This window comes from Glutamicibacter sp. NPDC087661 (assembly GCF_044743275.1).
GTDB lineage: Bacteria > Actinomycetota > Actinomycetes > Actinomycetales > Micrococcaceae > Glutamicibacter.
The window spans coordinates 1,188,211-1,303,553 of record NZ_JBIUWE010000001.1 but is presented as its reverse complement, the minus strand read 5'-3'; the positions used below and the strand labels follow the sequence as shown (position 1 = coordinate 1,303,553).

Sequence of the window (115,343 nt, the reverse complement as noted above, 5' to 3'; positions counted from 1 at the left end):
TCTATAGCCAAGCTGCAACGGTACAGGTCTCTGACAAGTACGTGGGTACGCAGGGCCTGCCGCTCTGGATGCGCGAGCACGTGGATGCGCAGCTGCCCACCTTGACGCACAGTAGCAACATCGCAGATTCTGCCGTAGAGACCATATGCCTTCGACGCCCACTTGACGTCGAAGAAGCGGACGGCACGCTCATTGACAATCCTGCGTCCAAAGACTCGCAGAACATCCTAGTCGCGGGACATGACCTGAAGTTTGCCGGGTCAATCATGGCCGGGATATCCGAACACGGGCACAACCTGAAGATCGATAAGTGGGACGGCCACGCTCAGCACAATGTTGAAGAGAGCCAGGATCTTCTAGAAGATGCTGACACGGTGTTCTGCGAATGGTCACTTGGCAATTTGGCGTGGTATTCAACGCATTTGAAGCCCGGGCAGAAACTGGTTACCAGATTCCACTCGCAGGAACTATTCACGGATTACCCTCGATCGGTGAACTTCAAGAAGGTTGACAAGGTGATCTTTGTCAGCGAGTTGATCCGAGGAATGGCGATTCAAAAGTTCGGAATTCCTGAGGAAAAAACGATGGTCATTCCTAACTCTGTGGATACCAGGAAGCTGGATCTTCCCAAGTCCGATGATTCTCAATTTGTATTGGGCTTCGTCGGCATGGTTCCGCAGATGAAGCGATTCGACCTCGTGCTTGATCTACTGGAAAAGTTGCGTGCAATCGATAGCCGCTTTACGTTGCGCGTCAAGGGCAAACGACCGGAAGATTACCCCTGGATGGCTGCACGCGAGGAAGAAATGGCCTTCTACGAGGCGCAGTATGCTCGTATTGAAGAATCTGATCTACTCCGCGGTGCTGTGGTCTTCGATCCTCAAGGCGATAATATGGCCCAGTGGTACCAGGAGATCGGTGTTGCCGTATCCACCAGTGATTTCGAGTCCTTCCACTTCACTCTTGCAGATGGAGCGGCATCTCGTGCGTTGCCGGTAGGCCTGGCCTGGCCGGGAGCGGAATGGCTGTACCCGAATGAGTGGTTGCATGCAGACACTGCGTCAGCAGCTCAATACGTGATCAGTCAGGTACAGGATCAAGCGAAACTGGCAGAGCAGGTTGAAGCTGCACGCGAGTTCACTGTGAAGAACTACGATTCCAACGATGTGCTTGCTCGAATCATGAATGAAATTGAAGCTAACTAGCGCTCTTTAGTGCTTTTCTCTAGTGAGGTGCGTTCAGTGGCAATCGCCACCGAATGCACCTCACTGTATTATTGATCTAGTCTGCATTGAAGATAAAGTGAGTTGAGAAGTGAAAATTGCATTAGGGGACTTCCGAAAAGCACTTTGGCATCTTCGCCAGGGTGGTCCACAGCAATTGCAGGAGTGGTACCAGCGCCGCAACTATGATTTGCGCATCGGGGGACAGCAGCGCTACTTGCGAACAGATGTTGAGAAATTGCTTGGACTGCAATTCCCACCGGTAGAATTTGAACCTTCAGAGGACCACGATGGAAAGTTAAACGTTGCCGTCATTCTTGATGATTTCAGCGCGAAAGCTTGGGCGCCTGAATGGAACTGCACCTTTATCACCCCCAGCTCATGGCAGGATGAACTTGAAACACGAGAATTTGATCTTCTCTTCGTGGAGTCGGCCTGGGCTGGAAACAACAAGTCTTGGCAGTACCACCTAACCGGTCCGTCGGCACCTCGACCAGCGTTTGTCGAGATGGTGGAAGCGTTTAAAGAACGATCTGTTCCAGCAGTTTTCTGGAATAAAGAAGACCCACCGCACTTCGCCGACTTCCTCGATTCTGCAAGGCTGTTCGATGTCGTTTTCACATCAGATTCCCGCAAAATTCCGGAATACCATGAAGCACTGGGCCATGAACGTGTCGCAGCGTTGAGCTTTGCAGCTCAGCCGAAGTTCCATAATCCGGTACTGACACTTAGCCAAGAACGCCGAGATGTAGCTTTCGCCGGAATGTATTTTGCGGACAAGTACCCCGAACGACAAGAACAGATGGAGATCGTGCTTGGCGGAGCCATGGATATCTCGCCAAAGCTCACTAGCGGGCTAGACATTTTCTCCCGGCAGCACGGCGGAGACGCGAAGTACCAGTTCCCGGCACCGTATGACCAGAATGTTGTCGGCTCGCTCGACTATGACAAGATGCTTTCTGCGTACAAGAACTACAACGTTTTTCTGAACGTCAACTCCGTGGTCGATTCGCCAAGCATGTGTGCCCGTCGAATATTCGAGATCACCGCCGCTGGCACTCCTGTGATTTCGGCTCCAAGCGCTGCGATAGAGAATTTCTTCACGCCTTCAGAGGTACTTCAGGTATCCACCAGGGAACAAGCATCTAACTCGATTCGCAGCTTGGTTCGGAGCCCAGAACTTCGCCAGCGAATGGTCCATATGGGTCAGCGCAGGATCTGGAAGAACCATACTTATGCGCATCGTGCTCAACAGGTTGAACAATTCGTTGGGCTCCGTTCTGCTCACGGTCAGCCAATGTCCATGTCCTGTACTCCAAAGGTAAGTGCGATTGTTTCGACCATAAGGCCTCACCAGCTTCAGCATATATTCGAGACTGTAGGGAAACAGAAGGATGTTGAAGTTGAGCTCGTCCTCGTGGCTCATAAGTTCTCGGCCGCCACTGGACAACTGGCCGATATGGCATCAGCAGCTGGAGTAGCGAACTACCAACTGCTTGAGATGGGTGAAGAAAATACTTTGGGTGACTGCCTGAACGCCGCGGTGGCCATGGCCAACGGCGACTTCATCACCAAAATGGATGATGACGACCTATACGGGGAGTACTATCTCTTCGATCAAGTTTCAGCGCTTCGATACAGCGGCGCCTCGATAGTAGGCAAGCAGGCGCATTACATGTACCTCGCGGATTCAGATGCTACTTTGCTGAGATTTGCCGAACGTGAGCACCGCTTTACAAACCTCGTGATGGGTCCGACGATGCTTGGCCGCGCGCACGTTTTCCGCGAGACACCCTTTGATACACGTAACCGTGGCGAAGATACAAGATTCCTAAAAGACGTCATTGAACGTGGAGGAACCATTTATTCGAGTGACCGTTTCAACTTTACCCAGATGCGCGGGAATGATGGGCTAGCGCATACCTGGGATCTGAGTGATGCGGAGTTGACTGCAACTGGTAGTATTCAGTGGTTTGGACGCAATGATAAACATGTCTTTTTCTAGGAAAGTCTTATTGTGCAAATAGTACGAGGTAAATCAGGGGAGTGAAGAAGATGAAAGTTATGCTTCTGACTCACTCGTTCACGCCTGAGATCTCGCCACCTCAGCGACGCTGGTCAATTATTGCCGACGAACTGGGGCAATTGGGGCACGAAGTTACTGTAGTGACCCCGAAATCAAATCGGATTGCAACTAAACGGCAAAGTCGTCTTCTTGATAATCATTATTTGAAGCTGCAACACTATCCATCAATGCGTCGTTCCAAAACGATGCTCGGAAAAGTATTGAAGCATGGCGTTGATGCAGTTCTGAGCGTCCCTGCTGCATTCCGAGGGCAAAAGCCTGACGTTATTATCGCAACTGTCCCAGCAATTCCAACGCTAATTGTTGGCTTCGTGGCCAGCCGTTTACGGGGTGTACCCTTAGTTGTCGACCTCCGGGATGCTTGGCCAGATTTGCTCAGTGAATCACAAGTTATCAAGTTCCGCTGGGTCGAGCCAGCTATTTCGAAGATCATCAGTTTCGTTGTGAATAAAAGCGATATGCTCGTCACGGTGACGTACGGCCTGGCGGGGAAGATGAAGCGAAATGGCGTGAAGAACGTCGCCACAATCACCAACGGCGTTGAAACCGAACGCGAAGATCTTACAGTTTCTCAACGCGAGATCGATGGCGAATTCCATATTCTCTATCTAGGGAACATTGGTCGGAGCCAGGGTCTGGAGACCGTTATCCGAGCGATGGAGTACGTACCAGAATTTGTACGTCTGCGCATTGTTGGCCAGGGTACTGAAAAGAGTAAATTGATGAGCCTAGCGATGGATCTTGGGCTTGATATTGACTTCCGAGACCCTGTCTACGGCCAGGAGGTACTGGAAAATTACTCGTGGGCAGATACATGCCTAGTTTCTCTGCGTCCTGACTGGCCGAGCTTTAATCACACAGTGCCTTCGAAACTCTATGAACTTCTTTACTTGAATCAGCACATCAGCGGTTTGGTCAGAGGAGAAGCAGCGGAAATTATTCGTGATTCCGAGGCTGGGACTGTGATTGAACAAGATGTACCTTCCCTGGCCGCTTACATTAACAACTTGGTTGCGAACCCTGGAATTTTGCGGACCGATCGTCGCGGGACCGACTGGGTCAGGAAACATGGATCGCTACGTCAAGCCGGGCGGGAATATGCCGAACTACTAGCCACAGTCGTCGATGCGTACTCCAAGAGATAGAGCAGAACTTTTGAATCTAAAAGTCATTCCGAATGCAATCAACACCGGTAATTTGGTACTTTCCAACATTGCTGATGATCCTACTTATTTTGCGCTCCAAGTTGCTCGCCGCTTCAAGTCCAAGCCGGTTCTACGCTCGTTGATTATTACTCTTGGGAGTGATAAATCCAGCATTCGGCTACGCGCGCTCTCGGCCATGCTGAAGGATGACACTAGTGCCCTGCTCTCTGCCTGCAGAGAATGGTTAAGCTCCGACAGCAACCCAAGGCAGTCAGTATTCCTGGCTAACCTTTGCATTGCTTCCAATGAGTGGGAACTTGCAGAAGAATTACTCAATAGGGGCAAACCTTCCATCGCCCACGTACGTGCCAAGGCCCGTCTATTGTGGTCATTGGGCTGGATGACAGATGCCATTGAGCTGTTGCAGCAGAATCGCAGTGGCCGTCAACTTCGTCACTATGAATCAGAATTGGCATCCTTCAAGGGGGCAGAGCCCTGTCTTTCTCCGCTCCGTACCGCCGGTATATCGACTAGCGCGACTCGTTCTGTTCTTTACGTTGCTACCAATTCGTTGCCACACACTGGTAGCGGTTACGCACAACGAACTCATTCAATTCTCGCGTCATTAAGGGATGCAGGATGGGGAGTCAAAGGACTTACCCGTGTGAATTATCCCTTGAATATCGGCAAACTATCCGTCTCAGAAGCTGACGTGGTTTCTGGTATCGAATACCAGCGCTGCCTGCCTTTTCCAGCGAAGCATGACTTCACCGGAAGAATCCAGCAACAAGCTGAAGACCTACTGAGCAGAGTCCTTCAAGAGGCCCCTTCTGTACTTCACACGACGACAGATTTTTCTAACGCTCTAGCGGTTAAGTCCGTTGCAGAAGCGACCGGTATACCGTGGGTTTATGAAGTTCGCGGACAGCTGGCAGACACGTGGCTTTCTACGCGTCCCGAGCGCTCGAAAGATTCAGAACGATACCGACTATTCGTGGAACGCGAAGCGTTTGTAGCTCGGCATGCCGATCATGTCTTCACCTTGGGCGATGCCATGAAACGCAACCTGATTGACGCGGGCGTTGATGAATCCAAGATTTCAATATTACCGAACGGGATAGGGGAAAAGTTCCTAGAGGAACCCGTGCCCAGGGTCCAAGCTCGTGCGCAGCTGGACCTCGATTCTGAAGCATTTTATGTGGGGACGGTTAGCAGCTTGGTCCCTTATGAGGGGCTTTCGACAGTTGTCCGTGCTGTTGCTGAACTTGCGAAGCAGCACAAGGAGTTACGTTTGTTGATCGTTGGCGATGGTACGGATCGCGAGAATCTGATCAGTCTTGCCAAAAGTCTAGGCATCGCCGCGCGTTGTGTTTTTCCTGGTCGCATTCCGCGGGAACAGTCGCATGTCTATCATGCTGCGTTGAACGCTTTCGTCGTGCCACGAATTGACTCTGCTGTCACTCGCTCGGTAACTCCGCTCAAACCAGTTGAAGCAATGGCATCGAACGTACCTGTCTTGGCATCCGATCTTCCTGCCCTGCAGGAGCTGATCGCTGACGGTGAGAACGGTCACTTGATACCTGCGGGGGATGTGGCTGAGTGGGCCGAAAATATCGAAAAGTTGATTTTAAACCAAGGGGCAGCTGAACGCATGGGCAAGTCAGGGCGGGAATTCGTGCTTGCCAATAGAACTTGGGAGCAAAACGCGCTTAGCGTTGTCCAAGTTTACGAGCAAGTAATAAGTAAAGCTCCGTGACAATGAGGCTGTCGCTGAACTCAGTGATGGGATATGGTTTATAGGGCTAATCTTGCACTTCTTGTGCTTCAAGATCAGCTTGCAGGCCCTTTCGTAGGGAACATCGCTCGTACCAGAAGGAAAGTCACTTTAGTGAACAACATTAAAGAAGTCGCCGTAATCGGTTTGGGTTACATCGGATTGCCAACTGCTGCAATTCTTGCCTCGAAGGGCATCACCGTAAAAGGCGTCGATGTAACTCCTCGAACTGTAGAGGCAGTCAACAAGGGCGAGGTGCCGTTCGTAGAGCCGGCGTTGGGCGAATTCGTTTCCGCCGCGGTGACTGCAGGTACCTTGTCTGCAAGCTTCGATACTCCAGAAGCTGAAGCGTACATTGTTGCTGTGCCAACGCCGTTCAACGATGACTACACCGCTGACCTTTCATACATTGAGGCTGCAGCAGAGGGCATCGCTCCAAAGCTGAAGGGCGGCGAACTGGTTATCCTCGAGTCGACCTCGCCTCCAGGTGCAACCCAGCACCTCTTCGACTACCTGCTGAAGAAGCGTCCCGACCTGAACAAGGACAGCCTGCTTGTAGCACACTGCCCAGAGCGCGTACTTCCTGGCTACGTCATGGAAGAATTGGTCACCAATGACCGTATTGTCGGCGGTATCACCCCAGAAGCTGCAGAGAAGGCCAAGGCTCTTTACGAGACCTTCTGCCAGGCAGCTATCCTCACCACCGATGCTAAGACTGCTGAAATGGCAAAGCTGGTCGAGAATTCGTACCGCGACGTGAACATCGCCTTTGCTAACGAATTGTCGGTCATCTCCGACAAGCTGGGCATTGACGTTTGGGAACTGATCTCCCTGGCCAACCGCCACCCACGCGTAAACATTCTTCAGCCCGGTCCAGGTGTTGGCGGTCACTGCATCGCAGTTGATCCATGGTTCATTGTCTCGGCTGCTCCTGAAGAATCAAAGCTGATCCGCATGGCTCGTAACACCAACGATGCAAAGCCGAACTGGGTTATCGACAAGGTTGTAGAAGCTACCAAACTCCCATCCTTCAACGGCAAGGTAGCGGTCATGGGTTTGGCTTTCAAAGCGAACATTGACGACATGCGTGAATCGCCATCGATTGCGATCGCTCGCAAGTTGGCTGAAGCCAACCCAACCGTCGAGTTCCTTGCAGTGGAGCCACATGTAGAAGAATTGCCTAAGAATCTTGCGGGCATCGCCAACCTGAAGCTGGTTGCAACCGATGAAGCCCTAGAATCGGCAAGTGTAATTACTTTGCTGGTCGACCACGACCAGTTCAAGTCCGTACCAGCAACCGCGCTGGCCGGCAAGGAAGTTATCGACACTCGCGGTCTCTGGCGCTAGTTCTCCAAGCTGACAAGGTATATATCTATGAAGAAGATCATGCCGATCTATGGCACTCGTCCTGAGGCCATCAAGGTTGCGCCGATCGTCAAGGCTTTGAAAGAAGCTGACGAGTTTGAATGCGTTGTTGTCGTAACTGGACAGCACCGGGAAATGCTGGATCAGGTCAACGAGCTCTTTGGCATCACGCCGGACTATGACTTGGACGTCATTCAGCCGCGCCAGACCCTGAATGGTCTGCTTACTAAGACCATTGCTGGTCTTGACGAGATTTTCGAAAAGGAAAAGCCTGACGCTGTAGTGGTCCAGGGCGACACCACCACTTCGACGGCTGGCGCAATCGCTGCTTTCTACCGTGGTATCCCAGTGGTTCACGCTGAGGCTGGACTTCGGAGCTATGACATCTTCTCTCCATTCCCGGAGGAAGCTAACCGCAAGCTGACCAGCCAGATCGCCAGCCTGCATTTGGCTCCAACGTCGTTGAGCAAGCGTAACCTTGAGCGTGAAACGTTCAAGGGAAGTGACATCGTTATCACCGGTAACTCTGTCATTGACGCACTGCTGACTGTTGTCGAAAAGAAGGTTCCTTTCTCGGATCCCAAGTTGGAAGAATTGGTTTCTTCTGACAAACGCATTGTTCTGGTGACGACGCACCGTCGTGAGAACCAAGGCGAACCAATGCGCGGCATCGGCCGTGCATTGGCAAAGCTCTCCAAGGCGGAACCAGATGTTGAATTCATCTTGCCGTTGCATCGCAACCCTGCGGTTCGCGAAGCGTTGCTTCCGGAAATCGATGGACTGCCTAACGTGACTTTGACCGAGCCGCTGGCTTACGGCGAATTCACTCGCATCATTGATGCTTCGACCGTCGTCTTGACCGATTCCGGTGGCGTCCAGGAAGAAGCTCCAAGCCTCGGCAAGCCTGTTCTGGTCATGCGCCTGAACACCGAGCGTCCTGAAGCTGTTACCGCGGGTACCGTACGCCTGATCGGCACCGATGAAAACCGCATCTTCGAATCGGTCACTGAGCTGTTGCATGATGAAGCGGCTTACAACGAAATGGCTAACGCTGTAAACCCTTACGGTGATGGCAGGGCTTCCGTACGTACCGTCGCTGCAATTGCAGAATTGCTTGGCGTAGGTTCGCGTATCGAGGAATTCGATTCCAGTCTGTCAGATCCAGAAGACATGATGCGGGCAACCAGCATCTAGTTCCGTTCAAAAGACCAGTTCAACACCAGTTGAACTGGTCTTTTCTGGTTTACACCGGAAAGAGTCATGCGATGCAGGCCCTTTCAATATGGTTTGCCTAGTTTTATCAGTACGATCGAATCATGATGAATCAAACTGCAATATTTATTGATGCCGGATTTCTGCTCTCACTAGGCGGTCATCGTGCCGCCGGAACGACCTTAAGATCAGCCTTTACAACCCATTACGAGGCGCTGGTACGCGGGATCGTGCAAACCGTAAAGAAGAATACGGGTCTTAATAACCTCCGCGTGTATTGGTATGACGCCTCGAAAGACGGGCTATTTACTGAGCAGCATAAGCGGATTGGCTTGATACCCGGCGTTAAAGTGCGCTTAGGTCGTATCTCTTATAACGGCGAGCAAAAAGGTGTGGACCTGAGACTGGCGCTGGACCTTGTAGGGGTTGCCCGTAATGGCTCGGCATCAATTGCTTACTTGGTCTCCGGCGATGACGACCTCGCCGAGGCCGTCGAAGAAGCGCAAGACTTGGGCATGAAAGTAGTGTTACTAGGCGTAGCGAAATCCGATAGCCGTCTTGGAGTAGCCTCGGTGGCTGAACACCTGGCTTTGACCGCTGACTACATTGAAATCGTTCCGAATCAACTATTGGATAGCGCATTCACCAAGGTTCTTGAATGGGACAAGAATCATTCTGAAAAGACGTCTCTAATTGCTAGTGCGTCTTTGGAGACAGAAGCAAAGCCAGCAGCGAAGCCATCGGTTCCTACTCCTGCCGTCATGGCTCAGAAGCCAGTTATCAGGCCAGCCGTTGAACCGGAAGCCGAACCTGTGGTGATCTACTCCAGTGGTGGTGAATCTTCTGGCTATCAGGGTTCCGCGGCTTATGAGCAACAAGAGTTGAAGGTTGCAGAAGAGATCGGCGCAAAGGTTGCTGAATCCTGGCTTGCCTTCACGACACAGTCTGACGTAGTAGAACTCATTGCTGACAAGCCGCAGCTGCCACCCGAAATTGACAGGACTTTGCTCAAGGATTGCGCTCAAGTGCTTGGGGAATGGAAAACTGATCAGCAGATCATCCGCCGCACACTTCGTGGCGCCTTCTGGGAGTATTTGGGCAAGATCATGTGACGAGTCAGTACAATCTGGAAATCCGCTTTCCGACGCTAGCTAAGGTAAATTTATATCGTGACTTCTCAGCAGAAACCTTTTTACATCACCACGGCTATTTCTTACCCGAACGGTACCCCGCACATTGGGCATGCCTACGAGGTAGTGGCTACCGACGTTATGGCTCGATTCAAGCGCCTGGATGGTTTTGACGTCTTCTTCCTGACCGGCACCGACGAGCACGGCCAGAAGATGATGCAGACCGCAGAGAATCTTGGGGTCACGCCGGCTCAGCTGGCCCAGCGTAACTCGGATGCATTCCAGGCCATGAATGATGAGCTGGGTACAAGCTACGACCGCTTCATCCGTACCACTGATGCAGACCATCATGCGGCTGCGCAGGAACTCTGGCGCCGCATGGAAGCCAATGATGACATTTACTTGGATAAGTACGCAGGATGGTACTCGGTACGCGATGAGGCCTTCTACACCGAAGACCAGACGGAAGTGCGCAAGGACGGTATTCGTTATGCCGTTGAAACCGACACTGAAGTTACTTGGACTGAAGAAGAGTCCTACTTCTTCCGCTTATCCAAGTACCAGGACAAGTTGCTGGAGTACTACCAGAACAACCCTGAATTCGGCGCGCCACGTTCCCGCTTCAATGAAGTAGTACGGTTTGTCGAAGGCGGTCTGATGGACCTTTCGATCTCTCGAACGACCTTTGATTGGGGCATCCCGGTACCGGGCAACGAGAAGCATGTAATGTACGTCTGGGTAGACGCCCTGACCAATTACCTGACGGGCGTTGGATTCCCGGACGTTGAGTCTGCTTCTTTCCAGAAATACTGGCCGGCAGATGTCCACGTGATCGGCAAAGACATCTCGCGATTCCACGCGATCTACTGGCCAGCATTCTTGATGTCTGCAAAACTGCCATTGCCTAAGCGCGTCATGATCCATGGATTCCTGCACAATAACGGCGTGAAGATGTCCAAATCCCTGGGCAACACTGTTTCCCCAGATGATTTTGTGAACCGTTATGGCTTGGACCAGGTACGCTACTTCTTCTTGCGTGAAGTTCCGTTCGGTGCCGACGGCAGCTACAACCACGAGACCATCGTTGCCCGTATTAACGGTGACCTGGCCAATAACTTCGGCAACCTTGCACAGCGTTCACTTTCGATGGTCGCAAAGAACTGTGGGGGAGTAGTCCCGACCCCGGGCGAATTGCTGGAAGCTGATCAGCAGATTCTGGAAGCAGCCGGCAAGCTGCTGGAGATCAACCGAGATGCTTTCTCGCGTCAGGAATTCAGCAAGGCACTTGAATCCGTTTGGCACGTTCTGGGCGATACCAATGCCTACTTCGCTGAGCAGGAGCCATGGAAGCTGAAGAAGACCGATCCTGAGCGTATGGCTACTGTCTTGTACGTGACCATTGAGATTGTCCGCAAGGTGGCGTTGCTGCTTCAGCCAGTATTGCCGCAGGCCATGACTTCTATGCTCAATGCGTTGGCAGTTGGCGAAGGTTCGGCGCGAACCTTCGAGTCCTTTGATAGCGCTTTGGTCCCAGGCACTGAGCTCCCAGCTCCTTCTCCTGTGTTCCCACGTTACGAGGAAGAGAAGTAAGAATTTTCCTGAGAGGAAATTGAGGAGTTCTGCTTGATTCTGAATCCGAGCAGAACACCTCAATTTTTTTCATTCAGTCAGGGTGTGACGACTCCGGTCTGGTAGGCGATGACTACAGCCTGGACCCGGTCACGAGCTTCCAGTTTGGCCAGAATATGACCCACATGGGTTTTGACTGTAGCTTCTGACAGGAATAGTTTTTCTGCGATTTCCGGGTTGGAAAAACCTTCTGCAATCAGGCCAAACACTTCCCGCTCGCGAGGCGTCAGCGATTCAACCGCGGCAATCAGGTGATCCTTGTGCTGTGACGAGCTCTTCTTGAGCATTGGCGCCATGTGGTCCAGCAACCGTCGAGTGGTCGATGGCGCTATGACGGCGTCTCCTCGATTGACGGTGCGTACTGACTCCAAGAGTTCTTCTGGGGGCGCATCCTTCAAAAGAAAGCCGCTGGCGCCGGCTTGAATGGCGCTTAGCGCATATTCGTCCATGTCGAAAGTCGTCAGCACGATGATCTTGGGACCATCAGCGGCCTTCTTATCTGGATCCAATAGGCGTTCGGTAGCTTCGATGCCGTCCATTTCCGGCATTCGCACGTCCATCAAGATGACATCCGCCTGAGCCATCAGTGGTGCAGCTAGTGCTTCACGGCCATTGCCAGCTTCAACAATGACTTCCATATCCTCTTGGGAATTAATGAGCATTCTGAAGCCACTGCGAACCAAGAGCTGATCATCGACCAAGCCGACCTTGATGGCATCTGTATTAGGCATTTGAATATTAGTCCTCGGTGTAAGGGATGAAAACATTAACGGCGAAACCGCCCCCGGTCCGGGGCAGTGCAGTGCAGGTACCTTCATATAAGGCTACGCGTTCTTTCATTCCCTGCAGACCTTGTCCTACGCCTTCCAGGACGATGGAACCGGCACCTCGCCCATCGTCGCTGACGCTCAAATTCAGGCCCCGGGAAGTCCACTCAATATGGACTTGGGTCTGTGTATCAGGACCAGCGTGCTTAATGACATTCGTGAGCGATTCTTGAACGCATCGATAGATTGTGAGCTCCGCGCCTGCCGGTAGTTCTTTCCGCGGGGTTCCAGAAGTTTCGAGATGGACATTCAGTCCGGACACGGCAACGCTTTCTACGAGTTCAGGTACGTTTGCCAATGACGGAAGAGGGCGATTCTCCAATTCCTCATCTTTGCGTAGAACTCCCAGAAGCCTGCGCATTTCTTTCAGTGAAGCGCGGCCAGTATCTGAAACTGTCTTCAGGGTCTCGATGGCAATCTCCGGGTCTTTCGCCGCCGCATATCGTGCCCCGTTAGCCTGGGTGATGATGACAGAGAGCGAATGGGCCACGATGTCATGCATCTCGCGGGCGATGTGGTTTCTCTCGTCGGAAGCTGCCAGGGCGCGCTCGGTGAGGCGTTCTTTCTCGAGGCGTTCGGCGTGATCCCTCAGGGACTTCATGGCCAGACGCCTCGTTCGCGCTAAGTCACCGAAGGTCCAAGAAAGGGTGACAACCAATGCAAGACCCACGAAAGAAATCATCATGTCGAAGGTGAAGACGGGGGATGGATCAGGCGAGTACCTTGAGGCGCCGAACATGCTGAACGTCGCCAACAACGCGCCAATCAGACCCAGCCCCAGCGTGCTGAATGACTGCCAGCGTTTCCCGTAGACAGCCATGGTATAAACCATGATTGGAACGGATACTTGCGAGAACATCATTAGCCCGTCAAAGCCCAGTTGCAATACATGCCCGGTGGCGACAACGAGGGTCGCTGCCCATGGGCAGCGACGCCGCACCATCAGCGGAGCTGACTGGAGAAGAGAAAGGCTCAGCACGGCGAGAACGGCGGCAACTGACATCGAAGAAGCGAGGCTGAGGGCGGCCGGTATGCAGAACAGCGTGTACAGCAGGCCGGTGATGAAATCTACCCGTCCGGGATTCTCGCGGATCCAACCGTCAATTCGACGGTGGGGATTGGCAAAGATCAAGAGTTCCTGCAATTCAACGTTTTAGTAGCTGTTGATCCGTATAGCGAAGCAAAGGATCTGTTTATCCAAGGTTATCGGCAATGGAGACGGCGATGCCTCATGCCCAAGGAGGAAATATGTCGGCGGAAACTCATCAAATCTCATTATTTGAGATGAACTCTCAAATGGCGGACGCTAGTCGATAGAATCTGTGCCATGGGAAATGTAATTGATATTGCGGTCATTCCGGGTGACGGTATTGGCCCAGAAGTTGTTGCCGAAGCGGTTAAGGTTCTGAAGTTCGTCACTAATGGTGGCAAGAACGAGATCAAGCTGACCGACTACAAGCTTGGTGCAGAGCATTGGCTGGCGACTGGCGAAACACTTCCGGATGCGACGCTGGAAGCTCTTAAGAAGCACGATGCCATTCTCTTCGGCGCTGTTGGCGCTGCCCCTGGAGATACGCGCATTCCGTCCGGAATTATCGAGCGCGAAATGCTTCTGAAGCTCCGCTTCTCGCTGGATCATTTCGTGAATCTGCGTCCGGCTAAGCTCTATCCTGGAATTGAGAGCCCCCTGGCTAACCCCGGTGAAATTGACTTCGTGGTGGTTCGCGAAGGTACCGAAGGCCCGTATGTAGGCAACGGCGGTTCGGTGCGCACGGGCACCGCGCATGAAATCGCTACCGAAGTATCGGTAAATACCGCCTATGGTGTGGAACGTGTTGTCCGCGACGCATTCCGCCGTGCATCAGAGCGTGAACGCAAGCGTGTCACCCTGGTGCACAAGCACAACGTGTTGGTGCACGCCGGGCATTTGTGGAAGCGCACTGTCGAAATGGTGGCGCAGGAATTCCCAGAGGTTACCCACGATTACCTGCACGTGGATGCGGCTACCATCTTCTTGACCACGGACCCATCGCGTTTCGACGTGATTGTCACTGACAACCTCTTTGGCGACATCCTCACCGACCAGGCCGGCGCCATTACCGGTGGTATTGGCCTGGCAGCCAGTGGCAACATCAATATGGACCGTACCTACCCATCGATGTTCGAGCCGGTTCATGGTTCGGCTCCGGATATTGCCGGCCAGCAGAAGGCAGACCCAACCGCGGCGATTCTGTCCGTGGCACTGATGCTTGATCACCTCGGGTTGGCTGAAGAAGCTCGCACAGTTGAGCAAGCTGTTGAAAAAGAGATCACTTCACGTCAAGAATTGACCGATAATCGCACCACAAGTGAAATTGGCGATGCAATTGTCGCGTTACTGGCATAAGCTGAAAGTGACGTTTCTGGTTAGCTGATAACCAGTAGCCAAATCCACGAACGGATGTTCCGCAGAGGCGTGGAGCATCCGTTCTTTGTTTATTGAACTAGGAAGTCCAGGGTAGATGGAATTCACCGAAAATCTCTCAACGAATCGCAAGAGCGAACAGGACCGAGCCGGCGTCTTGGCTAATCCTGGGTTCGGAGACTTCTTCACTGACCACACCGCAGTCATCGACTGGTCAGCAGACGATAGCGGCAGTAACGGTGAATGGCATGATGCTCGAATTGAGCCATACGGCCCTATCGCCATGGATCCGGCCGCCTCGGTCCTGCATTATGGCCAGGAAATCTTCGAAGGCCTGAAGGCCTACCGCCACGCCGATGGTTCGGTATGGACTTTCCGCCCGCAGGCCAACGCTGCCCGCATGAACAAGTCGGCTCAGCGCCTAGCACTTCCGCAGCTGGATGAAGACGTTTTCGTCGACTCGCTGCGCAAGCTGGTGGCAACGGATATCGATTGGGTTCCTACCGGTGACGGCGAAGCCCTGTACCTGCGTCCATTCATGATTGCTACCGAAGCATTCCTTGGTGTGCGTGCAGCGCGTGAGGTTTCCTACCGCGTCATCGCATCTCCAGCAGGCAATTACTTCGGTGGCGAACTCAAGCCAGTGGCTATTTGGGTATCGAAGAACTACGCACGAGCAGGCCGAGGCGGTACAGGTTCGGCTAAGTGCGGTGGCAACTACGCGGCCTCGCTCGTAGCCCAGCTGGAAGCTGAAGAAAACGGCTGCAAGCAGGTTCTGTTCCTTGACTCCTTCAATGACAATGCCGTTGAAGAGCTCGGGGGCATGAATGTCTTCTTCGTAACGAAGGACAACAAGCTGGTGACCCCAGCGTTGACCGGAACCATCCTTGAAGGCGTGACCCGTTCGTCGGTCATCCAGCTCGCGAAGGATCGCGGCATGGAGGTCGAAGAACGCAAGATCACCCTGGATGAGTGGCGTGAAGGCATCGCCTCAGGCGATATTGCCGAGGTCTTTGCTTGCGGTACAGCAGCGGTGATCACCCCAATCGGCCTGCTGAAGAACGGCGAAGAGCTCATTGGTGAGGAGAATGCTGCAGCCGGTGAGGTGACCATGTCCATTCGCGAAGAACTGCTGGGAATTCAGCGGGGTACCGTGGAAGACCGTCACGGTTGGCTGGAACGTTTGGCGTAAAGCTAGCTCAAAGTTGCTGGTCTCGAGACTTGTAGTCTCGGGACCAGTGGTTTTTAAACCGAATTGGTCATGTGCAAACGCAGTTGCTAGCGTCAGTACGTAGCAGACGCTGCTCCACTGCAAGAAGTTCTGGGGCCGATCGAACGGAGTAATGTTTGTCTGGAGAAGAGCGCAGGGAAACTAGAAGCATTGCAAGACGAAGCTTGCTCGGTCTGGCTGTTGTTGGTGGAACCGCCGCAGGGCTTTCTTTCCTCTTCCCGGACCGTCGGGCCTCTGAGATTAGCGCTCCTTCAGTGACCCCGTCTCCGAGCCCCACGCCGAAACCGACTCCCGATATGCGGTATTTAGCGAATCTGAAGAGTGGGAAAGAAATTAGTGGCCATGAAAAGGTCTTCGGCAGAGCATATTCGACGCTGAAGATTCTAGAGGCGGTACCTCTAACCAACTATCGCAATTCTTCGAAGCTTCGGTTGGCGGTGTCTGTTGTCGGGCATATCAATGAACTGCAAATAATCGATCCCTCCGTCGGCAACGCTATTCACACGTTGAATTTGCCCGATGACAGCGGGCACGGAATTGATTCGATGGTTTGGGATGAACCCCGGCAAAGACTTTATGTCAGTGTGGACGGGAGTGTTCTCGCATGGAATCCAGCAATTCCTGAGCAGTTCAATACCTTGGTGGACGTTGAAGGCGCCTCGGTTGCATATGAGCTTCGGCTTGATTCGAGCGGCAATTTGTGGGGAGGAACCTATCCACTCGGCGCAAGCTTCAACTACAACGTCGAAAGCAAGAATCTTCGAGTATTTGATCGTGTAGCCGAAGACACCGACTATATCCGCCGGCTGGCATTGGATGGCCGGGGCAGAGTATGGATGGGAACGGGGTCTCGGAATCCTAGGCTATTCACCTTCGAAGCGGGGAAGCCGGACGCAGTACGTGAAATAAACCTTCCAGTGCATGTGGCCCATGGATTCATTGGGTCGCTTGACCCTATCGGGCACTACCTCGCTGTTACCGTTAGCTCCGTTTCCGAACAATTCATACTCGATACCCGGACGATGAAATGGCACGAGCCAGTGACCCGGGTATGGGCATCGCGCGAGATTTCCAAGTCCAGTGCGGGGAGATTCTTCAGCATCACTTCCGGCCATCTGCATTCAACTGCATTCCAGGGAATGGACGACAAGCAACTCGGAAAAGTCGAGGCGCGCGGCATCTTGTGCATCATTCCGCAGAATGGGCGCATCCTCATCATCAGTACGACAACCGATGGGATTCTCTGCGAAACATTCGATCTGGGTTTGAATCGCGTACGCGCTACCCGCGAAATCAGATTGACCCCGAGCGCCATCAAGATCCAATCGCTGCTCGGACACAGTGACGGAAACATCTATATCGGAGGATACAAGGCGAACGGTGTCGCCGCATTGAATCCGGAAACTGGCGTTCGTTGGAACTCCGGCGATGACGAGCAGGTGATCAACCAGATCGAAGGAATGGTCGAATACAACCAGAACAAGACCTACATCGGTTCCTACGGTAGCGCTGACCTGGTCCTCATGGAAACACCTCAAAACAATGCCGACAGAAAATACGATCGCATTGCACGTCTGATCACAGAGTACTCGCAATCGAGGCCCTTCGGCTGGGCAGCGAATTCATCCAGCGTGTTTTTCGGAACTGTTCCGGAATATGGAGTCTCAGGCGGTGTTCTGGGGAAGATTGATCCTGCTACTGATACGGTCTCTTGGGTTCTTGACGGGGACGGCAAAGGATTCGTTTCAGGCCATTCCATCATCGGGCTAGCCGCCGATGAATCGTATCTCTATGGCACCACTTCGGTACGCAACGGATATGGCGTTGAAGATACGACAAGTCCTGCCAAGGTCTTCAAGATGCACATAGCGTCCCGCAAGATCCTCTGGGAAACAAGTCCTGTGGAATCCGCTGGCGCGTTGTATTCACCTGTGATCATCGGCGGTTGGCTGGCCGTAGCCGATCTGCAAGGTGTAGCCTTGCTGGACTTGGACAGCGGACAGTTGAAGAAACGGCATATCGTCAACAACGTTAAAAACACTTCCTATCGTCCTGGATGGCTAGCTGCAGACGTAAGGGCAACGCCGGATGGGCAGAAGATGGTTCATGCTGCAGGGGGTGGAATAACAGTGATGGATTATGTTGCAGGAACTACTCATTCCGTCGTGTCCACACGAAGCCATGACCGGCACGGCACCAGATTGACCGTTGGTGCCGACGGCCACGTGTACGGGATTCTAAATCAAACCACACTGGTGCAGCTTGCCCTGGCGCCGGAATTGACCTAGCCAAGTTCGCGGCGACGAGCCGAGGTGGATTGCCGTCCGAGGATTTCCTTCCCTTCATTAGCCGTATTTCGCAGTCGCAGTTCCTGCAGTGAAGGAAAAGCCGAGACGTCATAGTTTAGGCTTGTATTCATGCGCATTGCACGATTTGTAGTAGATAGCGACCCGCTGTACGGCGTAGTCGACGGTAACGATATCCATGTTTTGGCTGGAGATCCATTTTTCCAGGGGATCAAGACCACTGGTGCTACGCACTCTTTGGATGATGTTCGGTTGGTAGCGCCGATCATCCCTCGCTCAAAGGTCGTGGGCTTTGGCCGCACGTACCGCGAGCACGCCAAGGAACTTGGAAATGAAGTTCCTGCTGAGCCGCTGATGTTCTTGAAGCCGAATACTTCCGTAGTCGGCCATGGAGACCCCGTCACCCTGCCGGCGTTTTCAAATGAAGTTTCCTTCGAAGGTGAACTTGCCGTGGTGATCGGCCGTATCTGCAAGGACGTTCCAGCCGACAAGGCGCAGGACGTGATCTTCGGCTACACCGTAGCAAACGACCTGACCGCCCGCGATGCTCAGCGCACCGATCCGCAGTGGGCTCGTGCCAAGGGCTTTGACGGTTCTTGCCCGCTGGGCCCGTGGATTGAGACTGAGATTGCCGACCCGGATGATCTGGGAATTATCAGCCGCGTCAATGGAGAGGTTCGCCAAGATGGAACTACCAACGACATGATCTGGCCAGTCAACGAATTGGTTGCTCGTGCTTCCGAAGCTTTCACCTTGCTGCCAGGCGATGTCATCATGACCGGCACCCCGGCAGGCGTCGGCCTAGTAAATACAGGCGACGTTGTAGAAGTGGAAGTCGAAGGTATCGGTTCATTGCGAACCGTCTTCCGTCGCTAGGAACCATCACTGATGTTGTGAGGCTTTCGATCGCTAATGTGATCGGGAGCCTCGCGCTTTAACTGCAAGTTTCTTTGCAGAAGGCATAGAATGAAAACATCATGACTGATCTTTCGTTGATTCCCGTTGTTACCGAAGATACCCCGGTACGCGTTCGTTTTTGCCCATCCCCAACTGGTACCCCTCACGTAGGTTTGATCCGTACTGCCCTCTTCAACTGGGCCTACGCGCGTCACACCGGCGGCAAAATGGTCTTCCGCATCGAAGACACTGATGCCAAGCGTGACTCCGAGGAAAGCTACAACCAGCTTTTGGATGCTCTGGCTTGGTTGGGTATCGATTGGGACGAGGGCGTTAACGCGGGCGGTCCGCATGAGCCATACCGCCAGTCGCAGCGTGGTGAGATCTACGAGGACGTCATTGCCAAGCTTCGCGCTGCAGGCCATGTTTACGAGTCCTACTCGACCCCAGAAGAAGTCGAAGCACGCCACAAGGCAGCCGGCCGTGACCCGAAGCTGGGCTACGACAACTTCGACCGCGAACTGACCGATGAGCAGAAGGCTGCGTTCAAGGCCGAAGGCCGTGAACCGGTATTGCGTGTACGCATGCCGGATCACGACATCACCTTCAACGACCTGGTACGTGGCGAGATCACCTTCAAGGCTGGATCCGTTCCCGACTATGTGGTGGTGCGCGCCAACGGCAAGCCGCTGTACACCCTGGTCAACCCAATCGATGATGCGCTGATGGGCATTACCCACGTACTTCGTGGCGAAGACCTGTTGTCCTCGACCCCACGCCAGGTCGTCTTGTATGCGTTGCTGCACGATATCGGCGTTGCCCAGTACATGCCGCGTTTTGGCCACCTGCCATACGTTATGGGACAGGGCAACAAGAAGCTCTCCAAGCGTGATCCAGAATCCAGCGTATTCTTGCACCGCGACAATGGATTCATCCCGGAAGGCCTGCTGAACTATCTCGCGCTTCTTGGCTGGTCGCTAAGTGCTGATGAAGATATCTTCTCGCGTGAGCAGCTGGTAGAAGCCTTCGATGTAGCAGATGTGTTGTCCAATCCTGCCCGCTTCGATGTGAAGAAGGCAGAAGCAATCAACGGAACCCACGTGCGCATGCTCGAAGCACAGGATTTCCGTGATCGTTTGGTTCCTTACCTGCAGGCCGCTGGCCTGGTGGGCGAAGAACTGACTGAACGTGAAAACGACATCCTGGACCAGGCTGCGCCACTGGTACAGGAACGTATTGCCCTGTTGGGTGAAGCGACCGACATGCTTGAATTCCTCTTCAAGTCTGATGACGAAATTGTCATCGACGAGAAAGCGCTCAAGGGAATGCCGGCAAACCTGGTTGAGGTTGTCGATGCTACTGTCCAGGGCCTCGAAACCCTTACCGAATGGAACGCCGAAACCATCCAGGCAGCACTGCGCACGAAGCTCGTGGACGAACTGGAACTGAAGCCTCGTCAGGCATTCGGACCAGCCCGCGTTGCTATCTCCGGAAAGCGCGTATCTCCACCGCTCTTCGAGTCCATGGAAATTCTTGGACGCGAGTCGAGCCTCAAGCGTTTGCGCGCATTTGGTGAGTCCCGCTAGCTATTCGCCGAAAGCCCGCTGAAAAGCACGTTGAACGCCTCGGATGGTTCCAGTCCTGTGAGCTGGTCCTGTCCGAGGCGTTTTCGTTGAGATTGTTGACGCACTCGTAGATGTGCGAACGGCCGCAATCCGCGTTTATCGTCCATGTCCGAGCCGGAGCTGGCTCATCTGTATCTTGAGCGACTGGCCGGGATTGAGGCAGGTTTTGCGGATGATGGTGCTTATGCCCGGGAAAGGTACATGGCAGGCGGGCTTATGTTCATGGGGCAGCGAGAAGTGCGGTTGCTGCGTGCGTGGAGTTTGGCAAGATTAACCGCGTCAAGCGGAGAAGCCTAAACCCCATTTGTGCCCCGTTCCTTGGCCGGTGCGCTGAACTAGAGGGTCTGCCGGCACAGGCGCTTTGCATAGGGGATGACCCTGTTGGCGGCTATCAATATGCCGTTGACGCGGGACTCCAGTATTTTCTCACGGACAGTGCTTCACTTCACAAGAATTTCCCTGCTTGGCTAGTGGCGGATTTGGGATGACTGGCAGCTGTTCTTTGCTGATTTTCCGCGGATTCTGCGTGGGGCACCGGTCGCGAGGCTCGATTTGTGTACTGAACATTAGGCCGGTATAGTTTTATCTCGTGCTACGGCAGTGGCCGGAATGACGCTCAGCTGAATTCCGGAAAGGCCAAGTCACAGTGGGATATGGTGTAATTGGCAACACAACGGTTTCTGGTTCCGTCATTCTAGGTTCGAGTCCTGGTATCCCAGCGCTTCACCAAAGAGATTTGGTGAGCTGAAGATTAATCTTCAGCATACGGCCCCATCGTATAGCGGCCTAGTACTCCGCCCTCTCACGGCGGCAACACGGGTTCGAATCCCGTTGGGGTCACCACAGTAAAACCGCGGAGAATTCCGCGGTTTTTGCGTTTCCCGGACAAAATCTGCATCAGGCTCGCGGGTTTCCCTGTTGGCATGAGGCAAGATAGTTCTCATGGAGTCGAATTCAGATCTGGCTAAGAGCTCAGGGCAGGAAACTGCCTCGCAAACCGAAATTGGCAGTGATTCCGCGGCGCGTTTGAGCGAGCTCCAGAAGCTGCTCGAAGAGCTTTCCTTTGTAAATGGCCAGCCACGAGAAGCCTCTGCGTTCGAAGAACTGCGCAACAAGGCATTGCATCAAATCTCGGACTACCTGATTCCACGAGTTTCGAATCTCGGCGCACCGCTACTGGTGGTCGTCGGTGGCTCCACGGGCTCGGGCAAATCGACTCTAGTCAATTCCCTTCTGGGAGAACCTGTCAGTCTCTCCGGCGCCGTGCGTCCGACCACCCGGACTCCGGTCTTGGCTTTCAACCCTGTTGACCAATCCTTCTTTGAATCTGAACGGATTCTTCCCGAACTTAAACGCGTAGCCGGACGTGGCTTCAATGCCGATGCCGGAGCAGCCAGTAATCATGCGCTGTTGATGACGCCCCGTGAGCAGGTACCACGAGGTTTGGCCATCCTCGATGCCCCGGATATCGACTCGGTTTCCGACGAGAACAGGGAATTGGCGGGCCAGCTTCTGAACGCAGCAGATCTGTGGATTTTTGTCACCACAGCCAATAGATACGCCGATGCTCTTCCTTGGGATATGCTCACCGAAGCCGGCGCACGGAAAATTACCGTCTGCGTCGTCTTGAACAGGGTGCCACCTGGAGCCGAAGACGATATTGTTCCGGATTTGAAACGCCTGTTAAGCGAGAAGGACCTGGATCCGTCGTTGCTGCATGTCCTGAACGAGACGCAACTGGATGACCAGAAGTTGATTCCAAGTGAGCATGTGGAACCCTTGCTCGCGTGGCTGAACTCACTGGCAGCAGATTCCGCTAAACGGCAGCAGATTGCGGCCCAAACACTTGACGGCGCGTTGCGGCGCACCACCGCAGATGTCAGTGAGCTTATCGCTGAACTGCAAGAGCAGGAGAAACAGCTCGTTGAATTGCGCGCCATTACCAATGAGCGCTTTGAGCAATCGCTGGCCAGAATTAACGATTCGCTCAATGACGGCTCATTGCTGCGTGGCGAAATCCTGGCCCGGTGGCAGGACTTCGTAGGAGCGGGCGAGCTGCTGCGCGGAATCGAAGGCGCCATTGGACGGATGAGGGATCGTGTTGGCGCATTCTTGACGGGAAAACCGCCAGCGACCCATCGTGTTGAACAAGCCATCGAATCAGGCCTGCACATGGTCTTCATTGCCGAGGCAACCAAGGCCTGCCACGACGTTGACAGGTCGTGGAAGAACACGCCATTTGGCCAAGCGTTACGCTCTAATCTGCAATCGCCGCGCCCGCCACAGGATCTCAATGAGCAAGCTTCGGAAAGCATCCGGCTTTGGCAAAAAGATGTCTTGGACATGATTCGGCAGGAGGGCGCCGGGAAGCGCAAGACGGCCCGCATGGCGGCATTTGGAGTCAACGGGGTGGCGGTCATCCTGATGGTCGTGGTCTTTGCGTCAACAGCGGGCCTCACCGGTCTGGAAATCGGTATTGCCGGCGGCTCCGCATTGGTAGGGCAGAAACTGCTGGAAGCAATCTTTGGCGAGGATGCGGTACGTCGCATGGCCACCAAAGCCCGCAAGATGCTTGACACCCGGGCACGGGATCTACTGGATAGGACCTCGTCGATCTACCTGGACGAGCTAGCCGCAAAATCGCAGCCGGAGCTTGCCGATCGTTTGGGCAAGATTACCTCAGCCTTGAGCAGCAAAGGGGCTCACTAATGTCCGAGCGCAAGATTCTCAGAGCAGTCAGCGGTCTCAACTCTCAAATCAACAGCATCGTGGAAGCGATGCAGCTTGCAGAACCATATCTGGAACCAGAAACCATCGATCTAGCCGCGGACGTTATCACGCGTGCTGAATCTCGGCGCCAGCTTTCATCCGAACATGTGGTTGTAGGACTTTTCGGTGCCACGGGCAGCGGAAAATCAACGATGTTCAACGCTTTGGTAGGGCATGAGTTGGCGGCCACGGGTGTCATCCGCCCGACTACTACTGATACTGTCGCTGCAATCTGGGAACAAGAAGGATCAAGCGAGTTACTGGACTGGCTGGAAGTTACTACTCGTCACGTCATGGGCGATCAGGACAGCCGGGCGCAACCTGGAAAGAAAAAGAAGTTCGACTCCGGTCTCTTGCTGTTGGACCTACCGGACATGGATTCCACGGCAGTGGATCACCACAAGATTGCTGCTCGTTTGGTGGGCCAAGTGGATTATCTGGTATGGGTGCTTGATCCGCAGAAATACGCCGACGCGTCAATACACCATGGATATCTCAATTCCTTGCGCAGCCAGCAGGGGAACCTGCTGATCGTCCTGAACCAGATTGACAAGATTACAGAACAAGAACGCAAGCAAGTCGTCGATTCCTTGCGCGGCATCTTGGCAACCTCCGGCTTGGAGAACCTTCCCATCGTTTGCGCCTCTGCTGCCACGGGTGAAGGCGTCGCAGATGTGCATGCCAAGATTGCGGCCGCGGCGAAAAACAAGGCACTTTCCACACGTCGGCTCCGCGCAGATGTTGATCAAGTCATCCACCGCCTGAGTGAGGAACTCCAGGTGGAGAAGGTGCGCCTGCCTAGCCAGCTGCACCAAGCGGAGTTGGAGCGTGTGATCGCAAAAGCGCACGGCGCCCAGTACATTGCTGACGCAGTGGAGACCTCCTACCTGCTTCGGGGTGCTTCGCGAACAGGATGGCCTTTGACCACGTGGCTGGTGAAGCTGCGCAACGATCCGCTGAAGCGGATGAATCTCGGGCGCCGGCATGAAGACCCGGAATTGTCCTTGACTTCGCGTCCAGAGCTTTCTGTCGCGGAGACTGCGGCTATCGAACATGGCATCGACCAGTATGTTTCCGAGGCTTCCAATGATCTTCCGGAAAGCTGGAAAGAGCCACTGCGTGAAAAGGTGCACGCGAATACGGAGGTACTAGATGACGGCATCGATGCGGCTATAGCCGGGACACCGCTGGGTGTTGAACGGTCATCCTGGTGGTGGCCGGTAGTCAAAGTCATCCAATGGGTGGCACTTGTTGCCGCCCTGGGCGGCGCCTTGTGGCTCGCGGGCTATCCGGTGGCTGGATACTTCCAATTCGACCTGCCGCCGGCTCCCCGGGTCGAAGGAATCGCCGTCCCGACGCTGCTGGTTTTCATAGGAATACTGCTGGGTATTGTCCTTGGCTTGGCTTGCTCGTTTGTCAACCGAATAGTCGCTAAAGTTAAGCGTAGGAAAGCGTTGAAGAACATTGAACGCTCGGTATCCCACTTGGTCAGGCAGGCCGTGATTGATCCTGTTGACCAGCATTTGGACACCTTCAATAGTTATTCTTCATTGATCACCTCAGCAGCCAAGAAAGCCGATTAGAACTCTGTGACTACAAACCAACCAAACGCCGATGCAACGGTAGGTGACCTTGGGGAACAAGGCATCCTGGACGCGATGTTGCCGCTGCTTGATTCAGAACAAGCAAGTCTTGGGCCCGGCGACGACGCAGGTGCGCTGCGCGTGCGCGGAACGGAAGTTCTCGTCTCCGTGGATACCCTGGTTGAGAATCAAGATTTTCGGTTGATCTGGCCCAGCGGGCTAGAGCACAGAGCCTATGACATCGGGTGGAAATCCATTGCGCAGAATGTTTCGGACATTAATGCAATGGGCGGTCAAGCTACTGGCGCCGTGATTTCTTTGTCCCTGCCGAAGGACACTTCCTTGGAATGGGTCAGGGACTTCAGCCGCGGCGTTGCCGAGGCTATACAGGGACTTGGCGCACAGGAACTTACCATTCTCGGGGGAGACCTCGGGAAGTCCCAAGAAATTTCCGTTACCACTACAGTTCTGGGCGAATGCGAGCATGGCAAGGTCCTGAGGAGCGGAGTCCGAGTTGGCGACCGCATTGCCGTGGCGGGACGTGTCGGTGCTGCGGGGGCAGGGCTTTCGGTGCTTGAGCATGATCGCAACGAACAAGGCTGGAGCCGGGCAGTGCGCCGGCTGGTCCAGGCGCAGTGCCGTCCCGTGCCACCGTTGGAATCCGGCCCGCGTGCCGCGGAAGCTGGTGCTGCAGCCATGATGGACATATCTGATGGGCTGATCCGTGACGCTGGGCGCTTGGCCAAAGCCAGCCATGTGAATCTCGAGTTAGAGTCTTCCGCGCTGCAGGATTATGCTGTTCGCTTGGAAGCCGCGTCAGAACTGACCGGCACCGATCCGATGTCGTGGGTATTGTACGGCGGCGAAGATTTTGGACTCCTTGCTGCCTTCCCAGAGGGAATTGAAATCCCAGAGGAATTCACCGTAATTGGTGCTGCCAAGCCGGCTAATGGTCGCCGCGCAGTGGTGAAACTTGATGGCAAGGTAGCAAAGCCTGAGTCAGGCTTTGACCACTTCGGCTAGCTGCTCCGAACGTGCTTCATGAGCTGGCTACGCGCGGTCATTCTGGATGCGCAGCAGTTCGGAAAGCTCGTGGGCGGCGCTAGTCACGGCTTCGTGGTGAATCTTCCCTGGCTGGCGCGTGAGCCGTTCAATCGGGCCGGATAAGGACAGGGCCGCAATGACTCGTCCGGACTGCCCGCGAACTGGTGCTGATACGGAAGCTACACCTGGCTCGCGTTCGCCCAGCGACTGGGCCCAGCCACGCCGACGGACGCCAGCCAGAATTGTCGGCGTGAAGCGCGCGTGATGCAATCCGTCGACCATGCGTTCATTGTCTTCCCAGGCGAGCAGAATCTGGGCTGCCGAGCCGGCTTTCATGGACAGCTGGGTTCCAACAGGGATGGTGTCACGCAGGCCGATTGGACGCTCAGCACTGGCGATGCACACACGATAATCGCCCTGCTTGCGGAAAATCTGCGTGCTTTCACCGGTGAGGTCGCGAAGCTTGATGAGCACGGGGCCCGCTGCGCTGACCAATCGGTCTTCGCCAGCGGCGCTGGCGAGTTCCACCAGACGGTTCCCCAACTCAAAGCGGCCGTGCATGTCGCGTCCCACCAATCCATGGTGAACCAGCGATTGGGCAATACGGTGCACCGTAGGACGCGAAATTTCGGTGAGTTCCACCAGCTGGGATAGGGAAGTGGGTCCATTCTCCAATGCGTTGAGAATGGCCGCTGCCTTGTCCAGTACGCCTACGCCGCTGCCTGTTGTCATAGTTCCAGTATCACGTCTCAGTATTTGAGATTCAAGTCCGCATACTGGAAAAGTCGATCTATGAAGTGTCAAAGTTGGAGTATCAAATGTTCGTAGCTTGAGGAGTGTGTCGCATGTCCGCCATGCAGTCGCCCCAGACATTGGCAGAAAAAGTCTGGAATGCGCATGTTGTGCGCCGAGGAGAAGGCGAAGGCGAAGCTCGCCAGCCAGATTTGATCTACATTGATCTCCACCTGCTGCACGAGGTGACCTCGCCGCAGGCCTTCGAGGGCCTTCGCCTGGCTGGCCGTCCACTGCGTCGGCCGGACCTGACGATTGCGACCGAAGACCACAACACCCCAACGCTGGATATTGACAAGCCCATTGCCGACCTGACCAGCCGCACCCAGATCCATACCCTGCGGGATAACTGCAAGGAATTCGGTGTCCGCCTGCACTCCTTGGGCGACAAGGAGCAGGGCATCGTTCACGTGGTGGGTCCGCAGCTGGGTTTGACCCAGCCAGGAATGACTGTTGTCTGCGGTGATTCGCATACTTCGACCCATGGCGCCTTCGGCGCCCTGGCTTTGGGCATCGGCACCTCGGAAGTCGAGCATGTCATGGCCACTCAGGCGCTGAGCTTGAAGCCATTCAAGACCATGGCCATTAACGTCGAAGGCACCTTGAAGCCTGGTGTCACCTCCAAGGACATCATCTTGGCGGTCATCGCCAAGATCGGTACCGGTGGCGGCCAGGGATACGTGCTGGAGTACCGTGGTTCTGCGATTCGCTCGCTGTCCATGGATGCCCGCATGACCATCTGCAACATGTCCATCGAGGCTGGCGCCCGCGCCGGCATGATTGCTCCGGACGAGACCACCTTCGAATACGTCAAGGGACGCCCGCATGCACCGGCAGGCGAAGACTGGGACGCCGCCGTCGAGGACTGGAAGCAGCTGCACACCGATGATGGCGCGCGCTTCGACGCTGAAGTCTTCTTGAATGCAGATGAACTTGAACCATTTGTCACCTGGGGCACCAACCCGGGCCAGGGTGTCTCGCTGTCCGAGAATGTGCCTTCTCCGGAAGACTTCGAAGACGAGAATGATCGCAAGGCCTGCGAGCGTGCCTTGGACTACATGGGTCTGACCGGCGGCACGCCGCTGAAGGACATCCGCGTGGATACCGTCTTCCTGGGGTCCTGCACCAACTCCCGCATGGAGGACCTGCGTGCAGCAGCTCAGGTCATCAAGGGCAAGGAAAAGGATCCTGATGTCCGCATGATCGTGGTACCCGGCTCGGCGCGTGTTCGGCTGGAAGCCGAAGCAGAAGGCCTGGATCAGATTTTCAAGGATTTCGGTGCTGAATGGCGCTTTGCAGGTTGCTCCATGTGCCTGGGTATGAACCCGGACCAGTTGGCCGAGGGGGAGCGCTGCGCGTCCACCTCCAACCGCAACTTCGAAGGACGACAGGGCAAGGGCGGACGTACCCACCTGGTGTCGCCACTGGTGGCCGCGGCTACCGCAATCCGTGGAACCCTCTCGTCGCCTAGCGACCTCGTCAACGTACCGGCTTCGGTCTAGGAAGGATCACCGTCATGGAAAAGATTGTCAGCCACACCGGTATTGGTGTTCCACTGCGCCAGAGCAATGTGGACACGGACCAGATTATTCCTGCCGTTTACCTCAAGCGCATCACCCGCACCGGCTTCGAGGATGCGTTGTTCGCGGGTTGGCGACGGGATGAGAAATTCATCCTGAACCAGGAACCTTTCAATACCGGCTCCGTGCTGGTGGCAGGTCCCGACTTCGGCACCGGTTCTTCGCGCGAGCACGCTGTCTGGGCGTTGAAGGATTACGGATTCAAGGCTGTGATCTCCGCTCGGTTTGCCGATATTTTCCGTGGCAACTCGGGCAAGCAGGGACTGGTTGCTGCTGAAGTTGCCCAGAGCGATATTGAATTGATCTGGAAGGAACTGGAGAACAATCCGGGCACCACGGTCACCGTTGACCTGGAATCGCGTACGGTCCAGTGCGGTTCCATCTCGGCACCGTTCCAGATTGACGACTACACCCGCTGGCGCTTGATGGAAGGCCTGGACGATATCGGCCTGACCTTGCAGCATGAGGAAGATATCACCGCATACGAAGCCAAGCGTCCTGCGCATAAGCCGCAGACTTTGCCGGCACGAACCGCAGGCTAAGCACCGAGTTCAAAGTAATTGGAATGGTCCGCTCCTCCCTGACGTTGTTAGGGGTGAGCGGATTATTGCATTCCTGATGGAATGAATTTCGGCAGAGCATAATAGGTCTGTCTGAAAGCATGCTCACAATGTGTGCGCCACGAGATGATCTGGGCATACTGGCAGGTGCAGAGGCGGTATGCTTGCTTAGTCCTGCCAGTTCGAAAGCCTAGAAGCTTCGGCGGGCGATAACGACTACGCGATGAGGTAATTCATACATGGGTAAGATCCTGACGATCCATGGTGGTGTCCCGCTCAAGGGCACCGTACGAGTCGGCGGAGCAAAGAACCTAGTGCCAAAAGCCATGGTCGCGGCTCTGCTTGGCGATACCCCTTCGGTATTGCGCAACGTACCGGAGATCAAAGATGTAGCTGTCGTGCGCAGCCTCCTTGAAATCCACGGTGTCAAGGTTGACCAGGACCCTGAAACCGGCGATCTGACCATGGACCCTACCCAGGTCAAGACCGCCTCGAACCAGGCGATCGATGCCCATGCCGGTGACTCGCGTATCCCTATTCTTTTCTGCGGACCATTGATCCACGCCTTGGGCGAAGCGTTCATCCCGGATCTGGGTGGCTGCCGCATCGGCGACCGTCCGATTGACTTCCACCTGGAAGTGCTGCGCGACTTTGGAGCGATCGTTGACAAGGCTGCCGATGGCATCCGCATCTCGGCCCCTAATGGGCTGACCGGCGCCAAGGTTGAACTGCAGTACCCAAGTGTCGGCACCACCGAACAGGTACTGCTCTCGGCCGTTCGAGCCAAGGGTGTCACCGAAGTCAGCAACGCGGCCATTGAGCCAGAAATCCTTGACCTGATCTCGCTTCTGCAGAAGATGGGCGCCATCATCTCCGTGCACCGCGACCGCGTGATCCGCATCCAGGGTGTCGAGAAGCTTACGGGCTTCGACCACTCCGCGTTGCCTGATCGCAACGAAGCCGCATCATGGGCCTCTGCCGCGCTGGTCACCAAGGGCGATATTTTCGTCCAGGACGCGACCCAGCGTGATTTGACTGCTTTCCTGCACGTCTACCGCCAGATCGGTGGTGAATTCGACGTCAAGTCCGACGGCATTCGCTTCTATCACCCAGGTGGAGACCTTAATCCACTGATCCTGGAAACCGACGTCCACCCGGGCTTCATGACTGACTGGCAGCAGCCGCTGGTAGTGGCCCTGACCCAGGCCAAGGGCGTATCGGTCATTCACGAGACCGTGTATGAGAACCGCTTCGGATTCACCGATGCGCTGGTTCGCATGGGTTCCACCGTCCAGGTTCACACCGACTGCCTCGGGTCCACACCTTGCCGCTTCGGACAGCGCAACTTCAAGCATTCTGCTGTTGTCGTAGGCCCAGCGAAGCTGATCGGTGCCGACATCGATGTTCCTGATCTTCGTGGCGGTTTCTCCCATTTGATCGCTGCTCTGGCTGCAGAAGGCACCAGCAAGGTCACCGGCATTGAGATCATCAACCGAGGCTACGAGCACTTCATGGAGAAGCTGCAGGCCCTGGGCGCAAATGTCGAGCTGAGCAACTAAAGGGGATCCGATTCGTGGTAAAGATTCTGGCCCCTGGCGAATCTGCTAAGACTAAACGGGTTTTCTCGCTATTGGCGGGCATTGTCCGTTCTGCCATGAACGGTTTGATGGGCAAAACGTGGAAGGGCTTCGAAACCCTCCCTCCGGGCGGGTACATCCTCTGCCCCAATCACCTGACCGAGATTGATCCGCTGGTTGTCGGCCATGCTATTTACAGCAATGGCCGGCTGCCACGCTGGCTGGCCAAGGAATCCTTGTTCAAGATTCCAGTGCTCGGATGGATGCTGCGCGAGACCGGACAGGTCCCGGTGTCACGCAGCGCATCCAATGCTGGCGAATCGCTGGCCGCGGCCCGAAAAGTCCTGGACGCCGGCGGGGTCATAGTCATTTACCCGGAAGGGACGCTGACCCGCGACCCTGGTCTGTGGCCAATGGTAGGGCGAACCGGTGCCGCACGTTTGGCCCTGCAGACTGGCGCACCAGTGGTACCGATGGCTCACTGGGGCGACCAGGAACTGCTGCCGCGCTATTCCAAGAAAATGTATCCGTTCCCGCGAAAGCATGTCACCGTGTCAGTTGGGCAGCCAGTGGATCTTGATGACTTGCGTGATGGCCCGCGTACTCGGGCAGTGCTGCAAGAAGCCACTGATCGCATCATGGACGCGATCACCGCACTGACCGCAGAACTGCGCCAAGAAGAAGCACCAGCTGCGCGTTGGGATCCCAGCAAGCATGGCCAGTCGAAGACTGGCCGCAATTTCGATACCCCGGATAACTAATTACCTTGATCAACACCTTCCAGAGGACTGACATTGAATAAGCCGCTACCACGCAAAATCGCCGTCATGGGCGCTGGCAGCTGGGGGACAACCTTCGCCAAGGTGCTTGCTGATTCCGTTGCAGACAAGGGCATCGACGTTCAGATTTGGGCCCGTCGCGAAGACGCCGCCGATGAAATCAATGAACGCCACACCAATTCACGCTACCTGCGCGAAACCAAGCTTCCGGCCAACATCACGGCATCATCGGATCCGAAGACCGTTCTCACCGACGCTGACCTTGTCGTCTTGGCGATTCCGGCTCAGTCGTTGCGCCAGGAATTGGCGAAGTTCAAAGAATTCTTTGAACCCGGTGCGGTATTGCTTTCACTGATGAAGGGTCTTGAACGCGGGACCGATCTGCGCATGAGCCAGGTCATCGCCGAAGTCACCGGGCTGCCTGCAAAGCAGATCGCTGTGCTGTCCGGACCAAACCTGGCAATGGAAATCGCACGCGAGCAGCCAACGGCTTCGGTCGTGGCCTGCACCGATTCTGATATTGCGCAGTGGATTGCTGAACTGTGCTCCGCTGCATACTTCCGTCCCTACACTAATGACGATGTCTTGGGTGTTGAGCTTGGCGGAATCGTCAAGAACATCATCGCCCTTGCCGTTGGCATGTGCGATGGCATGGGAATGGGCGATAACACCAAGTCCACCGTCATCACGCGCGGCTTGGCTGAAACCACTCGCTTGGTCCTCGCCCTGGGTGGCCGTTTGGACACCTTGGCAGGTCTTTCTGGCTTAGGCGACCTTGTGGCTACCTGTTCTTCCTCGCTCTCCCGCAACAACACTGCAGGACGCCTGCTTGGCCAGGGGCTCTTCTTGGAAGAGGTCAATGACCGCATGTCGCAGACTGCGGAAGGCATCAAGTCAGCACGTGCCGTATTCGACTTGTCCCAGGCCCATCACGTGGAAATGCCAATCACCGAAGCAGTGGTCATGGTCCTGGAGGGCACCTTGAGCGTTGAAAATATGGCTGCACGCCTGTTGGCGCGTGAATTGAAATCTGAAGGAGAACGTCACTAATGACTGAACGCAAGCTCCGTGTCCTCTTGCTCTTCGGTGGCCGTTCCTCAGAGCACTCCGTTTCCTGCGTTACTGCGGCCGGCGTCATGCACGCCATCGACCGCGAGCGTTTCGAAATTGTTCCGGTGGGTATCACCCGCGACGGCGGCTGGACCCTGCTGGACGAGGATCCAGAAGGCTGGGCACTGAATACTGGCAAGCTGCCAGAAATTTCCTCGGTGGATCATCCGGTGCATCTTTCCACCGACGCGCAGAAGACATCATTGCTGTCCTACTCGGACTCCACGGTGGCAGATCTGGGCGAGATCGACGTGGTCTTCCCGTTGCTTCATGGTCCGTTTGGCGAGGATGGATCAATCCAAGGCATGCTGGAAATGGCTGGCGTTTCCTACGTTGGCTCGGGTATCGCAGCCAGCGCGATGGGCATGGACAAGCATTTCATGAAGGTAGTCTTCGAAGGGGCAGGCTTCAAAGTAGGCCCGTACGAAGTCATCACCAACAAGCAGTGGCTGCGCAACAGCGAAGCTGCCATGAAGCGTTGCGAAGACCTGCAGTACCCGTTGTTCGTCAAGCCGGCCCGTGCAGGATCTTCGGTAGGCATCACCAAGGTAGACGAGTCTTCGGGGCTTCGTGCCGCTATTGAAATTGCCCGTGCTGAAGATCCCAAGGTGATCATCGAGCAGGGGATCGTTGGCCGTGAAATCGAATGCGGTGTTCTTGAAGGCCGCGGCTGCGAACCTTCGCGTGCGTCATTGCCAGGCGAAATCGCGGTGGCAGATAACGAGCACACCTTCTACGATTTCGAAGCGAAATATGTTGATGGCGCCGCGGCCGAGCTCAGCTGCCCAGCAGATCTGAGCGAAGAAGCCACTCGCGAGATCCGCGAACTTGCAGTCAAGGCCTTCGACGCTATGGATGCAGAAGGCTTATCTAGAGTTGATTTCTTCTACACTCCCGAGGGGGAGTGGATCATCAATGAAATCAACACCATGCCCGGCTTCACGCCTTCAAGCATGTACCCGCAAATGTGGGCCAAAACGGGAATTGAGTACCGTGAACTTATTGATGAGCTGATTGGGCTGGCTACCGACCGGAATATCGGTTTGCGCTAATCCGGGAATAGCCGTTAAAGCTTGAGGGTGTGTTGAAGAATCAACACACCCTCACGTTTTGCTTGTAGGCGATCCGCTTACAAGCTCACTGACTTGTCAACACTAACGCACTTTTTGGAAGCCGGGATCTTCTGGGCTGCATCCGACAGCGTGGCCAGCACGGTACTTGACGGGATGACGTTAGGATCCAAGACGACTTCGGTCGCCGGCGTCCGGCCGTAAGTAGTCAAGGTCCAGATACCTGATTCTTCATCCTCATTCGCTACCCAGTCGACGTCATTCACGGATACGCAGGGGTCAGTAGTGGGTCCGGGAACTTCGACACCGCAACGCAAGACAACTTTTGACGGGTCGCCCCAGGCCGAGGTTGCCTGCGAGGTCGTTGAACGGCGCTCGGCATCATCGATGGCTTCGGGCAGGACAACCATCATTTCCGCACAAAGCGGGTTGGCTGCGTCCGGGGCAGCATCCACGGAAGCGACTGATGCGCAGCCTGCAAGTACTGGTAGTAATAAAGTACCGCTCATCACCAATGCCGAAGTTTGAGCAAGTTTTCGGTTAAGTTTTGGTGACAGTCGGGCTTTCAAGCTGATTTTAGACACGTTATAAGACTACATCGGCACTCTGAAAGATAGGATGTACAGAGTTGAAACTGTGAAAGGTAGCAAATGTCCTTTGAAGAGCACCCAGCGCGACCGCGCAAAAAGAAAAAGCGCACCGGGCGAGCCATCGTCTTAAGCGTGCTTGCCCTCGTCATGGTCGCGGCGCTTGTTGCCGCCGGTTACCTTTGGAACCTTGGCAGAACTTTCGACTCTGAAAGCCAGACGATTACGGATGCCTTCCCCGCGGAAGAAACTCGTCCTGAAGTCAATGACGAGTCCAAGGACGCCGTCAACATCCTGCTGCTCGGAAGCGATACTCGCGCAACTCGTGAGGCGGATGAGGACAGCGAAGACTTTGGTACCCTGCCTAACGGTGGCCGCTCAGACACCATGATGCTGGTTCATATTCCTGCAGACCGCGAGAATGTGTTTGTCACCTCCGTCATGCGCGACACCTGGCTTGATATTCCGGGCGTAGGAACTGCCAAGATCAACCGTGCTTTTGCCAGCGGTGGAGTGCCCAAAGCAGTCGAAACCCTTGAGGGGCTCTTTGGCGTTCGCATTAACCACGTCGCGTCCGTCGATTTCGAAGGATTCAAGGGTCTAACCGACGCAGTGGGCGGAGTTACCGTTAATAACCCGCGAGGCTTCAAGCAGTCAATTGTTAATGGCATGTACTTCCCAGAGGGTGTTCAAACCCTGGACGGTGAACAGGCACTGGCATTTGTCCGTGAACGCAAGTCCTTCCCAGGCAGCGACTACGAGCGCGTCAAGAACCAGCAGCTTTTCGTCAAGGCTTTGCTTGGTCAGTTGATGTCCAAGGAAACCCTGACCAACCCGGGTAAGGTCTCTGAAGTTGTTTCTCAAATTGCACCGTTTATTGCAGTTGATGAAACTCTGGATTCTGGCAAGGTTGCCTCTTACGCTTCCTCCATGCTGAACCTGCGTTCGAGCGATATGGAATTCTTCACCCTTCCAAACAAGGGCCCGGGACGTTCGGCCGACGGACAGTCAATTGTCATTCCGGATATGGAAGTGATTGAGAAGTTTGGCAAGGCACTGCAAGAAGACAAGATGGCAGAGTTCGTAGAAACTACTGACCTGTCACGATAACTCCACTGAAGGACCAACTTTCCATGACTCCCCAAAAACTCGATACCTCGGTGCGTGCCATCAGAGAATGGCTCGCACGGAGTGTCAAGAGTCTCGGGAACCATTCTGACCGGCTCAATGCCATCAACGTTTTCCCGGTAGCAGACGGAGATACGGGCAGTAACCTGTATCTGACTGCACGGGCAGGTCACGATGCAGTGAGTAAACTGGAAAGCGACGACATCGGTGGCTTCTTAGAAGTTGCCGCGCGCGCGTCAATGGAATCGGCGCGCGGCAACTCTGGAACCCTGTTGGCTGTATTCCTCAGCGGCCTGAGTGAACCGTGGGTCGGTTACGAGCGGCTTACCGCGCCGCTGCTAGCCCTTGGGCTTGAACGTGCCAAGGTGCGCTCCTGGTCAGCACTGAGTGAACCAGTCGAAGGCACCATGCTCTCCGTGATCAACGCCATCGCGTTGGCCGCAGGATCGACCCTTGCTCACTTGAAGTGTGATTTAGAGAGCCGTGCAGCGTTGGACACGGTATTGACCCAGATGAGCCAAGCGGCTCGATTGGCAGTGAAGGGAACTGAAACAGAGCTCCCGTCCCTCGTTGAAGCCGGTGTAGTAGATGCGGGCGCGGTGGGCATGCTGATCATCATCGATGAACTTTGCGCTGCTATTCGAAGCGACGCCACTGATTTTGAGTCCTACGAGAAATTCCATGGCTATCAGGTCCAGGATCCGCATGTCCATCTGAACAATGACACTGAAACCGGCGTCGAAGTCATGTGCACTGTCTCTCTGGATGCATTAGGCGCCGCTACTCTGCGCGGTCAGCTAGATGCCATGGGCAATTCCGTGATCATGTCCCCGGTAAACCAGCTTGAAGAAGACACCTACCGTTGGCGCGTACATGTGCATGTCCCGGAGTCTGAAAAAGCCTTGGACCTGATCAAGAAATACGGTGACCCAGTGAATATCAGCGTCACCGATCTGTGCACCCACGATGGCTGAAACAACGCTGACCACGTTTGAGAATGCAGAACTCTCAACATTCCTCGGTAATAAGAACGCCACCGCGCTGGAAAAGGCATTCGGCTACAGCACAGTGGGGGAGTTCCTCTGGCATTTTCCTCGGCGCTATGTCGAAGTAGGCGAACTTACGCCAATTTCAGAGCTTCCCTTTGACGAGCACGTCACCGTTGTAGCCCAGGTGGTCAACGTTAGCCAGCGGCAGATGCACTCGCGTCGCGGTTTCATTTTTGAAGTGACCGTTAGCGATGAGCTCAGTGCAGGCGGCCAAGAGCTGAAGATGACCTTCTTCAATGGTTACCAAGCCCGAACGGACTTGGATATTGGAACTATTGCAATGTTCAGCGGCAAGGTTGGCTGGTACCAAGACCATCTGCAGCTGAGCCAGCCCGAATACGCGATCCTGGATGAGGCATCACAGGCGGATCCGCGCCCTATCCCGATCTATCCGGCTTCGGCGAAGATGCCGAATAAGCGCATCAGGGATTTGATGGCGTTGTTGATGGAACAATTCACAGATCAGAATCTTCCTGAATTTCTTCCAGCAGAACTGCTACGCACCCATCATTACCCAGTACGCCATCAAGCGTTCTTGGATCGACATTTTCCCAAAGAAATCAAGCAGGCTTACGTGGCTCGACAGCGCTTTGCCTTTGAAGAAGCCTTCATGCTGCAGCTGGCATTAGGGGAACGCGGTCGCCAGCTGGGAGCGCAGAAAGCTATCGCGCGTCCACAGGTGCCAGGACGACTGGCCGATAAATTTGATGCCATCCTGCCGTTTACCCTGACCGAAGACCAGCTCCTTGTCGGAGAACAAATCTCTGCCGATCTGGCACAGCCACATCCGATGCATCGCTTACTGCAAGGAGAGGTAGGTTCCGGCAAGACCATTGTCGCGCTTCGCGCCATCTTGCAGGTGATCGATGCCGGAGGACAGGCGGCGCTCCTAGCGCCGACAGAAGTCCTGGCCGCGCAGCACTATGCGTCTATCAAGAAGATGCTTGGCAACCTCGCAGAACCCGGATTGTTTGGCGAAGGCGAAGGAACTGGAGTCGCGCTCCTGACAGGTTCTGCAAAAACTGCACAGCGTCGTGAAGCTCTATTAGGTATTGCCAGCGGCGAAACAGGACTGGTTATTGGTACGCATGCCCTGCTGGGCGATCAGGTGCAATTCGCTGAACTTGGCCTAGTCGTCGTGGATGAGCAACATCGTTTTGGCGTTGAACAGCGCGATGCCTTGCGGGCTAAGGCGGCCGGCTCAGTCCCGCATACCCTGGTCATGACTGCTACGCCGATCCCGAGAACCGTCGCTATGACCGTGTTCGGCGATTTGGACACGTCGACAATCAAGCGCCTGCCCGCCGGGCGCGCACCGATCCAAACGCATATTGTGCCCATGCAGCTGACCGGTTTCCGGGACAGGTTGTTCTCAAGGATCATTGAGGAAGTCGGGAAGGGCCACCAAGTCTATGTGGTGTGTCCAAGAATTTCGGACACGACAGCGGAAGAAGGCGTTCTCCTAGCGACCTATGAAGATTCTGCCGGACAAACCATGAGCGTCGAAGCCATGCAGGAGTTGCTGGGTGGGATGCCTGAATTTGTTGGGATACGTACCGAAGCGCTGCACTCGCAACTGGATGCAGCAGACAAGCAAGAAACCATGGATTCCTTTGCACGTGGCGAAATTGACGTGCTGATTTCTACGACTGTCATTGAAGTTGGTGTTGACGTTCATAATGCGACGTTGATGGTGATCATGGACGCTGAGCGCTTTGGCATCTCGCAGCTCCACCAGCTGCGTGGCCGCGTAGGCCGTGGCGGATTTCCCGGGACGTGCCTCATGACCACATGGTTGGACGCGGACCATCCGTCGGTAGGACGATTGAAGACGATCGAGTCAACAATCGATGGCTTTGAGCTAGCTGAAGCAGACTTGGCGGAACGCAAAGAAGGAAATATCCTTGGCGTTCAGCAATCGGGTAGCCGATCGTCGTTGCGGGAACTGAGCATCATCAAGGATCGCACGCTTATTGAGCGGGCTAGAACCGATGCGGGTCTCCTCCTTGCCGATGGCAACTGGGGACGTCAACACCCCGGACTCCTGGCGGTTGCCGGGAATTGGCTTGATGAATCCACCAAAGAATATTTGAATAAGAACTGATTGAAGGTAGATCTAGGCAATGAGCCGAATAATCGCTGGAGCCGCTGGCGGGCGTCCACTGAAGTCCGTACCTGGTGATGCAACACGCCCTACAACGGACCGGGTCAAAGAGGCTCTCTTCTCCCGTTTGGAAAGCTGGGATATCCTCTCTGGCGCACGAGTACTGGATCTCTTTGCAGGATCAGGGTCGCTAGGCGTCGAGACAGCCAGCCGCGGGGCGCGGCAGGTTGTTCTGGTAGAAAAGGCGCCCAAAGCGGTCTCTGCTTGCCAGCAAAATGCAGCACTGGTGAATAAGGTTCTGAAGACCGATACCGTTACGGTTCAGCGCGGGAGTGTTGATAGCGTCCTCGATGGGTATTACAACGCGGTTTCGGGAGTGCCCAGCAAGACCTTTGACGTGGTCTTGCTGGATCCTCCTTACCCGCTGACTGAAGAAGAACTAGCTTCCACGCTCGAGAAGATATCCAGAATCCTAGCTGAAGATGCCACCGTGATCGTCGAGCGTTCCGGTCGTTCACCAGAACCAACATGGCCGAGCGCCATGGAGAAGTTCGCCGACAAGAAATACGGCGAAACGCACCTATGGTTTGCAGAACCCATCTAGATCCATCGAATGGCGAACCTCTGACGGGTGTGGTCCCGCTGCCTGGCATTGGAGTATTAGATCGTCCCGGAATCGTTGGCGGGACGCTGTCAATATCAAGTTCCCGGGGAAGCGCTTGGTAAACATTTCCGGACTTGAACTCAGCATCACGAATTCAAAGCTGGAACCTGCTGCCTCAACTTGAGAACAAGTGAAATCCAAGGGAGGATCATCGCCAATGTTCACGAACAGCAATCCGTCGTTGGCCAATGAATTCTTGAGTTCTGCGTAGTAGCCGTCGGTGGTGAGGTGTTCTGGTGCGTCCGGCCCAGAGAAGATATCCAGTACGATGACGTCAAACTTTTCATCGACCAGTTGTTCGGCAAGCACGCTCCTTGCATCGGCAACAATTGGGGATAGATCGCAGCCTTGAGGCAAAGGCAGATGCGTGAGAACGAAATCAAGAAGTTCCCGCTCAATGTCTACAGCTACGTGAGTACTCGACGGATAAACCACACTCGCCCAGCGAGCCAGAGTCAAAGCGCCTGCGCCGAGATGCAGCATCTTCATTGGACGCTCCTCTGGGCGCAGGACCTTCAGATGATTGGCAATGCGCGCGAGATATTCGTAGAAGACTTCTTCCGGATGCGAAAGATTGACATGCGACTGGGGCGCGTCGCCTATGGCGAGTATTTTTGACCCGGGGACCAAGTCATCGTCGTAAATCGTGGCGTGTTCCTGTACGAAACCAAGCCACCGTTTAGCCGGCTTTCGTGTCAATTGGACAGCACCTCTGGCAGGCGCTGCAATCGCTGAACCGCATCGGAAATCACGTCAGGCTTTTTGCAGAAGGCGAAGCGCAGCAGGCCCTGGTAGTCACTTCGGTTTTCGGGATGGACAAAGGTCGACATCGGTATCGCCGCAACGCCGAGGCACTCGGGCATCATTCGGGCTACTTCAGCAGCATCATTCAATTCAAAGCCACGTACATCAGCAACCAAGAAGTAGGTACCCTTCGGGCGAATTACCGGGATGCCAGCTGTTTCCAGGCCGGATGCGAGAATTTCTCCCGACTGTCCGAGATCGGCGGCGAAGCGCTCGAAGAAGGCGTCTGGAAGTTGCAGGGCTTTCGCTACTGCCGGTTGGAACGCTGGGCCCGAGGAGTAGGTCAGGAACTGTTTCACTGTACGGACAGCAGTGATCAGTTGGCGAGGACCGGTTGCCCAGCCTACTTTCCAGCCAGTAAAGGAGAAAGACTTGCCCGCTGAAGAAATGGTGATGGTTCGCTCTGGTCCACCGGGCAAGCTCGCGATGGGAACATGTCGCACACCGAAAGTCAGATGTTCATAGACCTCATCGGCGATGATGATGCAGTTGTGCTGATGCGCCAGGGCAATGATTTCTTGGAGCACTGAAACATCTAATACGGTGCCAGTTGGATTATGGGGATTATTCACGAGGATTACCCGCGTCTGGTCAGTGACTGCACGTCGAAGGTCATCCAAATCTGGTTCGAAATTCGGAGCCTTGAGCTGAACGACCTTATGCACAGCGTTGGTCAACCCAATCATGGCTGCATAGGAGTCGTAGTAAGGCTCAAAGGTCACAACTTCATCGCCAGGTTCCAGGAATGCCAGCAGAGAAGCGGCGATGGCTTCAGTTGCGCCTGTGGAAACGACAATCTCAGTCTCCGGGTCAAGCTTCAACGAATAGAACCGTTCCTGATGCGCAGCGATAGCTTCGCGGAGGTTCAGGGTCCCTGAACCTGGTGCGTATTGGTTAGCGCCATTTTGAATTGCGTCGATGGCAATTTGCTTGATTTCTGGTGGACCCTCGGAATCGGGAAACCCCTGGCCTAGATTGATGGCCTTGTGGTGATTCGCTAATGCGGTGATTTCTTCAAAGATCGTCACTCCGGGCTGTCCATTGGAATCTAGTAGGTTGGCACCATATGCGGTTCGCTGCCATGGAGTGAATTCAATGCTCATAAGTCCATTATCGTCTCGTACAGAGGAACGAGGGTATTAAGTCATGGAATCTTTACGAGACATTCACACCAGATCGCTAATTTGACATGAGTTCTTGATAGATTCAGTTCATGCGAAGAGCGGTATGCCCGGGTTCTTTTGACCCAATTCATAATGGACACGTCGAAATCATTGCGCGTGCGGCGAGCCTTTTTGATGAGGTGATCGTGGCAGTGTCCACGAATTACTCCAAGAAGTATCGCTTCAGCGAAGACGAACGAGTCGCCATGGTAGAAGAAACTGTCGGTGGACTGCGTGGGGTTTCCGCTGTGCCGATGGGCCAGGGGCTGCTAGCTGATTTCTGCAAGGAGCAGGGAGCGGAAGCAATCGTCAAGGGATTGCGTAGCACTGTTGACTACGCCTATGAGATTCCCATGGCCACGATGAATCGGCATCTGACAGGTGTTGAAACGGTCTTCCTTCAGGCTGATACGCGATACACGCATCTTTCCTCATCTCTGCTCAAGGAAGTACAGGCTCTTGGCGGGGACGTTGATGAGTACTTCCCGCGCGCTGTAATCAAGAGGCTTACTCATCCGTAGGTAGTTGCGCAATACTGTCGCCATTAACTAATCCGAAGATAGGGGATTCAACACTATGTCTGCACCTCGCGCTATTACCAAAGCGGTCATTCCGGCAGCCGGTTTAGGCACACGTTTCCTTCCTGCAACGAAGGCAATGCCAAAGGAAATGCTCCCAGTCGTCGACAAGCCAGCGATTCAATACGTTGTCGCCGAAGCTGCTCGTGCTGGGCTTAATGATGTCCTGATGATTACCGGACGAAACAAGCGCGCTCTTGAAGACCATTTTGATCGTGTTCCGTCACTGGAAGCGTCTTTGGAAGCGAAGGGTGATACGAAGAAGCTCGCGTTGGTGCAAGATGCCACAGCGTTGGGGGATATCCATTATGTACGGCAACGCGATCCTCGCGGGCTGGGTCATGCAGTCTTATGTGCCAAGCAACATGTAGGGGATGAACCATTTGCGGTTCTTCTCGGTGATGACTTGATCCATGAAGATGATGACTTGCTTTCTTCCATGATTGACATTCAAAAGTCGACTGGCGGTTCAGTTATTGCTCTGATGGAAGTTGATCCGAAACAAATCAGTGCTTATGGATGTGCAGATGTGTCCCCGGTAGCGGATGCCGACTACGTCAAAGTTAATGGATTGGTTGAGAAACCGAGCGTTGAAGAAGCACCGAGTAATCTAGCTGTCATTGGACGTTATTTACTGCATCCCCGTGTATTCGAGATTCTGAAGCACACGGCTCCCGGTAGGGGCAATGAAATTCAGTTAACGGATGCTCTACAAGAGTTGGCGACTGCCGACGGGGAGGGAGCTGGTGTCCACGCTGTAGTTTTCCGAGGTCGGCGTTACGACACAGGCGACAAACTAAGTTATCTGCAAGCGAACATTGCCCTTGCTGTGGAGAACGAAGAACTCGGGGCCAACTTGAAGACTTGGCTGAAGAATTTCGTTAGAACTCTAGAAGACTAGTTCTTGACCTAGGCTACTCAGGATAATCACATTTATCTTGGGTAGTCTTTTTCATTGCGCGAAGTCACCCAGGTTGCCGTTGACCTTGGGGGATCGTTGCCCGGTGGAGTAGGAATGAGAATAGTGCAAGACCAAGATTCAGTCTTTTTGTCGCGGAGCGCGCGGACTCGATCTGAACGTCGGAAAAAGAAGAGAACACAAGGCATCGTCGTGTCTGTAGTTGTAGTGCTCCTGGTGGCAGTGCTCAGCACCGGCTATGTTCTTTTCGATTTGCAGCGCCAGTTCAACACGAAATCTAATACCGTGGATTTAGGATTTTCAGACGCCGAGGAGCAAGCTCGTCCGATCAAAGATCCTGAAGATAAGTCCATGAATGTCTTATTACTGGGCGTCGATCATGCAGATGAAGGTACCGCCGATGCTCAAGCTCTTGATGGGGCAGTTTCACAACGTAGCGATTCAATGATGCTTGTTCATATCCCGGAAGACCGCTCACAGGTCTACGTTATGTCGATGGTTCGAGACATGTATGTGGAGATTCCGGGGCATGGAATGAACAAGCTCAATGCCGCGATCTCGCTTGGCGGGGTTCCTCTGTTGATGCAAACGATTGAAGGACTCTTCAGCACCAAGCTTGATCATGTAGCCATGGTTGATTTCGAAGGGTTCCGTGAATTATCGACTGCTCTCGGTGGTGTGACTGTAAATAATGAGATCCCATTCACGGCAAACGACACGGACTACTTCTACCCAGCCGGCGACATCACGCTGGAAGGCGACCGCGCACTTCGGTTTGTGCGCGAGCGAAAGTCGTTTACCAATGGTGATTACCAACGCGTCGCGAATCAACGCAAGTTCATCGCTGCAGCAGCAAATCAGGTGCTCTCATCAGGCACATTAACTAACCCTGTCAAGCTGTACGAAATCGTCGACAAGGTTTCTCCCTATCTCACCTTTGACGACAACTTTGATGCCGCAACCTTGGTCGGACTGGGTTTGCAACTCAAAAACGTGGACACGGAGAATATGGAGATGTTCACCATGCCAACTGCTGGAACATCGACTAGTGCAGACGGGCAATCAATAGAATTGGCAAGCGAACTCGCTATTGCTCAAATTAGCGAAGCTTTGCAAGGCGATGCCATGGCTGACTACCTTCGCGAAAACCCGCCTGAAACACCGTAAGTAGTAGATGTGGGATGTACTACACCAAGCTGAAGAGCGAAAGCCAGAAGAACAGCTCTCCATCTACTAGACTTTGTACATCTATGCTTAGCCGATAATGCATCAAGAAGCATTCGAACAAGAGGACATAATTCGCATGACAGTTGCAGATGAGGCCGAAAAATACGGCTTGCACCGTGTTGGTGCAAGACCAACATTGGTCAACTATCTGAAGCAGACATGGCAACGCCGCGAGTTCATTTATGAGCTGGCTAAAGCACGCGTCCAATCGCAGAACCAGCGAAATCGCCTGGGGATGGTATGGATCGTAATCAAGCCGACATTCAATGCTTTGGTGTACGGATTTGTCTTCGGCATCTTGCAGGGCGGCGCACGAGGTGTCGATTTCCCCGTTTATGTCGTGATCGGCGTTTTCCTTTTCGAGTTCTTTTCAACCTCGATGAACGGCGGAGCCAAGTCGATCACGGGAAATGCGGCTTTGGTGCAATCTCTTGCCTTCCCACGATTATCTCTGCCTGTCGCTCAGGTTACCCAGAACTTGCTGACTCTCATGCCAATGATCGCAGTGATGTTCATTTACGCTCTGATTCTTGGTACCAGCCCTAAGTGGACTTGGTTTGGGATTATACCGATCCTTGCGATCTTTACTGTTTTCAACCTCGGAGTCGCGTTAATTTGTGCTCGCATCACTGTGCACGTCCGTGACTTCTCGAACGTGTTACCCATGATTGGCCGCGTTCTGTTTTACACCTCAGGAGTGCTTTTCAGCGCAGAACGACTTCTGAATCATTGGCCCTGGATGATTGCAATCTTCGACATACATCCGATATATCAGACCCTGCAATTGGCTCGTGGATTCATCATGGATCATGCTGAGTATGACCCGCAGGCATGGTGGGTTATATCTGTTTGGGCAATTTTCATGCTTATCGCTGGGTTGATCTTCTTCTGGAAGGCCGAAGAAAGGTACGGACGTGCGAATTAGTTTCGATGATCTGATTAACCCGCAGCTGCATCCGGAGTACGAGCCAGCGCCTATATTCTCAGATGACACCTCCTTCATCGATGTTGTGATGCCTGACCAAGTCGAGTCGCAGTCGATTACTGTGGATTCGTCAAGGCAGCCTGTCGTCATCGTCGATAATCTGCATGTGAAGTATGAGGTGTTTGCAAGTGGCAAGGCAATTGGAAACGCAGGCGCCCGCCGCCTTCTCCAACCAAAGCTCAGAGGTGTTCGAACAGTTCATGCGCTCAAGGGAATTTCCTTTGTCGCCTATGAAAATGAATCAATCGGTGTAATTGGTTCGAACGGCTCGGGCAAATCCACGTTGCTTAGGGCCATCACTGGACTGACTCCGCCATCGGATGGCGCAGTATTCGCTCGTTCACGCCCCAGCCTACTTGGCGTAGGCGCAGCTTTAATCCCCGATCTTTCAGGCGACAAGAACATTACCCTAGGCGGGTTGGCGCTTGGATATAGCCGCGCTGAAGTCGAGAAGATGCGGGAAGAGATTACGAAATTTGCCGAGCTCGAAGAGTTTATCGACCTCCCAATGCGTACATATTCTTCGGGCATGGGCGCAAGGCTAAAGTTCGCGATTGCAGCTTCTAAAAAACATGACATCCTCATTGTTGATGAGGCTCTTGCTGTAGGCGATGCGAAATTCCGAAAGCGCAGTGAGGCCAAAATCCGCGAAATCCGGGATAGCGCGGGTACCATTTTCAATGTTTCCCACTCTATGAATTCCATCAAGGAAACCTGTGATCGTTGCATCTGGATTGAAAAGGGTGTGCAAATGATGGATGGTGACACTGCTTCAGTGATAAAGGAATATCAGAAATTCTTGAAAGCGAAGAAGTAAGGCCCGCATGACTCAACTTCCTGGCGTTTCCTATGTCATGCCCGTGCTGAACGAAGCGGACTACCTTGAAGAAGCGGTAAGTTCGATCTTGGGGCAGGACTATTCTGGCGAGAAGGAACTTGTACTGGCATTAGGGCCCAGTACTGATACAACAAACAACGTTGCCCGACGCCTGGCTGATGCCGACGCAAGAATCGTATTAGTCCATAATCCTCTTGGCAGAACACCCATTGGTCTCAACTTGGCTATTCGGGCGTCTACTTTGCCGATAGTTATTCGCGTCGACGCCCATAGCGAGCTGCCGTCGCACTACACACAACGTGGAATCGAAACTCTTTTTCGCGTGAATGCGCACGACGTTGGGGGACTGATGGACGCAAAAGGGCGTACACCTGTCCAGCGAGGAATCGCAGCGGCTTATCATTCGAAGTTTGGTTTTGGCGGACCGGCATATCATTCGGGTGCCCCAGAAGGCCCTGCTGAATCTGCGTACCTCGGTATCTTTCGTCGCGAAGTATTTGAAGAAGTCGGTTACTACAACGAGGAACTATGGCGAGCCCAGGATTGGGAACTCTGCTTGCGTATTCGCCAGGCGGGCCACACCGTTTGGTTCGATCCAGAACTAAAGGTCGGCTACTATCCGCGTGATAGCTTCAAATCCTTGATTAGCCAGTCCAAGGCCTCGGGGACTTGGCGAGCAGAAATTGCGCGGCGCTTCCCTGAAGGTAAGTCGTTGCGCCACGATGTTCCACCACTATTGCTTTTGGGGGTTGCAACGGGACTAGCGGCAACTGTAATTGAGCCGCTAGTTCGCGAAGCAGCCCCAACCGGTGTGAGCGTAGTTTTGAACTTGGCCAAGGCCGTACCTGCGGTCTATGCGGCGATCGCGTTGGCTGCGGGGCTGACTAGCAACGCAAAAGGATTGAAAGACAAGTTGCTGGCAGCATGTGCTTTCCCCGCAATCCATTTGCCTTGGGCTTTTGGATACATCAAGGGTCGTTTTTGCGGGGCAGCCGGCACTGTCGACAAAGGGCGCGTTAGGTAATCATGGTTGAACGTCCAAAGAATCCAACGCTCGAACAGCTGCGTGCGGTCTGCCAACCTCCGGAAGTCCGTGCGCGTAAGAATGCCGAGCACTGGACAGCTGAGCTGTACCTGCGCCATATCTCCATTTACCTCACCGCAATACTGGTGCGCACGCGTATCAGTGCCAATGGCGTTACCGGCTTGATGATTCTTGCGGGTTGGTTCATGTCTCTAGCGCTGTTGATTCCTGGCATCTGGGGACCGTTGCTGGCAGTAATCTTGTCGCAGCTCCAGCTGTATTTTGACTGTTCTGACGGAGAAGTCGCACGTTGGAGGGGAACTCAATCTCCCCGCGGTATTTTCATTGACATGGTTGGGCACCACACAACAGAGGCGCTGATCCCAATTGCTTTGGGCTACCGGGTCTTCATAGAACTGTCTGCGGATGATTCCTCAGTTGAGCAGGCCTGGCCTACACTGTTCATGGCCGCTTGCCTGTCGGTTCTTCTGGTCCTGAACCGTTCGCAGTCACTCATGGTTCATGCAGCCAGAGGCATGGCTGGCCTCGGAAAATTGCCGGATACTGCAGCCGCCAGATCAGTTCCAACAACTTCACTCGTTGGAAAGCTGCGTTCCCTGGCTCGCTTCTTGCCATTCCATAAGCTCCTGCACGCAGTTGAACTATCGCTGATCATTCTTGGATGCTCGGTTATCTCCGCAATCGTGGGTATTCCAGGAGCCGCCGAAAAGTGGATGGTCTGGATCCTATTGCCGGCATGCGTCCTAGTGAACTTTGGGCATTTCCTTTCCAATATGGCCTCGTCCCGGCTCAAAGCATAGTTTGACCTAATTCCGTATAGCCCACCGCCTTAGAGGACAAATGCCTGCAGAGATCAAGCCGACCATCGGCGTAGTTGTGTTGACCATGGGTAACCGCCCGGTTGAGCTCCGACGCGCCCTGGAATCTTTGCTGGCCCAACGTTCAGTGCAGATTGACGCTGTAGTCGTAGGCAACGGATGGGATCCAACGGATATCCCTGAAGGGATCAAGACTCATTTTCTTCCAGAGAATTTGGGCATTCCGGCCGGCCGCAATGCTGGAGTGAACCAGATAAATGGCGAATACTTGTGCTTCCTCGATGACGATTCATGGTTCATCGATGATGACTTCTTGATTACGGCTGTCGAACGGTTCAAGCATTACCCTCGCATGGGGCTGTTGCAGCCGCGCATCACTGATCCTGAAAACGAAGAACAGAATCCACGACGTTGGATCCCGCGCTTGAAAAAACGAACGGCAGTGGAACCAAGCAAAGTTTTCCACGTGGGGGAAACTTGCCTAGTTACTACCCGTAGAATTTTTGATTCCACGGGTGGCTGGGCGGGGGGATTCTGGTACGCGCATGAAGGCATCGAACTTGCCTGGCGCGTATGGGACACAGGCACTTACGTCTGGTATGCCGGCGACATGCAGATTGGCCATCCGATCGTGGATCCACGACGCCACGACGAGTTCTATCGTTTGAATGCCCGAAACCGGGTGTGGCTGGCTCGCCGTAACTTGCCCGTGCCGCTGCGTTGGATCTATCCAACAACCTGGATGCTCATTGAGTGCTTGCGGCTGCGACACAACAAAAGCGCTGTGTCCCAGTACATAGCCGGATGGCGGGCAGGTTGGACCGGCAGCCCCTGGTACCGTGAACCACGGCCTAAACTTAGATGGAAAACAATAGTTCGCATGACCTTCGCGGGTCGTCTGCCTATTATCTAACGACGAACACAAGTGAGCGCCACTAGCTAAGCAAGCGAAGCTATTACCTTACTTCGAAAGGGACCCATGACTAAAACTGTTTTGACGTACGGAACTTTTGACCTGTTCCATATCGGCCACCTGAATATCCTGAAGCGTCTCAAGGAGAAGGGCGACCGCCTGGTTGTTGGCGTATCCACTGATGAGTTCAACGCCATCAAGGGCAAGAAGCCTGTAGTTCCTTTCGAACAGCGTCTTGAGATCGTCCAAGCCATCAAATACGTAGACCTCGCCATTCCCGAAGAGAACTGGGAACAGAAACGTACTGACATCAAGAAGTACGATGCAAAGGTCTTCGGCATCGGCGAAGACTGGAAGGGCAAGTTTGACGACCTCGGTGATGAAGTCGAAGTTGTCTACCTTCCACGTACCTCAGGTATCTCGACAACCGAAATGAAACGTGTCCTGAGCGAGTTCGATGAGCGACATGTCACGTCGTTAAAGAACACATTGGACACTTTGAGCCAGATCGTGAAGGAACTGAGCTAGTAAACTCGTTTAGTTGTAAGTTGTTGTTTTCGAGATTTGAAAGTACTCATGGCTAGCGAGCACATCACAGACTCCATCAAGTCCAGCGTAAAGGGCGCCCTGCAAAAAGTGGGGCGACGTCCGGAAGCAAAACGGATATCCCGTCTGATGGGGCTAACCGGTCGTCCGTCGGCCAATGTGAATGTTGGTGTATCCAATATTCCGGTACCAGGATCTGTAGCGGTTTACTTCGGAGATGGCGCTGACAAGATCTATCAGGTGACTCAGTGGCTTCCGGTGCTTGAAGAACTGCATGTGAAAGAAGAAGTACTGCTGGTCTTCCGTACTTTGAGTGCTTTCAAAGCGGCGGAGAAATTTACAGACCTGCCAAGGATCTATGTACGCCGATTGACTGATCTCATGGATCTGTATGATGACAATGACCTGAAGCTGGTCATATACACCAACAATTCGCGCACGAATTTCCAGTCCCTGGATCACCCAAGGCTTGTTCACGTGCATGTAAACCATGGTGAGAGCGACAAACTCTCGATGGTTTCGAATAAGGCCAAGGCCTACGACAAGGTTTTTGTCGCAGGCCCTGCAGCCATCAAGCGCCACGAGGCAATGTTGATTGACTTCGAGTTCAACAAATTGGAAGTCACCGGTCGTCCGCAGCTGGATATCAACTTCGAACTCGAATTGGAACCAAGCGAGAAGTTCGATGTCATGTATGCGCCGACGTGGGAAGGGGAAAACGAAGACAACAACTACACCTCGTTGGACAAATATGGTGTTGCCATTGTCGAGTCATTGTTGGAGAACCCTTCTTGGCGCGTCGTCTATAAGCCGCACCCACGAATTCAGGAAAGCAATACTCCTGGCGTTGCTCAGGCACACGCACGCATTCTGGAAATGATCGAAGCTGCCAATGAAGCCGGCGCAGAGCACGTGATATCCGAACAGGGCAATATCTTGGCCATGTTCGAGTCGACCGATGCGCTGATTACCGATGTTTCCAGCGTAGGCCTGGACTACCTGTACCTCCACCCGGGCAATCCGTTAGTCATTTCCGACCGACGTACCAACCGCGAAATTCTTCACCGCGATGCACCAGTTGCGCAGGCCTGCCACGTAGTAGACCAAGATAGCGTGAAGAACGTTGGAGACCTGCTCGCCGATGCACTGACTCGTGACGGACACAAGGATCAGCGCATTGAAATGCGCCAGTTCTACTTTGGCGACCTGAACCGAGGGGATTCAACTAAGCGATTCCAGAACGTCATTCAGAAGCTGATTGTTGAACGTCAAGGAAAGCTGGAGAACTTCCGGGGTTGGCACAGCTAGAGGTCCGCTGACTCCTTGGTCCCAATTCGTACCATACGAATTGGGACCAATTGCTTTAAGCGCCAGATAATGACAACGCTCCAGTCGAAGCAGACTCTATGGCCATTTGCAGGTGTCCGTGGCGGTTTCAAACTGATTTGATCGCCCATGGGCGGTAATCTTAGACTGTGGATCACATGAAATGACGGCCACTGCCGTGTGGTGCTAGCGGCCTATTCATGTTGTACACGCGCGATTTCCAGGCTGTTCCGCTGAACGACTTAAGCGGGGGATAGCAGCTAAAACATTGAAGGACACTATTCGTGGCAGTTGAAATTCGAGCTATGCAAGACTTGGCGCAGTCAGCGATGCAGACTTTGCGTACCCAGCGGTTAAAGCGCAAAAAGTATCGCTACTACAGCGGCTACCAAGAGCTGAACCTTGCAATTCGTGATGAAGTTCTGCATCTGGACGCTAGCGTTGCCCATCCCGTGCAATCCGTTTCGGTATTACACGGTAGCCACATCGTTCTTTCTGTTGCGCCACTTACGTCTGATCTAGTCAAAATCGGTCACGATGAATCCCATCGAATCTATGCTGAGATCTCTCTGGATCCCCTTCTTGATCGGTGGCAAGACTATCGCGAACTCGCTTCCAGCAACGAAGAGCCGGAATCCAGCGTTCCTGATTCGGATGACGCAGATGACAACCAAGTGACTCTGGAAAATGACCTGTACGCCGGTACGGTTCGTCTTGCACTGACCTTCAGCTCCGAATTCGATCAATTGCCTCCGGGAATCGCATGGTTGCAGCTAACTGAAGACGGTGAACTGCTCAGGCGCAAAGAGGTCCGGGAACGGATCGACGCCGGGGAACTAATCCTCAACGGCCCTGTTATCGCCCACCGTATTCTGGGGCGGTTTTCGTCGACTACTTTTAGCCATGACACGGTCTATAATTCAGGCGAACGCAGCGTAGGACTTTATATCAATAAGAAGGCCGAAGTGGCTTTGGCCCTGAACCGTCCTCTACGCTTCAAATATCGAATTCGTACTGACATCACCCGGATCCACGACGGCATGCTGTCGTTGGGCGGAGTTCTGGAAACGCAGAGCGACCGGTTGTCCTCAGTCACTTTGCAACTGGTTGGACGTAAATCGGAATTTGCAGTTGAAGTTCCAGCGGAGCTGGTTTTCGACGAAAAGCATGCAGCAAAGCGCTTTGGACGTGCTATCTACAGCTGGTCAGCAACCCTGGATTTCAAATCTGCTGACTGGGAGGCGATCGATCGTGGCGATAACTACGATCTCTATCTGCTGGCGACTTCGAATTCCAGCGGTGAGCTTGCACGCATTCGAGTGACTCGTACCCCGTTTGCCGTGCGCAGCACGACGCGTGCAGATGCGGTGACAATCGGTGAAAAGACTCTAGCGATTTCTCCATATTTCACCTTCAAAGCAAAATCAACATCGGTGATTTTGGAAGTGTTCGACAAAGAAGCCTTTGCCGTACTTGCTAACGCTAAACAGCGCAGTTTCCCAATCAGCCAGCCATCGGATTCGAAGCCGATTTGGATCGTCGGCGAACTATCCTACAAGGCTCAGGACAACGGGCTGCATCTGTTCAAATACCTGCGTAAAGAACGCCCAGATATTGATGCATACTATGTCATCGATGAGAAAGCTCCCGATTTACGGAATTTCGATTCCATGGATCACGTCGTTTTCCATGGCAGCAAAGAACACTTTGAATTGGCCATTCGTGCGCAACGAGTCATCGGCACGCACCATGCCGATTACTTATACCCAACAAGGCACCATAGCTTCTCGTCGCGTTGCCGCGCTACTCGGGTGTTCTTGCAGCACGGCGTCATGGGAACCAAATGGATGGTTCCCAACTACGGCAAGAATTCACCTGGCTTTGCGACGGACCTTTTCATGGTTTCCTCTGAGCGCGAGAAGCAGTACATCGTTAAGGACTTCCTTTATTCGCCTGAAGAAGTCAAGGTCACCGGGCTATCCCGGTTCGATTCCTTGCTAGCGACGGATTTGAGTGTTAACGAGAACATGCTCCTGATCATCCCAACGTGGCGTGATTGGTTGCAGAATGAGGAAGTTTTCCTTGAATCGGACTACCTCGAGCAATGGAAAAACCTGCTTAATTCGGCGGAACTTGCAGAATTAGTCCAGAGGCATGGCCTGGAAGTTGTTTTCTGCCTCCATCCCAACATGATGCAATTCAGGGATCATTTCGCTGGCGCGCCCGCTCGACTAATTGTCCAAGGTGAAATTGACGTCCAGGAACTAATCAAGACCGCGGCAATCATGGTCACGGATTACTCTTCAGTGAACTTTGACTTCAGCTTCCTGCACAAGCCTGTTCACTACTACCAGTTCGATCGCTCTCGCTTCTTGGGACCGAGCGGATCGCATTTGAACTTGGACGACGAATTGCCAGGCCGCATTGCCTTTGATGCAGAAACATTGCTGCATGATCTTTCGCGTACCCTGCAACGAGGTAAAGCCATGGAAGACAAGTACCGTCAACGTGCTGACGTGTTCATGACCCACCGGGACCAAAACAATTCGCAACGCATAACGGGAGAAATAGAGCGAGCCGAGTTGCGTGGCAAACCCAACGTTGGCTGGCGTGCCGAATTGCCGGTTAAGTTGAAGAACAAGTTCCGAAGGAACAAGCGGTACTTTGACGTCATGCGCAAGCTATACAAGTTGTACAAGCTTGCTCCCATGGAAGAAGACCTCATCGTCTTCGAATCGGGTCTCGGGAATCAGTACGGCGACTCTCCTCGGTATATTTACGAGGAATTGCTGCGACAAGGTGACACACGTCGCAAGGTATGGGTTTACTCGGGAAAGCACCGCTTCTCCGATCCTTTGACGACTACCGTTAAGCGATTGTCCCCAGAATATTTCTGGCATCTCGCACGGGCAAAATACTGGGTGAATAACCAGAGCTTCCCGCACTATGTGAAGCGTCGCGCGAAGGGAGTGTTCCTGCAGACCTGGCACGGAACACCACTCAAGCAGATGGCACTCGATGTTCGCGAAGTTCAAGGCCGCGATGAGGGGTATCTTGAGCGTGTTACACGAGCAACGCGCCAATGGACGCACCTCATTTCGCCTTCTCGCTACACGAGCGAGATCATGCGATCCGCCTATGCATTCTCAGGCGAAGCCGTGGAGCTTGGCTATCCCCGAAACGACATCTTGACCGGTACCGACGTTGCTGAGCAAGAAAAGCGTGTTCGCGATGAGCTTGCGATACCCCCAGGAATCAAGACCGTACTTTACGCGCCGACATTCCGTGACGATGCGGCTTCAAGCCGCGGTAAATTCAGATTCGACTTGCCAATGGATCTGGAGGAGTTCGACCGTCGTTTTGGCGAAGACACCATCTTGATGTTGCGCATGCATGTGCTGGTATCAAATGCCGTGTCGATTCCGGAGAGCCTGCGGCACCGCATTATCGATGTCTCGAGTCATCCAGATATTCAGGAACTATACCTTGCTTCTGATGTATTGATTACTGATTATTCGTCGGTATTCTTCGACTACTCGCTGTTGCGACGACCAATTATCTTCTATGCATACGATCTGGAGAACTACCGGGATAATCTGCGTGGTTTCTATTTGGACTACGAGAGTGCGTTGCCTGGCCCAATTGTTGAAGAAGAGAACGACCTTTGGGATGCACTATCGTCAGCTTTGGCGGGGGCTGATCTGCCAGGGGTGAATCGAGACGAATTCATTCAAAAGTTTGCCCCAAATGATGACGGGCATGCCGCGCGGCGCGTTGTTGAGCGCTTCTTCAAATAAGGAAGACACCGCAGCTTATTGAAATTGCGGTGCCGGGCCTCCTGCAGGCCCGGCACCACTATGCTGCTGAAGCTGGCTAGTGATCAGTGACGCTGTCTTCTTGCACTAGCGCCAGCGTTTCTGCAATGAAACGTTGCATGCTGGCACCGGGGGAAACGTCGCCAAAGTAGTAATTGACCAGACCTCGTAGCTGCGGGTTGTTGCCGGCCAAGGCTTCTCGCGCCAGCCGGCTGATTTCCGTTGCCGCCGCAGCTGTAAGGGCAGGCACCTGTTGCAGCGCTGGAGATTCATCAACGGTAGCCTCGGTCGACACCGGTTGCGTCACGAACATTGGTTTTCCTGTAGCTAAAAAGTCATAAGCAACTGCGGAAATGTCAGTCACGCAAAGGTCGGCAGCTGACCACTGCCAGCCCCAGTGGGCCGAGTCATCGAAAATGAATTGGGCTTTCGAAGTTTCGCTGTGCGCCCTCAGCTGTTTTCGGATTCTTTCTACGCCTTGCCCATAGGGTTTCGCACCCAGTCCAGAACGTGGATGGGGGCGAAAAATAACGTTGAATCCGCCGTCCTTGATCAAGGCGTCAATTAATTGTTCACCATGGGATAGTACGGAGCCATAATTCATGGAAGGCCGGTCGCCTTCCCAGGTTGGGGCATAGAGAAGCGTCGGTAGTTCCTTATTCAGGTCGACAGGCGACGCATAATCCACATCTATTTGCGGACGCCCAATTAACCGGCATCGCAACGAAGCGTCGAAATTGCGCAAGTGATTTACCAGGCGATCTCTAGCTGCTTCACCGGCTGAAAATACATAATCGTAGGCCTTGAGCTGGTTGGACCACATGTAGGCTTTTTCGCTTTCGCCATGGCAGATGAAGACATGATTAGGCGCATTGAACCGCATGATTTGAAAGTTCCGGATATTTTGATTCACGTAGAACACCACACGTAGATCCTGGGATTGCATGAATCGCTCAACATCTACCACGGCGGGGGCGAAGTGAATCGGTAGCGGGCATTCCTTGCGCAGCGACAGCGCAGTATCTGGACTTCGTGCGATGATTACCACCGGCACGAACTCTGCCAAGGCTAAAAGCGGTTCGTACCATTGCCTGATCTGGTAGGCGTTGGCCATCTCATCGGGAAAGTGCAGCGCTACCTTGTACCGGTCAGCGTCCACGGGCAGGTGGCGTAGTTCTGTGGCGTGGTTCTGAATGAACTTCAGGTGTCGCCGTGTCTCAAAGCGCGATTGCACTTTCTTGACGACGCTATTGACGGTTCGTAACACTTTCACGGAGAATCCCTCACCACTTAATTCGAAGCATGACCAAGCATAATTCGCTGGGCAAGCTTTCTTCGGGATGTTTGCTATAAGCCGTTTTGCGTCGCGCTCGTCCCTGGCGTTATTCCGATTCTTCTTCGAAGTCCGCGGCGCGGATTGCAAGGTCGGGAATGTTGGATTAGCAACGCGTGCAAGTAGGGATTGGCAGGTCGTCTACGATATGCTGTGGTGAGTGCAACACCGGCATCGAGCTCTGAAAACTGGTTTCAGTTTGGGAACTTGGCCTACGGCAAGCTAAGATGAAATGTCGGACTATGTTTCTATAGGAGTCATCATTAGCGAAAAGCGTTCTGATCGATCGTCACACGGCGAACTCGATCGCAACTCGCCTCTGGTTTTTTCAACCAGGGAGCTCGGCCGTTCGCCTGGCTCAATGAAAACTCTCAATGAGCAGGTTTCGGCACCCGCAGATGTGGGAAATGCACTTATCGGTATTCGTGGAGGATCTGAGCTTGACTTAGATCTTCGCTTTGAAGCCGTGCATGAAGGAATTCTGGTATCGGGTACCGCTACAGCGCAAATCGCTGGGGAATGTGGACGATGCTTGGAGCCCATCGAGTACGACTTCGAGGCTGATATTCAAGAGCTCTTCTATTATGAAGAGAGCGAAGAATTCGAAGACGATGATGATGTGGATCAGTATTGGGTGGTCGGTGACTTGATTGACATCGATCCGGTAGTACGGAGCGCAGTGGTTACCGCCCTGCCGTTCCAGCCGGTTTGCCGGGAAGATTGCTTGGGGCTCTGCAGTGAATGCGGAATCAGTCTCAACGATGACCCTCAGCATGATCATGAGATCCTGGATCCACGTTGGGCAGCGCTAGCGCAGCTGTCCGATATTGTCGCAGAGGATGCGACAAATGATAAAACGTCAGACAAGAGAGAAGAGAAGTAGTCGTGGCTGTTCCAAAGCGGAAGATGTCCCGTGCGAATACTCGTGCCCGCCGTTCTCAGTGGAAGGCTACCGCACCGAACCTGGTGAAGACCGTTGAAAACGGTCGCGTAACCTACAGCCTGCCTCACCAGGCTAAGGTTGTCACCGACTCGGCTGGTACCGAATTGTTCCTTGAGTACAAGGGTCGCAAGGTCGCAGACGTCTAAGACATGTCTTCAAAAGAAGAACTTATGAAGCGTCTCGGAATCAATATTGATTCCGAGACGTTTCGTCTTGCATTTACCCACCGCTCATATTCCTATGAGAACGGTGGCATTCCAACGAATGAACGCCTTGAATTCTTAGGTGATTCAATTCTTGGCTTCTGCGTTGCAGAATACCTATACGCAACTTTCCCGAATTTGCCAGAAGGCGATCTCGCGAAGCGGCGAGCGGCTATTGTCAGTACCCGCGCCTTGGCGATCATTGCCCGTGATTTGGAAGTGGGGGAGCACCTGCTCCTAGGACGTGGGGAAGCCCAGTCCAACGGAGCCAATAAATCCTCCATTCTGGCAGACACCATGGAAGCAATTCTTGGGGCCACCTACTTGGTTCAAGGCATGGAAGCTGCGCGCTCGTTTGTGCTTCGCTTCGTCACTCCACTGCTGGAAGATCATCGGCTGCTGGGCGCGACGACTGACTGGAAAACTGTAATCCAGGAAGAAGTAGCCTCCCAAAAGCTAGGCGAGATGCACTACCAGGTCACTGGTTCCGGTCCTGACCACGCACGCACTTACCTTGCCGAACTCCGCATCGGAAACGAGGGATACGGCCAGGGGCATGGGCCATCCAAGAAGGAAGCTGAGCAGGAAGCGGCACACAAGACTTGGCTGTTGCTGCATCCAGGTGAGCAGCTACCTAAGGGATAGCGTTTAGTTCATGCCAGAACTGCCAGAAGTTGAAGTGGTCCGAGAAGGACTGGATAAGTGGGTTCGCACTCGAACGGTACTAACCGCTCAAGTGCTGGACCCGCGGTCCGTCCGCCGTCATACCGACGGCGTTGAAGATTTTGAACAGACATTGAGCGGTTGCTCTATCGCTTCCGTGGTTCGCCGGGGCAAGTTCCTCTGGATGGACCTCGAAGGCCTTTCAACTCCGGCAGCATTGGTTGCCCACCTCGGCATGAGCGGCCAACTTCTTGTCGAAGAACCTGATGCTCACGATGAGAAACATCTAAAAGTCAGGCTCTCACTCAGCGAGAGATCCGATTTCCCCAGCGAACTGCGTTTCGTAGACCAGCGAATCTTTGGGGGAATGTTTATCTCCCCACTGGTTGCAACAACCGATGGGTTGCCTGCCGGAGCCGGGTCGCTAAAAGCATCGATCCCACAGGCGGCTGCTCACATTGCCCGAGACGTGATGGATCCTCACCGCAAGACCGAAGACCTGTACGTCGCGCTTCGCAAAAAGACGACAGAACTCAAGAGAGCCATTCTGGACCAGGGGATCATTTCCGGAGTCGGCAACATCTATGCGGATGAAGCACTTTGGCAAGCAGGCCTTTCAGGTTTGCGCAATACTGGCACTATCAGGCGTCCAGAAGTGCAACGCCTCAATGATGCTTTGGTTGATGTGATGACACGCGCCCTCGCCGCTGGTGGTACGAGCTTTGATTCTCTATACGTGAATGTTAACGGCGCTAGCGGTTATTTCTCCAGGTCCTTGAACGCCTACGGGCGCGAAGGCAAAGCCTGTTTGCGTTGCAGAGAAAACGGCCGTGAGTCTCTGATTCGTCGTGATCCCTTCATGGGCCGTTCTTCCTATAGCTGCCCAGTGTGCCAGCCGCGACCACGCCGTGCACCGAGATAAGCTACTTTTCTGAAATTTGGTCGAATACTTGCACAAGGATTTCCTGATAGTACTCCGGCTGATAATGATACGGTGAACTACCCCATTTATGATTTTCATCGGATAGGCTGATATCCAGAGACGGTTTTATTGATCTAAAACCCAATTCTCGAAGGTACGAAAAATATGGTTCGTATAACTTATTCGCGTAATGAGCGGACCAGTTTCTGAATTTAGGAACGTTACTGCCTTGACAAGAATGATCAGTCCAAATGGTCTCAATGTATATGCTATTGCTGAATAGACCACATTCTACGAGAATATCTTTGAGGGTAAGTACTCCTTGTTTCCAAAGCTCAAAGTGTTGGCTGGTGCCAAAATGAATCTTAGCCTTGGCATACGGAAAATCATCTAAAAGACTTGATTTGGATAGTTCCGCGGAGTTCGTGATGTATCGCCCGCCCTGGAGTCGATAAACTCCTAGTCGTTCACTTAAGATGTCAAATAGGAATACTTCGACTTCATTCGATTTTTCACGCAAAGTAGAGAAGAGCGAGGACTTAATGTCTCCGACTACCATCCGGGAATTAAAGTTTGTCGATGAATTTGCTGTGTTAATTCGTGTCTCGGGTAGCGAGTTGGCGCTAATAAGCGACTGGCGAGCGATGTAACCCGTTAAATAATGTTCATCCTTGACCAGTTCATAGGCATCCCTAGAAACGCAGCCACCGTATATGAAGAAATTTACCATTGTTCCTGCGAAATAAATATTAGTAGTTATGAGAGAAAAGATTATCGGATACTGAAGATCTTAACCTAGTAAGACTATTCTTAATTACCCGAAACTGAGCCAAGACATGATCCCACCCAAACTGTAAAGATCACGGAGTTGCTTCTTGTTTAGTGAACTTGCAGTTGATAATTTACGAATGTATTCGATATCGACAGTTCCCTGTAAAGCAGTACCATTCGTTTGTTCGAGAGCGCTAGATAACAGTTCTTGTCCAGTCTCCTTGTAAACTACCTGCCAAAAATTAACTCCCAATCCGTTGGCTTCCTCCACCTTAGCTTTGCGTTGCGCGGCATTAAGTTTGGGTTCGGTGGCATTTAGGCGTCGAAGAACGGATAGGAAAGTGCTATCAGCTTCACATTCAGGTGTGAGCCCTTTTACAAAATTAATTTTCTCGTTATTCTTTGGCCATGAACGTAATTCTCGTCGATTTCTTAGTTGTAATAGGTCTTGGCTGAACCTGTCGTAATCGAAGGGCCATGATAATAGATCAGGTTTCAGCGAGTCTAGTAAATCATGGCCAATGAGATTTGCCGATCTGACATGTTGCGTAGATCTTCTGGCTAATTCGAAACCAGCAACAGAATACAACGGGTCAAATCTAGAGCCAACACGACTCCATAATAAAGACGTCTGACCGATATGGTAGCGATTCCGATTATGCGTATAAAACGCATCGCCTATGAAACTGGCATCCTGATAAAGATGGGACAAGTGATCGAATTTTTTTGTTAGTAATGATGAAACGTTCGCGATTGCTTCTGGCGAAAAATAGGTGCTCTTGGTATTTGCTGTGGGCAGATAGCTTGATATAAGGAGGCTGCTATCAAGTCGACCAAGTGAGTCGGTAATTTTTCTGTTTCCAAAGAATGTTCGAAGCACTTCTCCGTAGCCGCCGCCCATTGCGCTAACTGGTACAGAGATTTCTCGACCGAACGGGCCCGTATTAGTTATTCCACCACTCGCAAAGAGTGCGCCCATTAGTCGTTCTGACATGTTCGTCGTTGGTGCAGTCGTGAGCCCTGCCCCGTCTACTCGTTGTAGGCCGTATTGTCTCGTCAGGCCATCGGCGATTATTCGATCGGTGGAACCTTCAGGGCCGGAACAGAATATATTGACTCGATCTCGCAGTTCTAGGTTCAATACTGCGGAGAGAACTAGGCGTGAGTCAAAACCGCCTGTCAAGTGTGCGGTGATTTGCTGAGAATTCGTCTCTGCTATTGCTTGGACAGCGCCTTGGACGTCAGATCGAAGAATTGTAAACAAATCATAGAGCGATGCAGAGTCAAGGCTCTCGCGAATCTTGTAATTCTTTGTAAAGATTTGATTTCCGTACAATACGAAATACTGAAAAGGCTCAAGTGAATGTACACCCTTGTAACTTGCAGGTGTGAGCCCTCCGTTGCCAAGCATGAGACGCTCTACCTGAAACAATGGATCCTTTTCCAAGATGATTCCATGTGTCTCGGCTGCATGTACAAGTTCTACGATGCTGGTAGAAACGAATGCTTTGCCCTGCTTATTGAGAGAGAACGCAAGTGCACCGCCCAGTGGGTCAGGCAGACAAGCGCTCCATGAATCTACTGAATCTTCAATGAATAGTGCACCAGGGTTTCGTTCACCTTTCGACCACCAATCAGCAAGTTCTTCAATACTCCACCGTTCCGCTGCTTGTGGTAGTGACGAATCGAGATCCGCAGTTCGCTGAATGCATGTTCCGTTTAGAATTACGCTTCCATCGAGCCAGAATCGTCGTGAACCACGAATAACGGGATCTTCATTCCGTTTCACAACTGTGTTTATTGGCGCCGAACTGATTGAGGTATGCGGTAACCCCGTAATCACCGGAGCATAGGTCTTAGTAGAAGCCATACGTCTAACCTTACTATGTGATGTTTGTTCAAGTCTCGGTGGGCAGTCCCCGTGACTACGAGCAACCTGAACCCAAGATGATAATCACGAATGAACGGTGACTAGAACTGGAAGTACGGGTGCCTCAACTGGCAAAATTTGATAGCCCTGCGTTCCAATTCGGAGCATGGTTAACGAGTGACTTAAGAGGTTCCATGTATTCGTTCGCAGGAGGGACTATGTGCCCCTTTCCCCAATTCTGGATCTTAAAATGAATATTTGATTGCTCACGCGTAGCAGCCTCAAAGCGCGAGAAATGATTCTCGTAATACAGTCTGTCACCAGTATTTTGTATGTATGCCACGGTATTTTCTCTTCCTTTGGCGTACCACTTTGACATGCTTGTTGGAATTTTTGCGGCAATCATTTGTGGGTTCCATCCCGGATACGCTTTTCGGGAGTAGTCGTCAAAGCGATCAGGTTTTCCGAGAAGTTCAATGCGAGGATTCATCACTAATGCAACTGACTCTGGAAAGTAGGTACTGTAATGAAGAGCCGCATATCCGCCAGCGGAGGAACCAAAAAAAATAAGATGTTTTTCTTGCCCGGGACGTTGTGTCAGGGCGATGATTGACGGGATGAACTTACCAGACGGAACTCGTTTGGTGCTTTGGTGCCAAAAAGTGAGTAGTTTTTCTGCTCCGCCACAAGCGGAGTCGGCGAAGGCGAGTAAGTTGACACCGAGCTTCTCAGCGAAACGCGATCCGGTAAAAATAGGATACTCAACGGTTTTAGGTCCAGTTGCCGCATGGAATGTGACAAGGGTCACCGGAGAATTTCGGTCTTCGAAATAGAAATCGAAATATCGTCCGTTGGATTTGATAATGGTAAGCCCTTCAGAAAGACCTGCACGAAGTGCGCTATCAAAGTCGTCAAATATGCGTCTACCGCGGGAAGAGTGCTTCTTAATGTTCCTGGTACGATTCAGCATATCGAGGACCTTATCTGGGGCTGGATAGTTATTTTGACGGTCGATGGCTTCGTGTTATCGCAACGAAATCTCATTTGACCCATTGCGGGTAAACGAGGAGCGCGCATTTTGTTTCGTGACTCCGGCTTTAGGGTAGGAGTGTCCCGCTCTTCTTCATATCGAAAACATGGGCAATTTTCGAGGGATGAACCTAGGTCGGACAGTGCGAGCTGCTTAGCGGGAAGCATTGTCAGTCTCACTGGCTTCCGTTTTTTGATGAAGTCAATTTGAGTTTGCTTCTTAGAATTTTAAATCTTTGGCATTCATCGAGAGGTCCATTAATTGTTCCAAGAGGCTACCGATTAGGGTGGACGGTGGTGGTGCGTGCCCTTCGGCGAATTCCCTGACGAAGACGATGTGATTATCGTCCAGCGAATTGATCCCTTCTTGTAGTTCTTTTTGCGTCGTCATTGACCAGAGGGGCTTGAGGTGTTTGCTCCGATGCCAATCAGCACTGTTCTGAAGGTAAATAACACGTCGGGGCGCGGTAAGAGTCTGGCTTCGCAAAACGTGGGTGTGTACTTTGGAATCGGTTCTGCTCTTACAAAATTGTTTCCAATCGGGTGAGCCTAAAGTCGCAAAGGCGAAATTAAACCGACTTCTCAAGTATGCTTTTACGAAGCGTTCTGCGTATTCATATATATCCGTTTGTGGATTCCAAACCAGCGCGGTCGAGTCTCCTTTGAACCTTGAAGCGATATTTAGCGCAGCAAATCCACCTCCTGATCCACCTATGAAAATCAACTCGCGTTTAAGGCTCTCCTGAAGGACAGTTAAAGTCGCGAGTAGATTAGCTGTGAAGTTGTCGGTTGGACCACCTGTGTACCAAGCTAGGCTTAAGGAAGCGTCATCATCGAGGCTTGGGTCCGCGACGGCGATTAGTGGAAGTTTTTTATTGTTCGTCAGTCCCAGTCCGGAAAAGAATGGCCCTTTCTTATCTCCTCGTGAAGAGATGGCACCTGTGAAGAACACTGGTTGTGCTTTAAAATCTGACGCATTAATATATTCATTTACATAAATGTCAATTGGGGATTCATCTTTACCAAATTGAATGGTGTGGATCCCCGGTAGCATAATCCAGCGATTTTTAAAATCTGACAAGTTGTCCCATACGTAGTGCAGAACTTGCCACTGCCTGTAGTTTTTATCAGTCATTGAAATCCTCGTTAGTTCTGGATGATAGGTGTTGAAAGGAGTGAGCTGTAATAGTGATTATGCTTAGAATAGCTGTGATTCACACTGTTTCTATATCTGTTGATCAGTCTAGCTGTTTTGATCGAAGATCAAACTAAAGGATCGTAGGCAGACTGACTCGGAATAACTAGTTATTCCGAGTAATTTTCGTGGCGACTAGAACTTGGTCATTGAACGGGGCCCAAGTGTCAACAGCCCACTGGCCAAAGCTTTTATCGGTGAGCGTCACACAGGCCAGACGATGTTTAGGGTCCACCCAGAGGAACGTACCAGACTGCCCAAAGTGTCCATAGGTGGACGCTGGATGGCTTGCGCCTGTCCAGTGCGGCGCTTTGGACGATCGGATCTCAAACCCGAGTCCCCAGTCATTCGGGTTCTGCCGGCCATAGCCGGGCAGAATTCCAGCGAGGTTCTCGAAATGCACACGCGTTGCCTCGCTCAATGTTTCTTGCGCCACGATAGTTGGGGTCAAAAGTTCGGCAGCGAATTTTGCCAGGTCGGCAGCGGTGGATCGGCCATCCTTTGCGCAGCTGCCGGCAATTTCTGTATCAGCCATCCCCAGGGGAGCGAAGACCGCTTCCTGGGCATACTGGGCCATGCTGATTCTGGTCTGTTGTTCCAGATGCTCTGCGAGCTTTTCAAAGCCGTAATTCGAGTATCCGCGTTTAGTCCCTACGGCAAAGCGGATGGTTCCGGAATCAAAGTCATACCCGGCTGTGTGCGCCAATAGGTGGTGCACGGTTGAACCCTCTGGCCCTGCAGGGTCTTCGAGGGTGATGGCTTCTTCTTCCAGAGCAACCAAGAACGTGTAGGCACTGAGCAACTTGGTCACCGAAGCCAAGGGGTAAACACGGGCAGTATCACCGTGCTGGTCAACGATTGCACCATTGCCGTTCACCACCACGGATACCGCGTTGTCACTTGGCCACTGGTCAATCTGCGTCAGAATGCTCATAGAATGATCTATCCCTCGATTTTCTTCCTCGGATTTTGCGAGCACAACCAGATAATCCCCAGTGCGCTTCGCTAGAATTGCGACAAGGATTGGGTTTGATTGCCCAACCCAACTTTAGCGATTTCGCCCAAACATAGGAACTTCACGCCGTGCATCTCAAGACTCTCACCGTTCGCGGATTCAAGTCTTTCGCATCGGCGACCACTTTTGAGTTTGAACCGGGCGTCACGGCTGTTGTAGGACCTAACGGTTCCGGCAAGTCCAACGTGGTTGACGCGCTGTCCTGGGTCATGGGTGAACAGGGTGCCAAGACGCTTCGCGGCGGCAAGATGGAAGACGTGATCTTTGCTGGCACTTCTGGCCGCCCACCACTGGGCCGTGCCCATGTGTCCCTGACAATCGATAACTCTGATGGCCAGCTGCCTATCGACTATGCAGAAGTCACTATCTCCCGCACGCTGTTCCGTACTGGTGGATCCGAATACGCCATTAATGGAAGTTCTTGCCGTCTTCTGGACATTCAAGAGCTGCTTTCGGATTCCGGTCTGGGTCGAGAAATGCATGTGATTGTCGGTCAGGGACAGCTGGACCGCATCTTGCACGCTACCGCTGAAGATCGGCGTGGTTTCATCGAGGAAGCGGCCGGCGTGCTCAAGCACCGACGGCGCAAGGAGAAAACCCTGCGCAAGCTGCAAGCGATGCAGGGAAATCTGGATCGTCTTGAGGATTTGAGCGCCGAGGTTCGCCGCCAATTGGCTCCGTTGGGACGGCAAGCGAAAATCGCTCGCCGTGCGCAGACGGTGCAGCTTGATGTCAGGGATGCAAAGTCCCGTCTGCTGGCAGATGATTTGGTCACACTGAACAACAAGCTGGCCCAGGATATTGATGACGAATCCAAAATCCAAGCTCAGCAAGAAGACGCTGCGGCACGCCTGGAACGCATCAAGAAGCACATCGCTGAACTGACTGCCCAGATGGAAACCATTACCCCGCGACTGGTTCAGATCCAGGAAACGTGGGTTTCGTTGAGCACGCAGGCAGAGCGTTATCGATCGCTGGCCGCGTTGGCTCGTGAACGCGGGAAATTGCTGGAAAGCAATGAAACCCATTTCGATTCCAGCCGTGATCCTGAGCGTTTGGAAGCTCAAGCTGAGCGAATGAGCGAAGAACTTGAGGAACTTGAAGAAGCTCTTGAAGACCGCCACGAGATTCTTGCTGAAGCTGTAGAGGCTAAAGAGCAGGCCGAGGAAGCATCACGCGCCGAACAGCAGCGGATGGCTGCCATGCTCCGTGCCGCGGCGGACCGTCGAGAAGGCATGTCACGGCTCGCCTCGCAGGTGGCTTCCGCACGCAGCCGTGTCGACGTGACCCGGGCCGAAATATCCCGCCTCCAGGAAAGCGTCCAGTCCTTCGACTCGGACCTTGAACTGGATTTGCGCTCTCACGCAGAAGTTGCCAGTGATCTTGAAAAACAATTGGCGGGCGAAGCCCAACTGAATATCGATTTTGAGAGTGCTGATCGGGAACACGCAGCATTGTCAGAAGAGCACAATGCCGATAGTCAGCGTGAACGCGAGCTATCGGTGCGTGTTTCCGGATTGCGTGCTCGCCTTGAAGCCCTGAAGTTGAACTCCAAACCAGATGATCAGTCATCACAGCTTCTTGGATCAACATCCGGACTGCTCCTCGGCCGTTTGGGGGAGCTGATTACGGTTAATCCGGGATATGAACAGGCCATCGCCGCGATTTTGCGTGACAGTGCAGAAGCTTTGGTAGCCAAGAACCTTGGTGATGCGTTGGAGCTCATCGAAGCCCTGCAACAGCAGCAGGCCAGCCAAGTATTCCTGCACGCCGAAGTTCTGCCAAGTGGTGCAAAGGCTACTGCAATGCCTAATGCCGTCAGTGCTCGTGAAGTTGTAGCTGCCGATGGCCCACTGGATAGCTTGCTTGATCAGCTTCTTGTTGGCCATTACATCATTGAGGAAATGAGCCAAGCTCCTGCGGCCTTGGTGCAGAACCCATCTGCGTTGCTCACCACCTTGGATGGCATCACTGTTTCGGCAGTTCGCAGTTCCGTGGGGGACTCAGCAGGCGCTTCCCTGATCGCGCAGCAGGCCTTAGTGGAACAGACGGAAACTGAACTCTCCCAGTGCCAGGAAGAACTTTCCACAGTCGAGCACAGATTGGCTCAGCGGGGACCAGAGCTTTCCATCGCTCAGCAACAACGCGATGAGGCCCTGTCGGCGCTGGCTGAATCTGATGCCGCCATTGATGAATTATCCTCGTATTTGGCACGTCTTGGACAGAAACTTCGCAGCGCGCGATCGGACAAAGCCAAGCTGGAAGAAAAGCTCGAAGCAACGCTGGAGAAGCTGGAAATCGAGCAGGAATCTCTGGAAGAGATTACCGAGCGCATGGAGCTAGCTTCAACGGATCAAGATGAAGAAACCGTTGATGACGCGGCACGAGCGGCTCTTGCAGATGCTGCAGCCGCGGCACGACAGCAGGAATTAGAAGCCCGGCTTGCCTTGCGCAGTAGTGAAGAGCGCGTTTCTGCGTTGCGTTCGCGCGTTGAGGGTCTGCGCCGCACTGCGGCAGCTGAGCGCAATCACCGTGAAGTTGCAGCTCGTCGAGCGGAGCAGCGCAAGGCGCAAGCAGCCAATGCGATCCGTATTGAGCAAGCTGCTGAGCGCGTCCTGCGTTTCATTGAAGTATCGGTATCGATGGCTGGCCAAGAACGCGAAGAGCTGGCTGGAAAGAAATCCGAACTGGAATCCATGCTGGGCAGCCAACGCAAGGAAGCGGAGCAGCTCTCCGCCGAGCTGGCCCGTCTTGCTGATGCTGTGCATCGTGATGAGATGGCCCGTGCGGAACTGCGGATGCGCATTGAGAATCTTGAGACCAAGGCCCTGGAAGAACTCGGATACACCCCTGATCACCTCATCGCCAACTACGGTCCAGACCAGCTGATTCCGGAGGCCCTCGACGAAGATGACAAGTGGGGCGCGCTGCGGCAAAACGTTGATGAAGAAGGCAATCCTGTCGGCACCCGGGCATATGATCGCGTCGAGCAGGAAAAGCGGCTGAAGAAGTCCGAACGCGACCTGGCGGCCTTGGGCAAAGTCAATCCGTTGGCACTTGAAGAGTTCGCTGCCTTGGAGGAACGCCATAAGTTCCTCTCCGGCCAGCTCGAGGATTTGAAGAAGTCCAGAGGGGATTTGCAGCAGATCATTGCCGACGTTGATTCCCACGTCGAGCGGGTGTTCACCGAAGCCTACAACGACACCGCCGTTCAGTTCAGGCGGATCTTCGATCGCCTCTTCCCAGGCGGCGAGGGCCAGCTGGTGCTCACCGATCCCGAGAATATGCTCACCACAGGCATCGAGGTGGAAGCGCGTCCGGCCGGCAAGAAGATCAAGCGGCTCTCGCTGCTCTCCGGTGGAGAGCGTTCGCTGACTGCTGTCGCGTTGCTGGTCGCCATCTTCAAGGCTCGCCCGTCGCCGTTCTACGTGATGGACGAGGTGGAGGCGGCCTTGGACGATATGAATTTGGGACGCCTGATCACGATCTTCGAAGAGCTGCGCGAGTCATCGCAGCTGATTGTGATTACCCACCAGAAGAAGACCATGGAAGTAGCTGATGCTCTGTACGGCGTCACTATGCGCGGAGACGGGGTTTCTACAGTGATTAGCCAGAAAATGGAACGAGCTGTGACGACGTAGCTATTGCGGTAAAGTAGGGATTTGCAGGGGCGAACTTGCATGCTCCGTAATTCACTGTCTCTACTGAGGATGACATGGCATTTTTCCGTAAACGTATCAATGATAACCCTGCTGTTTCGAAGAGTCCGGCACATCGGGAAACAGGGGAGGAGGATGTCCTCCCGAGCGGGTCGATGCTCCAGGGATCTTCTCCATTGGTGAGTGTGGTTATTCCCGTTTATAACGCCATGCCGTTCCTTACGGAACTGCTTAATTCTCTGGAAGCCCAGGACCTGGAACCAGAAGAATTTGAAGTCATTGCAGTGGATGATGGCTCGACGGATTTTGGCGGAGAGATTTTGGATGTCTATGCGAAGCGAAATTCGAACTTCATCGCCTTGCATCAAGAGAACAGTGGTTGGCCGGGCAAGCCGCGCAATGTAGGCATTGAAAATGCGCGTGGAGAATATGTTTTCTTCATCGACAGTGATGACCGGCTCGGTCCCCAAGCGCTCAGGCGCATGACTTCATTTGCGCTGGAGCATGACGTGGATGTCCTCGTTCCGAAAATGGTCGGTTTGGACGGCCGGAGAGTTCAAGCGAAGCTGTTTGAAAAAACAATTCTCGATGTGGACTACGACTTCATTCTGCGGACCCTTTCGCCGCAAAAGATGATCCGGCGACGGCTTCTCAATTCGCATGGCATCCGCTTTGTCGAAGAAAAAGTCAGGCTTGAAGATGGCATCGCCATGGTCGAAGCCTATTCCGCTGCTCAGCGAATCAGCATCCTGGGCGATTACAACTACTACGAGATCCGGCTAAGGTCGGACGGCCAAAATATTAGTACGCAGCAAATCGATCCTGCCGGTTACGTAGGTTCTTTGACCAAGATCGCGGAAACTATCGCGACGTACACTGGGCCGGATCTGGAAGTGGCCAGGAAGCGCATTGCCGGATTGTTCGTTCGCAAGGGTTTGCGTTTCTATGACGGACAACGTTTCCTGCGTTATACCGCCGAACAGCGCGCAGCATGGGTGTCGAGCCACAAGAGCTTCTTGGAAACCTTCCATCTGGATAATTCTGCAGCGCTCTTCAAGCCGCAAGAGGCAAAGCTGGTCGACGCCATCCTCGCCGGCGACTTGGAATACCTGGAGCAGCTTGCCCAGAATAAAATGGAAGCTGAGAAAGCGCCTGCAGTTGTTTCGGTCGAGAATACTGCTGAACGCATCTGTCTGGTCGTCGATTTTCCAGTCTCGGGACCGTCGCCAATCGGCATTCATATAAGGGATCGAGACACCGAAACCGTGGCAAGAGGCGAGCTTGCAGTTGACGAAAGCGGATCGCGGCTCACTGCATCTTTCCCGCGTGCCGCCGTGCTTGAATCGATTTCTCGCTTGGGCAACATCTTCATCGAGTATCAGGGCGTTCCTGCAAAGCGGATCAGGATGGGGAAAAGCGTTGCGAGCCAGGAATTCTCGGGTTTGCTGGTCTACGCAACAGCCAATGGGTATATGAGCATAGATGCTCGCCAAGCTAAGTAGCACCGCGCTATAGGGAGCCGGGGTACCAGCCTTTCCCGGGACAGGCTCCCTCCTGCAGAACACAGAGAGGCTCGTAGTTGCCCCAAACAGCAACTACGAGCCTCTGTGCAGCTTGGCGAACCCTAACTCGCAACGCTTACGAACACGTATTGAGGGTTCCGTCATTTCGGTAGGCAACAGTCTCGTCGAGAACCAGCGGACCGCCAATCAGCACATTAGTCCAACCTTCCATGCCGGTCAGCGCTGAGCCTATGGACTTAGGCAGGCAGGACTTTTTAGCCAGCAGCATTGGCGCGCCGTTGTAGCCTGCAGCAACGGCACCGCTCAGTCCGTCGGGGAAGCTCTTGCCGTTGGCAATGAACTGGCGCTGCGCACCATTTGGCCAGAAGGCCTTCGCGATGACAGCACTGGTGTCATAACGTGATTCTCCGCCGTAACGAGCGATCCTGGCATTCGGAAGCGCTTTTCGGATCTCGTTTTCCGCATTTCTGGAGATTGCCAGTGGCCCACCAGCCAAGTACACGGTGGAGGGATTCAGGCGCTTGAGCTGCTTCAAGATGGTGCTTGGCACGTATTTCTTACTGCTCAGCAGCAATGGAGCCTTGCGGTCTGCCGCGACAGCTGCCATGGACAGGGCATCAGGGAACGAGCGTCCAGATGCCACAAACACGTTCTTGGCAGAAGACCAATTCGTAGCAATCTCTGCGCTGGTTCCATAGCGCGTGTTTCCTGCTTCTCGGGATACCGGTGCATACTTCTTCAGCTGCGTGAACGTCTTGCTGCTGACTGCGGTTGGGCCACCTGCAATGACGATGCGGGACGGATTGAGCCGCTTGATTTCCGCAGCCACTGCGCTCGGCAGATAGGCCTGCTTGGTCAGCAACAGGGGTGCATTGTGGCGGTTGGCCAGCGAGGTAACTGATAGTGCGTCAGCGAAGTGCTCGCCGGAAGCCACGACAACAGTTTTGGCCCCGTAGGGGAAGGTGCGCTTGGAGATCGCAACAGGCGTTCCATAACGGTTGGCGCCAGACATGCGTGATGGGCCCAAGCGGGTCGGCCAGACATCCATATTGCCAAAGTAGCTGGTAGTCAGCTTGTACTGCGTGCTGCGGCGGTTCTTCGCGAAGTCGCGCAGCGACGTCAGATCGCCGTTCCACACGTTGGCATCCACATTCTTCGTTGACCCCAACAAATTGGAGTTGGAAGAATACTGCCAGACATTGAACGTGGTCCAGCCTTCAGGAAGTTCGCGGGGATTCTTCGCAACGTCAGCGGTGGGGAAGATCGAGACATGCAGTGGCCAGGACTTGAACGCTGCGGAATCACCCGTGCACTCATCCCACCACGACTGGGCCGTGTAGATCATCGGCAGGCGACCGGTCTTGGCCTTGACAGTATTGCCGAAGTCCTTGATCCAGGTAACCAATTGGGAAGGCGTCATGCCGTAGCACATATCGCCCTTGCCCTGCGGATAAGCGGTCTTGTTGTACGGGTTCCACTCGATATCCAGCAGTGGGGGCATGGTGTACCCGTCATTGGTCCACCCACCACCGTTAGCCATGAATTCCCTGGCCTGAACAGCACCGGAAGAATGGGCAGGCATGGCGAAATGGTACGCACCGCGAATCAGGCCGGCATTGCGCGACTTGGTGTAGTTCTGGCTGAACTTAGGGTCCTTGTACAAGGAAGAAGGCCACGACTGGGTGGCCTTGATGTAGGCGAAACGTGCCCCGTTTGCCTTGGCAGTGGACCAGTTCACGTCGCCTTGATGGCGGGAAACATCGATCCCAAGGGTGCCCGGTGGACGCCAGGTCCGCAACTCATCAAGGGAAGCCGGCGCGCCCACCTGGAACGGAACTGAAGTCGCAGAATCATTTGAAGACAGCTTCGCGAGATCCGCTAGCTCATCCATGGTAGGGATCGTCGCGTCACCGGTTTCGGCAATTCGCTTGGCACCCTGGCCCAGCTGGGCATCGAGGTGCTCGAGCTCCATTTCGGCCAGCGCCTTGTCGGCTAGCTGTACGCGTTCTTTCTTGGAAAGATCATCGTCTTTGGACAGTGCCTTGGAAATTTCTTCAGCTGCTGGAGTGGCAATAGCAGCCGGCGCACTTGGTGCTGGCGCCTCGGACTCAACTTCGCTGGTGCTGGTCCCGGTGGCCTCGGCCTCGCGAGACGGCGTAGACGATGGTTCCGGCGCATCAGCCACGGTAGCAGTGGGCGAGGGAGACTGAACAGTTTGAGCGGAGGGCTCTTCTGTTGGCGAGGCGAACCCCGGACCAGCAGAAAGCGGGATGGAAAGTGCGGCTATAACCGCAATTGATAGAGCTTTGGATCGTCGCGTCCGGATAGCCGGCATGGATTCCCCTGAATAATCGAGTGCAAGTGAAATGGCGAAAGCCTTTGCTAGTATATCTACCCGATGTTTCCCGGCAAGATTCCGGGAATTAATATCGCCGCCGATGCCAAGGGAAATCTAAAACTGCGGAATTGCTTAATCGGCCAATTCCACCGGTTTTATGGTCTTTGGAACCAACAGCCAGGCAACCACTCCGACCAGGCCCACGACAGCCGAAATGTTGAAGGCTAATTGGAAGCTGATCATGTCGGCCATGGCCCCGGCCAGCAGCGGGCCGATGATGGAGCCTAGATCGGTGCACATCTGGAATCCGGCCAGTGCCTTGCCGCCGTTGCGGCCGGAACCAATCACGTCAGCCACGGACGCTTGCTGTGCTGGGCCCAGCAGCCCGCCGCCAATGCCTGCCAGGACCGAGAAGACGATGAAGCCAACCAGGGAGGTCGAATACCCCATCGCGCCAATGGACACGAGCAGGACACTCATGCCAAGGACCACGGGGATCTTGCGTCCAATGCTGTCTGTCAGGCGACCGGAGAACACCAGCGCGCAACCATTGCCGATGGCAAACACCGTCATGGAGATTCCGGCGGCCGTGGCACCCATGGTTTGGCCGAACACGGCCAAGGCGAAAAGCGGGATCATGCTGTTGCGCACGCCGAACGCCAGCCAGCCGTAGCTGAATCCGGAGAACAATGCCGCCCGGTAGGCGGGGGAGACCAGCGCCTCGCGGGTGGTCACCACTTCAATATCGGAATGCCTTGATCGCGGGTTTGCCGCATCTGCATCCAGATCGCGGCGACGGCCCAAGGCCATGTAGACCACGCCTGCGGCAATCACCAGGGCGGTGCCGTAAATCAAGAACGGAATACGCATGCCCAGCGGGGCAAGCAAGGTTCCAAGAACCGGGCCGAAGACGTTGCCCAAGAGGAACGAGCCGGCATACAAGCCCGAGATGCGTCCACGGGATTTCTCCGGAGCCAGGCGCGCAATTAATGCCATGGCTGAAATGGTGAACATGGTCGACCCGAAGCCGCCCAGTCCACGAGCAATCAATAGCTGCGTATAGTCCTGGACCACAGCGCAAAGCAAAGTCGATACCGCAACTAGCAGAACGCCGGTGACGTAGATCTTGGGCTCGCCGAGCTTCCCTACCAGGACGCCTGCTACCGGTGCGAAAATCAATCGGGTAAAGGCGAAAATGCTGACAATAATAGTGGCGGCCGCATTGCCGACATCAAAGCTCACTGCATACTGGGGCAAGATGGGGGCGATGAGCCCGAAACCCAATGCGATGATGAATGCCGCAACCAGCAATACGCTGATCTCTTGGGGGATGGGCGCCTTGGCAGCACGGGTGGTTTTCAATGCCATATCAATTGAACAGATGGTTCTGCCGCTCAGCGAGCAGTAACCCTCAGCCTTTCTGGAACGACGAACGGGGCTAAGCAACCCACCTGCCAGTCTAGCCTTGAATGCAAAATGCGCTGATGCTGGTGCTGCCTGCCATATGATCCCTAAATGGTTGGAGATATGAGACGATTTAGAGCGTGTCTGATTCGCTTATATTAACCATCATCATTGTCGCGGTTGTTGCCGTGGTGGCCATTGGCGTCATTGCCTTCGTCACCAAGGGCCGCAAGCCTAAGACTCCGTATACGTCAGAGCGCGATGCAGACGACTTGCCAGCTGGCCAGAGTGCTGAGGGCGATACTGATGCCGCAGCGGACACTGCCGGTGCAAGCGATGCGCCTGTCGCGGTCCAAGAGCCTGCCGCACCTGCTGCGCCACAACTCGATGTTCCAGAACCAGTGCAGGGCCGTCTGGCCCGGCTGCGTGCGCGACTGACAAAATCCAACAGCATGTTCTCCAAGGGCCTGCTGGCCCTGCTCAGCCAAGACTCGATTGACGAGGATGTCTGGGAAGAGATTGAAGAAAACCTGCTGATGGCAGACCTGGGTACCGAGCCTGCACTTGAGCTTGTTGACGCACTGCGTGAACGAGTGAAGATTGAAGGCAGCAAGGACCCGGCTCGCGTCAAGGCAATGCTTCGCGAGGAACTGCTCAAGCTGGTGGATCCTAGCTTGGACCGCAGCTACCTGCCTGAACCGCATCCGGACCGCCCAAGCATCATCATGGTGGTCGGTGTCAACGGTGTTGGCAAGACCACCACCATCGGCAAATTGGCGCGAGTACTCGTTGCGGAAGACAAGGACGTCCTGCTGGGCGCTGCCGATACCTTCCGTGCGGCCGCCGCCGAGCAGCTGGCTACCTGGGGCGACCGCGTGGGCGTGCCTACCGTGCGTTCCGAGATCGACGGCGCCGACCCGGCCTCCGTTGCCTTTGAAGCCGTTTCCGCGGGCATCGAGCAGGAAGTCGACATCGTCATGATCGACACTGCCGGCCGCCTGCAGAACAAGGTCGGCCTGATGGACGAGTTGGGCAAGATCAAGCGAGTGGTCGAGAAGAAGGCCACCATTGACGAAGTCCTGCTGGTCCTCGATGCGACTACCGGGCAGAACGGCCTGCAGCAGGCCAAGGTCTTCTCCGAGGTTGTCAACGTTTCGGGCATCGTGCTGACCAAGCTCGACGGTACTGCCAAGGGCGGCATCGTCGTGGCTATCCAGCGTCAGCTCGGTGTTCCGGTGAAGCTGGTGGGATTGGGTGAGGGTCCGGATGATCTCGCGCCATTCAACCCGGAAGACTTCGTGGACGCACTGCTCGAAGGCTAATCGATAATTCCATATTTTCTTGATCTCCCCGTCGTTTCCTGCGGCGGGGAGATCTTGCTTAAGCGGGCGCTGCGCATCTGTAATCCTGCACAGAGCGGTTTTGTTCCTGCTGGGCCATGGGGCGCGCACAGGGGTTGGAATCAAGGGAATCTTGCAGTGAGGTCAGTCACACCACTCGCTCCTGGGTCCGAAACTTTCCTTGGGGCCTCTACGGAAAAGATCTAGTCAGTGAGTGAATGGAACTTTTCGGGCGCCTTCTGGCCGCAGGTCACCCAAGGAGGCAGTGACCAGCGCTACAGAAAACGTCCAGACTACTTGGGTAAAGATGTTTTCTGGGGAAATGTGTCCCTTCAATCTGTACGCACTGCATGAGGGATACTCCGGTTGGTTCTGGATGCCCCCGTGCGGTCAGACCAGCCGGTAAAGGATCCATCCAGAAGTGTCGTCGAACCAAGACCTGCCCATACCAGTCAAGCAGGACCCTAAGCCCAGGGCTTTCCGCATGGACATCCAGGGCCTGCGCGCCATCGCCGTAGGTGTTGTCGTGCTGTACCACTTCTGGGGGCACTATCTGCCCGGCGGCTTCGTCGGAGTCGACGTGTTCTTCGTGATCTCGGGATTCCTGATCACTTCGCATCTGCTCGCCAAGCCGCCGAAGAATATTGGCGATGTCGTCAATTTCTGGATGAGGCGAGTCAAGCGGCTGATCCCTGCCTCCTTCTTGGTGATCCTGGCCAGCGTATTGGGCATCTGGTTCTTCGCACCGTCCACGGTGTGGCAGGACTGGGGGCTGCAAGCGATGGCCGCGACGTTCTACTTCCAGAACTGGTACCTGGCACTGACCAAGGTCGATTACCTTGCCGAAGGCGAAGCTCCAAGCCCCTTCCAGCATTTCTGGTCCCTGTCTGCAGAAGAGCAGTTCTATTTCGTATGGCCAATTCTGATCGGCGTGCTGATCTTCGCCGCAATCAAGTCCGGAATCAAGCCGGCAACCGCCGCGTTGGCCGGAATCAGCGCCGTCTTCTTGATTTCCTTCGGATACTCGCTATACGCAACCGCGACTGAACCGGGCAGCGCGTACTTCTCGACCTTTACCCGAGTCTGGGAATTCTCGGCAGGCGCCCTGGTGGCGGCTTTGGGAGCGCGTGCGCATGCGGCCAAGAAGGATGCGATGAGCTTGATCGGGTCGTGGGGCGGAGTCCTTGCCATCGCATTCAGCGCGGTGGCCTTTACCGGGCAGATGCCGTTCCCCGGATACATCGCAGCGATTCCCGTATTCGGCACCGCACTGATCCTGCTCTGCCATTCCACGCATAAGTACTCGCCGAACATGTTCTTGAGCAGCAAGCCGTTCCAGTTCTTCGGTGACAATTCCTATGCCATCTACCTCTGGCATTGGCCGCTATTGATCCTGATGCCGTTCATGGTGGATGACTTCAAATGGCCCCAGAAGATCATTGCCCTGGCCTTGACGCTGGTTTTGGCTGTTTTGACGCAGAAGCTTGTCGAGGTTCGATTCCGTAAGTTCATTGACGCCTCGGTACTGCTCACGGCGCCACGCTTCCTTGCCACGGGCAGCCTCGTCTTGGCTTTGGTTGCCGGAGCTTTCTACCTCAACACCGAACGCATTATCAATGACGCCCAAGACGTCGACAAGGCCTTGGCCCAGGTCGAAAAGGAGCTGGGCGAAGACTGCTTCGGTGCCGCGTCGCTCAGTGAATCATGCGGTGAAGCAGTGAATATCGAGACGGCCTACCAGCCGGTGGCTCCCGCCCCGGTAGTTGCGAAGACCGACAAGCCGGTTGTCTACAAGGACGATTGCTTCGCCAGCCAGGACGCCGACTACAAGGACCGCCCGGTATGCAACTACGGTGATGGCAAGATCAAGGTAGCACTGGTTGGAAACTCGCATGCAGGCCAGTGGATTCCTGCCTTGGAACCTATGGCGAAGAAGAATGGCTGGAGTATTGATACCTATTTGGCCAGCCGATGCGCCGTCATGGGCGAACCCCAGGTCTTTGACTCCAAGGCACGGGAAAAGGGCTGCGCTGATTATGGCAGCTGGGTGACCAAGCAGATCGAAAAGGAAGACTATGATCTGGTGATCAGCTCCAACCGCCAGTCCCTTCCGGTTTCCGGATACGAAATGGAAAACACCGCTGAGCCTGCCCAGAAGGCCTACGAAAAGATTCTCCAGGACTGGGCCGGCACCGGCGCCGCTGTAGCGGTCATCCGGGATACGTCCTTCCCGGGGGAGACCGTGGAGAATGTGCCTGACTGCGTGGCCTCCAGCGATGGCGAATTCAGCGAATGCAGTGGCGAGGCGAAGCAATGGATTCCGATGGATCCGCAAGCCGACGCGGTGAAGGCCCTGGATAAGCCGAATATTATCGACGTCGACATGAATGACCAGCTGTGCGAGGACGGACGCTGCTTTGCGGTAGTCGGTGGCATCGTGGCCTATTGGGACCACTCGCACCTGACCGAAACCTTTGCCGAGTCCCTGTCCCAGACCCTGGAATCCCGGCTGAAGAAGGAACTGGATTCGAAGGAACTGTTCCCGGCAGCATAGGGCTTTGCGGCACCTTGCTCGATAGGCTCTGGCTTCAACGCATTAATTGCGTTGCAGCCAGAGCCTATTTCTGATTCCTGATGCCCGTGACTGCCCCAGGAGCATCGCGGCCCGGGCGAAAAGCGGAAACGCTTGGCTCATCGGGCAGCCAGAATCGCCAGGGGAACTGCGGACCGCCGGCTATCCCCGCGACGCCAACACGGGGTCCGGTGCGCAAAGCCTCCGGGGGACCAGAGGCAGCATGGAGGGTAAAGGGTGCAGCGAACAGATCCAGCCCGTCATGTTCCAATCTCGTGAGTCCCAATGCGGTGGCCAAGTTCCCCGGTCCACGGGCCAGCTGGATTTCCGGGATGGGATTGCGGGCGTAGCGGATGGGCCGCTTCTCCAGTCTTCGTGCGTGGGCCAGGTCGGCGCCGGAAATAATTTCGCCAGAACGTATCAGCACCCCGGACGCAGCTCCTGGCGGTGAGCAAACGAAATTCAGGGCGTAATGCATTCCATAGGTGAAGTACACGTACGCGTGCCCGGGTTCCAGGAACATGGACGCGTTGCGATCGGTTTTCCTGTCCTTCGAGTGGCTGCCCGGATCATAGGGCCCTGCGGTTCCCAGGCCCATGTACGCTTCGGTTTCGGTGATGCGCACGCTGACCGGTCCATCACTGGAATCCACGGTGAGTACTGCCCCGAGCAACCGGGGCGCAACGTCCAAGGCATCGGGCAAGAAGAAAGATCGGTCCATGCTTCCAGTGTGCCTGCTCCAGCTAAATTGTCCCCGGCCCCTGTAAGGATCATGGGTACTTGAAACTTGGGGGTTCAAGCAACTCGCACTCGTGAAATGGGGAATGAGCATGAAAAGGTTCTTAGCAACTGCAACCGCACTGGCCGGAATTCTATCGATGGCTGCCTGCGGGGTATCGGCAGAAGAGTTTGAGGCTGCGCAAACCTCGAGCGCAGCCATAGCTGCTGAAAAGGAAGCACTGCAAGCCCAGCTGGCAGAAGCAGAAGTGCAATTGGCCCTGGCCCCAAGGAAGAAGCAGCAGAGCTTCGCGCAGCCGCGGCTGAGAAAGCCACGGCCAACAAGGCCAAGAAGGTCACCAAGCGTGCTCTGGCGCACATCATGAAGCAACCGGACTCGCACATTGATCAGAATGTGATTCTCTACGGGCTGGTCACCCAGTTCGACTCCGCGACCGGTCCATGCACCTTCCATACCGAGCTGAGCCACGCGCAGGTGGGCAAATACGACTACGAGCACAATCCGATGTTCACTGCCGGTGACGGCCTGGCGGACTGCGAGGCGCCGGATGGCGTCGTGGCCGAGGGCATCGTCCAAATCACCGCCACGGTGACCGGATCCCTGAGCTACGACACGAGAATCGGCGGATCCCCTACGGTGCCGAAGTCCCGAGTCGTGAAGATCAAGCGGCTATAGCCGCTGCCGGCGTCCGCCCCGGGCTGTTCTTTTGACCGTCGGCCAGCAGCACCGTGAACTGTTCGAAACGGCGGCGAAACATTGCCGAGAAGCAAACGTTACCCCCGGCAGGAACTTGATACACAGCGGAAACGAAGCAGCGAGTGTTCGGAAACATCGGGCGCGTTAGATAGTCATAACACCACCGATACACCGAATACCTTGAGGGGAAGTGATCCAGATGGAGTTGGATGTAGCCAGCTTATGGATCCTGATAGCTGCCGCACTCGTATTGCTGATGACACCGGCACTGGGACTTTTCTACGGCGGCATGACTCGCGCCACCGGCGTGGTGAACATGATGCTGATGAGTTTCTCCGCCGCGGCGATCACCGCCGTTGTCTGGGTGCTCTGGGGCTACTCGTTCTCCGCCGGGGAACCAGCCATCGCCGGAATCGTCGGCAATCCAATCAGCGACTTTGCCATGCACAATACCGAGCAGTCCGAGCTGCTCGCCGCCGGATTCGCCGGTACCTTCGCCATGATCTCGGTAGCCATCATCTCCGGAGCCATCGCCGACCGTGCCCGCTTTGCGCCATGGCTGTTCTTCGTCCCGCTGTGGGTCACCCTGGTGTACGCACCGGTGGCCTTCTGGGTCTGGGGTGGAGGCTTGCTCTCCGCAGACGGATTCCTGGGCAGCATCTTCGGCGAAGCCATTGACTTCGCCGGCGGCGCAGTGGTCCACACCAACGCAGGTATCGCAGCCCTGGTCCTGGCCCTGAAGTTGGGCCAGCGCCACAACTTCCACGATCGTCCGCAGCCGCACAACACCCCGCTGGTCATGCTCGGTGCCGGCCTGCTGTGGTTCGGCTGGTTCGGTTTCAACGCCGGTGCGGCGACCACCGTCGAGCAGGCTGGACTCATCTGGGTCAACACCCTGGCAGCTCCGGGTGCGGCCGTCCTTGGCTGGATCCTGGTTGAGAAGCTTCGCGGTTCCCGCCCCAGCTCGCTGGGTGTCGCCTCCGGCCTGGTGGCCGGCCTGGTCGCCATCACCCCTTCCTGCGCAGATGTGGCCCCGTGGGCCGCGATGCTGCTGGGCGTACTGGCTGGCGCCGGTGCAGCCTGGGCAGTGAACTTGAAATGGAAGCTGGGCTACGACGACTCGCTGGATGTTGTCGGCGTGCACCTGGTCGCCGGCTTGATCGGAACCCTGTTCCTGGGCTTCTTCGCCCTGCCAACCGAGGAGAGCGCTGGCGGACTGTTCTACGGCGGAGGCGTCGCCCAGCTGATCGCCCAGGCAGCCACCCTGATTGTGGTCATGGTCTTCTCCGCGGTGATGACCTGGGTCATCGCCACGGTCATTGGAAAGTTCAGCCCATGGCGTGTCGCGGCAGATATCGAAATTGCCGGCATCGACGAGGCGGAGCACAACGAAAATGGATACCAGCTGGTTTCCAAGTAAGGAGCGGAATCTGGAAAATAACGCAGCACAAGCACGAGGGGCAGGGCGTTTCTGAAACGTCCTACCAGGACCGCCGGTGGGCCATGCAGCCACCGGCGGTCCTGGCGTGTTCACGCCCGGGGGCGGGCACATGTGTAAATCATGGGAATCGCCTAGTTCGCTGGCATCAGCGGTGCACCGGCCCCTAGCGTGGCATTCACCAGCCGATTATTCCCAAGCAGCTAGGAGAGTGCCATGGCCAGCGAACCACAACAGCAAGCAAGCCCGGGAGGGGAACCGGTCTTGTCCGGCCCCGGCCAGGACAGCGAATTCCTGACCACCAACCAGGGAGCTCCCGTCAGCGATACCGACCACTCGCTGAAAGCCGGAGAGCGCGGGCCCACCTTGCTGCAGGATCACCACCTGCGCGAGAAGATCATGCATTTCGACCATGAGCGGATTCCGGAGCGCGTGGTCCACGCCCGCGGGGCTGGCGCCCACGGCTCCTTCATCAGCTACGGCAACGCCTCCGAGCTGTGCCGGGCCGATTTCCTCAAGCCGGGAAAGCAGACCCGGGTCTTCGTGCGGTTCTCCACCGTGGTCGGTTCCCGCGGCTCGATGGACACGGCCCGCGATACCCGCGGCTTTGCCACGAAGTTCTATACCGAAGAGGGCATTTTCGACCTGGTGGGCAACAACATCCCGGTGTTCTTTATCCAGGATGGCATCAAGTTCCCGGATCTGGTCCATGCCGCGAAGCCGCACCCGGATACCGAGATCCCGCAGGCGCAATCGGCCCACGATACCTTCTGGGATTTCGTCTCCCTGCATACCCCTGCCCAAGCCCACGTGATGTGGCAGATGAGCGACCGCGCGATACCCCGCTCGCTGCGCATGATGGAAGGCTTCGGCGTGCACACCTTCCGCATGGTCAACGAGGCGGGCAAAGCGTCACTGGTGAAGTTCCATTGGAAGCCCAAGCTCGGCGTGCACTCGCTGGCCTGGGAAGAGTCCCAGCTGGCCGCCGGCGCGGATCCGGACTTCCACCGCCGCGATCTGGCCGAAGCCATTGATGCCGGAGCCTACCCCGAATGGGAACTGGGCGTGCAGATTTTCCCCGACGACGGTTCGGGGGTCTTCGAGGGCATCGACCTGCTGGATCCGACGAAATTCGTGCCAGAAGAACTGGCCCCGGTCCAGCCGCTGGGCAAGATGGTGCTGGACCGCAACCCGGAGAACTACTTCGCGCAGACTGAACAGGTCGCCTTCCACCCCGGGCATCTGGTTCCGGGCATCGATATCAGCGACGACCCGCTGCTGCAGGCGCGGCTCTTCTCCTACCTGGACACCCAGCTGACCCGGTTGGGCGGACCGAACTTCGCGCAGATCCCGATCAACTCGCCGGACTCTCCGGTCAACGACATGTTCCGCGACGGCTTCCACCAGCACCGGGTGCCCAAGGGCATCGCGCCGTACAAGCCGAACTCGCTGGATGGCGGCTGCCCGTACATGTCGCAGGTTCTCTCTGGCCAGCAGCCTCCGCTGGACTTCCCGCAGCCTGTGGCCTCCGGAAAGAAGGTGCGTTCCGAGCCGGCCAGCTTCTCGGACCACTACAGCCAGGCGCGCCTGTTCTACATCAGCCTCTCGGCCGTGGAGCGCGCCCACGTGCAGCAGGCCTACTCCTTTGAACTGGGCAAGTGCACCGATACCGCGATCCGCCAGCGGCAGGTGGAATGCCTGGCGAAGATCGATACCCAGCTGGCCGCCGGGGTCGCCCAGGCACTGGGCCTGCCGGCACCGGCCGCAGTGCAGCTGGATGATCCGGTGGCCAGCCCCGTGCTGTCCCAGATCGGAAAAGCCTGGCCAGTGGACGGGCGCAAGGTCGGGGTGGTATTCAACAGCGGAAACCACCAGCACGTGCCAGCAATAGCCCAGGCGCTGGCCGAACGGGGCATGTCCCCGCTGCTCGTTTCGGCCTCCGGCGGCGAGGTGGCCCCGGACCTGCCCATTGACCGCACCTACCTGACGGCGCGCTCCATCGAATTCGATGCGCTGGTGCTCATCGGCCCGTTGCCGCCGGCCCCGGACGCCGCGGTTGCGCTGGATGCCAAGGCCGGCGCCTTGGGGGCAGGCGGGGTTCCCATCGACCCGCGCGTGGCGTTGCTGGTTGCGGAGGCCTACCGGCACAACAAGGCCATCATCACCCTGGACGGGCTCTCCGATGGCCTGCTGCAAGCGGTGGGCCTGGAAGATGACGCGCCGGGCATCGCACTGGTCGAGCTTTCGGCGGTGGCCGAAAGCGCGGAGCAGCTGCTGTCCACCCACCGCGCGTGGGAGCGTTTCCCGGTCGCCGAGTAGCAGCGCGGCCCAGCTGGCCTAGCAGGTGGCGCGGCAGGTGCATGATTCGATTTGCCTGCCGCGCCGGCCTGGCCCAGCAGCAGGGCCGGCGGCAATCAACTGGCACAGATAGCTGATGAAAAGAGGTGCAAGATGCCTTCAGGAACCGATAGCCATGCCGGGAACGGGAACGCGGCCGAAACCGCTGCCAAAGCCCGGCACGCTCCTGGACCCGATGCCGAATCCAAACCCGATTCCCCGCCGGATATGCACTCCAGGTCATGGAAATACGCGGCCAAGCGCTCCATCAGGGAATTCTCCCGGAAGAAATGCACGGACATGGCGGCCTCGCTGACCTATTTCGCGATGCTCTCCATTTTCCCGGCCCTGCTGGCGGTAGTCTCCCTGCTCGGAGTTGCCGGCCAGGCGGAGAACATGACCCGCAACATCCTCTCGCTGATCCAGGAACTGGCCAGCAAGGAAGTGGTCGAAACCCTGCGCCAGCCCATCGAGCAGCTGGCCTCGGCCCCGTCGGCAGGCCTGGCGCTGATTGCCGGTCTGCTCGGTGCGCTATGGAGCGCCTCGGGGTATGTCGGGGCGTTCGGACGGGCAATGAACCAGATCTACGAGGTGGCCGAAGGCCGGCCGTTCTACAAGCTGCGCCCGCTGATGCTGCTGCTGACACTGGTGCTTCTTGTGGCCGTGTCCGTGCTGGGGATGCTGCTGATCGTCTCCGGTCCGCTGGCCCAGGCGCTGGGCAACGCCATGGGGCTGGGCGAGGGCGCGGTGGCGATATGGAATATCGCCAAATGGCCGGTGATCGTGCTGTGCGCGATTGTGCTGGTGGCCGTGCTCTACTACGAGGCTCCCAATGTGAAGCAACCGAAGTTCCGCTGGATCAGCCTCGGCTCGGCCATCGCGCTGCTCGTGCTGGCGGTAGCGACCGTCGGCTTCTTCTTCTACGTTTCGAACTTCGGCAACTACAACAAGACCTACGGCGCCATCGGCGGGGTCATCGTGCTGCTGCTGTGGCTGTGGATCGCCAACCTGTCGCTGCTGTTCGGCGCGGTCTTCGACGCGGAAGCCGAGCGCGGGCGCCAGCTGCAGGCGGGGATTGCGGCCGAACGCTCGGTCCAGCTTCCGCCGCGGGATACCAAAGCCAGCATGAAGCAGGAGGAAAAAGAAGAGCAGGACATCAGCGACGGACGGCAGCTGCGTTTCGCCAGCGAGCTGGACGCCGAAGAGCAAGCGGATCCGGAATCCAGGCGGAACCCGGAAAGCTGAGCAGGCGCCGAAGCTGGCCATCGCCTGGGCGCCCCTTGGCGCGGGCCGGCACCTCGGTAGCGTGTGAAACGACCAGATCATTCCAAGACAAAGGAGCTCATCATGGCCAACGACGAGGCAAGCAAAGTCATCAGCATCATCCAGGACCTGCGGATCGCCATGGTCTCAACCCTCAGCGCTGGACGGCTGGCCAGCCGCCCCCTGACGCTGATTGAAGCCACCGACGAAGGAGAACTCTGGTTCTTCTCTGCCGCCGACGCCGGGATTGTCCAGGAAATCCGGGCCCAGGGACTGGTCAATGCCGCGTTCAGCGGATCCAAGGCGTGGGTGTCGGTCAGCGGCCACGCCGAGGTGGTGCTCGATGTCGCCAAGAAGAAGGAACTGTGGAACGCCGCGGTGGAGACCTTCGCCAGCGAAGGCCCGGAATCTGCGCAGACGGTGCTGCTGCGCATCGATGCCGACTCCGCCGAATACTGGGAGAATCCCGGCGGGGCGGCGAGCCTGGTGGCCGGCTGGGTGAAGCAGAAGCTCACCGGAAAACCTGCCGAGCCCGGGGACTCGAATAGCGTCGAACTCTAGGACGCCGAAAACCGCCAACGGCCGCTGCTCCGAATTCCCGGAGCAGCGGCCGTATTGCTGTGCCCGTGCCCTGGCACAGAGCTATGCCCCATGGATTCGTATCCATGGGGCATAGCTGGTGGTGCGGTTTAGGACAGGTCGTCCTTGACATCCTTGGCGGCGTCCTTGACGTGTTCTCCTGCTTGCTTTGCCTTGGCGGCGGCCTGGTCCTTCACGCCTTCGGCTTGCAGGCGCTCATTATCAGTGGCATCGCCGTAGGCCTCCTTGGCCTTGCCAGATGCTTCCTGGGCCTTGTTCTGGATCTTGTCTCCAATTCCCATGATTCTTACCTCCTGTGTGGATCTGGTTACTGACAATTTGAACTATAGGGCAGATTGCAAATCGGGGTCCCGAAGCTGAAAGTTTGCTTGCGGCCAACTTTGCAGATCATCAAAGCGCCGCCGTCGCGGCGGCCAATCCCATAAGCTGCGTCGCCGCGTTGCGCTGTCCTTTGCGGTTATCAGGAGTCATTCAGCTGGGCCGGGCACGAATGGGCCGTGACCTAGACTGGCCAAAAGTTCCGCGCAGAGAAGGAGAGTCGATGGACCAGCGGCCGGTGTCGTTTAGTGCAGCCCAACCAGGATCCCGCCCCCGCAACAGCGAGTCATGGTGGGGCGCCGAAGAAGCGGTGCGTGCGGCCGCCGTGCGCTGCGAGGGCAACCCGGAAGCGATGCTGCGTACGCTGGAAAGCTCGGGGGAGGAACCTCCGGTGCCAGCGGCCGGACAGACCCAGCGCCTGTGGGAACTGCTGGCCTCCGTGGCCGCCACCGACCTGGTCGCGGCCAGGACGCTGGAACCGCATTTGGATGCCGCGGGAATCCTGAGCCAGGCGGGCATGTCGTGGCCGGCCGGCACTGCATGGGGCGTTTTCGCCGCGCAGCCGCCCAACGCCACCCTGGAAGCGGTCCGCCAGTCCGGCGGGGGATGGGAGCTGAACGGCACCAAGCCCTGGTGCTCGTTGGCCGCGCAGCTGACGCATGCCTTGGTCACCGCCCCCACGCCCGATGGTGGCCGGCTGTTCATGGTTTCCTTGCGGCATCCGGGCGTTGAACCGGCATCGGATGCCTGGGTCAGCCGCGGCATGGCGCAGCTGCCCAGCGGCAGCGTGAACTTCACCGGCGTGCCGGCACAACCGGTGCAGGACGCCGGCTGGTACCTGTCCCGTCCCGGGTTCGCTGTCGGGGGCGTTGGCGTGGCCGCCTGCTGGTTCGGGGCAGCGGTGGGAATCTACCGCCATCTGCTGCGCAGCGCCCAAGCGCGCACCCCGGATCAGCTGGCCCTTGCTTGGCTCGGCGAAGCAGACCGCTTGCTGGCCGGCTGCGCGGCGCTGTTGGAACAGGCCGCCGGGCTGGCCGATGCCGGAGCGCTGGATGCCATTTCGGCCCATCGGGTCCGCGGCCAGGTGGCCGGGGCCTGCGAGCGGGTGTTGCAGCTCAGCGGCCAGTCCACCGGTCCGGGCCCGCTGACCGCCGATGAGGAGCATGCGCGGCGTGCAGCTGACCTGGGCATATATCTGCGCCAGCACCACGCGGCCCGCGATGACGCGGCGCTGGGCCAGCTGATGGTGGACCGCGCCGGCGCGGAAGGCGGCAGCGCATGGTGAACTTCACTCATGAGGACCAGGGAACATCTGCAAGCTGCTGGCAGCAGGCTGGGCTAGAGCGGATCGCCGTACTGGATCCGGAGAAGCTCTTCCACGCAATCGCATCGGTGATTGTTCTGGCCGCCCACCCGGATGACGAGACGCTGGGAGCTGGAGGGCTGATCCGCATGGCGCTTGGCCGGGGGATCGATGTCCACGTGATCGTCTGCAGCTTCGGGGAAGCCTCGCATCCGGACTCCACAACACAGTCCGCGGCCCGGTTGGCCGCGCTGCGCCAGGCCGAACTGGCCGAGGCCATGGACACGCTGCGCGCACAAGGACCGCGCAGCGGAACGCTGCATCTGCACTGCTTGGGCCTGGGCGACGGGAAACTCGAAGCGCAGCAGGAGCCGATCCGCGCAGCCCTTGAGCAGCACGCCGGCGAGCGCTGCCTGATCGCCAGCACCTACCGCGGCGACGGGCACCCGGACCACGAAATCCTGGGCCTGCTCGCCGCGGACTGCGCCCTGGCGCACAATGCCTGCCATCTGGAATTCCCCATCTGGTTCTGGCACTGGGCGCAACCGGACCGGCAGCCCAGCTTCAGGCATTGGCGCCGGCTGGCCCTGGATGCCTCCAGCGCGGATGCCAAGGCCCGCGCCCTGGAGGCCCACCGTTCCCAAACCCGGCCGCTGTCCGCCCTGCCAGGAGACGAAGTCCTCCTTAACGAAGGCTTCCTTCAGCATTTTTCCCGCGGCGCCGAGATCTTCCGCGCCACCTGGCCTGGCCACAAGGACGCCGCGTCGGCTCCGGTGGTCTTCGACGAGCTCTACGGGCAACGCGAAGATCCGTGGGAATACCGCAGCAGCCGCTACGAGCAGCGCAAGCAGCAGATCCTGCTCGCCTCCCTGCCCCGGGAACAGTATGCGGCGGTTTTGGAGCTGGGATGCTCCATCGGGGTGCAGAGCGCCGAACTGGGCCGCCGCAGCACCAGCCTGCTGGCGGTGGATGCCAGCGCTACAGCGCTAGTCCAGGCCCGGCGTGCCGTGGCCGGAATGGAGCATGTCAGCTTGCTGCAGGCCACGGTGCCCCAACAATTTCCGCAGCTGGAGCCGGGGAGCGTGCAGCTGGTAGTGCTCAGCGAGATCGGCTATTTCCTGGCCGCCGACGAATTGGCGCAGGTGCTCGCCGCCAGTGCTGCCGCACTGGAAGCCGGCGGAGAGCTGGTGCTCTGCCATTGGCTGCATCCCATTGAAGGCTGGCCGCTGGACGGGGAGGATGTGCACCGGATGGCGGGAGAACTGGGGTGGGAGCGCATCGTGGAGCATCGCGAGGCCGATTTCCTGCTTGAAATACTGCGCAAGCCCGCTGGTGCCCATGGGTAGGCAGCTGGCGGCCATGGCGGTCATCATCCCGGCCCATGACGAGGAAGAACGCCTGGGCCGCTGCCTGGATTCGGTGCGCGCGGCCATGGACCGGTTGGCGCGTGCCCGCCCGCAGCTGCAGGTCCGGGCCATCGTGGTTGCCGATAGCTGCACCGACGGCACGGTACAGGTTGCCCAGCGGCAGATTAGCGCAGATCAGCGGATCAGCTTGCTGCAGGCCAGCTTCGGTAATGTCGGAGCCAGCCGGGCTGCCGGGGCACGCCACGCCCTGGCCAGCTTCGGCGCGGACGCGGACCCGAGCGCCATCTGGCTGGCCAGCACCGACGCGGATACCTGCGTCGCCGAGCATTGGCTGGAGGGCTTTGCCACCCTGCACGCCGGCGGGGCCGATGCGGTGGCCGGAACCGTGGAACCGGACCGCGGCGAACTCGATGAGCATATCTTCGCCTTATGGGAGCAGGCCTACCAGCCGATCGAGGGGCATGGCCATATCCACGGCGCGAACTTCGGAGTGTGCGTTGCTGCCTACCTGGATGTTGGAGGCTTCGAGCCCTTGGCGGCCCGGGAGGATGTGGCCTTGGTCGAGGCGCTGCGCCGCGCCGGCTACCGGGTCCAGGCCACGGCCCGCCTGCAGGCGATCACCTCGGGGCGCTTGCGCGGGCGGTTGTGCGAGGGCTTCGCGGACTATCTTGCCGCGCTGGATCACCAGATGCTCCACGCCCGGTAGCGCCCAAGTAAGCGGTCCCGGTCCCTGGCATAGGAACAGCCCCCGGCGAATCTGCGCGGATGCGCGATTTCCCGGGGGCTGTGCCCGTTGCGGCGGTGCTTGCGGTTACACGCTGCTGCCGGACTCCTGCGTGGCGTACCTGTGTCCCAGCTTGCTGGCGTCGAAAGCCGGAACCGCGTGGGCGAGCGCAGTGTATTGCCAGTACTTCACACGGAATGCAGCCATTCCGCTGTGCTCGGCCTGGCCGAACAGATCCTTGATCTTGCTGCGCGGCGCGCTGGCCTGAACCACTTCCAAGACTGGAGACGGCTCGGAAATGTGCAAGAACTTCAGTTCCTCGGTCTGCGGTTCAACCATCGCGACCAGCACCGGCCGCTTGTGCACCGAGACCAGGCCCATCACATCATCGAGCGCTTCCAAAGGCTGTGTCATGACCACTGGCATTCCTTGGGTCCAGCCATAGCTGCTCAGATGACTTCTTCCCTCGCGTGATCCCAGCAGCTCTGCTACGCGCAACGCGGTCTGGGACCTGACTAGCCTTCCTGGCATGTGAACTACCCTCCACTTCTAGACGATACTTCTCACTTCAACAATGCAGTTATCTGTCCCTCCGGACTGGGCAGCGTGGCCCTTGAAATGCGCTGTGGACCCTGCGGCCAGCGGTGGGGACTTGATAAAAAATTATCATTGGCCCACCAAGTTGTTGCGAACAGGCCGCGATTCTGAGGAAATTCCCAGACTTTATTCTTTACTAGTCAGTATCCCTATTCAGCTACCGTGGTTGCTAGGCTCAGTGCCTCCCAAGATCACGCAGCGCCCGGTGCGCCGCATGCCAGCCGGCCATGCCATGCACCCCGCCGCCCGGAGGGGTGGAGGAGGAGCACAGGTACAGTCCCGGCACGCCCAGCGAATAGGGATTCAGCGAGGGCGAGGGGCGGAAGAACTGCTGGGTGCCGGCCAGTGATCCGCCGCCGATATCCCCGCCGACCAGATTCGGATTCCAGGCCTGCAGCTGAGCCGGGCCGGTGACTACCCGCTGCACGATCCGGTCCTTGAAGTCCGGCGCGAACCGCTGGATCTGCGCATCGATGAGCGCCCCGGCATCCCCGTCATAGCCTTGGGGCACGTGGGCGTAAGACCAGATGACCTGGCGGCCGGCCGGGGCGCGCGAGGCATCGACGCTCGAAGGCTGGACCACCATCACGAACGGGCGTTCGGGCATTGACCCGGCGGCGACCTGGCGCTCGGCCCGGGCCAGCTCGGCGGCATCGCCGATCACATGCACGGTGCCGGCCTGCGCGGTGCGCGCATCCTTCCAGGGGATCGGTCCATCGAGCAGGTAGTCCACCTTGTAGGCCGCGGTGCCATAGCGCCAGCGCTCGAACCGCCGGCGCAGTCGTGCCGGGAGCTGGTCTCCGGCGAGCTGCACCGCTTGGCGGGGCGTGGCATCCAGGAAGGTGAGGTCCGCATCGGGAAGCTGCGCGAGGTGGGTGATCTGGTGCCCGGTATGGATCTGCACCCCCAGCCCGTCGAGCACCCGCAGCAGCGCGTCGATGATGCTGCCGGTGCCCCCGTGCGCCACCGGCCAGCCCCAGGATTGGCCCAAGGCCCCGAAGAGCGCGCCGAATCCCGAGGTGAACGGGTGGGAGAGCGGCAGCATGGAATGCGCGCTGGATCCGGCGAAGAGCGCCGCGGCCTGCCGGGTCCGGAACGCGGCGGAAGCCAGCAGCTTCGCCGGCGGCAGCGCGCGCAGCCCGAAGCGTGCCATGAGCACCGGATGCGGCGGGATGCCCAGCAGCGGGCTGGTGGCGTTGTCCAGGATCTCCTGCGGATGGCGCACCAGCGGGCCATGCAGCAGCTGCCAGATCTTCCGGTCTGCGGGGAACTGCGCCATGGTGGCTTCGAGGTCCTGGTGCAGGAAGACCGACTCGGCGTCGTCCAGCGGGTGGGCCAGCGGATAGCCGTGGAAATCCCACTGCAAACCATGTCCGGCCAGATCGAAATGCGCGAAGGCGCGGCTGCCATAGGCGAAGGGGTGGGCGGCAGCTCCCAGGTCCACAATGGTGCCTTCGCCCAGCGTGCTGCCGGAGGCCGCGGCACCGCCGGGACGGGCATTGCGCTCGAAGACCTGGACGTCGAATCCCTGCTCGGCCAGGACCGCCGCGGCGACCAGCCCGTTGGGCCCGGCGCCGACAATGTTCGCTTTCCTGCCGGTCATGGGCGGTGTTCCCCCTGCTCATCGTTCACTGGCGGGGCGAAGCGCTCGGGCCAGGTTTCGTCGCTGAGCGCCTTGAGCTGGCTGATCTGCGACTCGGCCCGGTGCGACAGGTCCTGCAGCAGCGCCTGGTCCAGGCGCGGATCATGGGGCAGCATCAGCAGCAGCGTCTGCCACATGCGCAGCTTGGCATTGAGCAGCCCGGTGAGCACATCGAGCTGCACCTGCGCGGCGGCCAGCTTGCGCATGCGCAGCGGATTGAACGGGTTGACGTGCCCGGCGAGCTTGGCCGCCGGAGCCAGCAGGCGGGCCAGCGGACGCTGCCGGCATCCTAGCCGGTCCATGATCCGTTTCAGGTCATCCTGATCTGCTTGGACCTGCTGGTGCAGCGATTCGAAACGCTGGGCATAGGCGGTGTCCGCCCAGGTGCCGTGGGCGGCCTTGAAGTGGTTCAGCCCCGATTCGGAACCCAGCAGGTGTTCGCTCAGGTACCGGTGCAAGGTCGTCTGGTCGATGGTGTTGTGCGGCATGGGCCCGTCCTTAGTTCTCGCCTGGGGTTGCAGTCTTCTGCTGGCTGAAACGCTAGGGCACCGGCCGCCGCTGGCCAATGGCCGGGCACTGATCCGCAGGCTGCACCCAGCATCCGGCGGCTATCGGGCGGGGAAAGGCCGGGCTTCGAGCAGCCGCGCCAGATGCGCCGCGTTGCGCGTGGCGATCTGCGTGGCGTTGGCCGTGACCTGCGGGGTCTGGTCCAGATCCTGGTAGTCGGTGGTGTGCATGGCCTGCCCCACCCAATAGGTGGAGCCCTGGGTCGGCAGGGTGAACCCGACATCGGCCAGGCCCTGGCCCAGATCCGCAATCACGTGGTGCGCGCCGTCCTCATTGCCCACCACGGCCACCACGCCCACCTTGCCGAAGAGGATCGGGCGGCCCTGCTCGTCGGTCTGGGACAACTCGGCATCCAGCCGCTCCAGCACTCGCTGGGCCAGACTCGAGGGGTGGCCCAGCCAGATCGGGGGTGGCCAGCACCAGGATGTCCGCGGCCAGCAGCTTCTGCCGGATCCCCGGCCACTGGTCGCCGCCTCCCATGTCCTTGAGCACTCCGGGCCTCACGTCGAAATCGGCAATGCGCAGGATCTCGGAGTGGACCTGGTGCCCCGTGAATTCCGCCGCCACCTGCCGGGCCAGCAGATCGCTGCTGGAGGCTTTGGGCTAAGGGGAAAGGGTGCAGACCAGGATCAGTGCATTGATCGGTGTCTGGGCCATGGCTATCATTCCTTGTCATCGAGGGTGCTCCCGGGCAGCCGGATCAGCGCTTGATGCGTGCATCAACGCGTGCGGCCAGCTGCGTGGCGGTCTGCATCGCCCGCTCCAGCGATGCTGCGGTATCCCATAATCCGGAGTGCTGCGCGTGCGCCGGGCCGAAGGGCAGCTGGGACAGGTCGTAGCGCAGGTTGCTGCTGGCGGCCTGCAGCACTGCGCGGACCATGCCCAGCGCTGCGGCGACATCGGCCACCAATTGCGGTTTCGCATGCTGGTCAAGCCAGCGCAGGTCATTCACTGCGGTCATGGCCAGCGCGCCGAGTGCGGCCGAGGATTTCGCGGCCTGCAAGCAGGCCTCGGCGAGCTGGCGGTCGCGCTGCTCCGAGGGCGGTTGCGCGGAGGCTTCCCCGAAATCCGCGGAGGCCTTGGCATCCCGGTCGGCCAGGCCCAGCGCGTCGATCCGCAGCTGCTTGGCCCGGGCCTGCAGGCCGGCGAGCTCTGCCTGTGCGGGTCCGGAGGCCGAGACGTAGCCGGCGGACATGGACATCAGCGCGGCGGCAACACCGAGCATTAGTGCCGCTGCCGCTCCGCCGCCCGGATTCCCGTCCGACTCGGCCAGCTCTTCAAGCCAGGGTCCTATGCGCGCCTCGCTGATCGGACGCTGCGGGCCGCTATTCGCCATGCCCCTGGTCTTGGCTCATCGAGCCTTCACCGGGAGGGGTTTCGCCCGGCGGCACCGAACCGCCCGGCTCCAGTCCAGTAATCAGTTGCTGCTCTGGGTCGGGGTTGGATGTGGCTGCGGCTTCGCGATTGGCCTCTTGGGCTTCATCCAACTGTGCGTCGGGCTGCGACGCGGAGGATTCCTGCGGGTCCATCGGCTGCTCCTATTCTGCATCTGGGCTGCGGGCTGGGGATCCAGCCCTTGTCCGCTCACGCTAGGCCAGGGCCCCGGCGGGCTCAACAGCACCGGGCGATTCACACGGAACGCACGGATTGCGGTGCGCTGCCTGCCGGAATTCAGCTGGCCGGCGGCAGTCCAGGCGCCAAGTGCTTGAGCACTGCGGCGTGCAGGCGCGCATCGCCCAGCAAGCGGAAATGCCCCAGTGTAGGCAGCTTGATGTTGGTGGCTCCGGCCAGGTCGCAGCCGCCGGGGATGTGCGGGTCGAAGCTGCTGTAGATGGAGATGATCCGGGAATTCACGCTCAGGTTGGCCGAGAGCTTGAGCAGACCCTGGTCGTTGGGCGACAGGGAACGCAGGGAGCGGACCGGCGCATAGCGTGCATAGCGCGAACCGGAGAAGGGGGTGCCAATGGCGATCATCCGATTGATCCGGTAGCCCTGCGGCGAGGCGGACATCAGGTACTTGCCGATCAGACCGCCCTTGCTGTGCGCCACCAGCACCGCATCGTCGAGCTGCGCCCGGCCCAGGTAGCTGGAGACCACCTGGGACATCTCCGGCACCGTGCCGCGGTTGAAGCCGAGCTGCGGGATCACGTGCACCGGGTGGCCGGCCTGGTGCAGCGCGTCGGCCAGCGGGAGCAGGAATTTCCAGGATTCCCAGATACCCGGAATCAGCACCACCGGTTCGGCTGCCGGATGGCTGCCGGAGCGCAGCCGGCCGGCCTCCGTACCTGGCAGCAGCGAACGCAGCTGCCAGGCACCGGCATAGAGATAATCCTGCAGCCAGGCGCGGGACAATACCGCCCACCGCGATAGCCTGCTGGACAGGGTGCTGGTCTCCACCGGTGCTCCTTTGCTGCGTGTTGCGCTGTGGGACCGGTTGCGCCGAGGCGCAGTCCCAAGAGCATTATCACCACATGAGTAGGGCTGAGTCCGGCAGCGACATTGCCCGGCCTGGGGAATTCCGGGCGTGGGGCCGCCGGCCGTCCCGCTGCCGCGACGAGCCGAAGCGCTCTTCATGGCCCGTGCCAGCCCACGAGCCAGGTGGGGGCTCTAAAAATTTCAGCCCGAATCGGGTTACCGCGGGTGCTGGCTGGGATGGCGAGGCATGGTGCTTTGGCGGATTCCAGGGTGCTTCGGGCCTCGCCCAGGTCCCGAAACCGCATCGAGCCGGTACTGGATTTCCACGCGCGTGGCGTGGCCGCGATGGCGCAGGGGGGAAAGAGGTGGTGCATGGAATCCTCACGCTGCTGAAGAGGCTTCAACTAGCCATGGATTAATCATCGTGCCGGGGCTATTCTGAGGTTCTGTTGAGTAGTTGCAGTTTTTGGGGGACTGGCAAGTTATGAAACGACAACATCATGGTTTAAGCAGTTCTGTGCCGCGCGGCGTTTTGGGGAATGGCCGGCGGCTTCCGTATGGGGCGCTGGCCATTGCCGCGGCTTTCGCTTTAAGCAGTGCATTGGCTTGGCCCGGGGCGGCCGGTGCAGTGCCAGCCAGAACCCAATCAAGCACACTGGCCTTTCCCGCCGCGCCAGCGCCGGCGCTCGGGAGCGAGGCTGTCACCGCACCGGATCTGGGCGGAACATCCGCTCTCCAAGTGCTCGGACTGAGTTCACTTGGCGGAAGAACTGGAAGGTCCGCGCCCGACCCGCTGGCCCACGTGGCCGCCAATCGGGCAGCGATGACAGCAAAGACAAGCCCTGGAGCGCTGGCACAGCCCGCGCCGCTAGCTGCCGACCAGGGCATTCGTCCGGCAATGCTGAGCCCTGGTTTGCTCTTGGAGCATCCAGTGGCCACCCGCCGGATTTCCAGCCCGTACGGTTGGAGGTTCAATCCGACCGGGTTCGGCCGCCAAATCCATATCGGCCAGGACTATCCAATTTCCTGCGGTTCGCCCGTGCGGGCCAGCGAGTCGGGCCGGGTGGTCGTCGCGGGCTGGGCCGGGCACTCGGGCCAGCGGGTCACCATCGACCACGGGCATGAGGTGCAGACCGGGTACAGCCACAATTCGCTCTTGCTCGTCAGAGTGGGCGAGCTTGTTGTCCAAGGCCAGATCATCGCCCTGGCCGGGACCACCGGCAACTCCACGGGGTGCCATGTGCACTTCGAGGTCATCGTCAATGGCCAATGGCATAATCCGCGCAACTACCTTCCTTCAGGCGGAGGGCAGCGCCAGGCATTGTTCGCTTCGACGCAATTTGCAGTCGATGCCGGCAGCGCGATCCGCCATCAACCGGCAACAGGAAGAAGCGGGCAGTACACCGGGGCGGCCAGGCATCACGGATCGGCCCGAACTGAGCATCCAGCGCCGCCGAAGACCACGAGGCACTCCCACGCGGATCCGCTCCAGCCGCCAGCGGCGAGCAAGAAGAAACAAGCCGCGCCAGCCAAGCCGAAGGCCCAGCTGAAAAAGGAATCCGGCAAACTCCGCCCGACCCCGCGTCCGGCGCAACCGGCACCAGAGCCGAGCAAGAAACTCGAGCCGCCGCAAAAGTTGAATACCGGAAGCCCGAAGGCCACGCCATCTGCATCAGCGTCACCAGCACCCGTTTCGGCCAAGCCGAGCGCGCCGAGCGTAGCGCCGACGCCCAGCACTGCACCAGTTGCTGAGCCGAGCCCGTCGGCGGCGCCGACCGCCTCGCCAAGTCCTTCGGCATCACCTTCCAGCGTGTCGCCATCAGCTACGGATAGCGTTCCGGAGGCAACGGAATCGACCAACTCCACGCGAACCTCTGAACCAACCCAAGTGCCTGGACCCAGCGAGGAAACTGGCGTCGAGCCCCGGGAGGACCAGGGCCCAGGCGGTAAAGATGCTCCAGCCAGCGAGGAACCCACCGACCCCGCAGCTCGTGTCGAGCGCCAAATAGGTGCAGCCCAACCCAAAACCGTGGACTTGCAAGCACAAGAGCCGGAGAAGAAACCGCCAGTGGCCAAGGCCCTGCCACCGGCCAAGTCCACAACTGCGAAAAAGCCGGCCGCGAAGGAAGTACCGGCTGAAAAGTCCAAGCCCGAGGTCGCGGTGCCGGCTGCGAAAAAGCAAGCCAAGCCGCCAGCGAAGCCCAAGGCCCCGGCCAAGCCTAAAGTTGCAGCGCCCGTGAAGCAGGTCGCCAAGGCGCCGGTAGCAACTCTGCCCAAGTCCAAGCCGAAGCCCACGCCTGCTATTGCAGCGCCGGCAGTGCAAAAAGTTGCCCCGGCACCGGCCAAACCGAAGCCTCAGGCGACAGCGGCGGTGAAGCCCCAAGCGGGCGCCCCGGCCAAGCTCCCGCAGGCGCCGGCTGCAGCCGCACCACCTGCCAGCGAGGCCAAGCCGTAGTCCGTGGCTGCCCGGTCCCTGATGCTGCTCCCGTCCCTTTGGGCGGGAGCAGCGTGGCGCTGGGGAGGAGACAACTGGTGAAACGCTGCACAGCTGGTTAGTCCAGCGCCCGATTATTGATATTCTTGGGAGTTGAGTCCTGTGCGATTTTCCAATGCGCACCACAAGACCTATCGAAAGAAGTGCCCGGCACGTGTTTAATTCACTTTCCGATCGCCTGACAGCAACCTTCAAGAACCTGCGCGGCAAGGGCCGCCTGACTGAAGCGGATATCGACGGTACCGCACGCGAGATCCGCCGCGCCCTGCTTGACGCCGACGTTGCCGTACCGGTGGTCCGCGGCTTCGTGGCCCAGGTGAAGGAACGCGCTCTGGGTGCCGAGGTCTCCGAGTCGCTGAACCCGGGCCAGCAGGTCGTCAAGATCGTCAACGAGGAACTCGTTGGCATCCTGGGCGGGGAAACCCGCCGCCTGAACCTGGCCAAGAACCCGCCGACGGTGATCATGCTCGCCGGCCTGCAGGGTGCCGGCAAGACCACCCTGGCCGGCAAGCTGGCCAAGCACCTGAAGTCCGAGGGCCACACCCCGTTGCTGGTGGCCTGCGACCTCCAGCGCCCCAACGCCGTCAAGCAGCTGCAGATCAACGGCGAGCGTGCCGGCGTGCCGGTCTACGCACCGCACCCGGGCGTCTCCTCGGAATTCGACACCGCCACCGGCGACCCGGTAGCGGTAGCCCGCGACGGCGTCGCCGAGGCCAAGGCCAAGCTGCACGACATCGTGATTGTCGATACCGCCGGCCGCTTGGGCGTGGACACCGAGATGATGGCCCAGGCCGCGAACATCCGCGCCGCCATCAACCCGGATGAAGTCCTCTTCGTCATCGACGCGATGATCGGCCAGGACGCGGTCAACACCGCCCAGGCCTTCCACGAGGGCGTCGACTTCACCGGTGTCGTGCTCTCCAAGCTCGATGGCGATGCCCGCGGCGGCGCCGCGCTGTCGGTCGCCTCGGTCACCGGCAAGCCGGTCATGTTCGCCTCCACCGGCGAGAACCTGGACGACTTCGAGATCTTCCACCCGGACCGCATGGCTTCGCGCATCCTGGACATGGGCGACGTGATGACGCTCATCGAGCAGGCCGAGAAGAACTGGGACAAGACCGAAGCCGAGCGCATGGCGAAGAAATTCGCCGACCAGGAAGACTTCACCCTGGACGACTTCCTGGCCCAGATGGCCCAGATCAAGAAGATGGGCTCGATGAAGAAGCTGCTGGGCATGATGCCCGGCGCACAGATCTCCCGCCAGCAGCTCGAGCAGTTCGACGAACGCCAGATCGACCGCGTTGAGGCCATCGTCCGTTCGATGACCCAGCACGAGCGTGTGGCTCCGAAGATCATCAACGGCTCGCGCCGCGCGCGTATCGCCAAGGGTTCGGGTGTTTCGGTCTCCGAGGTGAACCAGATGCTGGAGCGTTTCGCCGAAGCGCAGAAGATGATGAAGAAGATGGCTGCCGGCGGCGGCATCCCGGGCATGCCGGGGGCCGGCAAGGGCGCTGCCCGCAAGGCGAAGGCCAAGGGCAAGGGCAAGAAGCAGCAGAAGTTCGGCAACCCGGCCAAGGCCGCGCAGGCCGAGCTGGAGGCCAAGAACAAGAAGGCCGCCGCCCCGAGCGGTGCCGCCTTCGGGCAGGGCGCCAACCAGGACTTCGATCCTTCGAGCCTGAACCTGCCGGCGGGCTTCGAAAAGTACCTTGGCAACAAGTAGCAACCAGTCCTTGCAGGGCGGCGACCAGGAGCACACGCTGGTCGCCGCCCTGACTCTTTTCTTCGAAGAACCCCAGGCGCAGCAGGCCGAAGCCAAGGTCCGCGAGCTGCTGGCCGCCCGCGAAGTGATCTCGCTGGTCTCCGTGCCGGTGCCCTGGAACGGGCTGGCGATGATCGAGGCCAGCCTTGCGGTGAACCACGAGGGGCACTTGCTGCTCGCTGGCGCCGCGGGCGCCATCAGGCTGGGCCAGCAGGTCGAGGACTTCGCGCTGGCGCTGAAGCTGGGCACCGGTGCGCTGTACATCGACCAGGACGACGCCGAGGTGCAAACCGGGGAGCCCATCGAGGATCCGCGGCTCGATGCCATGCCGCCGGGGCGGACCGTGGCCATCGGCGCGCTGAACGAGCCGGACATGGGGGTGTGGGCCGCGGCGAGCAAAACCAGCTGGCAGCTCCTGCCGCCGGAATCCGCCGGCGCGGCCGTGGCCGTGCACGAAGGCTTCCTGGTGGGCGGCGTGCTGGCTGCCAGCCAGCATCCGGCGATCATGCTCAGCCGCACCGGCGCGCGCTTCACCGCGAGCTTCTGGTTCGACAAGCAGCCTGCCAAGCTCGGCGGGCACCCGGCCTGGGTGCACATCTGGCCGGTCGCGGCCAGCCCCGCCTTCTGGCCTCAGGCCTCAACACCCGCCCGGCGCGAACTGGACTGGCTGCTCGCCAACCAGGACAGCGTCGATGGCCAGGAACTCGACGAGCTGGCCGGGCTTCTGGTCGATGCCGAGCACATCGAGCGGCTCAAGCAGGCGCTGGTGGGCACCGGCAGCCTGCAGTCGGCCCAGCGGGTGCTGGAGACCTTCGGGCATCCACCGGTCCTGGCCCGCTATCTGGAAGACGCCGATCTTCCGGAGGACGCGCGATGGATCGAACCGGTGTCAATGGCCAGGGCAGTGGGCCGTGCACTGATCGCCGAATCCCGCACCTCCGGTGCCCGGCCGCGATGGTACAACTCGTTGTCGTGGAAACCCGCCGCGCAGCTGGCGCTGGGGCTCATCGAGGCCCTGGTATTCTCGCTGGTGCTTGCGGCCACCCATTGGCAGCAGCCCTGGGCGCCACCCTGGGTGATCGTGCTGCTGCTGGTGCTCGGCTATGTTGATGCCACCGGGAATACCGTCCTCGGCGCGGTCCGCTGGTTCCGCGCCCGGCGCCGGCGCTAGCGCCAGGCCACCGCCCGGGCGCTGCCTGCCAGGCCACCGCCCGGGCGCTGCCTGCCAGGACGGCACGGGTTACCGCCTATGATTGACTTATCGCCATATCCAATTAACCAAAGGGGTTACTTTTCGTGGATTCAACCGGGTTCAACTACCTCAACCTAGAGTTCATTTTCATGGGCGACAAGCCTGAATCTGCACAACTGGTACGCACCGCGCTGGCCGATCGCCGCCTGCTGGGTTTCATCGGCGGAGCTGTTGAGCGCGAGAACTCCACTGAAGTAGCCGCCGAGGTGGCCACCGTGAGCGAAGCCCGCGATGCGGTGCTCTACCGCATCGATGCCAAGGGCAAGCTGCGCGAAGGCTCGCGCGTGACCAAACTGGTCCACGAACTGAAGAACTCCACCGGGGCCGACTACGTACTGGTTGACGGGGACGAGATTGACGGCCCCAACCCGGATGACGAGCAGCTCGGCGAGTACGGCGGCACCAACGAGCTGCTGCACGGGCCAAAGCTCAAGGGGTCCGAGCTGGTGCTGGCAGCGGGCTTTGCCGAGAACGAGATCACGGTTTGGGAGAACGTATCCGGCCTGATGGCCATGCCCAAGGAACCGGTCTATGCCCCGAGCATCTCGCGCTCGAACCGCCCGTACCTGTGCTTGGACCGTACCGGCAATGCCATTACCGCAACCATCGAGGCCAAGGGCTCGCGCCGAACCATGTTCGGTTCGTCGGTGTCCATGGTGGTGGACCTTGAACGCACGGCAATCCTGGAACCGGAAGCCGGTTCGCCGGCAGCGGTGCGCCTGGATGAGCTCAACAGCTTGCTCTTTGGCTGGGACGAAGAAGAAATGCAGATCATCGAGCAGCTGATTCCGGATCCGGCCGACCGCGCCGAGGCCCAGCAGCTGCTGTGCAGCAGCGGGGATCTGAAGGACATGAAGCGCCTGGTCTCGCTCTTCGGCTTCGATCCGCGCAGCATCGATTACCTCACCGGCCGCCCGCTGCCCGAAGACCGCAGGGTCATTGCTACCGGCGGCCCGTTCAAGACCTTGAAGTCCGCACTGGCTGAGCAGGAGCGCGAGGCCAAGGGCCTGGAACGGCTGCTGTACCGCCACAACTGGAATCCGAAAGCGCTAATGGGTTCGGGTGCCGCCGTACTGGCCTCCGGCGCGGCAGCGCACCTGGTCCTGGCCAAGAGCGGCAAGTTCGCCTGGTTCCCCAAGCCGGCGCGCCAGCTGCTGATGCTGGCCTGGTACGCCGATGGCGCCTTCTATCTGGGCAAGGGCATCGTCGATGCGCTGAAAGCCAAGAACAAGCACTAGGCGCTCACCGCGTCCAAAGAACAGCCCGGCGGGAAGCTGGATCCGCTTCCCGCCGGGCTGTCTTCTGCCTTTTCGTTCCTAGCCGCGTTCCCTCAGCTCAGGGAAGTCGCTATCGCGGTACTCGCCGCTCGGGGTCGTGTCGGCCGCATGCTGCTCTTCCTCGGCCAGGCGCAGCTCCACGCGGCGGATCTTGCCCGAGATGGTTTTGGGCAGCGCGGTGAATTCGAGCCGCCGGATCCGCTTGTACGGAGCCAGGTGCTCGCGGCAGAAGCCGAGGATGTCCTTGGCGACCTCCGCGCCGGGCTCGACGTGCGATGCCAGCACCACAAAGGCCTTGGGCACCGAGAGCTTCAGCGGATCCGGCGAAGGCACCACCGCCACCTCGGCCACCGCGGGATGCTCCAGGACCACTGACTCCAGCTCGAAGGGGCTGAGCTTGTAGTCGCTGGATTTGAAGATGTCGTCGGCACGCCCCACATAGGTCAAGACGCCCTCATCATCGCGTTCGGCGATATCTCCCGTGTGGTACACGCCGCCACGCAGCGCCTCGGCGGTTTTCTCCGGATCGGCGAAATAGCCCTTCATCAACCCGGCAGGCCGGGGATCCAGTCGCAGGCAGATTTCCCCGATTTCGGCCAGCTGCCCTGTGGTCGGATTGCGCAGCTCCACCGCATAGCCCGGCATCGGGCGGCCCATCGCGCCGACCTTCACCTCGGTACCCGGCGAATTGGCAATCTGCACGGTGGTCTCGGTCTGCCCGTAGCCATCACGGATCACCTGCCCCCACGCGGTGCGCACCTGGTCGATGACCTCGGCGTTCAACGGCTCGCCGGCAGAGACCAGCTTGCGCGGGGGAGTCTGCAAGCTGCCTAAGTCCGCCTGGATCAGGTAGCGCCAGACGGTGGGCGGCGCGCAGAAGCTGGTGACCTTCTCCGTATCCATTTGGTTCATCAGCGCCAGCGGATCAAAGCGCTCGTAGTTGTAGACGAAGACCGTCGCTTCGGCGATCCACGGGCCGAAGAAATTCGACCAGGCGTGCTTGCCCCACCCGGGGGACGCCACATTCAGATGGACATCGCCTGGTTCCAGGCCGATCCAGAACATCGTTGCCAGGTGGCCGATGGTGTACGAGGTATGGGTGTGCTGGACCAGCTTCGCCAACGAGGTGGTGCCCGAGGTGAAGTAGAGCAGCATGTTCTCATCGGCCCGGGTCGGGGAGTCCAGGCGGAATTCGGCCGGAGCGTCGTGGGACTTGGCATAGTGCAAGGTCCCTTCGGCGGCCTGCCCGCGGACTTGCACGATCCGGTAGTCCCCGGGGACTGCTTCGAATTTGGCGACCTGGTCATGGCTGGTGATCACCCAGTTCGCGTTGCCGCGCTCGATGCGGTCGGCGAGGTCCGCGCTGACCAGCTGCGTGGTGGTCGGGATGATGACCGCACCGAGCTTCATGCCGGCCAGCATCACTTCCCAGAGGGCCACCTCGTTGCCCAGCATGAGGATGATGGTATCGCCGCGCTGCAGGCCTTCGTCGGAAAGCCAGCGGGCCACCTGGGTGGAGCGGCGCGAAAGTTCGGCCCAGCTGTAGCGTGCCGAGCTGCCATCGGGTTCGGTGAGGATCAGTGCCGGTTCATTGGCTCGCGCCGGGTCCTTGGCTACCTCGTCGAACCAGTCGTAGGCAAAGTTGAAATCGGTGAATTCCGGCCACGTGAACTCTGCCCGAGCCCGGTCGTAGTCATCGCGTGCTGCCAGCAGCAGATCGCGTGCTGCCCGGAACTTCTCGGTATTGCCCATGGGGGTCCTTTGCATCATGGGCGCCTGCGCCCGGCAGAATTCTTCGGTCTTCAGGATTCAATATACTTCAGTGCACAGTTCTGGCGAATTGTTGCGTCACCATGCGCGGTGCAGGTGCTGAACTTCACGAATTTTGTCCAGTAGCTTCCAATACGGGCATGCATAGTGACAGAATGCCCGATCCGGCTGAAGCCGCTGGCGAGGACGCTGCCGGTGGCAGGCTGGCCAAGGCGCCTGCGAGCAGTGCCAGGCAGGCAACTGGACTCGCAGATGCCGATGGTCTAGCGTCTGGACTATGCCAAAGGAAGAGACCCCCGCCAAGAAGCACAACCCCCTGTTGGTCTTGGGAAAAATCAGTTCCATCCTCGATTCCTTTTCACTGCGCCAGCCGGTGATGTCCTTGGCCGATATCCGTGAAGCAACGGATTTGCCTGCCTCCACGGTGCAGCGTCTTGTCGCGAATTTGGTGGGGCAGGGTTTCTTGGACCGCGAGGATGACGGCTTCCGCATCGGGATGAAGATGGCCTACTGGGCCGCGCCGGCGACCCGGGGGCGGGAAGTGCTGGACGTCATCAGCCCATCGTTGCGCGAACTGCGCGACTTCACCGGGGAAACAGCCTGCCTTTTCCGTGCCGAGCAGCAATTCCGCGTGTGCGTGGGCATTGCCGAAACGCGCCACGCGCTGCGCAGGGAAATGCACCTGGGTGAGCTTGCCCCATTGCATGCCGGATCTGCCGGCCGCGTGCTGCTGGCCTGGAAGCCCGAGCTCATGCAGCGGTTGCAGGAATCACAGCTGCAGCCGTTGACCGATGCCACGATTACCGGCATGGCCAGCCTGGAAAAAGCGGTTCAGCAGACCCGCGCCGATGGCTTCGCGATCACCACGGGGGAGCGTGAAAGCGGGGCCTCGGGACTGTCCGCACCGGTGTTCGATTCCGCGGCGGGCCTAGTGGCGGCGGTGACCATCAGCGGCCCCACCCTGCGCATGCCGCGGGAGATCTGCCAGAGCTGGATCGAACCGTTGCTGGACACTGCTGAACGGATGACCCGGCTGATCGGCGGACGCTTCCCGGGCGAAACCCACCGGCCTTCCGCCTAGCGCCGCCCGCCCGGTCCGAGGGCCGCGGCGGCACCAGGCAGCAGCGGCACTAGAGGCTCGTTCCGCAATCCGGCGTGGCATCAGAGGGGATCACCCAGGCAAAGGCTTCTGCCTTGGAACGCGCCCCCTGGGCCGACTTGGAACGGTTCGGCTCGCCCAGCTCCTGCAGCAAGGATTCGGAGAGCCCGACGAGCCCGGCAAAGCGCTGCGGCGTGAGCCATGGCGGCTGGGTGGCGAACAGGATGTCCTCGCTGGAAGTGTTCCCGCTGGCTCCGGGGGCGAAAGGACAGCCTCCCAGGCCGCCGAGCGCTCCATCAACCAGGGTGGCTCCTGCCGAAATGGCTGCCAGCGTATTGGCAACACCCAGCCCCCAGGTATCGTGGCCGTGGAACACGATGCGCCGTTGCGGGGTTTCGCCGCGGACCCTGGAGATGAGCGAGGCGACCTGTGCCGGAACTGCTTGGCCCAGGGTGTCGCAGATGACGATGTCGCAGGTGCCCTCGGCCCGTGGATCATTGGCGATCTCCAGCACGCGCTCGGCGGGGACCTGCCCCTCGAAAGGGCAGGTGAACGAGGTGGCCAGGCACAGCTGGATGCGCCCGCCGGCTTCCTGGGCATAGCGCACGGCTTCTGGCAGGGCGGCGAGGCTCGCCTCCGTGCTGCGCCCGATATTCGCCTGGTTGTGCGCATCAGAAACAGAGAGGCAATACTGGAAGTTCCGGAGGCCCGCCTTGGCCGCCTTGGCCACATGCCCCGGGGTCGCCACCCAGATCCAGCAGCGTTCCAGCTCGTCGGGGCGCAGCCCCCGGGCAACATCGAGGGTATCGGCCATGGGCGGCACCAGGTCGGCACGCGCCATGGAGCCGAGCTCGATTTCCTGTACTCCGAGCCGGATCAACTCGCGCACGGTCCTGATTTTCTCCGGGGTGCTCAGCAGCTTCCCGGTCAGCTGCAGCCCGTCACGCAGCGTGACGTCGCGCAACGCGGCTGCGGGGGTGAATGAGTAGCTCACGCGATATTCCTTTCGCCAGCCGAGGCTTGCGCGATTTGCGCATCGGTCATTCCCAGCAATCCGCCCAATACCTGTTCGGTATGCTCCCCGAGGTCGGGGCCGAGGTTCCGAATGGGCAGCGAGGTGCCTCCCATGACCGGCACGATGCCGGGGAAGCCGACACCGTGCAAGGTTTCCTCGCCGGTGGAGACATCCAGATGCTGGATCATGTTCCGGGAGATGTATTGCGGCTCGTTGGCAATGTCCTTTGCGCTGTAGATCGGGCCGGCAGGAACTCCTGCCGCATCGAGGATGGCCAGGGCCGTGCTCGAATCCACGCTTGCGGCCCACTGGCCAATGGCGGCATCCAGCATTTCCCTGGCCTCCCAACGCTGGGCATTGCCCTGCAGCCGCGGATCGGCCCCGAGCTCCGGCCTGCCGATGGCTTCCATGTAGCGGCGGTAGATCCCGTCACCGTTTCCGGCCACGACAATGCTGGCCCCATCGGCGCAGACATAGGCATTGGATGGCGCGATGCCTTCCATGCGTCCACCGGTGCGGGTCCGGGTTTCGCCGTAGGCGCCGTGGTCCGGGAGCAAAGATTCCATCATGGAGAACATCGCCTCGTGCAACGCCACATCGATCACGCGATGGTCCAACCCGAGGGAGGCCTTTTCCCCGCGCGCCATCTCCCGCTGGTAGAGCGCCATCACCGCGCCGAACGCGGCGTACAGTCCGGCAATGGAATCGCCAATCGATACGCCGACACGAACCGGCGCGCGATCCGGATCGCCCACCAGATTGCGGAAGCCGCTGAAGGCTTCGGCCACGGCGGCAAAGCCCGGGCGCTCGGAGAGCGGCCCGGTCTGGCCGAAGGCCGAGATGCGGGTGATCACCAGGTCCGGATTCACGGCGCTGAGTTCTTCGGGGCCCAGGCCCCACTTCTCCAAGGTGCCCGGACGGAAGTTTTCCAGCAGCACATCGCAGTGCTTGGCCAGTTCCAGCACGGCCTCCCGGCCGGCGTCGCTGCGCAGGTCCAGGACGATGGACTTCTTGTTGCGGTTGATCGTCCGGTACAGCATCGAGACGCTGCCCTTCTTGAGCCGCCAATTTCGCAGCTCGTCCCCGGTTCCCGGGCGTTCCACCTTGATGACCTCGGCGCCGAAGTCCGCCAGGAGCCGGCCTGCAGTGGGGGCGGCAATGTAATTGCCCAATTCGAGAACGCGGACACCCTTCAATGGGGCGATGTGCTCTGACATGTTCTGCCGTTCCTTTGCTGTCGCGCTAAATGAAGAGGTTGAGGATCATGACCATTCCAAGGGCCACGATGGATGCGACCGAGACGCCTACGCTGACGGTCTTCAGGGCACCGCGCACGGTCTGCCCGAACAACGACTGCAGGAGCCAGAAGGTGTTCGAGGTGACGTGGACCATGAACAGCGCTCCGGAACCTGCCGCCAACGCGATGAGCACCGGGTCGATGCCCAGGCTCGGGGCGATCGGTGCCAAGAGGCTTGCGGCAGTAATCCCGGAAAGGGTCACCGAGCCAACGGCAATGTGAAGCAGGGCCGCGATGCCCCAGACCACTACCAGTGGTGCAACGGTGCTGGCCGAGAAGAACTGGCCCATGATGTCGCCCAATCCAGCCGTGGAAACCGTGGCTGCCAAGGAGCCGCCGACACCGGTCAGCAACAGGATCTGCCCGCTTTCCCTGAACCCGCTGGCCACGCCGCGGTCAATCGCCTTCTGGCCGATGGTGTAGCGTGCCACGGCGATCGTTCCGACCAGGCCGATGAGCAGGGCAACTACCGGATTGCCGACCAGCTGGATCCAGCTGGCCTCATAGCCCAGGATTTCGGCCAGCGCGCCGCTGGCGATGAGCAGCAAGGATGCGAGCAGCGGCAGGAAGAGCAGGAACAGGGGCGCCTCGCGGCGCTGCCCGGTCTGCACCGCGGTGGCCGCGGTGGCTGTTCCGGCGTTGCCGGTGCGTGCCGCATCCTGGCCGGTTCCTTCGCCGCGCTCCAGCTTGCGGGTTCCCGGTGTCGGCTCCTCTTGCGCCAGCAGCTGCTCATCGCTCTCGGCTTTCCAGAAGCCCCGGTCGAAGAAGAAGGACATGATGGCGACGGAAATCAAGACCGTGGGCACGACGACCAGCAGGCCGAAGATCAGCATCTTGCCCAGGGGAACTTCAAGCATACCGGCCAAGGCGACGGCGCCGACGCCAGGGACCATGAGGACGATGCCGACCTCGCCGGCGATGGCCATGGCCGTGGCAATGCGCGCGGTTCCGTGCTTGCCGATTTTCGGCGCCATGCGCCGGGCCAAGGGGGCCGCGATGACCAGCAGCACATCGAGGAAAATGGTCTGCAGCGCGGTACTGACAGCCAACGCCATGGTGTATGGCAGCCGTTTGGGGCCGAAGGTGTTCAGCAGGTGCTCGACCAGGCGGCGGATGGCGCCGGTCTCATTGAGGATGGAACCCATCAGCACGCCGAAAGCCACCAGCAGTCCGACTTCCACCATGATGTCGCCGAAACCCTGGGTGATGGTCTCGATGGTCTTGGTGACTCCCAAGCCGGTGGATAGGCCCAGGTAGAGCGAGCCAATGACCAAGGCGATGACTGGGTTGACCTTGAATCTCACGATAAGCACCACGGCGGCAAGCACGGCCACCGCGGTATTTATCAGAATCGCGATATCGGACATGTTGGATCCGTTCTAGAGGAATCGGGGAGCAGTGTGACATAAGCCACGGCATGAGAACTCATAGTATGAGTGTCAGCTCACGATGTAAACTATTTGCTTCTTAAGCGGGAAACCTCTGGAAATAAACCCGATGCGAACCCTGGCGGCTTAACGCGAGGAAGGGGAGTAGCGATGGGCTGGCGAAAGTTTCGAGGGAAGAGAAAAATCCAGGGCGCCTGCCGAAGCCATGTCCGGAAAGCGCCCTGGATACTTTAGGTCTCTACCCCTTGAGATTCGGGAAGTCGGTGTCCCTGTATTCGGTGCCCGCCGGGGCGCCGGCGCGGTGCCGGTCCACTTCAGCCTGGCGCAGCTCCACCCGTCGGATCTTGCCCGAGATCGTCTTGGGCAGGTCCGCGAATTCCAGCCGGCGGATGCGCTTGAAAGCCGAAAGGTGCTCGCGGCAGTAGGCCAGGATCGATTCGGCCAATTCCGGTCCGGGCTCATGCCCGCCGGACGCGACGATGTAGGCCTTGGGCACCGTGAGCCGCAGCTCATCCGGTGCTGGAACGACGGCCGCTTCGGCCACGCCCGGATGCTCAATCAGAACCGATTCGAGTTCGAAAGGGCTGATCTTGTAGTCGCTGGATTTGAAGACGTCATCGGCGCGCCCCACATAGGTCAGGACGCCGCGTTCGTCCCGCTCGGCGATATCCCCGGTGTGGTAGACCCCGTCCCGGAAGACCTCATTGGTCTTTTCCTCGTTCTCGAAATAGCCCTTCATCAGCCCCAGCGGGCGCTGGGCGGTGACCAGGCAGATCTCGCCCACATCGCCTTCTTCCCCGGTGGCCGGATCGCGCAGCACGATCTCGTAGCCGGGCATCGGGCGTCCCATGGCGCCGATGGTGATGGGCTCCGCCGGGGGATTGGCAATCTGCACCGTCGTTTCGGTCTGCCCGAACCCGTCGCGGATCACCTGCCCCCAGGCCTTGTGGACCTGGTCGATGACCTCTGCATTCAGCGGCTCGCCGGCCGAGACCAGTTTCTGCGGCGGATGCTCCAGCGCACCGAGGTCGGCCTGGATGAGCAGGCGCCAGACGGTCGGCGGTGCGCAGAAGCTGGTGACCTGCTGGGCGTCCATCTGGTTCATCAGGGCCACTGGATCGAAGCGGTCGTAGTTGTAGATGAAGACCGTGGCTTCGGCGATCCACGGGGTGAAGAAGTTGGACCACGCGTGCTTTGCCCAGCCCGGCGAAGCGACGTTCAGGTGGACATCGCCTGGTTCGAGGCCGATCCAGAACATCGTGCTCAAGTGCCCGACCGGATACGAGGTATGCGTATGCTCGACCAGCTTGGCCTTCGAGGTGGTGCCGGAGGTGAAATAGCGCAGCAGCGTTTCATCGGCGCGGGTCGGGTGCTCCAGCGCGAAGGCCGCTTCTGCCGCGGACGACTGGGAGTAGTCGAGGATGCCAGCCGGCGGCTGCCCGCCGATCTGGATCAGCGTGTAATCGCCCGGCACCGATTCGAACTTGGGGATTTCGCCCTCGTTGGTGACGACCCATTGGATATGGCCGCGGGCAATGCGGTCGGCCAGATCGGTGGGCGTCAGCTGCGTGGTGCAGGGGACCATGACCGCACCCAGCTTGATGCCTGCCAGCATCGATTCCCAAAGCTCTACTTGGTTGCCCAGCATGATGGCGATTGAATCCCCGCGCTTGATGCCCTGGTCGCTGAGCCAGCGCGCAAGTTGGGTGGACCGGGTTGATAGTTCTGCCCAGGTCCGCTGGGTGCAGCTGCCGTCGGATTCGGCGATGACCAGTGCTGGGCGCTCGGAGCGCTGCGGATCCCGGGCGACGTGGTCGAACCAGTCGAAGCCGAAATTGAACTCGGTGAATTCCGGCCAGGCGAACTCGGCGCGAGCCTGGTGGTAATCCTCCCTTAGCTCCAGGAGACGGTCACGGGCTGCTCTGAATTCTTCGGTAACGCTCACAACTAACCTTCCGTAGCTCTGGGTAAACCACCAAAACCCAAGGTGAGGTGGATCACCAGTCAATATACTTGGGAGTCCTAGCGAGTGGAAGATCGCCACCGATATAAAACCGGGCCACCCCATGATGACCGTGCTAAGTCGAACTGAATCCCGATCCCAGGTTACGCGGTGACCAGAGCCCAGCTAGCAGTTTATTCCCGATATCCCGTCTGCAGCGGCGGCGTGTGGCCTTGCATTATTTCTGGGGTCCGACTGCCCGGATGCAGGCTTCTTCGTTGTTGGCCTTTGAGGTCTTCGGCCAGGGCTGTTAATGCTACATTTCCAGGGCAGTGGTTTTACCGATCCTCGCGGATGCAACCCGTACGCCGGGGCAATGGCATGGAATGCAGTGGCTGCAGTGTGGCCCGGGGCCACTGCGGAATCTGCCTGATCGGCGAGCTCGTCTGCCTGTTCCATTGTTGTCGCATCAGCGGTTTCGCTTGCGACCGGAGTAGTTGAAGCGGGTAGAAACGTGCTGTTGATTGATCTGGATCCACGAGCAGTCCAGACCCTTCCTCTATTAAGTGCCGACCAAGAAATGGGACTGGGTAACCCATGGTTAAAGCCAAGCGGCTTTGTCCGGGCAGCCCATTTTCCGTGAAATCTGAGTATCAACTGCGATGCCCCATGGAAACAGGGATCGGGTTGCACTTGGGGATAGAGTCTCTCGAAGACGGCTAGAAGTTGTACCATATCCAGTACTGACCAAGGAGGGGCATGGCAATCACAGCGAGTGAGGCGCGCCGCGATCTTTTCGGCTTGATCGAACGAGTCAATCTTGACCATGCCGAAGTGGAGATCTTGTCAAAGCGCGGATCTGCAGTCCTCATGTCTAAAGATGAGTATGACTCTCTGGTGGAAACGAGCTACCTTCTGCGCTCGCCGAGGAATGCGCTCCGCCTGCTTGCTTCGCTGGAAGCGGTACGCGGTGGCCCAGTGTCCGCGCGTGGACCTAGTGATCCCTGAGTGAAAGACTGCTGATCTGGACGGCTGCCGGCTGTGAAGACTATTTCCACTGGCAGACCCAAGATCGCAAAACGCTCAAGCGCATCCATGCGTTGATTGAGGCTGTGCTTTGCTGTGACCCGATTGAGGGTATTGGCAAGTCTGAACTGTTGAGGCGTACCCTGGCTGGCGCGTGGTTGCGCCGCATTGATGAAGCTAATTGACTGGTCTATATTGCCGATGATCGCGCGGTGGCAATCCTGCAGGCCAGGTGCCGTTAGTGAACGGTTTCAAGCATTCGGTCGCCTGGCAGGCGTGCGTTATCGCGGCGCTTCGAGGGGAACGCGCGGGCGAAATCTCTATTGATGGGCAGATCGCTTCCAGGGACGGCCGCAAGGGTCCGGCACGCATGGTCCGTGCAGGGCACGTTGTAATCCCAAGCTGACTCTTTGTCCTGCCGGCAGGGCGTGCTCAAGATATTCGGCAGCCGCTGGCCCGAGGCACTCGACCTCCTTGCCCGCGTGACTGGCTCAGTGATGTCGATGTTCAGCAGCTGGACTCGAGTTTCTGCGCCCGCCGCCCTGGCATCCATGGTGTCGCCATCGGCAACCCGGAGCCGTACCGTGATTCTCTGATCCGCCACCGCTGGTAAGCGCCATGGCGCAGGCAAGCAGAGACCTTGCTGCCGCAAGGAAATCCGGATGGCCTTCGTAGTTTTGGCAGCGGGGTTCTTGGTGTGCGAGCAGGGGAGGCTAATGCCATCCCGGAACCGAATTCGCTGTGATCGGCTGAACATCCCAATTTCATTGAAGCATCAAGTAATTTGCGATAGGCTGTTAATCAATAGGGAATCGATGCACTTGGAAAAGGAGCTTGCCATGTCAGTACTCCAGCAAGACAAACTAGCGGCCACCACCCACATGAACGCAGTCCAGCTCAAGGTCGGCGACATGAAAACCATGAGCGAGTACTACCAGAAGGCCCTGGGCCTTGAAGTGCTGGCCGAATCAGCCGAAGGCACCCGCCTGGGCCGCGGTACCCAGGAACTGGTCAACCTGCAGAACGCGCCAGGACTGCAGCTCCCATCGCGCAACGAGGCGGGACTGTTCCATACCGCGCTGCTCTTCGACACCAAGGCTGATCTGGCTGCGACCGTTCTGTCGGCAGCCCAGTTCGACCAGAGCCGCTTCGTGGGCAGCTCCGATCACCTGGTATCCGAAGCGTTCTACTTCACCGACCCGGAGGGCAACGGCATCGAGCTGTATTGGGACCGCCCGCGCGATACCTGGAGCTGGAACGGCGGCGAGGTGGCCATGGACACCATCTACCTGGATCCGAACAAGTTCCTCAATGAGCACCTGACCGAGCGGTCCATTGCCGAACAGCGCAAGGCCGCCGCGGATGTAGGCCACGTGCACCTGCAGGTGGGCGATGTCGCAACCGCCCGCCAGTTCTACGTCAGCACCCTGGGCTTTGACGAAACCACCACCCTGGGCGAGCAGGCACTATTCGTCTCGGCCGGCGGGTACCACCACCACATGGCCATGAACGTCTGGAACTCGCGCGGAGCCGGCCCGCGCAAGGACACGCTGGGGCTGGGTGAAGTGCTGATCAACGTCCCGACCGAAGAAGAAGTCGGCAAGCTCGCCGAGCGGCTGGCCTACGCCGAGGTGGTAAACCACCACACCGGAGCCGAACTTCGCTTCCGGGATCCTTGGAACAACGAACTGCGCGTTGCCGTAGGCTAACGCGGATCCAACGCCCAGAGGCTTCAGTGCCCCCGGGCGCTCGCCGAACCGGCGAGCGCCCGGGGGCACTTCCTGTCTTCACCCGGTTCCGGTGCCCAGGGCCTCCAGGTGCTCGGCAATGGTCTTGGCGGTCAATGGCCGCGTCTTGAATGGCGGTAAATTCCCTGCCTCGGCCTGTTCTAGCACCTGCTGGGCGAAGGCGGCCGGGTTGGCCACGTCCAGGTGGGTCAGGTTCTCCGGGGCGTACTGCCACCACTGCGATGCCTGGAGGGCCTGGACGGTCGGCGCATCGAAGCGGTCGCGGATCTTCTTGGCCGGCAGGCCGCCGACCACGGTGTACGGCTCGACGTCGCTGGTGACTACGGAATTCGAGGCGATGACCGCGCCGTCGCCGATGGCGACCCCATGGCCCAGCGTGACCTTTTCGCCGATCCACACATCGTTGCCGATGGAGATCTTCCCCGGCGTGTAGCCGTACTTCGTCGTCCCCAGTTCCGCGCCGTGATCGTCCGCGTAGGTGCGCATCAGCAGCCGCTGGTTGTAGAACACCGGGCTGGTCGATGCCCACTCCAGGGGGTGCTTGGCTGCCATGACCGTCAGGCCCTTGGCGATCGAGGTGAACCGCCCGACGCTGATGGCCTTGTTGAGCTTTGAATGGGTGTAGGAGAACGCGCCCATGCGGGGCAGGGCTGTTCCGCTGGTTCCCCAGAAGGTGGTGTAGGGATCCAGCGCGAGGTCTTCCTGGTAGCTGATCCACGCCTCGGGATTGTAGGTGCTTCCGGTGTCCTGGAAATCCTTCATGCCCGGAACCGTCATGAGGATCCGGTGGCTTTTGAGCAGCGGTCGCAGTTGGGACATCTGAATTCGCATGCGATCGAGCTTATGGGACCGGACTTGGAGAATTGTCAGCAAGTCCCGAACGCGCGCTGGATGCGAGCTGCTGCCCGGCTACTGCTTGGGGCGGAAGGAGAGGTTCTTGTGCGTGGTGAAGTACGGCAGGATCATTGTTTCGGGCAGACCCAGGCGCTTCATTTCCATGGCCTTGCCCACGCGCAGGCGCAGGTTCACGTCCACCGCCGCATCCTGTTCCTGGGTCTCGCCCAAGAGCTGCGGCTCCACATCGAAGACCGCCAGCTGCTCGTCCACACTGCTGCTGGCCACGGCCGCGATTTCTTCCTTGCTGTCCCGATTGACGAAGACCAGCTCGAAGGTTGCCGGATCGGGCAGGTCTTCGACGTGGGCCCGATGCTCCACCCGCACCCGCAATCCCTGGCCGTCAGGGAAGTCGACGCCCCGCAGCCTTGCTTCGAAATGCGGGACGCGGTTCTTCGCGCCGAGCTTCTTGAGCATCTTCGCTATGGACATGGTGTCCTCCCAAAGTGAGACTAGATCGCGGGCTTGGTACTCGCTGGCAAAAGTGCGGGCCTGCTGCGACATCCGGGCGGCCAGGGCGGGATCGTCCATGAGCTGCTGCACCCGGTCGGCCATGGCCTGGATATCGCCATGGCGGACCAGGAAGCCGTTATGCCCATCGGTGATGCTGTCGGCAGGGCCGAAGTTGATGTCGAAGGACACCGGGATGCATCCCTGGGCCTGGGCCTCGAGGATGACCAGCGCCTGGCCCTCGTTGGTCGAGGTGAATAATTGGGCCGTGCAGGAAGCGAAGTGCCGGGGGAGCTGGTCGGAGTAGCCGTGGAAGATCACCGACTCGCGCAGGCCCAGCTCGGCGGCCCGTTCTTCCAGCGCGGCGTGTTCGCTGCCCTCGCCCGCAATGTGCAGGGTCGGCCGCTTGCCGCGAAGGACCAGTTCGTGGAGGACATCCAGGGCGGCGGCTACGTTCTTGTTGGGGGTCAGCGAGCCGGCCACGATCAGGCTGGTCGAGCTGCGTGCCGGTACCGGCGGTTGCACGGTGGACGGGTTCAGCGGGTTGGGAATGACGAATGCCGAGTCGGCTTCGCCGAAGCGGTCGACATAGGCCTGGCGCTGGGCCTGGGTCAGGAAGACAAAAGCATCCCAGTTGGAGCGTTCTTCGATGATGGGTTCGTGGCCCTTGGAGAGCTGGCCGCTGGCAAGGTCCTGCCCCTTGGCCACATGGATGCTGTGGAACGTGAACACCTTGGGCACGTGCACCGGTTTCCAGGAAGCGAGCATGGCCGCGGTGTACTTGCTGTCGATGACCACCAAGGAGTTCGGGTGGTCGACGATCTGCGACAGCCAATGGCGGTAGAAAGCCGCCGCGCTGGGGAAGCGGGCCACCAGGGTTCCGCTGCGGTCAAAAGCCTCAACGATGCGGCGGGCCTTGCCGTCGTGGAACTTCATATCGGACAAGAAGACGGTGCCATCGGCCCGGTAGTACGTGGTCTTCTTGACCCCGCCTTCGGGGCCGGCAACGCTGTGCTCGCAGAACAAGGTGGCATCCTGGCCGGGGTGGTGGACGGACTTGCGTACCGTGAAGTCCAGGCAGGCCGGTTCGGCCTTCCGCTCGGGGATGCTGGCCTGCGGCTGCAGGTCATGCTCCGCCAGGTGGAGGTAGGGATTGAGCACCCGGACCTTGGGCGAAAGCTTGCCGCGCTCGACGAGTTCCTCGACAATCTGCGGGAGCTGTTCGTTGGGGCCGAAGGTCACCACCGCGGCAGAACCGTGCCGCTGGGCGAACGCGGCCGCGCGCTGGGTGCAGACGGTGGTCATCCCGCCGAATTCGCGCTCGAGCTTCCACGTGACCATGTAGGCGTCCAGCTGCTGTTCCCTGATATTCACGGAGAATGATCCTTAGTTTGACCACGGCAAAGTTAATTTCGCGCGAGGATATGCAGTTCCTCGCGCCACATTCCAGACTACGCGGTGAAGCTAGGCGGGCGCTGGGAAGACACCGTCGTGTCGGCCTCGATTTCCCTGAGCTGCACCGCAGGGCCGGCCCAGTGGCCAAAGAGGCGGCCACCGCGGATTCGAACGCATCTTCGAAAACGCCGTGGCGCTCGCCGAACGCCGTGGGGGAATCGCCGGGAAGGCTCCAGCCCTTGCTCTTCGGTGCGAAACTTCCTATGGTTCAGGTTATGGGGTACTCTCCCCACACTTGTTGGAGGCGCAGCGCGTCTCCGGTAAAGGACGGCACGTCATGTCGAGCAAATCCCCACGCAAGGGCGAAGCGAAAAAACCAGGCAAGAGCATCAAGGAAAAGCGCGCTGAGAAGCGGCTGAAGCACGCGGAGGTCGCTGTCGATCCGGTGCGCAAAGCTGCCAGATAACCACTGATTGGCATCGGCTCCCGCGCACGGAGCCGGTAAATGAATCGAGTCCCTGCCTACGGCGAATGACGCCGGGCAGGGACTCGAGTATTTTAATTGCCGGTATTCCGGGCGCCGCTTAGGGCAGCTGCGGATCGACCTCGAAGTGCTCGGCCACCTGGGTGATGACCTCATGGGCGCCCTGCAGCGACACCGAGGAGAGGAAGATCGAGTCGTCGACCTGCATGACCTCGCCTTCCAGCTTCTTCCACAACGGGTTGGAGGTGAACTTGTCTTCCTGGGCGCGCGACGCGTCGCCCTCGGCACCTTCCGGGGCCCAGGTGGACTGGAAGATCACTTCGGCGTCGGCCTTCAGGATTTCCTCCGGCGACAGCGGAACGAAGATCGACTCGGTGGTATCCGGGGCATCCTCCGGGCGCGGAATGCCCATGTCCACCATGATCTCGCCGATGAACGAATCGGTGGCGTACAGGCGCGCGGTGTCCTCGCCGGCGAAACGCACCAGCGAGTAAGTGGTCTCGGGCTTCTTCGCCAGGATTTCCTTGCCCACCGCGGCGGCGCGGGCCTCGTAGTCAGCCACGGCCGTTTCCGCCTGCTCCTTCTTGCCCAGGGCCTCGCCCAGCAGCACCACGTTTTCCTTCCAGGTTGGTCCGGTGGACTCGGAGAAGATGGTCGGGGCGATCTTGTTCAGCTGGTCGTACATGGCGCCCTGGCGCACGTCGGCGGAGATGATCACGTCCGGCTCGGTGGCCAGCAACTTTTCCAGATCCGGTTCGGTGATGGTGCCGACGTTCACGGCTTCGTCGGTCTGCTCGGTGATGTCGCCGAGGTACTCGGGGAAGGGGTTGTTGCCCTTGCGGTATTCGGTGTAGGCCACCAGCTCGGCTCCCAGCAGCATGGCGGCATCCACGTAGGAAGGGTCCAGTGCGGCGACGCGCAGCGGGCGTTCGGCCAGCTCGGTGGTGCCGCGGAAGTGCTTGATGGCCGCCGGGAAGCTGGAATCGGCTTCCGCGGTGGCGGCGGTTTCTGCCGGCTCGGTGCTCGGGGAGGAGCTGGCG

Annotated in this window: 92 protein-coding genes, 2 tRNA genes and 2 pseudogenes (2 of these 96 only partly in view); 64 read left to right on the top strand and 32 right to left on the bottom strand. The window is 57.5% G+C overall.

The features are described from left to right. From ACIOTN_RS06155 to metG, 8 genes are all read left to right on the top strand, one after another. Positions 1-1,205 carry the final stretch of a glycosyltransferase gene (locus ACIOTN_RS06155; protein WP_402734925.1) on the top strand. The gene continues 3,229 nt to the left of window position 1, outside the view, so the window shows 1,205 of its 4,434 coding nt (coding positions 3,230-4,434); the start codon falls outside the window, past its left edge; the stop codon is at positions 1,203-1,205. Positions 1,206-1,314: 109 nt separating this feature from the next. Beyond that, complete coding sequence (locus ACIOTN_RS06150) at positions 1,315-3,228, top strand: glycosyltransferase (RefSeq protein WP_402734924.1); 1,914 nt, start codon at positions 1,315-1,317, stop codon at positions 3,226-3,228. A gap of 50 nt (positions 3,229-3,278) precedes the next feature. Next, positions 3,279-4,454 (top strand): glycosyltransferase family 4 protein, encoded by a 1,176-nt coding sequence (locus ACIOTN_RS06145; RefSeq protein WP_400289343.1) that lies wholly within the window; start codon positions 3,279-3,281, stop codon positions 4,452-4,454. Next, complete coding sequence (locus tag ACIOTN_RS06140; RefSeq protein ID WP_402734923.1) at positions 4,435-6,210, top strand: glycosyltransferase family 4 protein; 1,776 nt, start codon at positions 4,435-4,437, stop codon at positions 6,208-6,210. The genes ACIOTN_RS06145 and ACIOTN_RS06140 overlap by 20 nt, the downstream gene beginning before the upstream one ends. 132 nt (positions 6,211-6,342) lie before the next feature. Continuing rightward, entirely contained in the window at positions 6,343-7,575 is a 1,233-nt protein-coding gene (gene wecC, locus ACIOTN_RS06135; RefSeq protein WP_133834664.1) for a UDP-N-acetyl-D-mannosamine dehydrogenase, read from the top strand. Between the two features lie 27 nt (positions 7,576-7,602). Continuing rightward, positions 7,603-8,787, top strand: coding sequence for a non-hydrolyzing UDP-N-acetylglucosamine 2-epimerase (gene wecB / locus ACIOTN_RS06130; RefSeq protein WP_133834663.1), 1,185 nt, complete (start codon positions 7,603-7,605; stop codon positions 8,785-8,787). A 122-nt stretch (positions 8,788-8,909) separates the two neighbouring features. Next, positions 8,910-9,917, top strand: a complete 1,008-nt coding sequence (locus ACIOTN_RS06125; RefSeq protein WP_402734922.1) for an NYN domain-containing protein — start codon at positions 8,910-8,912, stop codon at positions 9,915-9,917. 57 nt (positions 9,918-9,974) lie between these two features. Further along, positions 9,975-11,525 carry a methionine--tRNA ligase gene (gene metG / locus ACIOTN_RS06120; protein WP_400288790.1) on the top strand — a complete coding sequence of 517 codons (1,551 nt, stop codon included), beginning with the start codon at positions 9,975-9,977 and terminating at the stop codon, positions 11,523-11,525. A gap of 77 nt (positions 11,526-11,602) precedes the next feature. Here the strand turns inward: metG and ACIOTN_RS06115 are convergent, their stop codons facing one another. Further along, positions 11,603-12,295, bottom strand: coding sequence for a response regulator transcription factor (locus tag ACIOTN_RS06115; RefSeq protein ID WP_105659141.1), 693 nt, complete (start codon positions 12,293-12,295; stop codon positions 11,603-11,605). Positions 12,296-12,302: 7 nt separating this feature from the next. After that, complete coding sequence (locus ACIOTN_RS06110; RefSeq protein WP_105659142.1) at positions 12,303-13,535, bottom strand: sensor histidine kinase; 1,233 nt, start codon at positions 13,533-13,535, stop codon at positions 12,303-12,305. 183 nt (positions 13,536-13,718) lie between these two features. On the opposite strand from ACIOTN_RS06110, the gene ACIOTN_RS06105 reads away from it, so the two are divergent. The 10 genes from ACIOTN_RS06105 to thiL all read left to right on the top strand — a co-directional run bounded on the left by ACIOTN_RS06105 (position 13,719) and on the right by thiL (position 26,229). Beyond that, entirely contained in the window at positions 13,719-14,777 is a 1,059-nt protein-coding gene (locus ACIOTN_RS06105; protein WP_105659143.1) for a 3-isopropylmalate dehydrogenase, read from the top strand. A gap of 115 nt (positions 14,778-14,892) precedes the next feature. Further along, positions 14,893-15,987 (top strand): branched-chain amino acid aminotransferase, encoded by a 1,095-nt coding sequence (locus tag ACIOTN_RS06100; protein WP_402734921.1) that lies wholly within the window; start codon positions 14,893-14,895, stop codon positions 15,985-15,987. A 155-nt stretch (positions 15,988-16,142) separates the two neighbouring features. Then, entirely contained in the window at positions 16,143-18,314 is a 2,172-nt protein-coding gene (locus tag ACIOTN_RS06095; protein ID WP_402734920.1) for a hypothetical protein, read from the top strand. Positions 18,315-18,443: 129 nt separating this feature from the next. After that, positions 18,444-19,208: a fumarylacetoacetate hydrolase family protein gene (locus ACIOTN_RS06090; protein ID WP_402696305.1), complete on the top strand. Its 765-nt coding sequence runs from the start codon at positions 18,444-18,446 to the stop codon at positions 19,206-19,208. Positions 19,209-19,309: 101 nt separating this feature from the next. After that, positions 19,310-20,815 (top strand): glutamate--tRNA ligase, encoded by a 1,506-nt coding sequence (gene gltX, locus ACIOTN_RS06085; protein WP_105659146.1) that lies wholly within the window; start codon positions 19,310-19,312, stop codon positions 20,813-20,815. 686 nt (positions 20,816-21,501) lie between these two features. Further along, positions 21,502-21,573 (top strand) — tRNA-Gln (locus ACIOTN_RS06080). A 48-nt stretch (positions 21,574-21,621) separates the two neighbouring features. Next, a tRNA-Glu gene (locus tag ACIOTN_RS06075) sits at positions 21,622-21,697 on the top strand. A 99-nt stretch (positions 21,698-21,796) separates the two neighbouring features. Next, positions 21,797-23,563, top strand: a complete 1,767-nt coding sequence (locus ACIOTN_RS06070; protein ID WP_134780360.1) for a dynamin family protein — start codon at positions 21,797-21,799, stop codon at positions 23,561-23,563. Continuing rightward, positions 23,563-25,206 carry a GTPase gene (locus tag ACIOTN_RS06065; protein WP_402734919.1) on the top strand — a complete coding sequence of 548 codons (1,644 nt, stop codon included), beginning with the start codon at positions 23,563-23,565 and terminating at the stop codon, positions 25,204-25,206. The genes ACIOTN_RS06070 and ACIOTN_RS06065 overlap by 1 nt, the downstream gene beginning before the upstream one ends. A gap of 6 nt (positions 25,207-25,212) precedes the next feature. After that, positions 25,213-26,229 carry a thiamine-phosphate kinase gene (gene thiL, locus ACIOTN_RS06060; RefSeq protein WP_402734918.1) on the top strand — a complete coding sequence of 339 codons (1,017 nt, stop codon included), beginning with the start codon at positions 25,213-25,215 and terminating at the stop codon, positions 26,227-26,229. Positions 26,230-26,256: 27 nt separating this feature from the next. Here thiL and ACIOTN_RS06055 read toward each other — a convergent pair whose 3' ends face one another. After that, complete coding sequence (locus ACIOTN_RS06055; protein WP_105659150.1) at positions 26,257-26,982, bottom strand: IclR family transcriptional regulator; 726 nt, start codon at positions 26,980-26,982, stop codon at positions 26,257-26,259. 122 nt (positions 26,983-27,104) lie between these two features. Between ACIOTN_RS06055 and leuC the strand changes: the two genes are divergently transcribed. From leuC to ACIOTN_RS06035, 4 genes and pseudogenes are all read left to right on the top strand, one after another. Further along, complete coding sequence (leuC, locus tag ACIOTN_RS06050; RefSeq protein ID WP_402734990.1) at positions 27,105-28,544, top strand: 3-isopropylmalate dehydratase large subunit; 1,440 nt, start codon at positions 27,105-27,107, stop codon at positions 28,542-28,544. Between the two features lie 14 nt (positions 28,545-28,558). Beyond that, on the top strand, positions 28,559-29,164 hold the full coding sequence (leuD, locus tag ACIOTN_RS06045; protein WP_402734917.1) for a 3-isopropylmalate dehydratase small subunit: 606 nt from the start codon (positions 28,559-28,561) through the stop codon (positions 29,162-29,164). A gap of 257 nt (positions 29,165-29,421) precedes the next feature. Continuing rightward, the gene (gene murA / locus ACIOTN_RS06040; protein ID WP_402734916.1) at positions 29,422-30,741 is read left to right on the top strand and encodes a UDP-N-acetylglucosamine 1-carboxyvinyltransferase; all 1,320 of its coding nucleotides are present in this window, start codon (positions 29,422-29,424) and stop codon (positions 30,739-30,741) included. Positions 30,742-30,836: 95 nt separating this feature from the next. Further along, positions 30,837-31,229: pseudogene (locus ACIOTN_RS06035) on the top strand (lysophospholipid acyltransferase family protein); the annotation flags it as partial. Positions 31,230-31,313: 84 nt separating this feature from the next. On the opposite strand, the gene ACIOTN_RS06030 reads toward ACIOTN_RS06035, so the two are convergent. Beyond that, complete coding sequence (locus ACIOTN_RS06030) at positions 31,314-31,475, bottom strand: NADH pyrophosphatase zinc ribbon domain-containing protein (RefSeq protein ID WP_402734989.1); 162 nt, start codon at positions 31,473-31,475, stop codon at positions 31,314-31,316. A gap of 78 nt (positions 31,476-31,553) precedes the next feature. Here ACIOTN_RS06030 and ACIOTN_RS06025 point away from each other — a divergent pair, with 78 nt between their 5' ends. Then, the gene (locus tag ACIOTN_RS06025) at positions 31,554-32,588 is read left to right on the top strand and encodes an NAD(P)H-dependent glycerol-3-phosphate dehydrogenase (RefSeq protein WP_402734915.1); all 1,035 of its coding nucleotides are present in this window, start codon (positions 31,554-31,556) and stop codon (positions 32,586-32,588) included. Beyond that, on the top strand, positions 32,588-33,700 hold the full coding sequence (locus ACIOTN_RS06020) for a D-alanine--D-alanine ligase family protein (protein ID WP_388021770.1): 1,113 nt from the start codon (positions 32,588-32,590) through the stop codon (positions 33,698-33,700). Before ACIOTN_RS06025 ends, ACIOTN_RS06020 begins: the two co-directional genes overlap by 1 nt. Before the next feature lie 77 nt (positions 33,701-33,777). Here ACIOTN_RS06020 and ACIOTN_RS06015 read toward each other — a convergent pair whose 3' ends face one another. Further along, on the bottom strand, positions 33,778-34,227 hold the full coding sequence (locus ACIOTN_RS06015) for a DUF3515 domain-containing protein (RefSeq protein WP_105659156.1): 450 nt from the start codon (positions 34,225-34,227) through the stop codon (positions 33,778-33,780). A gap of 141 nt (positions 34,228-34,368) precedes the next feature. On the opposite strand from ACIOTN_RS06015, the gene ACIOTN_RS06010 reads away from it, so the two are divergent. From ACIOTN_RS06010 to rsmD, 4 genes are read left to right on the top strand one after another with little or no spacing between them, the layout of a single operon-like run. Further along, on the top strand, positions 34,369-35,415 hold the full coding sequence (locus ACIOTN_RS06010) for an LCP family protein (protein ID WP_388021772.1): 1,047 nt from the start codon (positions 34,369-34,371) through the stop codon (positions 35,413-35,415). A 23-nt stretch (positions 35,416-35,438) separates the two neighbouring features. Further along, the gene (locus ACIOTN_RS06005) at positions 35,439-36,407 is read left to right on the top strand and encodes a DAK2 domain-containing protein (RefSeq protein ID WP_105659158.1); all 969 of its coding nucleotides are present in this window, start codon (positions 35,439-35,441) and stop codon (positions 36,405-36,407) included. Next, complete coding sequence (locus ACIOTN_RS06000) at positions 36,400-38,586, top strand: ATP-dependent DNA helicase RecG (RefSeq protein ID WP_402734914.1); 2,187 nt, start codon at positions 36,400-36,402, stop codon at positions 38,584-38,586. The genes ACIOTN_RS06005 and ACIOTN_RS06000 overlap by 8 nt, the downstream gene beginning before the upstream one ends. A gap of 19 nt (positions 38,587-38,605) precedes the next feature. Then, on the top strand, positions 38,606-39,190 hold the full coding sequence (rsmD, locus tag ACIOTN_RS05995) for a 16S rRNA (guanine(966)-N(2))-methyltransferase RsmD (RefSeq protein ID WP_402696294.1): 585 nt from the start codon (positions 38,606-38,608) through the stop codon (positions 39,188-39,190). On the opposite strand, the gene ACIOTN_RS05990 is transcribed toward rsmD, so the two are convergent. Both ACIOTN_RS05990 and ACIOTN_RS05985 read right to left on the bottom strand, forming a co-directional pair. Beyond that, positions 39,167-39,949: a spermidine synthase gene (locus ACIOTN_RS05990; RefSeq protein WP_402696292.1), complete on the bottom strand. Its 783-nt coding sequence runs from the start codon at positions 39,947-39,949 to the stop codon at positions 39,167-39,169. The genes rsmD and ACIOTN_RS05990 overlap by 24 nt on opposite strands. Beyond that, positions 39,946-41,157: an aminotransferase class I/II-fold pyridoxal phosphate-dependent enzyme gene (locus ACIOTN_RS05985; RefSeq protein WP_402734913.1), complete on the bottom strand. Its 1,212-nt coding sequence runs from the start codon at positions 41,155-41,157 to the stop codon at positions 39,946-39,948. The genes ACIOTN_RS05990 and ACIOTN_RS05985 overlap by 4 nt, the downstream gene beginning before the upstream one ends. 110 nt (positions 41,158-41,267) lie before the next feature. On the opposite strand from ACIOTN_RS05985, the gene coaD reads away from it, so the two are divergent. The 11 genes from coaD to ACIOTN_RS05930 all read left to right on the top strand — a co-directional run bounded on the left by coaD (position 41,268) and on the right by ACIOTN_RS05930 (position 54,209). Further along, a complete protein-coding gene (coaD, locus tag ACIOTN_RS05980) occupies positions 41,268-41,738 on the top strand; it encodes a pantetheine-phosphate adenylyltransferase (protein ID WP_105661166.1) in 471 nt (156 codons plus the stop codon). 55 nt (positions 41,739-41,793) lie between these two features. Then, positions 41,794-42,696 carry a UTP--glucose-1-phosphate uridylyltransferase GalU gene (gene galU, locus ACIOTN_RS05975; RefSeq protein WP_402696288.1) on the top strand — a complete coding sequence of 301 codons (903 nt, stop codon included), beginning with the start codon at positions 41,794-41,796 and terminating at the stop codon, positions 42,694-42,696. Positions 42,697-42,906: 210 nt separating this feature from the next. After that, on the top strand, positions 42,907-43,881 hold the full coding sequence (locus ACIOTN_RS05970; RefSeq protein ID WP_400288821.1) for an LCP family protein: 975 nt from the start codon (positions 42,907-42,909) through the stop codon (positions 43,879-43,881). 136 nt (positions 43,882-44,017) lie between these two features. Then, on the top strand, positions 44,018-44,866 hold the full coding sequence (locus tag ACIOTN_RS05965; protein ID WP_133833488.1) for an ABC transporter permease: 849 nt from the start codon (positions 44,018-44,020) through the stop codon (positions 44,864-44,866). 88 nt (positions 44,867-44,954) lie between these two features. Continuing rightward, complete coding sequence (locus ACIOTN_RS05960; protein WP_402696327.1) at positions 44,955-45,743, top strand: ABC transporter ATP-binding protein; 789 nt, start codon at positions 44,955-44,957, stop codon at positions 45,741-45,743. A gap of 7 nt (positions 45,744-45,750) precedes the next feature. Beyond that, on the top strand, positions 45,751-46,788 hold the full coding sequence (locus ACIOTN_RS05955) for a glycosyltransferase family 2 protein (protein WP_388021784.1): 1,038 nt from the start codon (positions 45,751-45,753) through the stop codon (positions 46,786-46,788). Positions 46,789-46,790: 2 nt separating this feature from the next. Next, positions 46,791-47,609 (top strand): CDP-alcohol phosphatidyltransferase family protein, encoded by an 819-nt coding sequence (locus tag ACIOTN_RS05950; RefSeq protein ID WP_402696284.1) that lies wholly within the window; start codon positions 46,791-46,793, stop codon positions 47,607-47,609. Positions 47,610-47,649: 40 nt separating this feature from the next. After that, positions 47,650-48,540, top strand: a complete 891-nt coding sequence (locus ACIOTN_RS05945; RefSeq protein ID WP_402734912.1) for a glycosyltransferase family 2 protein — start codon at positions 47,650-47,652, stop codon at positions 48,538-48,540. 66 nt (positions 48,541-48,606) lie between these two features. After that, the gene (locus ACIOTN_RS05940; protein WP_105659212.1) at positions 48,607-49,068 is read left to right on the top strand and encodes an adenylyltransferase/cytidyltransferase family protein; all 462 of its coding nucleotides are present in this window, start codon (positions 48,607-48,609) and stop codon (positions 49,066-49,068) included. A gap of 48 nt (positions 49,069-49,116) precedes the next feature. Beyond that, positions 49,117-50,394: a CDP-glycerol glycerophosphotransferase family protein gene (locus ACIOTN_RS05935; protein ID WP_133833484.1), complete on the top strand. Its 1,278-nt coding sequence runs from the start codon at positions 49,117-49,119 to the stop codon at positions 50,392-50,394. A 302-nt stretch (positions 50,395-50,696) separates the two neighbouring features. Continuing rightward, on the top strand, positions 50,697-54,209 hold the full coding sequence (locus tag ACIOTN_RS05930; protein ID WP_402734911.1) for a CDP-glycerol glycerophosphotransferase family protein: 3,513 nt from the start codon (positions 50,697-50,699) through the stop codon (positions 54,207-54,209). Between the two features lie 76 nt (positions 54,210-54,285). On the opposite strand, the gene ACIOTN_RS05925 is transcribed toward ACIOTN_RS05930, so the two are convergent. Continuing rightward, positions 54,286-55,500, bottom strand: coding sequence for a CDP-glycerol glycerophosphotransferase family protein (locus tag ACIOTN_RS05925; RefSeq protein WP_133833482.1), 1,215 nt, complete (start codon positions 55,498-55,500; stop codon positions 54,286-54,288). Positions 55,501-55,879: 379 nt separating this feature from the next. Between ACIOTN_RS05925 and ACIOTN_RS05920 the strand changes: the two genes are divergently transcribed. The 4 genes from ACIOTN_RS05920 to mutM are packed head-to-tail and all read left to right on the top strand — an operon-like array spanning position 55,880 to position 58,291. Beyond that, a complete protein-coding gene (locus tag ACIOTN_RS05920) occupies positions 55,880-56,443 on the top strand; it encodes a DUF177 domain-containing protein (protein WP_105659218.1) in 564 nt (187 codons plus the stop codon). A 2-nt stretch (positions 56,444-56,445) separates the two neighbouring features. Beyond that, the gene (rpmF, locus tag ACIOTN_RS05915) at positions 56,446-56,649 is read left to right on the top strand and encodes a 50S ribosomal protein L32 (protein WP_013348816.1); all 204 of its coding nucleotides are present in this window, start codon (positions 56,446-56,448) and stop codon (positions 56,647-56,649) included. 3 nt (positions 56,650-56,652) lie between these two features. Further along, positions 56,653-57,351 (top strand): ribonuclease III, encoded by a 699-nt coding sequence (rnc, locus tag ACIOTN_RS05910; RefSeq protein ID WP_105659217.1) that lies wholly within the window; start codon positions 56,653-56,655, stop codon positions 57,349-57,351. A 10-nt stretch (positions 57,352-57,361) separates the two neighbouring features. Beyond that, entirely contained in the window at positions 57,362-58,291 is a 930-nt protein-coding gene (mutM, locus tag ACIOTN_RS05905) for a bifunctional DNA-formamidopyrimidine glycosylase/DNA-(apurinic or apyrimidinic site) lyase (RefSeq protein ID WP_133833481.1), read from the top strand. 1 nt (position 58,292) lies between these two features. Here the strand turns inward: mutM and ACIOTN_RS05900 are convergent, their stop codons facing one another. From ACIOTN_RS05900 to ACIOTN_RS05880, 5 genes are all read right to left on the bottom strand, one after another. Then, complete coding sequence (locus ACIOTN_RS05900; RefSeq protein WP_133833480.1) at positions 58,293-59,021, bottom strand: DUF6270 domain-containing protein; 729 nt, start codon at positions 59,019-59,021, stop codon at positions 58,293-58,295. Positions 59,022-59,105: 84 nt separating this feature from the next. Then, complete coding sequence (locus ACIOTN_RS05895) at positions 59,106-60,932, bottom strand: hypothetical protein (RefSeq protein ID WP_402734910.1); 1,827 nt, start codon at positions 60,930-60,932, stop codon at positions 59,106-59,108. Between the two features lie 124 nt (positions 60,933-61,056). After that, positions 61,057-61,902, bottom strand: a complete 846-nt coding sequence (locus ACIOTN_RS05890) for a hypothetical protein (RefSeq protein WP_133833478.1) — start codon at positions 61,900-61,902, stop codon at positions 61,057-61,059. Between the two features lie 279 nt (positions 61,903-62,181). Then, positions 62,182-63,096: a hypothetical protein gene (locus tag ACIOTN_RS05885; protein WP_133833477.1), complete on the bottom strand. Its 915-nt coding sequence runs from the start codon at positions 63,094-63,096 to the stop codon at positions 62,182-62,184. A gap of 166 nt (positions 63,097-63,262) precedes the next feature. Then, positions 63,263-64,135 carry a serine hydrolase gene (locus tag ACIOTN_RS05880; protein ID WP_286172112.1) on the bottom strand — a complete coding sequence of 291 codons (873 nt, stop codon included), beginning with the start codon at positions 64,133-64,135 and terminating at the stop codon, positions 63,263-63,265. A gap of 104 nt (positions 64,136-64,239) precedes the next feature. Here ACIOTN_RS05880 and smc point away from each other — a divergent pair, with 104 nt between their 5' ends. Continuing rightward, the gene (gene smc, locus ACIOTN_RS05875) at positions 64,240-67,812 is read left to right on the top strand and encodes a chromosome segregation protein SMC (protein ID WP_133833476.1); all 3,573 of its coding nucleotides are present in this window, start codon (positions 64,240-64,242) and stop codon (positions 67,810-67,812) included. 74 nt (positions 67,813-67,886) lie between these two features. Next, on the top strand, positions 67,887-69,332 hold the full coding sequence (locus ACIOTN_RS05870) for a glycosyltransferase (RefSeq protein WP_133833475.1): 1,446 nt from the start codon (positions 67,887-67,889) through the stop codon (positions 69,330-69,332). A 136-nt stretch (positions 69,333-69,468) separates the two neighbouring features. On the opposite strand, the gene ACIOTN_RS05865 is transcribed toward ACIOTN_RS05870, so the two are convergent. Further along, complete coding sequence (locus tag ACIOTN_RS05865) at positions 69,469-71,538, bottom strand: cell wall-binding repeat-containing protein (protein ID WP_402734909.1); 2,070 nt, start codon at positions 71,536-71,538, stop codon at positions 69,469-69,471. A 285-nt stretch (positions 71,539-71,823) separates the two neighbouring features. After that, on the bottom strand, positions 71,824-73,059 hold the full coding sequence (locus ACIOTN_RS05860; protein ID WP_133833473.1) for an MFS transporter: 1,236 nt from the start codon (positions 73,057-73,059) through the stop codon (positions 71,824-71,826). 176 nt (positions 73,060-73,235) lie between these two features. Here ACIOTN_RS05860 and ftsY point away from each other — a divergent pair, with 176 nt between their 5' ends. Continuing rightward, complete coding sequence (ftsY, locus tag ACIOTN_RS05855; RefSeq protein WP_105657694.1) at positions 73,236-74,417, top strand: signal recognition particle-docking protein FtsY; 1,182 nt, start codon at positions 73,236-73,238, stop codon at positions 74,415-74,417. Positions 74,418-74,856: 439 nt separating this feature from the next. Beyond that, positions 74,857-76,989, top strand: a complete 2,133-nt coding sequence (locus ACIOTN_RS05850) for an acyltransferase family protein (RefSeq protein WP_133833472.1) — start codon at positions 74,857-74,859, stop codon at positions 76,987-76,989. A gap of 64 nt (positions 76,990-77,053) precedes the next feature. Here the strand turns inward: ACIOTN_RS05850 and ACIOTN_RS05845 are convergent, their stop codons facing one another. Continuing rightward, positions 77,054-77,728, bottom strand: a complete 675-nt coding sequence (locus tag ACIOTN_RS05845; protein WP_133833471.1) for a DNA-3-methyladenine glycosylase — start codon at positions 77,726-77,728, stop codon at positions 77,054-77,056. A 378-nt stretch (positions 77,729-78,106) separates the two neighbouring features. Between ACIOTN_RS05845 and ACIOTN_RS05840 the strand changes: the two genes are divergently transcribed. The 5 genes from ACIOTN_RS05840 (at position 78,107) to ACIOTN_RS05820 (ending at position 84,041) form a co-directional block, all read left to right on the top strand. Continuing rightward, complete coding sequence (locus tag ACIOTN_RS05840) at positions 78,107-78,421, top strand: hypothetical protein (protein ID WP_105657697.1); 315 nt, start codon at positions 78,107-78,109, stop codon at positions 78,419-78,421. Positions 78,422-78,641: 220 nt separating this feature from the next. Then, the gene (locus ACIOTN_RS05835) at positions 78,642-79,862 is read left to right on the top strand and encodes an ammonium transporter (RefSeq protein ID WP_105657853.1); all 1,221 of its coding nucleotides are present in this window, start codon (positions 78,642-78,644) and stop codon (positions 79,860-79,862) included. Positions 79,863-80,096: 234 nt separating this feature from the next. Then, the gene (locus tag ACIOTN_RS05830; protein ID WP_133833470.1) at positions 80,097-82,199 is read left to right on the top strand and encodes a catalase; all 2,103 of its coding nucleotides are present in this window, start codon (positions 80,097-80,099) and stop codon (positions 82,197-82,199) included. Between the two features lie 132 nt (positions 82,200-82,331). Continuing rightward, on the top strand, positions 82,332-83,462 hold the full coding sequence (locus tag ACIOTN_RS05825) for a YihY/virulence factor BrkB family protein (protein ID WP_402734908.1): 1,131 nt from the start codon (positions 82,332-82,334) through the stop codon (positions 83,460-83,462). A gap of 102 nt (positions 83,463-83,564) precedes the next feature. Continuing rightward, a complete protein-coding gene (locus ACIOTN_RS05820) occupies positions 83,565-84,041 on the top strand; it encodes a pyridoxamine 5'-phosphate oxidase family protein (RefSeq protein ID WP_402734907.1) in 477 nt (158 codons plus the stop codon). A gap of 128 nt (positions 84,042-84,169) precedes the next feature. Here the strand turns inward: ACIOTN_RS05820 and ACIOTN_RS05815 are convergent, their stop codons facing one another. Then, positions 84,170-84,361 carry a CsbD family protein gene (locus ACIOTN_RS05815; protein ID WP_105657701.1) on the bottom strand — a complete coding sequence of 64 codons (192 nt, stop codon included), beginning with the start codon at positions 84,359-84,361 and terminating at the stop codon, positions 84,170-84,172. Positions 84,362-84,621: 260 nt separating this feature from the next. Here ACIOTN_RS05815 and ACIOTN_RS05810 point away from each other — a divergent pair, with 260 nt between their 5' ends. Genes ACIOTN_RS05810 through ACIOTN_RS05800 form a run of 3 tightly spaced genes read left to right on the top strand, consistent with a single transcriptional unit; the run spans position 84,622 to position 87,774 of the window. Continuing rightward, positions 84,622-85,683: an acyl-CoA dehydrogenase family protein gene (locus ACIOTN_RS05810; protein WP_402734906.1), complete on the top strand. Its 1,062-nt coding sequence runs from the start codon at positions 84,622-84,624 to the stop codon at positions 85,681-85,683. Next, positions 85,677-87,047 carry a PIG-L family deacetylase gene (locus ACIOTN_RS05805; RefSeq protein ID WP_402734905.1) on the top strand — a complete coding sequence of 457 codons (1,371 nt, stop codon included), beginning with the start codon at positions 85,677-85,679 and terminating at the stop codon, positions 87,045-87,047. The genes ACIOTN_RS05810 and ACIOTN_RS05805 overlap by 7 nt, the downstream gene beginning before the upstream one ends. Then, positions 87,040-87,774 carry a glycosyltransferase gene (locus ACIOTN_RS05800; RefSeq protein WP_402734904.1) on the top strand — a complete coding sequence of 245 codons (735 nt, stop codon included), beginning with the start codon at positions 87,040-87,042 and terminating at the stop codon, positions 87,772-87,774. The genes ACIOTN_RS05805 and ACIOTN_RS05800 overlap by 8 nt, the downstream gene beginning before the upstream one ends. A 105-nt stretch (positions 87,775-87,879) precedes the next feature. Here ACIOTN_RS05800 and ACIOTN_RS05795 read toward each other — a convergent pair whose 3' ends face one another. The 7 genes and pseudogenes from ACIOTN_RS05795 to ACIOTN_RS05765 form a co-directional block, all read right to left on the bottom strand. Next, positions 87,880-88,206, bottom strand: coding sequence for a hypothetical protein (locus ACIOTN_RS05795; RefSeq protein WP_286134535.1), 327 nt, complete (start codon positions 88,204-88,206; stop codon positions 87,880-87,882). A 358-nt stretch (positions 88,207-88,564) separates the two neighbouring features. Further along, positions 88,565-89,992 (bottom strand): phytoene desaturase family protein, encoded by a 1,428-nt coding sequence (locus ACIOTN_RS05790; protein WP_402734903.1) that lies wholly within the window; start codon positions 89,990-89,992, stop codon positions 88,565-88,567. Further along, complete coding sequence (locus ACIOTN_RS05785; protein WP_402472896.1) at positions 89,989-90,519, bottom strand: hypothetical protein; 531 nt, start codon at positions 90,517-90,519, stop codon at positions 89,989-89,991. The genes ACIOTN_RS05790 and ACIOTN_RS05785 overlap by 4 nt, the downstream gene beginning before the upstream one ends. 120 nt (positions 90,520-90,639) lie before the next feature. Then, positions 90,640-91,180, bottom strand: a pseudogene (locus ACIOTN_RS05780) (flavodoxin family protein). Positions 91,181-91,298: 118 nt separating this feature from the next. After that, complete coding sequence (locus ACIOTN_RS05775) at positions 91,299-91,934, bottom strand: cyclodeaminase/cyclohydrolase family protein (RefSeq protein ID WP_402734902.1); 636 nt, start codon at positions 91,932-91,934, stop codon at positions 91,299-91,301. After that, on the bottom strand, positions 91,924-92,127 hold the full coding sequence (locus tag ACIOTN_RS05770; protein ID WP_105657709.1) for a DUF6480 family protein: 204 nt from the start codon (positions 92,125-92,127) through the stop codon (positions 91,924-91,926). The genes ACIOTN_RS05775 and ACIOTN_RS05770 overlap by 11 nt, the downstream gene beginning before the upstream one ends. A gap of 142 nt (positions 92,128-92,269) precedes the next feature. After that, entirely contained in the window at positions 92,270-92,995 is a 726-nt protein-coding gene (locus tag ACIOTN_RS05765; RefSeq protein WP_286134214.1) for an alpha/beta hydrolase, read from the bottom strand. A gap of 841 nt (positions 92,996-93,836) precedes the next feature. Here ACIOTN_RS05765 and ACIOTN_RS05760 point away from each other — a divergent pair. The 4 genes from ACIOTN_RS05760 to ACIOTN_RS05745 all read left to right on the top strand — a co-directional run bounded on the left by ACIOTN_RS05760 (position 93,837) and on the right by ACIOTN_RS05745 (position 99,756). Continuing rightward, positions 93,837-95,468, top strand: coding sequence for a peptidoglycan DD-metalloendopeptidase family protein (locus tag ACIOTN_RS05760; RefSeq protein WP_402734988.1), 1,632 nt, complete (start codon positions 93,837-93,839; stop codon positions 95,466-95,468). Positions 95,469-95,661: 193 nt separating this feature from the next. After that, positions 95,662-97,227 carry a signal recognition particle protein gene (gene ffh / locus ACIOTN_RS05755; RefSeq protein ID WP_105661194.1) on the top strand — a complete coding sequence of 522 codons (1,566 nt, stop codon included), beginning with the start codon at positions 95,662-95,664 and terminating at the stop codon, positions 97,225-97,227. Then, the gene (locus tag ACIOTN_RS05750; protein WP_402734901.1) at positions 97,214-98,437 is read left to right on the top strand and encodes a hypothetical protein; all 1,224 of its coding nucleotides are present in this window, start codon (positions 97,214-97,216) and stop codon (positions 98,435-98,437) included. Before ffh ends, ACIOTN_RS05750 begins: the two co-directional genes overlap by 14 nt. A 125-nt stretch (positions 98,438-98,562) precedes the next feature. Beyond that, a complete protein-coding gene (locus ACIOTN_RS05745; protein ID WP_332499312.1) occupies positions 98,563-99,756 on the top strand; it encodes a hypothetical protein in 1,194 nt (397 codons plus the stop codon). A 78-nt stretch (positions 99,757-99,834) separates the two neighbouring features. Here ACIOTN_RS05745 and ACIOTN_RS05740 read toward each other — a convergent pair whose 3' ends face one another. Further along, positions 99,835-101,547, bottom strand: a complete 1,713-nt coding sequence (locus tag ACIOTN_RS05740; protein WP_402734900.1) for an AMP-binding protein — start codon at positions 101,545-101,547, stop codon at positions 99,835-99,837. A 295-nt stretch (positions 101,548-101,842) separates the two neighbouring features. On the opposite strand from ACIOTN_RS05740, the gene ACIOTN_RS05735 reads away from it, so the two are divergent. Continuing rightward, entirely contained in the window at positions 101,843-102,646 is an 804-nt protein-coding gene (locus tag ACIOTN_RS05735; RefSeq protein ID WP_402734899.1) for an IclR family transcriptional regulator, read from the top strand. Between the two features lie 49 nt (positions 102,647-102,695). Here ACIOTN_RS05735 and ACIOTN_RS05730 read toward each other — a convergent pair whose 3' ends face one another. The 4 genes from ACIOTN_RS05730 to ACIOTN_RS05715 all read right to left on the bottom strand — a co-directional run bounded on the left by ACIOTN_RS05730 (position 102,696) and on the right by ACIOTN_RS05715 (position 108,309). Further along, on the bottom strand, positions 102,696-103,658 hold the full coding sequence (locus ACIOTN_RS05730) for a hydroxymethylglutaryl-CoA lyase (protein WP_332504654.1): 963 nt from the start codon (positions 103,656-103,658) through the stop codon (positions 102,696-102,698). Next, positions 103,655-104,896 (bottom strand): CaiB/BaiF CoA transferase family protein, encoded by a 1,242-nt coding sequence (locus ACIOTN_RS05725; protein WP_402734898.1) that lies wholly within the window; start codon positions 104,894-104,896, stop codon positions 103,655-103,657. Before ACIOTN_RS05725 ends, ACIOTN_RS05730 begins: the two co-directional genes overlap by 4 nt. Before the next feature lie 25 nt (positions 104,897-104,921). Continuing rightward, positions 104,922-106,343, bottom strand: coding sequence for a GntP family permease (locus ACIOTN_RS05720; protein ID WP_402734897.1), 1,422 nt, complete (start codon positions 106,341-106,343; stop codon positions 104,922-104,924). Between the two features lie 259 nt (positions 106,344-106,602). Beyond that, on the bottom strand, positions 106,603-108,309 hold the full coding sequence (locus tag ACIOTN_RS05715) for an AMP-binding protein (RefSeq protein WP_402734896.1): 1,707 nt from the start codon (positions 108,307-108,309) through the stop codon (positions 106,603-106,605). Between the two features lie 756 nt (positions 108,310-109,065). On the opposite strand from ACIOTN_RS05715, the gene ACIOTN_RS05710 reads away from it, so the two are divergent. The 3 genes from ACIOTN_RS05710 to ACIOTN_RS05700 all read left to right on the top strand — a co-directional run bounded on the left by ACIOTN_RS05710 (position 109,066) and on the right by ACIOTN_RS05700 (position 111,041). Continuing rightward, positions 109,066-109,314, top strand: coding sequence for a type II toxin-antitoxin system Phd/YefM family antitoxin (locus ACIOTN_RS05710; RefSeq protein WP_402734895.1), 249 nt, complete (start codon positions 109,066-109,068; stop codon positions 109,312-109,314). Next, a complete protein-coding gene (locus ACIOTN_RS05705) occupies positions 109,311-109,517 on the top strand; it encodes a type II toxin-antitoxin system YoeB family toxin (protein ID WP_402734987.1) in 207 nt (68 codons plus the stop codon). Before ACIOTN_RS05710 ends, ACIOTN_RS05705 begins: the two co-directional genes overlap by 4 nt. Before the next feature lie 654 nt (positions 109,518-110,171). Further along, positions 110,172-111,041: a VOC family protein gene (locus tag ACIOTN_RS05700; RefSeq protein ID WP_402734894.1), complete on the top strand. Its 870-nt coding sequence runs from the start codon at positions 110,172-110,174 to the stop codon at positions 111,039-111,041. A gap of 78 nt (positions 111,042-111,119) precedes the next feature. Here the strand turns inward: ACIOTN_RS05700 and ACIOTN_RS05695 are convergent, their stop codons facing one another. Then, positions 111,120-111,899, bottom strand: a complete 780-nt coding sequence (locus ACIOTN_RS05695; protein WP_402734893.1) for a CatB-related O-acetyltransferase — start codon at positions 111,897-111,899, stop codon at positions 111,120-111,122. Positions 111,900-111,989: 90 nt separating this feature from the next. After that, positions 111,990-113,798 (bottom strand): glycosyltransferase, encoded by a 1,809-nt coding sequence (locus ACIOTN_RS05690; protein WP_402734892.1) that lies wholly within the window; start codon positions 113,796-113,798, stop codon positions 111,990-111,992. Positions 113,799-114,156: 358 nt separating this feature from the next. On the opposite strand from ACIOTN_RS05690, the gene ACIOTN_RS05685 reads away from it, so the two are divergent. Then, a complete protein-coding gene (locus ACIOTN_RS05685; RefSeq protein ID WP_286134218.1) occupies positions 114,157-114,285 on the top strand; it encodes a hypothetical protein in 129 nt (42 codons plus the stop codon). 118 nt (positions 114,286-114,403) lie between these two features. Here ACIOTN_RS05685 and ACIOTN_RS05680 read toward each other — a convergent pair whose 3' ends face one another. Then, on the bottom strand, positions 114,404-115,343 hold the 3' portion of the coding sequence (locus ACIOTN_RS05680; RefSeq protein ID WP_402734891.1) for an ABC transporter substrate-binding protein. The gene runs 68 nt beyond the window's last position; 940 of the gene's 1,008 nt are visible here — the last part of the coding sequence; its start codon lies off the right edge, out of view; the stop codon is at positions 114,404-114,406.

What these genes read in the sequence shown, in the direction of transcription:
- galU (WP_402696288.1), top strand. Translation starts at nt 41,794, where the DNA reads ATGTCTGCACCTCGCGCTATTACCAAAGCGGTCATTCCGGCAGCCGGT.
- ACIOTN_RS05935 (WP_133833484.1), top strand. Translation starts at nt 49,117, where the DNA reads ATGGCTAGCGAGCACATCACAGACTCCATCAAGTCCAGCGTAAAGGGC.
- ACIOTN_RS05825 (WP_402734908.1), top strand. Translation starts at nt 82,332, where the DNA reads ATGCCTTCAGGAACCGATAGCCATGCCGGGAACGGGAACGCGGCCGAA.
- ACIOTN_RS05700 (WP_402734894.1), top strand. Translation starts at nt 110,172, where the DNA reads ATGTCAGTACTCCAGCAAGACAAACTAGCGGCCACCACCCACATGAAC.
- ACIOTN_RS05815 (WP_105657701.1), bottom strand. Translation starts at nt 84,361, where the DNA reads ATGGGAATTGGAGACAAGATCCAGAACAAGGCCCAGGAAGCATCTGGC.
- ACIOTN_RS06055 (WP_105659150.1), bottom strand. Translation starts at nt 26,982, where the DNA reads ATGACAACAGGCAGCGGCGTAGGCGTACTGGACAAGGCAGCGGCCATT.
- ACIOTN_RS06010 (WP_388021772.1), top strand. Translation starts at nt 34,369, where the DNA reads ATGTCCTTTGAAGAGCACCCAGCGCGACCGCGCAAAAAGAAAAAGCGC.
- ACIOTN_RS05720 (WP_402734897.1), bottom strand. Translation starts at nt 106,343, where the DNA reads ATGTCCGATATCGCGATTCTGATAAATACCGCGGTGGCCGTGCTTGCC.
- ACIOTN_RS05770 (WP_105657709.1), bottom strand. Translation starts at nt 92,127, where the DNA reads ATGGACCCGCAGGAATCCTCCGCGTCGCAGCCCGACGCACAGTTGGAT.
- ACIOTN_RS05760 (WP_402734988.1), top strand. Translation starts at nt 93,837, where the DNA reads ATGACAGCAAAGACAAGCCCTGGAGCGCTGGCACAGCCCGCGCCGCTA.
- leuC (WP_402734990.1), top strand. Translation starts at nt 27,105, where the DNA reads ATGCAGTCGCCCCAGACATTGGCAGAAAAAGTCTGGAATGCGCATGTT.
- ACIOTN_RS05805 (WP_402734905.1), top strand. Translation starts at nt 85,677, where the DNA reads ATGGTGAACTTCACTCATGAGGACCAGGGAACATCTGCAAGCTGCTGG.
- ACIOTN_RS05900 (WP_133833480.1), bottom strand. Translation starts at nt 59,021, where the DNA reads ATGGTAAATTTCTTCATATACGGTGGCTGCGTTTCTAGGGATGCCTAT.
- ACIOTN_RS05835 (WP_105657853.1), top strand. Translation starts at nt 78,642, where the DNA reads ATGGAGTTGGATGTAGCCAGCTTATGGATCCTGATAGCTGCCGCACTC.
- leuD (WP_402734917.1), top strand. Translation starts at nt 28,559, where the DNA reads ATGGAAAAGATTGTCAGCCACACCGGTATTGGTGTTCCACTGCGCCAG.
- mutM (WP_133833481.1), top strand. Translation starts at nt 57,362, where the DNA reads ATGCCAGAACTGCCAGAAGTTGAAGTGGTCCGAGAAGGACTGGATAAG.
- ACIOTN_RS05810 (WP_402734906.1), top strand. Translation starts at nt 84,622, where the DNA reads ATGGACCAGCGGCCGGTGTCGTTTAGTGCAGCCCAACCAGGATCCCGC.
- ACIOTN_RS06140 (WP_402734923.1), top strand. Translation starts at nt 4,435, where the DNA reads ATGCGTACTCCAAGAGATAGAGCAGAACTTTTGAATCTAAAAGTCATT.
- ACIOTN_RS05710 (WP_402734895.1), top strand. Translation starts at nt 109,066, where the DNA reads ATGGCAATCACAGCGAGTGAGGCGCGCCGCGATCTTTTCGGCTTGATC.
- ACIOTN_RS05795 (WP_286134535.1), bottom strand. Translation starts at nt 88,206, where the DNA reads ATGACACAGCCTTTGGAAGCGCTCGATGATGTGATGGGCCTGGTCTCG.
- ACIOTN_RS05885 (WP_133833477.1), bottom strand. Translation starts at nt 63,096, where the DNA reads ATGACTGATAAAAACTACAGGCAGTGGCAAGTTCTGCACTACGTATGG.
- ACIOTN_RS05985 (WP_402734913.1), bottom strand. Translation starts at nt 41,157, where the DNA reads ATGAGCATTGAATTCACTCCATGGCAGCGAACCGCATATGGTGCCAAC.
- ACIOTN_RS05955 (WP_388021784.1), top strand. Translation starts at nt 45,751, where the DNA reads ATGACTCAACTTCCTGGCGTTTCCTATGTCATGCCCGTGCTGAACGAA.
- ACIOTN_RS05965 (WP_133833488.1), top strand. Translation starts at nt 44,018, where the DNA reads ATGACAGTTGCAGATGAGGCCGAAAAATACGGCTTGCACCGTGTTGGT.
- ACIOTN_RS06005 (WP_105659158.1), top strand. Translation starts at nt 35,439, where the DNA reads ATGACTCCCCAAAAACTCGATACCTCGGTGCGTGCCATCAGAGAATGG.
- ACIOTN_RS06115 (WP_105659141.1), bottom strand. Translation starts at nt 12,295, where the DNA reads ATGCCTAATACAGATGCCATCAAGGTCGGCTTGGTCGATGATCAGCTC.
- ACIOTN_RS05830 (WP_133833470.1), top strand. Translation starts at nt 80,097, where the DNA reads ATGGCCAGCGAACCACAACAGCAAGCAAGCCCGGGAGGGGAACCGGTC.
- ACIOTN_RS05800 (WP_402734904.1), top strand. Translation starts at nt 87,040, where the DNA reads ATGGGTAGGCAGCTGGCGGCCATGGCGGTCATCATCCCGGCCCATGAC.
- ACIOTN_RS05940 (WP_105659212.1), top strand. Translation starts at nt 48,607, where the DNA reads ATGACTAAAACTGTTTTGACGTACGGAACTTTTGACCTGTTCCATATC.
- ACIOTN_RS06065 (WP_402734919.1), top strand. Translation starts at nt 23,563, where the DNA reads ATGTCCGAGCGCAAGATTCTCAGAGCAGTCAGCGGTCTCAACTCTCAA.
- ACIOTN_RS05695 (WP_402734893.1), bottom strand. Translation starts at nt 111,899, where the DNA reads ATGTCCCAACTGCGACCGCTGCTCAAAAGCCACCGGATCCTCATGACG.
- ACIOTN_RS05735 (WP_402734899.1), top strand. Translation starts at nt 101,843, where the DNA reads ATGCCAAAGGAAGAGACCCCCGCCAAGAAGCACAACCCCCTGTTGGTC.
- ACIOTN_RS05775 (WP_402734902.1), bottom strand. Translation starts at nt 91,934, where the DNA reads ATGGCGAATAGCGGCCCGCAGCGTCCGATCAGCGAGGCGCGCATAGGA.
- rsmD (WP_402696294.1), top strand. Translation starts at nt 38,606, where the DNA reads ATGAGCCGAATAATCGCTGGAGCCGCTGGCGGGCGTCCACTGAAGTCC.
- ACIOTN_RS06090 (WP_402696305.1), top strand. Translation starts at nt 18,444, where the DNA reads ATGCGCATTGCACGATTTGTAGTAGATAGCGACCCGCTGTACGGCGTA.
- ACIOTN_RS05845 (WP_133833471.1), bottom strand. Translation starts at nt 77,728, where the DNA reads ATGGACCGATCTTTCTTCTTGCCCGATGCCTTGGACGTTGCGCCCCGG.
- ACIOTN_RS05870 (WP_133833475.1), top strand. Translation starts at nt 67,887, where the DNA reads ATGGCATTTTTCCGTAAACGTATCAATGATAACCCTGCTGTTTCGAAG.
- ACIOTN_RS05945 (WP_402734912.1), top strand. Translation starts at nt 47,650, where the DNA reads ATGCCTGCAGAGATCAAGCCGACCATCGGCGTAGTTGTGTTGACCATG.
- ACIOTN_RS05860 (WP_133833473.1), bottom strand. Translation starts at nt 73,059, where the DNA reads ATGGCATTGAAAACCACCCGTGCTGCCAAGGCGCCCATCCCCCAAGAG.
- ACIOTN_RS06015 (WP_105659156.1), bottom strand. Translation starts at nt 34,227, where the DNA reads ATGAGCGGTACTTTATTACTACCAGTACTTGCAGGCTGCGCATCAGTC.
- coaD (WP_105661166.1), top strand. Translation starts at nt 41,268, where the DNA reads ATGCGAAGAGCGGTATGCCCGGGTTCTTTTGACCCAATTCATAATGGA.
- ACIOTN_RS05950 (WP_402696284.1), top strand. Translation starts at nt 46,791, where the DNA reads ATGGTTGAACGTCCAAAGAATCCAACGCTCGAACAGCTGCGTGCGGTC.
- ACIOTN_RS05790 (WP_402734903.1), bottom strand. Translation starts at nt 89,992, where the DNA reads ATGACCGGCAGGAAAGCGAACATTGTCGGCGCCGGGCCCAACGGGCTG.
- ACIOTN_RS05960 (WP_402696327.1), top strand. Translation starts at nt 44,955, where the DNA reads ATGCCTGACCAAGTCGAGTCGCAGTCGATTACTGTGGATTCGTCAAGG.
- ACIOTN_RS06125 (WP_402734922.1), top strand. Translation starts at nt 8,910, where the DNA reads ATGATGAATCAAACTGCAATATTTATTGATGCCGGATTTCTGCTCTCA.
- ACIOTN_RS05725 (WP_402734898.1), bottom strand. Translation starts at nt 104,896, where the DNA reads ATGTCAGAGCACATCGCCCCATTGAAGGGTGTCCGCGTTCTCGAATTG.
- ACIOTN_RS06020 (WP_388021770.1), top strand. Translation starts at nt 32,588, where the DNA reads ATGACTGAACGCAAGCTCCGTGTCCTCTTGCTCTTCGGTGGCCGTTCC.
- ACIOTN_RS06000 (WP_402734914.1), top strand. Translation starts at nt 36,400, where the DNA reads ATGGCTGAAACAACGCTGACCACGTTTGAGAATGCAGAACTCTCAACA.
- ACIOTN_RS05785 (WP_402472896.1), bottom strand. Translation starts at nt 90,519, where the DNA reads ATGCCGCACAACACCATCGACCAGACGACCTTGCACCGGTACCTGAGC.
- ACIOTN_RS06100 (WP_402734921.1), top strand. Translation starts at nt 14,893, where the DNA reads ATGGAATTCACCGAAAATCTCTCAACGAATCGCAAGAGCGAACAGGAC.
- ACIOTN_RS06105 (WP_105659143.1), top strand. Translation starts at nt 13,719, where the DNA reads ATGGGAAATGTAATTGATATTGCGGTCATTCCGGGTGACGGTATTGGC.
- ACIOTN_RS05820 (WP_402734907.1), top strand. Translation starts at nt 83,565, where the DNA reads ATGGCCAACGACGAGGCAAGCAAAGTCATCAGCATCATCCAGGACCTG.
- murA (WP_402734916.1), top strand. Translation starts at nt 29,422, where the DNA reads ATGGGTAAGATCCTGACGATCCATGGTGGTGTCCCGCTCAAGGGCACC.
- ACIOTN_RS05685 (WP_286134218.1), top strand. Translation starts at nt 114,157, where the DNA reads ATGTCGAGCAAATCCCCACGCAAGGGCGAAGCGAAAAAACCAGGCAAG.
- ACIOTN_RS06145 (WP_400289343.1), top strand. Translation starts at nt 3,279, where the DNA reads ATGAAAGTTATGCTTCTGACTCACTCGTTCACGCCTGAGATCTCGCCA.
- ACIOTN_RS05740 (WP_402734900.1), bottom strand. Translation starts at nt 101,547, where the DNA reads ATGGGCAATACCGAGAAGTTCCGGGCAGCACGCGATCTGCTGCTGGCA.
- ACIOTN_RS06030 (WP_402734989.1), bottom strand. Translation starts at nt 31,475, where the DNA reads ATGCTTGCTGGGATCCCAACGCGCAGCTGGTGCTTCTTCTTGGCGCAG.
- wecB (WP_133834663.1), top strand. Translation starts at nt 7,603, where the DNA reads ATGAAGAAGATCATGCCGATCTATGGCACTCGTCCTGAGGCCATCAAG.
- ACIOTN_RS05840 (WP_105657697.1), top strand. Translation starts at nt 78,107, where the DNA reads ATGAAGCAACCGGACTCGCACATTGATCAGAATGTGATTCTCTACGGG.
- ACIOTN_RS06070 (WP_134780360.1), top strand. Translation starts at nt 21,797, where the DNA reads ATGGAGTCGAATTCAGATCTGGCTAAGAGCTCAGGGCAGGAAACTGCC.
- rnc (WP_105659217.1), top strand. Translation starts at nt 56,653, where the DNA reads ATGTCTTCAAAAGAAGAACTTATGAAGCGTCTCGGAATCAATATTGAT.
- gltX (WP_105659146.1), top strand. Translation starts at nt 19,310, where the DNA reads ATGACTGATCTTTCGTTGATTCCCGTTGTTACCGAAGATACCCCGGTA.
- ACIOTN_RS05890 (WP_133833478.1), bottom strand. Translation starts at nt 61,902, where the DNA reads ATGCTGAATCGTACCAGGAACATTAAGAAGCACTCTTCCCGCGGTAGA.
- ACIOTN_RS05895 (WP_402734910.1), bottom strand. Translation starts at nt 60,932, where the DNA reads ATGGCTTCTACTAAGACCTATGCTCCGGTGATTACGGGGTTACCGCAT.